An 86694-nucleotide genomic window follows, 5' to 3' on the forward strand; every position below is an offset into this window, starting at 1 on the left:
AGCTCAGCTTTTGCAACGTCCGCACCCACGATCAATCTACCTGCCTGCATTGCCATGGGCCGTACTCCACGTTAAGGTTTTTAGGCTTGAAGGGGTTTCACCAAGAGGCGCTGGCTTGCTTCTATCGTCGCTTGCAAACGATGCATTCTTTATCGGCGCTTTGGTGGAAGGGGTGGGGCGATGTCTCCCACGGTCTGTACTGCTGCGAACAGTCAGAATCGGGCATTTAGTCCCACCACCCCTTCAAGTCTAACCATACAAGCGGGTTTACCCGCGAACACGGGCGAAGCCCGTGCCATCCTCCGCGTTGCCTGCTTCGCGGGTAAACCCGCTCCCACAATAAATGTTGGTGAGTCCAACGGCAGCCATGGGTCGAAAGCGGCCACTCCTGCCAGCCGGATCGACTCAAAGCGCTGCTACGCGCAGGGCTAATCACCGCCGTTCCGTGTACCCCAACAAACTACTCAACCCGGGCGCCTAGGGCGACTGGGGCCTGGATAATCCGCTCTAACCAACTCCACTCCATATATCGATCACCACGCCCCCTCAGATGGGTGTAACGCCGCAGCGAGTTCCAGTCACGATGACCGGAAACACTCGACACCCTCGGGATATCCCAATCCATTTCGAACAACCGGCTCACACCTTCATGGCGCAGATCGTGAAAATGCAGGTCCTCCACGCCAACCATCTTGCACGCTCTGGACCAGGCCGTGCCGATTGAGTCGGTGTTGTAAGGGAAGATCTCAGCGCACTGACGCGGCATGCTTTGCACAATCGCCCACGCCTCATCCGGCAGATGGCACCACACATCGTTACCGATCTTCTGTCCGGGGTTCTTCATGTCCCGCACTTTCACCGCCTGGCGGTGCTCATCCAGATCCTCCCACATGATGCGAGCGATCTCGTCCATACGGCGCGTGGAAAAGATGGCAAACGCAACCACCTTCGGCATGTGAATGACTGTCGGACGCCGTGCAAGCATCTCGAAGAAATGCTCAAGCACCTTGTCGAGTTCTTCAAGCGTTGGCCGGCGATCCCGCTCCCGGCTCTTCATGTTGTAGCCGAGGCGTTTCAGGACAAGGCGTGCGTCGGGCATAGCTTGGGGGTTGATCTCGTACTCCCACGCCGCTCTGGCAAGCGACAACACTGAACCCAGGTGAGCCAGATCATTGCCGGCTGTCTGCGGTTTGATGCCACCGCCTGCGGGGCTCATACGCCATAGGGCATAGTCCACCAGCACCTGCTGGCTGATGTCGGAGTCGACCATCTCACCCAGGTAGCTGTTCTTGATGGCGTTTAAAGTGCGTCGCTTGGTCTCGCCCAGAGGCCGAGCTTTCTCTGCCTCTACAAGGTAACGGTCGATCATCTGTTTGACCGTGTGCCCTACCCGGTTGGCGCGTTCGATAGCACCAGGCTCAGACAACTCAGTTTCCCGTCGCTTCGCCCAGGCCACTGCAGCCTGTTTGCGGGCGAACGTTTGGCTCTCTTGGTAGACTGTCACCTTGTCGCGATTAATGCGGATCTGGACGAGGTAGCTAGTGCTGCCATCGGCCTTTTTACGCGTTCTGATCGTTGCCATCTGAGATTGGTACACGTCGTCTGTCGATTGGTACATTGTACCAAGCGCTTGGTAAAAACGCCCCAAAACCCCGAAAATTGGTACAAAACACGTTGAACGAAATGACCGCAAAATCAGGCTACAACCCAGAAAATACGCGCCCTGAGCCGTCACGCCGCTTCAGCGTTGCACCCATGATGGACTGGACAGACCGCCACTGCCGCTTCTTCCTGCGCCTGCTCTCCACGCACACCCTGCTCTACACCGAAATGGTCACCACCGGCGCCCTACTCCACAACGACGCCCACCGTTTCCTGCGCCACGACGTGTCCGAGCATCCGCTGGCCCTGCAACTGGGCGGCAGCGTGCCGGCCGACCTGGCGGCCTGCGCGCGCCTGGCCGAGGAGGCGGGCTACGACGAGGTGAACCTTAACGTCGGCTGCCCGAGCGACCGGGTGCAGAACAACATGATCGGTGCGTGCCTGATGGCCCACCCGGCGTTGGTGGCTGATTGCGTCAAGGCAATGCGCGATGCGGTGTCGACGCCGGTGACGGTGAAGCACCGTATCGGCATCAATGGCCGTGACAGCTATGCCGAGCTGTGCGATTTCGTCGGCCAGGTGCGTGAGGCTGGGTGCCGGAGTTTTACCGTGCATGCGCGGATTGCGATTCTTGAAGGGCTGTCGCCCAAGGAGAACCGTGAGGTGCCACCTTTGCGCTACGACGTGGCGGCGCAGCTGAAAGCGGACTTCCCGGACCTTGAGATCGTGCTTAACGGCGGGATCAAGACGCTGGCGGAATGCCAGGCGCACCTTGAAACGTTCGATGGGGTGATGCTCGGGCGTGAGGCGTATCACAACCCTTACCTGCTGGCCGAGGTGGACCAGCAGTTGTTTGGCAGCGAGGCGCCGGTGGTCAGCCGCAGTGAGGCGCTGGCGTTGTTGCGGCCTTATATCGTGGCGCACATCGAAAGCGGTGGGGCCATGCATCACGTCACCCGGCATATTCTGGGGCTGGCCCAGGGCTTCAAGGGGGCGCGGCGATACCGGCAGCTGTTGTCGGCGGATATTCACAAGGCGCCAGAGCCGTTGGTGGTGTTTGATCAGGCAGCGGAGTTGATGCAGGGTCATTGATGAATGAACCAGGGATGGATTGGCAATGAAGAAAAGGCGCACGCGTTCGCAGGGCAGCTTGGGCGTGGCAGTGGCGATCTTTGCCCCGGTGGGCATCATTCTGGCGGTCGCCTCGCAATACCCGACGATGATCGAGCGCAGGGTTGAGGCGAGAAAGGCGCAGGCGCGTGCGGCACAGCCGGCGCCTCGCCCTGCGGGGACCACGCTGGAAATCATCATGCCCGACGGCAAACGGCTCCAGGAAGGGCAATCGGGCACGTTGGGCGAAGCCCTGAAAAGCAGGTAGTCGGCACCCTTGGGAACCTCGGGGCTGTGGGTGAATCGAATCATCACCTTGCGTAGAACTTCAGGGGCTTGCCTGCCGTTTTGGGCTGAGACCTTGGGGCTGTTGCGCAACCCCATTCGCGACGCAACGCCGCGCCCACACGCGGTTTGCCCGAGCGGCTTCGACGGGCCTTGAGCGGCCGCCGGGGCTCGGGTAATGTCGAGTCATTGCACAGGACAGAGCACGCCCATGACCTCCAAGCTGGAACAACTCAAGCAGTTCACCACCGTGGTCGCCGACACCGGGGACCTGGACGCCATCACCCGCCTGAAACCGGTCGATGCCACCACCAACCCGTCGCTGCTGCTCAAAGCCGCCGCCATCCCCGGCTATGCCGACCTGCTCAAGCAGGTAAAAGGTGATGCCAAGGGCGATGTGGACCTGGCCTGCGACAAGTTCGCGGTCGCGGTCGGTTCTGGGATCCTCAAAGTCATCCCTGGCCGTATCTCCACCGAAGTGGATGCGCGCTTGTCGTTCGATGAGCCGGCCCTGCTGGCCAAGGCCCGCCAGTTGATCGCGCTGTACGACGCCGCCGGGGTCAGTAAAGACCGCGTGCTGATCAAGCTGGCCTCGACCTGGGAAGGCATCCGCGCCGCCGAGAAGCTGGAGAAGGAAGGCATCCAGACCAACCTGACCCTGCTGTTCTCCTTCGCCCAGGCCCAAGCCTGCGCCGATGCCGGGGTGTTTCTGATCTCGCCGTTCGTGGGCCGTATCTACGACTGGTACAAGAAGAGCACCGGCAAGGAATACGTCGGCGCCGAGGACCCGGGTGTGCAGTCGGTCACGCGCATCTACGACTACTACAAGACCAATGGCTACGACACCGTGGTCATGGGTGCCAGCTTCCGCAACATCGGCCAAATCGAGCAACTGGCGGGCTGCGACCGCCTGACCATCAGCCCCGAACTGCTGCAGCAGTTGAGCGATGACCAGGGCGACCTGCCGCGCGTGCTCAAGCCGGGCAACACGGGCGAGGCCAAGCAGGTATTGAGCGAGAGCCAGTTCCGCTGGGCGATGAACGAAGATGCCATGGGCACCGAGAAGCTGGCCGAGGGTATTCGCCAGTTCGCGCGGGATCAGGAGAAGCTGGAGAAGTTGATGGCTGAAAAGGCCTGATACATTTTGGGTTTGCCTGACGGGCGGGAAATGTTCAGCATTTTCCGCCCGTTTTTGGTTTGGCGCTAAGCTGCGCCAGGCTTCCGAGGTATTTTGAATTCGATGGCCTATTCGCGGGCAAGCCCGCTCCCACCGGTACCGTGCTGCGTGAATGGGCTGTCTAGCCACCAGAGCTGTTGATGACCTCTTCCCTACCCCTTGTTCTCGCCGGCCCGGTACTGCGCCGCCTGGAGCCACAGCGCCTGGCCATTTGGCTGGTCGCAACGCAACCCTTGCAACCTGAATTTGCCCTTGATGGCGTAGAGCACTCGGCCAAGGTCACTTGCCAGGTGATCCCGATAGGCCAGCACGCGTTCATTCATTTGCTGGATATCCACGTTGCCCAGCCGCTCCCCTGCAACCAGACGCTGGGCTACGACCTGCGCATCAATGGCCAGGGCATCGCAGACTGGGCACCCCACATGCTCTACCCCGGCGAAACGCGCCCACACTTCGTGTTGCGTGATCGCCTGGACCATTTGCTGCACGGTTCTTGCCGCAAGCCGCACCACCCCGCCGCCGACGGCCTGCTCTGCGCCGACCGTTTGCTGCAACAGTGCCAACACCCCGAACAACGCCCCGCGGTGCTGCTGATGACCGGCGACCAGGTGTATGCCGATGATGTCGCCGGGCCCATGCTGCGCGCGATCCACGTGCTGATCGAACGCCTGGGGCTGTTCGACGAACAGCTGGACGGTGCAGTCGTCGCCGACAGCGCGGCGCTCTATCGCCACCCGGCCAGTTACTATCACCGCGCCGACCTGCTGCCCGCGCAGGAACGTAACGACAGCCTGCGCGAGCGCTTTTTCGGGGGTAAACGCAAGCCGATCTTCTCGTCCAGCAACGCCGACAACCACTTGGTAACCTTCGCCGAGGTCATGGCCATGTACCTGCTGGTGTGGTCACCCGAACCCTGGCGGCTGGTCAACCTGGACATGCCCGCAGGGCTCACCGATGAACGCCAGGCGCGTTATCGGCAGGAGGTGCCACTGATCGAGGCCTTCGCCGACAACCTCGGCCAGGTGGCGCGGGTGATGGCACACCTGCCGTGCCTGATGATCTTCGACGACCACGACATCACCGACGACTGGAACCTCTCGGCGCAGTGGGAAGAAACCGCCTATGGCCACCCGTTCTCGCGGCGGATCATCGGCAATGCGCTGCTGGGCTACCTGCTGTGCCAGGCCTGGGGCAACGACCCGGATGGCTGCGGGCCGCTGGTCGAACGCTGCCAGGCGCTGACCGGTGCGCCACTGGCCAGCCAGGCACAGGATGAACTGATCGGCGAGCTGTTGCGCTTCCAAGGCTGGCAGTTCAGCCTGCCCAGCAACCCACCCTTGCTGGTACTCGACACCCGCACCCGGCGTTGGCGCAGCGAAACCAGCCTGGCCAAGCCTTCGGGCCTGCTCGACTGGGAGGCGCTGAGCGAGCTGCAGCAGGCGCTGCTCGATCATCCTTCAGCGATTATCGTGTCGCCGGCACCGATCTTCGGGGTAAAGCTGATAGAAACCGTGCAAAAGGTATTCAGCTGGATGGGCTACCCGTTGCTGGTGGATGCCGAGAACTGGATGGCCCACCGGGGCGCGGCACAGGTGATTCTGAATATCTTCCGCCACTCGCGCACGCCCGGGCATTACGTGGTGCTCTCAGGGGATGTGCACTATTCGTTCGTCTATGAAGTGCTGATTCGACACCGCCAACGCAGCCCGCACTTGTGGCAGATCACCAGCAGCGGGATCAAGAACGAATTCCCCAGGCGTTTGCTGGATGTGCTCGACCGGCTTAACCGCTGGCTGTATTCACCGCGCTCGCCGCTGAACTGGTTTACCAAGCGGCGGGAGATGGAAGTGGTGCCGCGTACGCCCAGCGGTAGCAAGGCGGGTGAGCGGTTGTGGAATGGTGCGGGGTTGGGGCAGGTGTTTTTTGATGAGCAGGGGCGGCCGGCACGGGTGTTTCAGTTGGATGCCGGTGGGCGGGATGTGACGGAGTTTGTTGGGCCGGAATGAATGAAGGTTGCCTGTGCCGGCCTCTTCGCGGGTAAACCCGCTCCCACAGGGTTACCGAAGTTCCTGATGCAACGCTAACCCTGTGGGAGCGGGTTTACCCGCGAAGAGGCCGGTACAGGTTTAAAGCGTACTCAAGACCGCTCCAGCGCATTCACCAGGTCATGAAACGCTTCGCGGTTGGAGTCATTGAGCCCCATGAGGATCTTGTGGGCCTCCAGCACCTTGGAGCGCACCACTTCTTCGTTCTGGTCCTGCGACGGCAAGTCGGTCAGGCACTCTGGGCACGGTATTGGGCGATCGACGATGTTGAACACCTGATCGAAGCCCATGGACTGCAACAACCGGGAAATGTCCGGGTTGGTGGTGACCACCGTCGGCAGCAGCCCCACTTTCTGGCGCGACAGGATCGACAACTTGGCCAGCAGGCCCAAGGTGGTGCTGTCGATGCTCTCGGTTTCAGTCAAATCGATGACGATGGCCGAGAAGTTCAGCGCGGTGAAAATCTTCTCGATCGTCGCATCCAGCGCCGAACACAGGGTCAGGCGCACTTCACCGACGAACTTCAGTACAAAGGTACCGCTTTGCTCGGCGAACTGAATTCTACCGGTACTCATTGAAGGTTCCTGCTCAACACCAATAGGGCGATATCATCCGGCATCTCCCCAAGCGTAGCCAATCCAAATCGTTGCCGCAGCCCATCCAGGCTGCCACCCGCTGCCTTGACGATTTCTGGCAAGGCGGCTTCTTTATCTTTGAGCGTGTCACCTGGCAAAAGGTCCAGAATGCCATCGGACATCAAGCTGAGGCTGAACACTGGCGGCAGCTCCACCACCAGGTCCTGGTAACTGGCCTCGTCGAACAACCCCACCGGCAGGCCGCGGCCTTCCAGGTAGCGGGTATTGCCCGGGGTGTACAGCACCGGCAGCGGCAGGTGGCCGCCCACGGCATAGGTCAACAGCCCGGTGTCTTCATCGATCACGCCGCCCACCATGGTCACATGCTTGCCCAACTTGCAGTTGATCAGCCCGCGGTTGATGTGGCTGAGCACTTGCGAGGGCTTGAACTCACGCATCTTGCTCCCGCGCTTGAATTCGAACAACAGGCGCGTGGTCATGAACTTCAGCAACACCGTGACGAACGCCGACGAGGCGCCGTGCCCGGAGACATCGGCGAGGTAGAAGGCAATGCGCCGATCATCCACGCGGAAGTAGTCGGCAAAATCACCCGACAGGTACAGCGACGGGATGATCTGGTGCTCGAAGGCAAACTCGCCGGCCACCCAGGGGCTTTCCGGGAGCATGTTCATCTGCACCTGCCGGCCGGCGGTCTGGTCTTCCTGCAACAGGTGCAGGCTGGCCTCCAGCTCGCGGTTGGCGGCTTCGAGCTTGTCGCGGTAGCGCTGGTTTTCCAGCACCAGTCGCGAACGGTCAAGGGCTCGGCGCACCGAGTGCTCGAGCACGGCAAGGTCTTCCAGCGGCTTGATCAGGTAGTCGGCGGCGCCCAGGCGCAAGGCCTCGACCGCATCGCTCATCACGCCGGCACCCGACACCACGATCACCGGCAGCTGCGGCGCGCGCTCGCTGATCTGGCGGATCAGTTCGAGCCCGCCCATCTGCGGCATGCGCAGATCGCAGATCACAAGGTCGGGCTGGTGTTCTTCGAAGACCTGAAGCCCCTGCTGGCCATTACCGGCCTGGAGGACGCTGAAACCACTGTCTTCAAGATAGGCGGCGAGGCTCGCACGGACCACGTCGTCGTCATCGATGATCAGCAGCGTTGCACTGGTTTTCTGCATGTGGGCGAACGGCGCCGATTTAGGTTGGTGCAGCGGTGTCGGCAAGGCTGACGGCCAGCTACGGGAATACTCTGTGGTAACACTCTACTTGAGTTGTAGGACAAGAAGACCCGCCCGGCAACTGTCAGAGGTACCCTGTAAGGCGCAGACGGTACTCCCATCCGCCAGGCGTTTCAAGCGTGCAAGGGTCGACCTCGCTGCTCTTTACAGGGCAAATCACCGAGAGTTATAAGAAAGCCGACCCGCGCAACCTAAAGGGAAGGATGCAGCATGCCCCAGACACCCTCTAACCACAGCGAAAAACGCGATTTCATCCGCATGCGCATCGACACCGACATCAGCCTGTTGCACCAAGGCCAGGTGATTGCAGCGGTGTGCCTGGACCTGTCCAGCGGGGGCATGCAAGTGCAGGCGCCGCAGCGTTTTCAGGTAGGGGATACGCTTGAGGTGAGGATCGATTCCGATCACAAGGCGCTGAAAGGCCTGCATGCCAGCACCGAGGTGGTGTGGATCGCCGACCAGCCCGACGGGCAGCAGAAAATCGGCCTGCGCATCCTGGCGATGCACTGACGCTGGGGCTGCTTGGCAGCCCCGTGGCTTAAATCAGAAACAATCAGAAATCATCTTCGACTTCGCCGTCCTTTACCTTGAACTCGCGGTTCTGCAGGTAGGCGTTGCGAATGAAGATGTACTTGTCACCCTGCATCAGCTTCTCAGCCGACAACAAGCTGGCACGGGTATCGACGACGTCAACCGCGAGGCTCGTGTTACGCGTCGGTACGTGGTTGATGTAGCGGTAGGGCTCGGTGTAGCTATCCGGGTACTTGGCCAGGCCGTCACGCACGGTGCTTGGGCCCAGCAACGGGATAACCACGTAAGGGCCGCTGCCCACGCCCCAGTAACCCAAGGTCTGGCCGAAATCTTCGTCGTTGCGCTGCAGGCCCATCTTGGTGCCGACGTCGAAGAAGCCACCAAGCCCGAAGGTGGTGTTGACGATCAGCCGCGCCGTGTCCACGCCCGCCGCATGCGGCTTGAGCTGCAGAATATTGTTGGCCAGGTTGGTGACATCGCCCAGGTTGCGGAAGATGTTATGGATGCCATCTTCGAGGAACTGCGGCGTCACTGCCTGGTAGCCCTTGGCCAATGGCTTGAGGGCATAGGTGTCGACCGTATCGTTGAACCTGAAGATCGGGCGGTTGACCGCCTCCCAAGGGTCTTCCTCGGTGGCCGCTTGGGTGGCCGCCACGGGCGCCAGCAACAAGCTGGCGCAGACACAGGCCTGGGTGACTCGTTCGATCACACCGGCACCGATCCTACGCATAGATGTCTCTCCATCGAATTTCTTGGCCGCAGCCGCACCGGGCGTGCTGCTGATAAGGCGCAAGTATAAGGGCTTGCGGGCTGATCACCAGCATTACACATTTTTGCTCAAGATTTTGTGAACGTATGTTGCCTCGTCATCGGCTGGTAACAATAGCGGCCTAGCCTGCGGACTATTTCAGGGAAGTTGCCATGCACGATGCGTCCACCTTCACTGCTGTGCTGTTTGGCCTGCGTGGCTGCCTGGTCCAGGGTGCGAACGGCAACCCCCTGCCCGCGCCCGGCGCCCTGGCAACGCTCACCAGCCTGCGCCAGCGCCAGGTGCCCTGCATCTGGCTGGACGACCTGACTGCCACACAAGGCAAACGCCTGGCCAACGTGCTGCCCGACTGGCTGCCGGGGCACGCGGTCAATGGCGTGCGCTGGCCCGCGCCAAACGCCTGTTGGCAGGCGCTGATGGCCCTGGACAGCGCGCGCCTGGATGGCTGCGTACTGGTCAGCGGTGACCCTGCGCTGCTGCAATCGGGCCTGAACGCCGGCTTGTGGACCGTGGGCCTGGCGGCCTGCAGCCCGCACTGCGACCTCAGCTCCCGGCATTGGCAAGCCATGAGCCAACAGGAACAAGACCTGGCCCGTGGCAAGGCCACCCTCGCGCTGTTCAGCCTTGGCGTGCACTCGGTGATCGATCACCTCGAGGCCCTGGACACCTGCCTGCAGGACATCGCCCAGCGTCGGCGCAAAGGCGAAAAACCCTGATACAGCACCTTTGACGCGGATCATGCAAAGCGGCTGCGAGTGGATTACATTGAAAGCAGGCCAGAACCTTTGCCGCTTCGCTGAGGTCCATGGCTTGCCAAGCCATTGATGGAGAAAAGCCAATGCCTGCCCGCGAATTGCAAGAGCGACTGAACAGCTTGCGCGAGCAACTGGACCGTAACGTGCCGCTTTCGGAAGAGGAGCTGGCTGAAATGCACGAAGAAGCGCGCCAGATCGAAGCGCAACTGAAGCTTGAGGAAGCCACGCCTGACAACAACCTGGTGGACGGGGTCCATCTGGCGATCGATCGTTTTGAGCTCGACCACCCAGATTTAGCCGCTACCCTGCGCAATATTTTCAACTCATTGCACAGCATGGGTATCTGAATAGCTGGGGGCGCTTCGCACCCCTTTCGCGACACAAGGCCGCTCCTACAGGATCGCGCTATCCCTGTAGGAGCGGCCTTGTGTCGCGAAAGGGGTGCGAAGCGCCCCCAACGGCGGTGATGCTACTGCCGAACCAACCGCCCATTCACCGGACTGATCGCCCCCATGCTGCGGTACGGGTTGATATCCAGCCCACCCCGGCGCACATACCGTGCATACACCGTCAAATGCTCCGGTTGCAGCAGGTTCTTCAAGTCCAGGTAAATCCGCTCCACGCACTGCTCATGGAAGTCGGCATGCTGCCGGAAGCTGATCAGGTAAGTCAGCAGGCTGGCAGGGTCCAGCGCCCTGCCCTTGTACTCGACCACCACGCTGCCCCAATCCGGCTGGCCGGTGACGGGGCAGTTGGACTTGAGCAAATGGCTGTGCAGGGTCTCTTCAACCACACGCTGCGCATCGCAACGCAGCAACTCCGGCTGCGGCTGCTCATAGTTGCTGATGGCCACATCCAACGCGTCGATGCACTGCCCCGGCAATGCCACAACGCCCTGAGCCTCCACCTCGGCCAACGTGCGAACCTTGACGCCGACCGGCTTGCCAGCCGCCGCAGACAAGTCCTTCTCCAGGCAGGCCTGCAGCTCGCCAATCGAGGCAAAAACCGTTTGGTTCAGCGAGTTCAGGTACAACTTGAACGACTTGGACTCGATGATATTCGGCGAGTCTGCAGGAATGGCGAATTCGCCGATCGCCACCACCGGCTTGCCCGACGGCAGCAGCCACGACAGCTCGAAGCAGTTCCAATAATCCACGCCCCGCCACGGCAGGGTCTGGGCAGTAACGCCCAACTCGGCCCACTTGGCGGTACGCGGGATCGGGAACAGCAGCTCAGGGGAGTAGGTAGCGATGTATTCGCTGGACTTGCCCAGCGGGGAGTGTTCGGCGGCGGGATGCATGGAAACTGACCTGAAGGTTCGAAATGCCCCTAGTCTACCGTTTTTGCGCCCCGCCTTGGGCCTGATGTCACTCGATGGTCAATGGCCCGACCATCCCCGCCTGGTAATGCCCAGGTACGTTGCAGGCAAACTCGATGGGTGCCGACTTGCGGAACGTCCAAGTCAGTTCGGCACGCTGGCCAGGCGGTACCAGCACGGTGTTGCCCCCGCCGTGGCCGTGGCCTTCGCCGTGGTTCATCTGGCCGTGGTCCATGCCTTCATGGTTCATGCCTGCGGTGAACAGCTTGCCTTGCATCGCAATCATTTCTTTCTGGTGCTCGGCATGCATGGCCTTGTCGCCCAGGTTGAATTCGTGGGGCAGCTTGCCCTCATTGATCAGCACGAAGCGCACTGTCTCGCCCGCCTTGACCTCCAGGCTTTTCGGTTCGAAGGCAATGTCCTTGAGCACCACCTCGACCGTACGGGTGGCCTTGCCAGCCGGGGCAGGCTCGCCAAAGGCGAAACTGTCGGCACTGCCCGCAAACGTGGGCAGGCTTGCCATGGCAAGGGCGGCGGCGATGAACAGGCGTTTCATGATGACTCCAAAATACACAACGTGATGAGAGCACCTTAATCAGGCGGGGCTGGCGGCTACCTGACGGGAAGATTACAACTTTGTCAGTTTGGGCGAGCGCCGACATCGTCACGTATCATTTCCGGTAACCGCCGCGCCCCCTCCAGAACTGTGGACACTGCATGAAACTGTTGATCGTTGAAGACCAGGCCCGCACCGGCCAGTACCTGAGCCAGGGCCTGAGCGAGGCGGGCTTCGCCACCGAACTGGCAGCCGATGGCGAAACAGGCCAACACCTGGCACTGACCGGCGACCATGACTTGCTGATCCTCGACGTGATGCTGCCAGGCCGCAACGGCTGGCAGATTTTGCACGCAGTGCGCCAGGCCGGCCTGGACACCCCCGTGCTGTTCCTGACCGCCCGCGATGCGGTAGAAGACCGTGTGCACGGCCTGGAGCTGGGCGCCGACGATTACCTGGTCAAGCCGTTTGCCTTTTCCGAACTGCTGGCCCGTGTACGCAGCCTGCTGCGCCGTGGCGCCAGCCCGAGCCAGGACACCACCTTGAGCCTGGCCGACCTGCGCCTGGACCTGATCCGCCGCCGCGCCGAGCGCGCCGGCCAGCGCATCGACCTGACCGCCAAAGAGTTCGCCCTGCTCGAATTACTGCTGCGGCGCCAGGGCGAGGTACTGCCCAAATCGCTGATTGCCTCGCAGGTCTGGGACATGAATTTCGACAGTGACACCAACGTCATCGAAGTGGCCATCCGCCGCCTGCGCCTGAAAATCGACGACCCACACGCCAGCAAGCTGATCCACACCGTGCGGGGCATGGGCTATGTGCTGGAGGAGCGTCAGGATTGATGCGCCGACTTTCCCTCGGCAGCCGCCTGGCGCTGCTGTTCGCGGCCTGCACCGCTGCCGTTTCGCTGGGGGCTGGCGTGCTGTTCAGCCGTGCCAGCGAGCAGCACTTCATCGAACTCGACCAACAGTTGCTGGAATCTCGCCTGTCGCTGTTTCGCACGCAGCTGGCCGGCGTCGTCGGGCCCGCCGAACTGGGCGCCCGCCTCCCCGCCCTGCGCGATGAGCTCAGCCACCAGGCCGACTTGGCCCTGCGCATCAGCGGCCATGACGGTACGCCGTGGTTCGACAGCCGCACGCAATTGCCCGACACCACGCCGCCCTCTGGGCTTGCCACTCTGCACACCGACGGCGCCGACTACCGCAGCCTGGCCATGCCCCTGAACCCGGCCGACCCGCAGTCTGCGCAGCTGACCCTGTACCTCGACATCACCCACCATCAGCACTTCCTGCAGGGCATGCAGCGCCTGATCTGGCTAACGGTCGGCCTCTCGGCCCTGGCCACCGCCCTGCTCGGTGCCTGGGCCGTACGCCGGGGGCTGAGGCCGCTGCGACAGATGGGCCAGGTTGCGGCCAGCGTGTCGGCCCGCTCGCTGACCACCCGGCTGCCAGTGGCGCAGATGCCGGAAGAGCTGGCCGAACTGGCCACCACCGTGAACGCCATGCTGCAGCGCCTGGACGATGCCTTCCAGCGCCTGTCGGCATTCTCGGCCGACATCGCCCACGAACTGCGCACACCACTGTCCAACCTGCTGACCCACACCCAGGTCACCCTCACCCGCCCGCGCAGCCTTGAGGAATACCGCGAGGCCTTGCATGGCAACCTGGAGGAGCTGCAGTGGATGGCGCAGATGATCAACGACATGCTGTACCTGGCCAAGGCCGACCATGGCCTGCTGGTGCCTGGCCAAGCCACGCTGGCACTGCATGAAGATGTCGATGCATTGCTGGAATACTACGCGCCGCTGGCCGAGGACCGCGACGTGACGCTGCTGCGCGAAGGCCAGCTGCTGTTGCAGGGCGACCGCCCCATGCTGCGCCGCGCATTGTCGAACCTGCTCGACAATGCCTTGCGCTTCACCCCACCCGGTGGGCAGGTACGCGTGACGCTGGAGCCTGGGTTACGGGTTTGCGTGGCCAATACCGGGGCGGCAATCGCACCGGCTGCATTGCCCCGCTTGTTTGACCGGTTCTACCGGGTGGACCCGGCGCGGCGCGAAGGCAGCACGGAGCACGCCGGGTTAGGGCTGGCGATCACCCGGTCGATCGTGCAGGCACATGGTGGGCGTATTCGGGCAGAGTGCGAGGGTGGCTGGACGCGGTTTGTGATCGAGTTACCTGGCAATCAATAGAACCGCAGCTCCTGCATCGGCGTGTAGGAGCAGCCTTGTGCTGCGAAGAGGCCGGTGCAGGCAAAGCAGATTGCTGCAGCCTGCACCGGCCTCTTCGCAGCACAAGGCTGCTCCTACACTGAACGCGGATCAGCGCTTCAAACCGCCAGGCCAATCGCCGGCTGCACCTGCGATGCCCGATACGCCGGGTAAATGGTCGCCAAGAAGCTCATCACCAACCCCGCCGCACAGATGATCACCACATCGCCCCACTGCAGTTCCGACGGCAGGCTGCTGATGAAGTACACGTCCGAGGTGAAGATATGCTGGCCGCTGACCCGCTCCAGCCAGCCAACGATCTGGCTGACATTGAACGCGGCAATCACCCCCAGCACACCGCCGATCAAGGTCCCGACAATACCGATCAAGCTGCCCTGGACCATGAACGTACCCATGATCTGCGCAGGCGTGGCACCCAGGGTGCGCAGGATGGCGATATCCGGCCCTTTGTCGTTCACCACCATCACCAGCGTGGCAATGATGTTGAACGCCGCCACTGCGATGATCATCATCAGCAGCAGGCCGATCATGGTCTTTTCCATCTTCATGGCGCTGAACAGGCTGCCCTGGGTGTGCGACCAGTCATCGGCACGGTAGGCATCGCCCAGGCCGGCCGCGATGGCCTTGGACACCTGCGGCGCCGCATACAGGTCATGCAGCTTGAGCCGCACGCCTTGTACCTGGCCCGGCGCCCAACGCTGCATTTCGCCCGCATCGGCGACGTGAATGTACGCCTGGGAGCCATCCAGCTCTGCACCGACTTTGAAGATACCGACCACGGTCAGGCGCTGCATGCGCGGGGTGATGCCACCCGGCGCCTTGCTGATTTCCGGCACGATCAGGGTCAGCTTGTCGCCCGTGTTCAAACGAAAACGCCGCGCGCTCAGTTCACCGAGCACCACGCCAAACTCACCTGGCTTAAGGTCCTGCAGGCGGCCCTGGACAATATGCTGGCCGACAATGGAAACCTTGCCTTCCTCTGCCGGGTCGATGCCGCTGACCTGGATCGGCTGCATCGCGCCCTTGTAAGAGAGCATGCCTTCCATTTCGGTGATTGGCGCCGCGGCCATCACCGCCGGGTCCTTCAGCGCGGCATCGGCGACGGTGCGCCAGTCATCCAGCGGCTGCACACCAAGGATGCTGGCATGGGGCACCAGGCCGAGGATGCGCGAGCTCATCTCGCGCTGGAAGCCGTTCATTACCGACAGCACCACGATCATCGCCAGCACGCCCAGCGACAGGCCGATCATCGAGGTCATCGAGATGAACGAGATGAAATGGTTGCGGCGCTTGGCACGGGTGTAGCGAGCACCAATGAACAAGGGCAAGGGTCTGAACATGTAAAACACCCAATGAAAGAGTTGCGGGGCGGCTCAGGCCACCCCGTGCAAGCGGCTCAGATCGCCACCAGGTGACCGTCGTCGAGTTTCAACACACGGTCCATCTGGCGCGCCAGGTTGAGGTCGTGGGTCACCACCAGGAACGCGGTACGCGAAGCGCTAGACAGCTCCTGCATCAGTTCCTGAATACCCTGGGCGGTATGGTGGTCGAGGTTGCCGGTCGGCTCGTCGAGCATCACCAGGCCCGGGCGGTTGACCAGGGCGCGGGCGATCGCCACACGCTGGCGCTCACCGCCGGACAACTCAGCAGGCTTGTGGTGCAGGCGGTGGCCAAGGCCGACGCGCTTGAGCAGGGCCTCGGCGCGCTCACGCGCCTCGGGGATGGCGGTGCGGCCGATCAACAGCGGCATGCACACGTTCTCCATGGCGGTGAACTCGGGCAGCAGGTGGTGAAACTGGTAAACGAAGCCCAGTGCCCGGTTGCGCAACAGGCCACGCGCGCGCTCACCCAGGGCCGACAGCTCCTCGCCCGCCAGCCAGACACTGCCCTGGGTAGGCGTGTCGAGGCCACCAAGCAAGTTGAGCAAGGTGCTCTTGCCAGAGCCCGAGCTGCCGACGATGGCCACGCGTTCACCCGGGTGCAGCTCCAGCTGCAAGCCAGACAGCACCTGCACCGACTCCGGGCCCTCGTCGTAGGACTTGCCCAGGTTGCGGCAACTCAGAACGGCTTTATCACTCATGCGCGACTCACTCATAACGTAGCGCCTCTGCAGGCTGGGTGCGGGCCGCACGCCAGGCCGGGTACAGGGTGGCGAAGAAACTCAGGACCAGTGCCGCGGCACAGACCATGTACACGTCATTGGCCATGATCTGCGACGGCAGGTAATCAATGAAATACACGTCGGCGTTGAGGAACTTGTGCCCGATCAGCTTCTCAATGCCGGCAATCGCCGCACTCACGTTGAGCGCGGCAAGAATGCCGACCCCGGCGCCGATCAAGGTACCGATCACCCCGATCACCGTACCCTGCACCATGAAGATGGCCATGATCTGCCCAGGCGTGGCGCCGAGGGTGCGCAGGATCGCGATGTCGCCGCGCTTGTCATTGACCACCATCACCAGGGTGGAAATGATGTTGAACGCCGCCACCGCCACGATCAGCAGCAACAGCAGGCCGATCATGGCCTTTTCCATGCGGATCGCCTGGTAAAGGTTGCCATGGGTGCGGGTCCAGTCACGGCTGTAGAACTCCTGCTCGCCCAGCTGTTGGGCGATAGACCAGGCCACGCGCGGCGCCTGGAACAGGTCGTCGAACTTCAGCCGCAGGCCTTGCACCTGGTTCGGTTTCCAGCGGTGCAGGCGGGACAGGTCGCTGATGTTGGTCAGGCCCAGGTAACCGTCGATTTCGCCGGCGCCCACGTGGAAGGTACCGACCACGGTAAAGCGCTTCATGCGCGGGAACATGCCGGCCGGGGTCACGCTGACCTCGGGGGCGACGAAGGTCAGCTTGTCGCCGATGGCCACACCCAGCTTGGCGGCGGCCTTGTCGCCGATCATGATGCCCCACTCGCCCGGTGCCAACTGGTCGAGACGGCCTTGCTGGACGAAGTTGTCGATGATCGACACCTCGCGCTCGCGGGCCGGGTCGATGCCATTGAGCAGCACCTTCTGCACCTTGCCTTCATGGGTCAGCAGGCCCTGCATCTGGGTGAAGGGCGCTACCGCCACCACCTGCGGATTCTGCTTTACTTGTTGGGCAAGCGCAGGCCAGTCGTCAAGCGGCTGGCCGCTCTCGAGCGTGGCATGGGGAATCATGCCGAGCACGCGGGTACGCATCTCGTGGTCGAAACCGTTCATGACCGAGAGCACCACGATCATGACCACCACGCCCAGGGCGAGGCCGATCATCGAGGTCAGGGAAATGAACGAGACGAAGTGATTGCGACGTTTGGCACGGGTATAACGCGTGCCGATGAATGCGAAAAGAGGTCTGAACATGTCGGGGCTTGTTCGGATGAAAGGGAACGTCCTTGTGGCGGGGCGCTTACGGCGGCTTTACACTCGGACCACCGCCGCTACCATGGGTTCGCCATGACGACATTAGACGAAGAAGATCGCCGCGAATACTACCGCATCGCAGATCGGATCGCACTTCAAATCAACCCCTTGAGCGCGGCTGAAGCCCTTGACCCAGAAGTGTTGCAGGATGATTCGCCGCTGTTCAACCTGCTCAGCGAGCTGCACCTGTCCGACTTCGAAGCCCAGCACCTGCTGCGCCAGCTGAGTGACAAGGACCGCACCCTGGCGGCGTTTTTGCGCGCGCAAAGCAAACGCCTCGACCTGCTCAGCGCCGTGGTCGCGCAAACCCTCATCGGTGAGGTCGGCCAGCCGCAGGCAGTGGTCATCTCCGAAGGCGGCATCGAGTTCACCCAGGCCCAGGCCATCGCCCCCGACACCCGCGTGAAGGTGAAGATGGTGCTGATGCCCCGCGCCCACGGCCTGCTGCTGCGCGGCAAGGTTACCCACTGCGACCCACGCCCAGGCGGCGGCTTTGAGGTCGGCACCGAATTCATCGACATGACCGACGCCCAGCGCCAACTGCTGGCCCGATACATCCTGCAGCGCCAGCAACAACAACGGCGCCAGCAGTTGGAGCAGAATGACCCTGCCTCCTGAGCCTCTTCCCCTTGAATTGAAGGAACGAACGTGACCCTGATCTACGGCCATCGCGGCGCCAAGGGCGAAGCGCCCGAGAATACCCTGAACAGCTTCCGCCAGTGCCTGTCCCACGGCGTCAATCGCTGTGAACTGGACCTGCACCTGTCGGCCGACAACGAACTGATGGTGATCCACGACTCGACGCTCAAGCGCACCACCGGCCGACGCGGCAAGGTGGTCGAGCACCCGGCAGCCGACCTGGTCACCTACGACGCACGCAAAGGCGGCCCGGGCCATGTGCAGCCCTGCCCTATCCCGAAACTGGAAGAACTCTTCGAAAAATGCGCCTTCGAGCATTGGCAACTGGAGGTCAAGAGTGCCTCGCGCACCCGCGCCGCCACCACGGTGCTGGCCATTCGTGAACTGGCCCAGCAGTACGGCCTGCTGGACAAGGTCACCATCACCTCGAGCTCACGCGACGTGCTGGGCGCCGCACAAGAGCTGGTACCCGACGTGTCTCGCGGGTTGGTGGCCGAATACGCCTGGCTCGACCCACTGAAGGTCGCGCAAAACTACGGCTGCGAGTTGCTGGCTTTGAACTGGACACTGTGCACCCCAGAGCGCCTGCTCAAAGCCCAGGGCCAGGGGTTGCATGTGTCGGTGTGGACAGTCAACGAACCGGCACTGATGCGCCGGCTCGCTGATTTTGGCGTGGACAGCCTGATTACAGACTTTCCCGGTTTGGCCAAGACCACCCTCGGGTAGGGCTGAAATCGGTATCCCCGACCGGCTCAGGCCACCGGTCGGAGCCGCTTAAAAAAGCCGGTTCAGGCCGTCGTAGGCAGCTACCCGATAGGCTTCGGCCATGGTCGGGTAGTTGAACGTGGTGTTGACGAAGTACTTCAGGTTATTCAGCTCGCCCGGCTGGTTCATGATCGCCTGGCCGATGTGGACGATTTCCGAAGCCTGGTAGCCGAAGCAATGCACGCCGAGGATTTCCAGGGTTTCGCGGTGGAACAGGATTTTCAGCATGCCCTGTGGCTCGCCGGCGATCTGCGCGCGGGCCATGCCCTTGAAGAAGGCCTTGCCCACTTCGTACGGCACTTTGGCCTGGGTCAGTTCCTGCTCGTTCTTGCCGATCGAGCTGATCTCCGGAATGGTGTAGATACCGGTCGGCACGTCATTGACGAAGCGCCAGCTGCCATTGTCGACGATGCTGCCCGCTGCCGAACGGCCCTGGTCATGGGCGGCACTGGCCAGGCTCGGCCAACCGATCACATCACCGGCACCGTAGATGTTCGACACGGTGGTGCGGTAGGCCTCGTCGACCTCGATCTGGCCGCGGCTGTTGACCTTGATGCCGATGTTTTCCAGGCCCAGTTTGTCGGTGTTGCCGGTACGGCCGTTACACCACAGCAAGGCGTCGGCCTTGATCTTCTTGCCCGACTTCAGGTGCAAAATCACACCGTTGTCCAAGCCTTCGACCCGGTCGTACTCCTCGTTGTGGCGCACGGTGATGTTGTTGTTGCTGAAGTGGTAGCTCAGCGCCTGGGAAATTTCCGAATCCAGGAAGCTCAGCAACTGGCCACGGTTATCGACCAGCTCGACCAGCACACCCAGGCCGCTGAAGATCGAGGCGTATTCGCAACCGATCACGCCGGCGCCGTAAACGATCAGCTTGCGCGGAGTGTGGCTGAGGCTGAGGATGGTGTCGCTGTCATAGACGCGCGGGTGGTGGAAGTCGATGTCGGCCGGGCGATACGGGCGCGAGCCGGTGGCGATGATGATCTGCTTGGCGTTGAGCTTTTCGACCACACCGTTGGGGCAGACCACTTCGATGGTCTGCTCGTCGGCGAAGCTGCCGGTGCCGAAGAACAGGTCGACACGGTTGCGAGCGTAGTAGCCGGTGCGCGAAGCGACCTGCTTGGCAATGACCTTTTCGGCGCTCTTGAGCACGTCCGGGAAGGAGAACCAGCGCGGCTCGCCGATGGCGCGGAACATCGGGTTGGTGTTGAACTGCATGATCTGCCGCACCGAGTGACGCAGTGCCTTGGACGGGATGGTGCCCAAGTGGGTGCAGTTGCCGCCGACCTGGCGACGGCTGTCGACCATCGCCACCTTGCGCCCTGCTTTGGCGGCGTTCATTGCCGCGCCTTCTCCGGCCGGGCCGGAACCCAGCACCACTACGTCGTAGTTGTAGACAGCCATGCGTACTCCTTCAGAACTGGCCCGCGAGTCACGGTGGCTCGCGGGGCGCGATCATGTCGCCGGGGCGCCATGAGAAAATTCGGTTGCAGTCTAATCAAGCGTGAACGCCGCGCACATTAACCCTTGGTCGCGTCGTAGGCCAATTTTGCCTGCACTACATGTGGTTCACCGATTCCCTGGCGATCATCCATCCTTGCGCTTTCACTCGCCTTTCATTGCCCGCGAAAACGCTGGGGTCGCTCGGGAGACGAAGCCACCCTCGGCCCGAGTCACCAGTACGGCGGCAAGGTTATGGCTGACGGCGAAATCCCAGCCGCGCTCGGGGCCGAGAATCAGCAGCAGGGTCGAGAACCCGTCAGCCTTCAGCGCCGAGGCGTCGAGCACAGTGGCCGCAGCCAGGTCGTGCGCGACCGGGCGCCCGAGACGGGCATCGAAGGTGTGCGAATAGCGCCGGCCATTCTGCTCGAAATAGTGGCGATAGTCACCCGAGGTCGATACCGAAAGGCCATCCACCGGGATGACTTGGCGGGCGATCTGGCGGTCTTCACGGGGCAGCTCGAGGGCGATGCGCCACGGGCTGCCGTCGGGTTTGCGGCCAACCGCCTTGAGCTCGCCGGTGGCTTCGGCGATGAAACTGCTGATGCCCATGGCCTGCAGGCGCTGGGCGATCAGGTCGACGGCGTGGCCGGCGGCGATGCTGTTGAAATCCAGTTCCACCGGGGCATCCTTGCACAATGCCTGGCCTTCGATGCGCAGGTGCTGGTAGCCCACGCGCAGGCGGGCCTGGGCCAGGGCTCGCGGGTCGGGCACCTGCTCGTGACGGGCCTGGGGGCCGAAGCCCCAGAGGTCGAGCAGCGGCTCGACAGTGAGGTCGAAGGCGCCGGCACTTTGCGCCGCCAACTGCTGGCCGAAGCGGACCAGGTCGAGCATGTCTGATGGCAAAGCAAGGCATTGATTGGCCGGCAGCTGGTTGAACTGGCTGACAGTGGAATCGCTACGGTAGGTGGAATAGTGCTGGTCGATGCCCTGGAGGATGGCTTCGACTTCAGCCTGCACCTGGGCTGGGGCCGGGCCACCGGGGGCGCGGACGTACTGGATGCTGTAGCTGCTGCCCATGGTCGGGCCGCCCAGGCGCTCAAGGGTCGGGCCCTGGTTGCAGGCGGTGAGGAGCATCAGGATGAACAGGAGGGCTGCGCGCAAATTCGGACTCTCGGTCGCCGACACTGGCCTCTTCGCGGGTAAACCCGCCCCCACAAGGTATTGCACCGCCCTCAAGAACGCGGACGAACCTGTGGGAGCGGGTTTACCCGCGAAGAGGCCAGTAGAGACAACATAAATGCTAGGCAAAAAAAACGGGAACCCGAAGGTTCCCGTTTTTTCATTGCCTTACAAGCGAATCAGCGTGGAAACGCTGGCGGGTTCACACCGGCCATGTCTTCCATCACACGAACTACCTGGCAGCTGTAACCGAATTCGTTGTCGTACCAAACGTACAGCACAACGCGGTTGTCGTTGGCGATGGTCGCCTCTGCGTCAACCACACCGGCGTGGCGCGAGCCGACGAAGTCGGTCGAAACCACTTCCTGCGAGCTGACGAAGTCGATCTGCTTGTGCAGCTCCGAGTGCATGGCCGTCTGGCGCAGGTACTCGTTGATCTCTTCGCGGGTGGTGGGCTTTTCCAGGTTCAGGTTCAGGATAGCCATCGAGACGTTCGGCGTCGGTACGCGAATCGCGTTGCCGGTCAGCTTGCCCTTCAGCACGGGCAGTGCCTTGGCGGCTGCAGTGGCGGCACCGGTCTCGGTGATAACCATGTTCAGCGGCGCGGCACGGCCACGGCGGCTGCCCTTGTGGAAGTTGTCGATCAGGTTCTGGTCGTTGGTGAACGAGTGAACGGTTTCGACGTGGCCGTTGACGATGCCGTACTTGTCGTTGACAGCCTTCAGCACCGGCACGATGGCGTTGGTGGTGCAGGAAGCGGCCGAGATGATCTTGTCATCGGCGGTGATGTCACCGTGGTTGATGCCGTGCACGATGTTCTTCAGCGCGCCCTTGCCAGGTGCGGTGAGGATCACGCGGGCAGCGCCCGGGCAGGCCAGGTGCTGACCCAGGCCGTCGGCATCACGCCATACACCGGTGTTGTCGACGATCAGCGCGTTGTCGATGCCGTACTGGGTGTAGTCGACTTCGCTCGGGTTCTTGGCGTAGATAACCTGGATCAGGTTGCCGTTGGCGGTGATGGTGTTGTTGGCTTCGTCGATGGTGATGGTGCCATCGAACGGGCCGTGCACCGAGTCACGGCGCAGCAGGCTGGCACGCTTGACCAGGTCGTTCTCGGCGCCTTTGCGCACGACGATGGCACGCAGGCGCAGGCCGTCGCCACCACCGGTCTTCTCAATCAGGATGCGCGCCAGCAGGCGGCCGATGCGGCCGAAACCGTACAGGACGACGTCGGTGCCTTTACGGGCCGAAGCGTTCTGTTGGCCAACTACGTCAGCCAGCTCTTCACGCACGAACTGCTCGGCGCTGCGGCCGTTGCCTTCCTGCTTGAACTTGTTGGCCAGCTTGCCCAGGTCAACCGAAGCGGCGCCCAGTTTCAGCTCGCTCATGGCCTTGAGCAGAGGGAACGTCTCGTGGACAGACAGTTCGGTCTCGTCGGTCTGACGATGACGCGCAAAGCGGTGGGCTTTGAGGATCGAGATAACCGAACGGTTGATCAGGCTGCGGCCATAAATCGAGCTCACCACGTTGTTGTTGCGGTAGAGCTGACCGATAAGCGGGATCATCGCTTCAGCCAATGCTTCACGATCAATCCACTCACCAAGACACTGGTCGGGCTTCTGAGTCACGGGAACCTTCCACATGTAGGGACAGAAAAAAGGGGCTACATTATGACGCCCCAACGCGGAACGGGCAATGAGCGCCTGTCGCGGCAGCCAGAGCCAGTGTTCATGGCCTTTGGAGCCTGACAGCAGGCACCAGCACCGGTACAATCGGTGTCTTTGCCGCAACGCTTGGAGTGCAATCTCCCGTGTCAGTTCTGCGCCTACCGCAACTGTCGGCCACGGCCGGCAAACAAACCTGGGGCAACCTGCCCGGTGCCGCCCTCAGTCTTGCCATTGCCGAAGCCGCCAGCAGCGCTGGCCGCTTTACCCTGCTGCTGACCGCCGACAGCCAGGCCGCCGACCGTCTGGAACAGGAGCTGCGCTTCTTTGCCCCAGACCTGCCGGTGCTGCCCTTCCCCGACTGGGAAACCCTGCCCTACGACCTGTTCTCGCCGCACCAGGACATCATCTCCCAGCGCATTGCCAGCCTGTACCGGCTGCCGGAGCTGAGCCACGGCATACTCGTCGTGCCGATCACCACCGCCCTGCACCGCCTGGCGCCGACCCGCTTCCTGCTGGGCAGCAGCCTGGTGCTGGACATCGGCCAGACCATCGACGTCGAGCAAATGCGCACGCGCCTTGAAGCCAGCGGCTACCGCTGCGTCGACACCGTTTATGAACATGGCGAATTCGCCGTGCGCGGCGCGCTGATCGACCTGTACCCCATGGGCAGCAAGCTGCCCTACCGCATCGACCTGTTCGATGACGAAATCGAGACGCTGCGCACCTTCGACCCCGAGACCCAGCGCTCGATCGACAAGGTCGACTCGGTGCGCCTGCTGCCGGCGCGCGAATTTCCGATGCAAAAAGAGGAAGTGACCCGCTTCAAGGCGCGCTTCCGCGAACGCTTTGACGTCGACTTCCGCCGCAGCGCGATCTTCCAGGACCTGGCCAGCGGCATCATTCCCGCCGGCATCGAGTACTACCTGCCGCTGTTCTTCGAAGACACCTCGACGCTGTTCGACTACCTGCCCAGCGACACCCAGGTGTTTTCCCTGCCGGGCGTCGAGCAGGCCGCCGAGCACTTCTGGAACGACGTACGCGGGCGCTACGAAGACCGCCGTGGCGACCTGAGCCGCCCGCTGCTGCCGCCTGCCGAGTTGTTCCTGCCGGTGGAAGACTGTTTCGCCCGGCTCAAGCAATGGCCGCGGGTGGTCGTCAGCGCCGAAGACGTCGAGGCTGGCGCCGGCCGTGAACGCTTCCCAGCACGCCCCCTGCCCGAACTTGCCATTGAGGCCAAGGCCAACCAGCCACTGGCGGCGCTGTCCAGCTTCCTTGACCAGTTCCCTGGCCGCGTACTGTTTACCGCCGAGTCTGCGGGCCGTCGCGAAGTGCTGCTGGAACTGCTCGAACGCCTGAAACTGCGCCCGCACACCGTCGAAGGCTGGGCCGACTTCATCACCGGCTCCGAGCGGCTGGCGATCACCATTGCCCCGCTTGACGAAGGCCTGGTGCTGGACGACCCGGCCCTGGCCCTGATCGCCGAGAGCCCGCTGTTCGGCCAGCGCGTGATGCAGCGCCGACGGCGCGACAAGCGCGGCGAGACCGCCAACGATGCGGTGATCAAGAACCTCACCGAACTGCGCGAAGGCGCACCGGTGGTGCACATCGACCATGGCGTGGGCCGCTACCTGGGCCTGGCTACCCTGGAAATCGACGGTCAGGCCGCCGAGTTCCTCACCCTGGAATACGCCGAGGGCGCCAAGCTGTACGTGCCGGTGGCCAACCTGCACCTGATCGCCCGCTACACCGGCAGCGATGACGCCCTGGCGCCGCTGCACCGGCTCGGCTCCGAGGCCTGGCAGAAGGCCAAGCGCAAGGCCGCCGAGCAGGTGCGTGATGTCGCCGCTGAGCTGCTCGACATCTATGCCCGCCGCGCCGCGCGCAAGGGCTACGCCTTTGCCGACCCCGCTGCCGACTACGCCACCTTCAGTGCCGGGTTCCCCTTCGAAGAAACCCCCGACCAGCAGAACGCCATCGAAGCCGTACGCGCCGACATGCTCGCGGCCAAGCCGATGGACCGCCTGGTGTGCGGCGACGTGGGCTTCGGCAAGACCGAAGTGGCCATGCGCGCGGCCTTCATCGCCGTGCACAGCGGCCGCCAGGTGGCGGTGCTGGTGCCCACTACCCTGCTGGCCCAACAGCACTACAACAGCTTCCGCGACCGCTTCGCCGACTGGCCGGTAACCGTCGAAGTGATGAGCCGTTTCAAATCGGCCAAGGAAGTCGCCAGCGCGGCGGCGGACCTGGCCGAGGGCAAGATCGACATCCTCATCGGCACCCACAAGCTGCTGCAGGACGATGTGCGCTTCAAGGACCTGGGCCTGGTAGTGATCGACGAAGAGCACCGCTTTGGCGTACGCCAGAAGGAACAGCTCAAAGCCCTGCGCAGCGAGGTGGACATTCTCACCCTGACCGCCACGCCGATTCCGCGCACCCTGAACATGGCCGTGGCCGGCATGCGCGACCTGTCGATCATCGCCACACCGCCCGCCCGACGCCTGTCGGTGCGCACGTTCGTCATGGAACACAACAACAGCACGGTCAAAGAAGCCCTGCTGCGTGAACTGCTGCGCGGCGGCCAGGTGTACTACCTGCACAACGACGTGAAAACCATCGAGAAGTGCGCTGCAGACCTTGCCGAACTGGTCCCGGAAGCGCGTATCGGCATCGGCCACGGCCAGATGCGCGAGCGCGAGCTGGAACAGGTGATGAGCGACTTCTACCACAAGCGCTTCAATGTGCTGATCGCCTCGACCATCATCGAGACCGGCATCGACGTGCCAAGCGCCAACACCATTGTCATCGAGCGCGCCGACAAGTTCGGCCTGGCCCAGTTGCACCAGTTGCGTGGCCGGGTCGGCCGCAGCCACCACCAGGCCTACGCCTACCTGCTGACGCCAGCGCGTCAAAAGGTCAGCAGCGACGCCGAGAAGCGCCTGGAAGCCATCGCCAACACCCAGGACTTGGGGGCAGGCTTTGTACTGGCCACCAACGACCTGGAAATCCGCGGCGCTGGCGAACTGCTGGGTGAAGGCCAAAGCGGGCAGATCCAGGCGGTCGGTTTCACCCTCTACATGGAAATGCTCGAACGGGCGGTCAAGGCCATCCGCAAGGGTGCCCAGCCAAACCTCGAACAGCCACTGGGTGGCGGCCCGGAGATCAACCTGCGCCTGCCGGCCCTGATCCCCGAGGGCTACCTGCCCGATGTGCATGCACGCCTGATCCTCTACAAGCGCATCGCCTCGGCCGCCGACGAAGAAGGCCTCAAGGACTTGCAAGTCGAGATGATCGACCGCTTCGGCCTGCTGCCGGAGCCAACCAAAAACTTGATGCGCCTGACCTCGCTCAAGCTGCAGGCGGAAAAGCTCGGCATCAAGAAAGTCGATGCTGGCCCCAACGGCGGCAAGCTTGAGTTCGAGGCCGAGACACCGGTCGACCCGCTGACCCTGATCAAGCTGATCCAGGGCCAGCCCAAACGCTACAAGTTCGAAGGCGCCACCCATTTCCGCTTCCTGGTACCGATGGAACGCCCCGACGAACGTTTCAACACCCTTGAGGCGCTGTTCGAGCGCCTGACCCCACAGTCTGCCTAAGGAAGATCCATGCGTGCCATCCGTTGCCTGACCCTGCTGCTGGCGCTGTTCGCGCCAGCCGCCTTCGCCGAAGGCCTGTATCAGGTAGAAATGATCCTGGTGCGGCAAAACAGCGTCCCCGCCTTCACCAGCCCGTTCGCCCCCGAAGACTGGAGCGCCGGTGCGCCGCGCCTGGACAAGGCCGCCGAACGCCCACTGGGGCTGGACGATGAAACCACCCGCCTGCAAGCCACCGCCGACTACACCGTGCTGATGCACAAGGCCTGGCAGCAGCAGGTCGGCAGCGAACCCAGCCGCATCGCCCTGGGTGAAGGCGAAGAGCAGTTCGGCCACTTCCCCATCGAAGGCAACCTGAGCATCGCCGAAGGCCGCTTCATCGCGGTGGAGGCCAACTTCTGGGTCAACCAGCTCGACGGCAACGGCAGCGTGCTGCGCAGCGAGCAATTCAAGCAAAGCAACAGCAACGTCAAGGGTGGCCAATTGACCTTCCTTGATGGCGGGCATCTCGCGGTGCTGCTGAAGATCACGCCACCGGGTACACCGAAGATGCCGGTGATGGACCCGGAGTTGATGGAGCAGTGATGTGAGCGAGACCGATGCGCAGTTCTTTATCCGGGGGCTTGACACCTGGAGGTTCGCGTTTGACCGCACTACGCTGCAACGCGGCTTCGACTATGCAGAGGAAGGCAGGAGCGAAATCGTATCCATCCTGGACCTGACCATCCGCGCGCAGTGCGCAGGCTCTGGCGGCCGCGCCTACTACCAGCGCATCACGCTGGACATGACCGAGGACGGCCTTGAATGCGAGGGCACTTGCTCGTGCCCGGTCGGTGACAATTGCAAACACTGCGCAGCGGCGCTCTATCTGCTTGAACGTGGCCCGGACTGGGTCGAAGGCACACCTGACGAACCCCTTGCCGTTACGCCCGCAGCGCAGCAGTCCCTTGAATTGCCCCCCGAACTCGCACATTGGGTCGAGGCCCTGGAAGTACCGGCAGCCCTTGCCACAGAACCCGCCAAGCGCAAAGGCCCTGCACTCTACTATGTGGTGAGCAACAACCATGGCCAGTGCATGCTCAGCGTGTTCAAAGGTACCCGGCAGCCCGATGACAGCTTGAAGCTGGGCCGGCCCAGTTCGATGCCCGAGCTCATCTACTACACACCCAAGTACGTGACCGATGAAGACTTGCGTGCGCTGCGGCTGATCGATGCCCTCAGCAAGGATTACAGCCTGCCCGTCGCACGCCTGGAAGGCAAAAAGGGCGCCGAACTCTACGAGTATGCCCTCGCCACCGGCCGCTTACTGTATGGCCAACAGCAGAAACCCCTGGCCCAAGGCCCCGACCTGCACGCCGAATTTCGTTGGGTTCGGCTGGACAACGGCAGCTACCGCGGCGCCTGGCACCATGCTGAAAATACCCACATGCTGGCACTGCCGGTCGACCCACTGTATTACGTCGACCCACAAGGCGGACAGACCGGCAAGCTGCTGCATGACCTTGACCCGTTCATTGCCAGCCAACTGGCCAGCGCCCCGACGGTTCCCGAGCACCTGATCATCCCCCTGAGCCATCGCTTGAACGCATTGAACCGCCAGGTTCCGACCCCCACCAAGGTCCGCAGCGAGCAGATCGACACGATCGAGCCTCGCCCTCACCTGACCCTGGGCAGCCTCGAGTACAGCGCCTACATGCCCAAGACCGGCCGCATGCAGCGCCAGATGCAGCACCGCGCCGCGCTGTCGTTCGACTACGACGGCCTGCGCGCCAGCGGCAACGACGACAAGCCGTTGACCCGCCTGGTAGATGCCACCAGCCAGCGCATTCGCCGCCAGCCCAAGGCCGAACAGGCGCTGCGCAAGACGCTACGCGACCTCGGCTTCAAGGCCGCCACCCGGCAGAGCAAGGCCCTGCCCGACAGTGCGGGCGAGATGCACCAACTGCCTGATGACGAGGCCTGGCTGCACTTCGCCCGCAACGGCTTGGCACAACTGCGTGAAGCCGGCTGGGTGATCGACATCCACCGCGACTTTTCCTTCAACCTGCACGAGGTGGACGACTGGTACGCCAGCATCGACGAGGCCCCCGGGCATGAATGGTTCGACCTGGAACTGGGCATCGTGGTCGATGGCCAGCGCCACAGCCTGCTGCCGATCGTGCTGCAGTTGCTGCGCAGCAACCCGGAACTGCTGCGCGCCAGCGAACTGGCCCGGCGCAGTGACGACGAACACTTGCTGATCGACCTTAACCGCGGCCGCCTCGACAGCCCCGCGCTGCGCGTCGCCCTGCCCTACGGCCGGATCAAGGCGGTGATGGGCACCCTTGGCGAGCTCTACCTGCATGAAGACGCCGCCGGCCCTTCACTGCGCCTGGACCGGGCCGATGCCGCGCGCTTGAACGAGCTCGATCACCTGCCGCTGCACTGGGAAGGCGGCGCGCACGTGCGCGACCTGGGCAAGCGCCTGCGTGACGCACGCGACCTGCAGGTCGAACCGCCCGCACAACTGAACGCGGCCCTGCGCCCTTATCAGCAACAAGGCCTGAACTGGTTACAAGCCCTGCGCGAAATGGGCACGGGCGGGATCCTCGGCGACGACATGGGCCTGGGCAAGACCCTGCAAACCCTGGCTCACCTGTTGCTGGAGAAACAGTCCGGCCGCCTGACCACTCCCGCCCTGGCGGTGATGCCGACCAGCCTGATACCCAACTGGCTCGACGAGGCCAAACGCTTTGCCCCCGACCTGCGCGTGGTGGCACTGCAGGGCCCAGGGCGCAGCAAGCATTTCGCCACGCTGCACGACTACGACCTGGTGCTCACCACCTATGCCCTCGTGCCCCGCGACCTCGAACACTTGCGTACGCAGCACTGGCACGTGCTGGTGCTAGACGAGGCGCAGAACATCAAAAGCAGCACCAGCAAAGCCGCCCTCGCCGTCTGCGAGTTGCAGGCCGAGCAGCGCCTGTGCCTGACCGGTACGCCGATGGAAAACAACCTCGGCGAGCTGTGGTCGATCTTCCACTTCCTGATGCCGGGCTGGCTGGGCGACCTCAAGCGCTTCAACCAGGATTACCGCACCCCGATCGAACGCCGCGGCGACGCCGAACGCATGGCCCACCTGGTCAGCCGCATCCGCCCGTTCCTGCTGCGCCGCACCAAGGAACAGGTGGCCACCGAACTGCCCGCCAAGACCGAGATGGTGCACTGGGTCGAGCTCAGCGATGCCCAGCGTGATACCTACGAGGCCGTGCGGGTGGCGATGGACAAGAAAGTCCGCGACGAAATCGCCCGCAACGGCGCCTCGCGCAGCCAGATTGTCATCCTTGATGCCCTGCTCAAGTTACGCCAGGTGTGCTGCGACCTGCGCCTGGTGAAGGGCGTCGAGACCAAGGGCAACCAGGCCGATAAAGGCAAGCTCGGCGCCCTGCTGGAGATGCTCGAAGAGCTGCTCAGTGAAGGCCGGCGGGTACTGCTGTTCTCCCAGTTCACCTCGATGCTGGCATTGATCGAGCAAGAACTGCAAAAGCGCAAGGTGCGTTACAGCCTGCTGACCGGCGACACCCGCGACCGCCGCACGCCGGTGCAAGCATTCCAGCAGGGTGACAGCGAGGTGTTCCTGATCAGCCTCAAGGCGGGTGGCACCGGGTTGAACCTGACGGCTGCGGACACGGTGATCCACTTTGACCCCTGGTGGAACCCGGCCAGCGAAAACCAGGCCACCGACCGCGCCTACCGCATCGGCCAGGACAAACCGGTGTTCGTGTTCAAGCTGATTACCCGCGGCACGGTGGAAGAGAAGATTCAGCTGTTGCAGCAAGAGAAGGCGGCCCTGGCGGCAAGCCTGCTCGATGGCGGGCAGGTCGGGCAGTGGCGGCTGGGGGATGATGAGATCGAGGCGCTGTTTGCCCCCTTGCCCGGGAAGCGCGGCCGTTAAGCGCTTGTGAGCAATCTCTGTAGGAGCAGCCTTGCGCTGCGAAGAGGCCAGTGACAACACCCTTGATCTTCGCTGTTGTCACCGCCGCCTTCGCAGCACAAGGCTGCTCCTACCGGGAAGTGGGTAAATCCGGCCTACCGTCGAATACAGCCGGATCAGTCAATCGACCAGCTGCGCCTCTTTCAACGCCCCCAACGCCTCCAGCCAACGCGGCTGCTGGCGATAATCGGTGCGCGCAAAGCCCTGCCCCTGCATCCGTGCAATGCGCGGCGAAGGCTTGACCTTCAGCCGCTGCGCCGCACTCAATGCCAGCTCTGCCGCCGCCCGGTCGTTGCACACCAGGCCCATGTCGCAGCCAGCACTCAACGCTGCTTCGATGCGGTTGGCCGCATCCCCGACCACGTGCGCACCGGCCATGGACAGGTCGTCACTGAAAATCACCCCGTCAAAGCCCAGCTCACCGCGCAGGATGTCTTGCAGCCAACGCCGCGAGAAGCCGGCCGGCTGGTTATCGACCTGCGGGTAGATCACGTGGGCCGGCATCACCGCTGCCAGCTGGCCGCTGAGCCGGGTGAACGGCACCAGGTCCGCCTGGCGCAACTGTTCAAGGCTGCGCTCGTCCGTGGGGATGGCCACGTGCGAGTCGGCCTCGGCCCAGCCGTGCCCCGGGAAGTGCTTGCCGCAGGCCGCCATGCCCGCAGCGTTCATGCCACGAATGAAAGCCGCCGCCAGCTGCGTGGCGCGCTGTGGGTCACCCTCGAAGGCGCGGCTGCCGACCACCGCACTGCGCTGGTGGTCCAGGTCGAGCACCGGGGCGAAGCTCAGGTCCAGGCCTACCGCCAGCACCTCGGTGGCCATCAACCATCCGCACTGCTCCGCCAGGTAATCGGCGTTGTCGTTGTCGGCCAATGCACGCATGGCCGGCAGGCGCACGAAGCCTTGGCGCAGCCGCTGCACACGCCCGCCCTCTTGGTCGACGGCCAGGATCAAGTCCGGGCGAATCGCGCGAATGGACGCGCACAGTTCGCGCACCTGGCGCGGGCTGTCGATATTGCGGGCAAAGATGATCAGGCCGGCCACTTCAGGTTGGCGCAGCAGGTGACGGTCTTCGGCGGTCAGCCATTTACCGGCGATGTCCACCATCAAGGAGCCTTGCAGGCTGACGGTCATGGGAAATCCTTCATTGAAGACTTAAAGAAGCCCACTGGGGGCAAGCCGCCTCTTCGATGCGCACCCGGCAATGGGCCGGCACGCGGTCGAACAGGCCAAGCAAATCGGTGTTGTGCAGGCGTATGCAGCCATGGGACAGCGGCACGCCCAAAGGTTCGGTCTCAGGTGTGCCATGCAAGTAGATATAGCGGCGGAACGTGTCGACGGCGCCGAGGCGGTTGACGCCCGGCTCGCAGCCGCTGAGCCAGAGGATACGGGTGAGGACCCAGTCCCGCCCGGGAAACCGCGCCTGCAGCTCAGGCGACCAGACCTCACCGGTCCAGCGCCGGCTACGCAACACCGCGTTCAGCGGCAGGCCCGCGCCAATTTTCGCCCGTACCTGATGCAGGCCACGCGGCGTGCAGCCCGATCCATTGCGCTCGCCGGCGCCGTTACGCGCCGTGGACACCGCCAGGCGCAGGCACAAGCGGCCCTGGGCGAACCCATAGAGGCATTGGTCGGCAAGGGAGATGTGCAATAGATCGAGATCGGGCATGGGCGCTAGCTTAGCCGAAGCGCCCTGCCCCGCCCAGCCTTCAGGCCTTGGCGGTGGCTGTGCTGCTGGTCTTGCTGCGCGGGCGCAGTTGCGCGGCTGCCATGGCTTCGTCGGTGACCCCGCTATCAGCGCGCATCCCTGCTGCCAGGAACGGCACCATCAGGCGCATGACCTGCTCAATTGAGGTATTGATGCCAAAATCGGTTTCGGCGATGGCGCGCAACGCCTTGATGCCGGACATGCTGAACGCTGCAGCGCCGAGCATGAAGTGCACGCGCCAGAACAGCTCCAGCGGCGGAACCCGTGGCGCGGCTTCGTTGACCAGCAGCATGTAGCGGCGGAACACCTTGCCGTACATGTCTTCCAGGTAACGCCGCAGGTGCCCCTGGCTCTGGCTGAAAGCCAGCCCCAGCAGGCGCATGAAGATAGACAGGTCATTGTTGCTGCGCGGCTGCACGGCCAGGGCCTGCTCGACGAGCATTTCGAGCAGCTCTTCGAGGCTGGGCTTTTGCTCCGGGCGCGCCTGGCGACGCTCGAGTTCACGTTCGAGGCTGGCACAGAAAGGGCCGAGGAAACGCGAGAAGACCGCCTGGATAAGGGCCTTTTTGGAACCGAAGTGGTAGTTGACCGCCGCCAGGTTCACCCCGGCCTTGCTGGTGATCAACCGCAACGAGGTTTCAGCGAAGCCTCTTTCCGCGAACAGCTGCTCGGCAGCATCGAGAATGCGTTCAACGGTTTCCGATTGGGCCATGATTATTCCGCCAGACAAACAGGTGTTTGAAACATACGTTTCAGGCCTTCGTCTGTCAAGGCTCGGTGACTGGGCGGTCGCCATTTAAAAACGCCAATGACCGCGCTGCAAGCGCCATTCTCGCTGTTTCTTCGTACAGGGTGCTTGCAGCTCATCCAGTACTGTATATAATCCCAGTCACTGTATAAAAAGACAGAGCGCTCACCATGTTGAAACTGACGCCACGCCAAGCTGAAATTCTCGCGTTCATCAAACGTTGCCTTGAAGACAACGGCTTTCCACCGACACGCGCTGAAATCGCTCAGGAGCTGGGCTTCAAATCGCCCAACGCCGCCGAAGAGCACCTGAAGGCCCTTGCTCGCAAAGGCGCAATCGAGATGACCCCCGGCGCATCCCGCGGCATCCGTATCCCCGGGTTCGAGGCCAAGGCCGACGAAAGCGGCCTGCCGATCATCGGCCGGGTAGCAGCGGGCGCACCGATCCTCGCTGAGCAGCACATCGAGCAATCCTGCAACATCAACCCTGCCTTCTTCCACCCTCGCGCCGACTATCTGCTCCGCGTGCACGGCATGAGCATGAAGGATGTCGGCATCTTCGACGGTGACCTGCTGGCAGTGCACACCTGCCGCGAGGCCCGCAATGGCCAGATCGTCGTCGCCCGCATCGGTGACGAAGTGACCGTCAAGCGCTTCAAGCGCGAAGGCACCAAGGTCTGGCTGGTTGCCGAAAACCCCGAATTCGCCCCCATCGAAGTCGACCTGAAAGAACAGGAGCTGGTGATCGAGGGCTTGAGCGTCGGCGTCATACGCCGCTGATCCAGGAGGCGCCATGCAGCAGTTCATTCACGCACCCGAGCAAGCCCAGTTGCCATTGTTCGAAGCATTCCTTGCCCAGCCCATTCTGCCGGGCCTGAAGGCCAGCGAGCAGACGCGCAAGAGCAGCCACCCCGAGCTGTTCAGCGAGCTGTCACTGCGCGGCGCTGCCGAGCATTGCCAGAGCCTGTTGGCCCCGGTCCTGCGCGAACTGAGCGAAGAGGAAGACGCCCGCTGGCTGACCCTGATCGCCCCACCCTCGAGCCTGACCCAGGCCTGGTTGCGCGATGCTGGCCTCAACCGCGAACGCATCCTGCTGCTGCACCCTCGTGGCAATCAGAGCCCGCTGCAACTGACCTGCGAAGCGTTGCGCCTTGGCCGCAGCCACACCGTGGTCAGCTGGCTTGGCAGCGTCAATGCCAGTGCACGTCAACTGCTGCTGCGCTCAGCCAGCACCGGTAACGCACAAAGCCTGAACATCCGCCTCGGCTGATGTTCAGGCTTTGCCTGTTACTTCAAAAGCACTGATACCAAGCAACGCGATCAATGCAGAACGCGAGGACCTTCGTCGCGTTCGAGCTCGCCATCCATCAGGCGACCGGCCATCTGCACGCCAACACTGAGCATGGCCTTGGCCACTTCTACATGCTGACCCTGCAGGAACGCCTTGGCGTCTTCCGAGAAATCCAGGGTTACCAGAGAGCCCTCATCCTCCGCACGACGCAGTTCGATCCGGCCATCAGGCAACTCGACAATTTCCAGAAAAGACGTAGACATAAAAGGCTGTTCTCCACGAAAGGCCAACATTGTATCAGCCGCAGCGGCTATCAGCACTCACTCAACGCGTCACGGAAACGTCTCACCAAGCTTTTAAGATTGCTGCGCCAGCTTTCCAGCTCTTCACGCGACAGCGCAGGCTGCTCGGGCTCATCGAGATTGACGGCCTGAATCAGCGGCTGGGTGACATCGGTTTTAGGCGTTTTTTTCGCGACCGGTGGTCGGAACAAATCGGCATAAGCACTCAGCATTTGCGCCAGCCAGGTTTCGCGCTGACGGGCCAATTCCAGCAGCTCGGCCACCTCGGGGATAGCGATGCCATTTAGCGCATCGCCTTCAAGCAGTTGCTCGACACTCGACGCCGTTGGCAGGCGGTAGTAGCCACCAATTTCATGGCACAGGCCCAGAAGCGCGCCGTACAAGTGGAACAGCGCCGATTCGCGTTCGGCCTGGACCAGGCCCTGAGCGTTCATGGCTTGGCCCTGTTCGGCTTTGGCCATGGACTCGAGCGCGAGGCCGGCGAAGAACAGTTTCTGGTTGGTGCGGGTGTAGAGTTCCTGGGCCATCTCGAGTGACCTCCCTAAAGGCTGGTAAGCGATTAGGATCAGTTTCAGGGATGGCCTGGCCGGCCGCAAGCTGAATGTCGCATAAACAACTGGGGCCGCTTTGCGCCCCATCGCCGGCAAGCCGGCTCCTACAGGGAAAGCGCCACCGTTGAAATGGCACTGTACCTGTGGGAGCCGGCTTGCCGGCGATGGGCCGCAAAGCGGCCCCCGTTCAACGCCAATCAGCGCTTGTCTTCAACCTTCCACGCATTGCCGTCGTAGAACGCCTTCCACCCCGTCGGCTTGCCATCGACCTCGGACTGCACGTACTGCTCCTTGGTCTTGCGGCTGTAGCGAATCACCGCTGGGCGGCCTTCCGGGTCCTTCTGCGGGGCATCGCAGAGGAAGTGGTACTTCGGATCGATCTCATGCTTGTGCGGGACGATCTCCAGCACCAGCGGCGCACGCGTCTCGCGGTTTTTCGGGAACTGGCTGGCCGCCAGGAACAACCCCGAAGCACCGTCGCGCAACACATAGGTGTCATCGACCTTCTCGCACTTCAGCTCTGGCATTTCCACCTTGTCCATCTTCGGTGGCGCCGCCTCACCGCTTTTGAGCAGCTTGCGGGTGTTCTTGCACGCAGGGTTGGTGCAACCGAAGAACTTGCCGAAACGGCCAGTCTTGAGTTGCATCTCGCTGCCACACTTGTCGCACTCCAGGCTCGGCCCTTCGTAGCCCTTGATGCGGTAGCTGCCCTCTTCGATCTCGTAGCCCGCACAATCCGGGTTGTTACCACAGATGTGCAGCTTGTGCTTCTCGTCCAGCAGGTAGGCGTCCATCGCCGTGGCGCAGATCGGGCAACGGTGCTTGCCCAACAGCACGCGGGATTCCGATTCACCCTCGTCATCCGCGGCAATCTCGTCACCTGGCACCAGGTTGACGGTTGCCTTGCAACGTTCCTTGGGCGGCAGGCTGTAGCCCGAGCAACCGAGGAACACGCCGGTGGAGGCGGTACGAATCATCATCGGGCGGCCACATTCCTTGCACGGAATGTTGGTCATGGTCGGCTGGTTGGCACGCATGCCGTTTTCGGCCGACTCGGCCGTCTGCAGCTTTTTGCTGAAGTCGCCGTAGAACTCGTCGAGCACGTTCTTCCAGTCACGCTCGCCCTGGGCCACGTCGTCGAGGTTCTCTTCCATGCCGGCGGTGAAGCCGTAGTCCATCAGGTTGGAGAAGCTCTCGGACAGGCGCTCGGTGACGATGTCGCCCATCTTCTCGGAATAGAAGCGGCGGTTGTGCAACGTCACATAGCCACGGTCCTGGATGGTCGAGATAATCGCCGCGTAGGTCGACGGGCGACCAATGCCGCGCTTTTCCATTTCCTTGACCAGGCTGGCTTCAGTGAAGCGCGCTGGCGGTTTGGTGAAGTGCTGGCTCGGGTCGATCTGGATCAGCTTGAGCGCTTCACCTTGGACCATTTCCGGCAGCACATCGTCTTCGCCAGGCTTGCTCTGTTGCGGCAGCACACGGGTGTAACCGTCGAACTTGAGGATACGGCCCTTGGCACGCAGCTCGAAGTCGCCAGCCGCCACCGTGACGCTGGTGGACAGGTACTGCGCCGGCGGCATCTGGCAGGCGAGGAACTGGCGCCAGATCAGCTCGTACAGGCGCTCTGCGTCGCGCTCCATGCCGCTGAGCTTGGTCGGATGGGTGTTGACGTCAGAAGGACGAATCGCTTCGTGCGCCTCCTGGGCGCCTTCCTTGCTGCCATACACCAGCGGGTTTTCCGGCAGGTACTGCTTGCCGAACTCGCGCTCGATGTAGCTGCGCGCCATGTCCAGGGCATCGGCCGACAGGTTGGTGGAGTCGGTACGCATGTAGGTGATGTAACCCGCTTCGTACAGACGCTGGGCCATCATCATGGTTTTCTTCACGCCAAAGCCCAGGCGGTTGCTCGCGGCCTGCTGCAAGGTGGACGTGATGAACGGCGCCGAAGGCTTGCTGCTGGTCGGGCGGTCTTCACGCTTGACCACGCTGTAGCTGGAAGCCTTGAGCTTCTCCAGCGCTGCCATGGCCTGTGCTTCGTTGAGTGGCTTGAAGGCCTCGCCTTTCTCGCGCGCCACTTCGAAACGCACCTTGGCGTTCTTGGCGGTGCCCAGGTCGGCGTGGATCTCCCAGTACTCTTCGGGGATGAAGGCACGGATCTCGCGCTCGCGCTCGACCACCAGCTTCACCGCAACCGACTGTACACGGCCTGCAGACAGGCCACGGGCGATCTTGGCCCACAGCAGTGGCGAAACCATGTAGCCCACCACGCGATCGAGGAAGCGCCGCGCCTGCTGGGCGTTGACGCGGTCGATGTCCAGCTCGCCCGGTTGCGAGAAGGCCTCTTGAATGGCCTTCTTGGTAATTTCGTTGAACACCACGCGCTTGTAGCGGGTGTCGTCACCACCGATGGCTTCGCGCAGGTGCCATGCAATGGCCTCCCCTTCGCGGTCCAAGTCGGTTGCGAGGTAGATGGTGTCAGCATCCTTGGCCAGGCGGCGCAGCTCTTCGATCACCTTTTCCTTGCCAGGCAGGATCTCGTACTTGGCCTTCCAGCCGTGGTCGGGGTCGACACCCATGCGTGCCACCAGCTGGCGGCGTGCCTTTTCTTTCGGCGAAAGGGCCGGCGCCTCACCCGCAGCCTTACCACGCTTGGCGGCCGGCTCTTTGCTAGCGCTGGCCGAACCGCTGGTGGGGAGGTCTCGGATATGGCCGATACTCGACTTCACCACGTACTGGTTGCCCAGGTACTTGTTGATGGTCTTGGCCTTGGCCGGGGATTCCACAATGACCAGCGATTTGCCCATGGATCGGAGTATTCCTGAATCTGAAGATGAAAAACGCGTCAGGTGCCAGACGCGGCACCGCTATATATAGTGGCAAAACAGTGAGGTCAAGCGCGGTCGATCACTCGTGCGACTTGGCCAGCAGCCCAGGCAACCCTTCTTCGGCCTTGACCAAAGCAAAGCGTGGCACCTGCTCGCCGTCAACCTCGACGGACTCCTGGAACATCGAAAGAGGCCGTACCCAGAACCCGTATTCACCATACAGGCATTGGTAGAAGACCATCCACTCTTCAGTTTCGGAGTGCTGCGCAACACTGAAGACACGGTACTCAGGCCCCTTGTAGTGCCGGTATACGCCTGGCTGTATCTGCATGTCGCTCACCCTTTTTAATAAAACCTGTAAAAAACAAAACCGGGGCACAAGGCCCCGGCTGCTGTCCCGCGACGCGATCAGACGCGTTCGAAGACAGTGGTGATGCCCTGGCCGAGGCCGACGCACATGGTCGCCACCCCCAGAGTACCGCCATTCTGCTTCATGACGTTGAGCAGGGTGCCGGAAATACGTGCACCCGAGCAACCGAACGGGTGGCCCAAAGCAATGGCGCCGCCGTGCAGGTTAACCTTCTCATCCATCTTGTCGAGCACTTTCAAGTCTTTCAACACAGGCAAGGCTTGTGCGGCGAAGGCTTCGTTGAGCTCGATGAAGTCGATATCGGCCATGCTCAGGCCGGCACGCTTGAGGGCTTTCTGGGTCGATGGCACCGGGCCGTAGCCCATGATTGCCGGGTCGACACCGGCCACGGCCATGGCGCGAATCACCGCCAATGGCTGGATGCCCAAGTCCATGGCGCGCTGGCCAGACATGACGATCATGCACGAAGCACCGTCGGTGATCTGTGACGAAGTACCCGCGGTGACGGTGCCACCTTTCGGGTTGAACGCAGGCTTCAGCGAGGCCAGCCCTTCGAGGGTGGTTTCCGGGCGAATGGTCTCGTCAAAATCGAAGACCTTCAGGAAGCCATTCTCGTCATAGCCCTGCATCGGGATGATCTCGTCCTTGAACTTGCCTTCGACCGTCGCCTTGTGTGCGAGCTGGTGCGAACGCAGGCCGAACAGATCCTGCTGTTCACGGCTGATACCGTGCATTTTGCCGAGCATCTCTGCAGTCAGGCCCATCATCCCGGAAGCCTTGGCAGCATGCAAGGACAGGTGCGGGTTAGGGTCGACGCCATGCATCATGCTGACGTGGCCCATGTGCTCGACGCCGCCAACCACGAATACATCGCCGTTGCCGGTCATGATCGCCTGGGCGGCGGTGTGCAGCGCACTCATCGACGAGCCGCACAGGCGGCTGACGGTCTGCGCCGCCGAGGTGTGCGGGATCGGCGTCATTAGCGACGCCATGCGGGCAATGTTCCAGCCCTGCTCGAGGGTCTGGTTGACGCAGCCCCAGATCACGTCCTCGACTTCTTTGGGGTCGACCTTGCCGTTGCGTTCCAGCAGTTTGGTGATCAGGTGCGCAGACATGTCTTCGGCGCGGGTGTTGCGGTGCATGCCACCCTTGGAGCGGCCCATTGGCGTGCGACCGAAGTCGACAATCACCACGTCTCTTGGATTCAGGCTCATATCAAATCTCTCGCTCTACGCTCAGTTGAAGAAGCGCTGGCCATTTTTGGCCATTTCGCGCAGCTTCGCGGTCGGGTGGTACAGCGGCCCCAGGTCAGCGTACTGATCGGCCAGGGCGACGAATTCGGCGACACCGATCGCGTCGATGTAGCGCAATGCACCGCCACGGAAGGGAGGGAAACCAATGCCGTAGACCAGGCCCATGTCGGCTTCGGCGGCAGTTTCGACGATGCCGTCTTCCAGGCAGCGCACGGTCTCCAGGCACAGCGGGACCATCATCCAGTTGATGATGTCTTCGTCAGTGACTTCACGCTGCTCGAACACGATCGGCTTGAGCACGTCGAGCACGGCGGCGTCGAACACCTTCTTCGGCTTGCCACGCTTGTCGGTCTCGTAGGCGTAGAAGCCCTTGCCGTTCTTCTGGCCCAGGCGGTTGGCCTCGTACAGGGCATCTACCGCCGAGCGGCGCTCGTCCTTCATGCGGTCCGGGAAGCCTTCGGCCATCACGTCGCGGCCATGGTGGCCGGTGTCGATGCCGACCACGTCCATCAGGTAGGCAGGGCCCATGGGCCAGCCGAACTTCTCCATGACCTTGTCGATGCGCACGAAGTCGACGCCAGCGCTGACCAGCTTGGCGAAACCGCCGAAGTACGGGAACAGCACGCGGTTGACCAGGAAGCCCGGGCAGTCGTTGACCACGATTGGGTTCTTACCCATTTTCTTGGCATACGCCACGGTGGTGGCGACCGCCACTTCACTGGACTTCTCGCCGCGAATGACTTCGACCAGCGGCATCATGTGCACCGGGTTGAAGAAGTGCATGCCGACGAAGTTTTCTGGGCGCTTGAGCGCTTTGGCCAGCAGGTTGATGGAGATGGTCGAGGTGTTGGAGGCGAGGATGGCATCCTCTTTCACCTGGCCTTCGACTTCTGCCAACACGGCTTGCTTGACCTTCGGGTTCTCGACCACGGCCTCGACGACGATGTCGACGTGGGCGAAGTCGCCGTAGGACAGGGTCGGGCGGATGGCGTTGAGCGCTTCAGCCATCTTGGCGGGGGTCAGGCGGCCTTTTTCAACGCGATTGCCCAGCAGCTTGGAGGCTTCATTAAGGCCCAGCTGAATGGCGTCTTCGCGGATGTCCTTCATCAGGATCGGCGTGCCCTTGACCGCCGACTGGTAGGCGATGCCGCCACCCATGATGCCAGCGCCGAGCACGGCAGCCTGCTTCACGTCACGGGCGATCTCGTCATGGGCCTTGGCCTTGCGCTTGAGCTCCTGATCGTTCAGGAACAGGCCGATCAGGCTATGGGCAACCGACGTCTTGGCCAGCTTGGCAAAGCCTGCGGCTTCGATTTCCAGGGCCTTGTCACGGCCGAAGTTGGCGGCCTTCTGAATGGTCTTGATGGCTTCGACCGGCGCTGGGTAGTTCGGCCCAGCCTGGCCTGCGACAAAGCCTTTGGCCGTCTCGAACGCCATCATCTGCTCGATGGCATTGAGCTTGAGCTTTTCCAGTTTCGGCTGGCGCTTGGCCTTGTAGTCCAGCTCGCCGCTGATGGCGCGCTTGATCAGGTCCAGGGCACCGGCTTGCAGCAGCTCAGGGGCGACCACGGCGTCGACGGCACCGACCTTGAGGGCGTCTTCGGCACGGTTTTCCTTGCCGGCGGCAATCCACTCGACCGCGTTGTCCGAACCGATCAGTCGCGGCAGGCGCACGGTACCGCCGAAGCCTGGGTAGATGCCCAGTTTGACTTCAGGCAGGCCAATCTTGGCAGTGCTGGCCATGACCCGGTAATCGGCCGCCAGGCACATTTCCAGGCCACCGCCCAGGGCGATGCCATTGATGGCGGCAACGGTTGGCACTTCGAGGTCTTCGAAGGCATTGAAGATGCGGTTGGCTTCCAGGCTGCCAGCTACCAGCTCGGCCTCGGGCAGCTTGAAGTTGTCGACGAACTCGGTGATGTCGGCGCCGACGATGAACACGTCCTTGCTGCTGCTGACGATTACGCCCTTGACCGAAGCGTCGGCCTTGATGGCATCGACCGCTTCGCGAAGCTCGTTCAGGGTCAGGCGATTGAATTTGTTGACGGACTCACCCTTGAGATCGAACTTGAGTTCGACGATGCCACTTTCAAGAGCCTTAACCGTGATGGCTTTACCTTCGTAAATCATCAACTGATCTCCACGATATGGAAGCTAACTGTACACGCCGGTCGCTGCTGCATCAGGCAGGCCATGCCGCCCTGCCCCAGGCACACCCGTCAGCGCGCTAGTCGGGACTATGAACGAGCCGTGTGACATACAAACGCTCAATTCATACGCCCGTTTGATTTGGGTGTGCACACATTCTCCGAAAAGATCAGCGTTGTCAAATGCTCACGCACTGAGTGAAAACGCGACTTTCCGGTCATTTTGTAGGGTCTGGGTACAAAGCATGACGTCAGTGATCGCTGCACATTCATGTCAGCAATTGACCATGGGAAAACAGGCCCGTGCCTGCCAGGGGAAGATTTTTTTCAGCAGATCGCTGGCAGCCGACTACACTGCCAATGGCTTCAAGCATTCCCGGCCTGCCTGGCCTTTTCTGCGCAGCAGAACGCAAAGCGGCGACTTGGCACCCCACCCCTTCAGGGGCTCTGCCAAGCCGCCGCTTTGTCGTTTAACGCGCTTTTTAATTGGCGAGGGGTCAGGCGAGGGTTTCGAGGACGTGCGCAATATCCTGCAATACAGATTTATCGCCCCGCTCGGTCCAGTACAAAGCGATCATGCGGGGGTCGGCCTCAACCTTGTAGACACTGGCCGGCAAGCGCGCAAAGGCCTCGGCAAGCTGCGGATCCTCACACGGCTCGCGCCATTGGTTCCACCACACGCCTGGCGTGACCTGCCAGTAGCAGAAGCTGTCCTCGCGCCCCTTGCGCCGCCCACGGTGGTACTGCGGGCAGGGGCTTGGCGGCTCCTTTTCCAGCCAATGTGGCCATTGCTGAGGCGCCAGCTGCATGGCCAGGCCCATGCGACGCGCTTCCAGGCGCAGGTTCATCTGCTCGCCCTGCTTACGCGACGTGCGCAACCAGGAAAGCGGGCTGAGAATCAGCGCAAGGATTGACACCACCAGCAATACCGTCATATCAGTAGACCCCATAAAGCGTTGCAAATGAGCTGGTTAGCCATTTTTCACGGAAGACCCGCCCGAAAGCGACCATACTTCTTCTATCGCGATTGTCAGGAGTACCGCTCATGCAATACGAACATTTGTTGGTCGCCGTCGACCTGACCGAAGAATGCGACCCGGTGATCAAGCGCGCTATGAAGCTCGCGGAACCCTCAGGCGCCAAGGTATCCCTGGTACACATCGTCGAACCCATGGCCATGGCATTTGGCGGCGACGTGCCCATGGACCTGTCGCAGCTGCAACAGCAGCAGTTCGACCAGGCCAAGGAGCGCATGGAGCGCTTGTACAACAAATACCCGGGTATCAACCGCGGCGATTCCCACCTGACCTACGGCCAGCCACGCCAGGAAATCCACCAACTGGCCAAGGACCAGAAGTGCGACTTGATCGTGGTCGGCAGCCATGGCCGACATGGCCTGGCTTTGCTGCTGGGCTCCACTGCCAACGACGTGCTGCATGGCGCGCCATGTGACGTGCTGGCGGTGCGGCTACAGAAGAAGGAATGATTTGACCTGTACCGGCCTCTTCGCGGGGCAAGCCCGCTCCCACAGGTACGCCACAAGCCTTGAGACATGTGGCGATCCTGTGGGAGCGGGCTTGCCCCGCGAAGGGGCCGGCTCAGGTTAACCGCTGATCAGCCTTCCAGCTCAGCCCAGCGCTCTACCAGCACATCCAGCTCGCCTTGCAGCTTCTCGATCTGCGCCAGCACCGCCGAAGTCTCGGCGATTGGCCGCTGATAGAAGCCCGCCGCATTCACTTCTTCCTGCGCCTCAGCCATGCGCTGTTCGATCGCATCGATCTGCCCAGGCAACATCTCCAGCTCACGCTGCAGTTTGTAGCTGAGTTTCTTCTTCGAGGCGTCGGCCACGGCTGCCGCTGGCGCCGGTGCGGCTTGCACGTCCTGCTTCTCCACTACCGCGCTGTTGAGCTCGGACTTGCCGCCCTTGCTTTCGGTCACGCCCAGCAGCTTGGGCGAGCCGCCCTGACGGATCCAGTCCTCATAGCCACCGACATACTCGCGCACCTTGCCCTCGCCTTCGAACACCAGGGTGCTGGTGACGACGTTGTCGAGGAAGGCCCGGTCGTGGCTGACCATCAGCACGGTGCCCTTGTAGTTGGACAGCACCTCTTCGAGCAGCTCGAGGGTTTCCACATCGAGGTCGTTGGTCGGTTCGTCGAGCACCAGCAGGTTGGCCGGCTTGCTGAACAGCTTGGCCAACAGCAGGCGCGCACGCTCGCCACCCGACAGCGCCTTGACCGGCGTACGGGCACGCTGGGGGCTGAACAGGAAGTCGCCCAGGTAGCTGAGCACGTGGCGGTTCTGGCCATCGATCTCGATGAAATCGCGGCCTTCGGCCAGGTTGTCGATCACGGTCTTTTCCAGATCGAGCTGATGGCGCATCTGGTCGAAGTAGGCCACTTCCAGCTTGGTGCCACGCTCGACCTTGCCCGAGATAGGCTCCAGGTCACCGAGCATCATCTTGAGCAAGGTGGTCTTGCCGGTACCGTTGGCACCCAGCAGGCCGATACGGTCCTGACGCTGCAGGACCATGGAGAAGTCCTTGACCAGCATTGGGCCGTCGGCATGGGCGAAGCTGATATTTTCCAGCACCATGACCTGCTTGCCGGACTTGTCCGCCGCCTCGATCTGGATGTTCGCCTTGCCCTGACGCTCACGGCGCTCGCCGCGCTCGACGCGCAAGGCCTTGAGGGCACGTACGCGCCCTTCGTTACGGGTACGCCGGGCCTTGATGCCCTGGCGGATCCACACTTCTTCCTGGGCCAGGCGCTTGTCGAACAGCGCGTTGGCGGTTTCCTCGGCGGCCAGCGCCGCTTCTTTGTGCACCAGGAAGCTGGCGTAATCACCGTTCCAGTCGATCAGCCCGCCGCGGTCCAGTTCGAGGATGCGAGTGGCCAGGTTCTGCAGGAAGGACCGGTCGTGGGTAATGAACAGTACCGCGCCATTGAACCCGCGCAGCGCCTCTTCAAGCCAGGCGATCGCACCGATGTCCAGGTGGTTGGTCGGCTCGTCGAGCAGCAGCAGGTCAGGCTCCGACACCAGCGCCTGGGCCAACAGCACGCGGCGGCGCCAGCCACCGGACAGCTCGGCCAAGGTCTTGTCGGCAGGCAGTTGCAGACGGCTCAGGGTGCTTTCGACCACCTGCTGCAGGCGCCAGCCGTCACGGGCTTCGAGCTCGTGCTGAACGTGCATGAGTTTTTCCAGGTCTTCGTCGCCCTGGATGTTCTGGCTCAGGTGATGGAACTCGGCCAGCAACGCGCCAACGCCATCGAGGCCCTCGGCCACCACATCGAACACGCTGCGCTCGTCGGCCAGCGGCAATTCCTGCGGCAGCTCGCCGATCTTCAGGCCCGGAGCGCGCCAGATCTCGCCGTCGTCGCCCTTCTGCTCGCCTTTGACCAGGCGCAGCATGCTCGACTTGCCGGTGCCGTTGCGGCCGATGATGCACACCCGCTCGCCACGAGCGATCTGCCAGGACACTTTGTCCAGCAGCGGCATGGCGCCGAATGCGAGGGACACATCGCTGAATTTGAGCAGGGTCATGTTGGTCTCCATAAATCGGGCGCGCATTCTACCTGACTTGGGCCCCCACGGCATTAAGTTGACCACCCGGTGAGGGCTTTACGACATCTGGTCGAACATAATGTCTTGATACAAGCGCTGTGCTTTCATCTGCCGCCGGCAAACGGCTAAGCTAAGGCATAGCTTCCAACAGTGCTGGCTTCGCCGTCACTTCCCCATGGTTCAACTGCCCGGACGTATCATGCGCAGCCGCCTGTTACAGATTGCATCCTGCTTGCTGCTTACCGCCGCCACCGCCAGCGCGGCGCAGGCCCTCGACCTCACTCAACAGCGCCAGTACTACGACGAGGCCAAGCGCGCCCTGGCCAAGGGCGACAAAGGCCCGTACCTGCGCTATGCCCAGCAATTGCGTGATTACCCGCTGACGCCCTACCTGACCTACGACGAGCTGACCGCACGCCTGAAGAGCGCCAGCAACGAAGAAATCGAAGGGTTCCTGGCCAAACACGGCGACCTGCCCCAGGCCAACTGGATGAAACTGCGCTGGTTGCGCTGGCTGGCCGAGCGCGGCGAATGGAACACCTTCGTCAAGTACTACGACCCCAAGCTCAATTTCACCGAACTGGACTGCCTCAACGGCCAGTACCAGCTCAGCCACGGCCTGCGCGCCGAAGGCTATGCCACGGCCGATAAACTGTGGAATGTCGGCAAGTCGCAACCGGCGGCCTGTGACACGCTGTTCGGCATGTGGGCCGCCGAGGGCCAGTTGACCGAGGCCAAGCGCTGGAACCGCACCAAGCTGGCGGCCCAGGCGCGCAACTACGGCCTGGCCAACAACCTGGTCAAAACCCTGACCACCCTCGGCCCGCAAGGGCGCCTGCTGATCGATGTGGCACAGAAGCCCGAGCTGCTCAACCAGCCGTCGCGCTTCACCCCGGTCAACGAGGCCATGTCTGACGTGGTCAGCCTCGGCTTGCGCCGACTGGCCCGGCAGGACCCGGAGCGGGCCATGGCCCTGCTCGACGACTATGCCCAGCGCATGCACTTCTCCCGCGACGAGAAGGTGGCAATCGCCCGCGAGATCGGCCTGACCCTGGCGCGCCGCTACGACCCACGCGCGCTCGACCTGATGACCCGCTACGACCCCGAGCTGCGCGACAACACCGTCAGCGAATGGCGCCTGCGCCTGTTGCTGCGTCTGGGCCGCTGGGAAGATGCCTACGAGCTGACCAAGCGCCTGCCCCAGGACCTGGCCAGCAGCAACCGCTGGAAGTACTGGCAGGCACGCAGCCTCGAACTGGCCCAACCGAACAACCCGCAGATTCCACTGCTGTACAAGACCGTGGCGCGCGAGCGTGACTTCTATGGTTTCCTCGCTGCCGACCGTGCACAAACCCCCTACCAGCTGAACAACAAGCCCCTGGTGCTGAGCCAGCAGTTGGTCACTAAGGTGCGCAATACCCCGGGCATTCAGCGCGCACTGGAATTCCATGCCCGCGGGCAGATCGTCGAAGGGCGCCGCGAGTGGTACCACGTCAGCCGCCACTTCACCCGTGACGAGATGGTCGCCCAGGCACGCCTGGCCTATGAACTGCGCTGGTACTTCCCGGCCATTCGGACCATCAGCCAGGCCCAGTACTGGGATGACCTGGACATCCGCTTCCCGATGGCCCACCGCGACACCCTGGTGCGCGAGGCCAAGGTCCGCGGCCTGCATTCAAGCTGGGTGTTCGCCATTACCCGTCAGGAAAGTGCCTTCATGGAAGATGCGCGCTCCAGCGTGGGTGCCAGCGGCTTGATGCAGCTGATGCCGGCCACCGCCAAGGAAACCGCGCGCAAGTTCAGCATCCCGCTGGCCTCGCCGGCGCAGGTGTTCAACCCTGACAAGAACATTCAGCTGGGGGCCGCGTACCTGAGCCAGGTGCACAGCCAATTCAATGGCAACCGGGTACTCGCTTCGGCGGCCTATAACGCCGGCCCCGGGCGGGTACGCCAGTGGCTCAAGGGCGCTAAACACCTGAGCTTCGATGTGTGGGTGGAGTCGATCCCGTTCGACGAGACGCGCCAGTACGTCCAGAACGTGCTGTCGTATTCGGTGATCTACGGGCAGAAGCTCAACTCGCCGCAGCCGCTGGTGGATTGGCACGAGCGCTACTTCGACGATATGTAAGCTACCCCTTGCAGGAGCAGCCTTGCGCTGCGAAGAGGCCGGTAAAAACACCCTGGATCTTCGGTGTTGTTACCGGCCTCTTCGCAGCGCAAGGCTGCTCCTACAGGACTTCGACCTTCATCCCCACTTCCAGCACGCCACTGCCATCCGCCGCCAGGTTCTGCCCGAACAACACATCCCCTTCTCTCTCGCGGAACGTTTTGAGCGTGGTCATGGGCTCGCGGTCCGGGCTGCGTTCGCCGGTCCGTGGATCGATGGTGGTGAGAATGCACCGCACGCTGGGCTTGAGCACGCGAAACTCGAGGGTGCCGATACGAACCCGCTTCCAGCCGTCCTCGGCGAACGGTTCTGCGCCTTGCACCACCAGGTTGGGCCTGAACCGTAGCATCTCCATGGGCCGGCCAACGCGCCGACTGAGCTCGTCCAACGACCCCTGGCCGATCAACAGCAGCGGAAAACCATCCGGAAACGCCGCACGGTCACTGTTCAAGCCATAACCATTGGGCAGGTAACGCGCCCGTTGCTCCGGGCAATACACCAGCCGCACGTCCTTGCCCAGCAACGCCGACAGCCAGTGCGCCGCCGCCTCGCCAGCATCGGGCACCCGCAGGGTGTCGCGCCAGATAGTCACGCCCCGCAAGTCATCGTCGGTAAGCGGTACAGGCACCCGCAATGGCACCTGCCCTGGGGCCTCCAGCAGCAACTGCCCAGCATCGTCATCGCTCGCCCTGAGCTGGCCGAGCTGTGGCCAGGCACGCTGGGTGAGGAAGCGGCCATTTTCCGCCTCCACCACCATCCAGCGACGGTCACCCAACAACCCCAACTGGCCGACCGGCGAAGCCTGCAGGCTTTGCGCCTGCCCCGACTTCACCGGGTATCGATACAACTCACTCAGAAACATCCCTGCCGCCTCGCGTCATTCGAAACGCCAAGCTTATACCCGGCAGGGCCAGGGATCACGCAGTAGCCGTATCCAGCAGCAGGCGCTGCTTGACCACCTCGACCAGGCGATCCGGCTGGAACTTGGACAAGAAGTTATCGCAGCCCACCTTCTTGACCATGGATTCGTTGAAACTGCCCGACAACGAGGTGTGCAGCACCACGTAGAGCTGACGCAAGCGGGCATCGCTGCGGATCTCGGTGGTCAACCGGTAACCGTCCATCTCCGGCATTTCGGCGTCGGTGAACACCATCAGCAGCTTCTCGCACACATTCTCACCGGCGTCAGCCCAGCTTTTGAGCAGGCGCAGCGCCTTCAAGCCATCACTGGCCACGTGCAGCTTCATGCCCAGTTGCGACAGGGTGTCACGCAGCTGTGCCAAGGCAACGCTGGAGTCGTCCACCAGTAATACTTCACGGCCTCTGGCGCGGGCCAGCACGGGGTCGGCAAGCCGTTCGCCGGAGACCTTGGCGTTGTACGGGACGATTTCTGCCAGGACCTTCTCCACATCAATCACTTCGACCAGTTTCTCGTCGACCTTGGTGATGGCGGTCAGGTAGTGCTGTCGCCCGGCACTGGTCGGCGGCGGCATGATCGCTTCCCAGTTCATGTTGACGATGCGGTCAACGCCCCCCACCAGGAAGGCCTGCACCGAGCGGTTGTATTCCGTGACGATGATAGTGCTGTCCGGCCCGGGTTGCAGGGGCCGCATGCCGATCGCCTGGGACAGGTCGATCACCGGCAGGGTCTGCCCACGCAGGTTGACCACGCCGCAGACAAAGGCATGGCGCTGCGGCATCAGGGTCAGCTTGGGCAGTTGGAGCACTTCCTGCACCTTGAACACGTTGATCGCGAAGAGCTGCCGACCTGCCAGGCGGAACATCAGAATTTCCAGGCGGTTCTCGCCCACCAATTGCGTGCGTTGGTCTACTGTGTCGAGAATGCCGGCCATTGGAAACCCCCAGGCTTGAGTCGAAAAAGTGTATTCATCCACCCTGTATCGGCGGGTTCACGCGCACCTTGACCCTTGCGGGAAAATGCCGAGAAGGTAATTGATATCACTTTACCATCATGCTTTACTGCGGCCACATCGAGGCAGGCCAGTGCCCGTTAGCACCTTGTTGCACCCTGGCCTCCCATCAGGGAAACCCTTAGATGCAATCGGGTGCAACCTGATGTTCGCGATATCCATTAGCCATTAATGTGACGCCATTCTCATTGCATGAATGGAGTCAGGCTTTTGTTCGCTATCGTATCGCCGTGCCCGCCCCTTGCCCGCGCCCAACGCGCCCGAGCGTCCTGATGGACAGTGCCTTATCGTTTGAAGGTGCGTTGCAAGACTTTCTGCTGGATGCGCAAGTCTTGCTGAGCCAGTCCCAGGAATGCCTGCAGCACCTGGAACTGATCGACAACGACGCAGACGCCTGCGGTTGCCTGAACACCGCCCTCGACACCCTCGCGAGGCGCGCCACCCGGCTGGACCTGCTCGAAGTTGCCCACTACGCCACCGTTCTGCAGCAATTGCTCGCACCGGCCTGCCAGCAGCAGCGCCTGCAACGTGAAGCCCTGCCCGCAACCGACGCTTGCCTGACCCTGCTGGCCTGGCAACTCGAGCTGATCGACCCGCGCACCGGGCAGCTGAACCTGGATACCGGCGAACAAATCACATTGCTCAATGAACTGGCCAGCGTGCTCGATCAACCATTACCGCAAGCCTGTGCCGCCTGCGATGAGCGCGGCAGCCACTGCACTCACCCGCATACAGCCACAACAGCCGCCCAAGGCACGCACCCCCGCGTTTCACAATAACTAACAAAAGAGCAACTAAGGGCGTTGTTGGCCAAACTTGGAAGTTTCGCCAACTGTCGCCAGGACTGCGCGCGTGATTATTGCCCTAGTTACACTCGGCATGATTGACAGACGAATAGTGGCTGGCACTTTGCTACTGACTCGAGTCGGACGAACGTGCCGAAACAGCCCGTAAACATGAGGTTTCAAAGCATTGCCCAACAGCGACCAACGCCGTGTGAAGTGTTACCATGCTCGCCAGCGACCGCCTTCAGCCGGCATCAAGGCTGATTGAGGACGTGCCCCGCAAAACATATAAAGTACTGCGCCAAAGCCTCTGCTAAGACTTGTGCAAGGCCTCCATCAGCAATACTTCAGTGGCTTTTCTATCTATGCTCCCACGCTTGAAGACTCTTCTGCGCTGCTGCTCCCGCACTGCCCTGCTGCGCTGGATGACGATCGTGCTGTGCGTGGCCTCCATGGTCGCCAACCTGCTGCTGTACATGGCCGGCCAAGCGATACCGGCCAGCCTGTTGATGCTGCAGGTCGCGGCGATGCTTGGCGTTGGCCTGCACGTGGGCCTGGGGGCCGGGTCGATCCGCCTGCACCCGGCAGAACTGGCCAAGCGCATGCTGATGGTGCAGGAAAGCGAGCGCCAGCACCTGGGCCGCGAACTGCATGACGACATCGGGCAACTGCTCACCGCAGCCAAGCTTCAGTTGCAATGGCTGCAACGGCGTATGCCCGATGAGTTGCACAGCCACTGCGACACCCTGCGCACCACGCTCGACAACGCGCTGAGCAACGTGCGCGATGTCTGTGCCCTGCTCAACCCTCGGCAACTGGCCAGCCTGGGCCTTGAGGCCAGCCTGCGTGCGCACCTGCTGCGCACGCTGGAAAAAACCGATGTGCACTGGAGCCTGGTCTGCAATCAACGCCTGGGCGGCATTGACGAAGCCGTCGCCATGGCGGTGTTTCGCATCACCCAGGAAGCCGTGACCAACATGCTGCGCCATGCCCAGGCGCGCAATCTGTCGATCCGCCTGCAACGCAGCCCCGCAGGGCTTGCCTTGATCATTCAGGACGATGGCCGCGGCTTTGTCCCCGCCAGGCACCCGGCCGAAGCAGGGCAACGCGGTTTGGCCGGCATGCAGGAACGGGTGACGGCCTTACAGGGGCGTCTCGACATCACCAGCCAGCTTGGCGTGGGCACGCAGATCGAAGCGCTGTTCCCGTGGCCGCCACGCACCCAGGAACGCGCCAGGAGCTTTACCGCCCATGACCTGTAGACTGCTGTTGGTGGACGACCACTCGCTGATCCGCGCCGGGGTCCGCGCACTGGTCTCCGACATCCCGGGCTACTGCGTGGCCGGTGAAGCCGATGACGGCAACCTGCTGCTTGAGCACGTGCGCAACCTGGCACCCGATATCGTCCTGCTGGACATTTCCATGCGCTCGACCAGCGGCCTCGATGCCCTGACGCAACTGCGCGCCAGCGGCAGCACCTGCAAGGTGCTGATCCTGTCGATGCACACCGACCCGGACCTGATCATGCGGGCCCTGGAAAGCGGCGCCCATGGCTACCTGCTCAAAGACACCAGCGCGACCGAGCTGGAGCAGGCCCTGTGTGCCCTGCGCAACGGCGAGCGCTACCTCAGCCCGGCGATCGCCCACACCGTCATCAACCAGGCGCTGCTGCATACCCAGCACCGCAAGCAACCGAACCGCGACCGCCACAACCTGACCGCACGCCAACTGGAAATCCTGCGCCTGATCGTGCGCGGCAAATCCACCCGGGAGATCGCCAGTGGCTTGGGGCTCTCGATCAAAACCGTGGAAACCCACCGTTCGCAAATCATGAAACGCCTGCAGATTCACGATGTGGCGGGCCTGGTGCTGTACGCGGTGCGCGAAAAAATCATCAGCCTGGACGACTGAGCAACGGCGAGTCGACCGGCAAGTGCACCTGCAACGCGGCGGGCTTTGCCTCGAAGCGCAGGCTGTCGACCTGCAGCGGCTCACCGTCGAGGTTGATGTCCAGCCCCTGCGAACTCTTGATCTCAACCCAGGGCAGCCTGGCCCGGACAAACAACCCATCCCCGGCCAGCAGGTCGCGCAACGCCCCCACCACTTCCTGCGGCGCTGGCAGTATGGCGACATCCAGCAGGCCATCGTCTGCCAGCGCCTCCGGGCACAGTGCCTGCCCACCGCCGGCCTGCCGGCCATTGCCAATGCCCAGCGCCAGCAGATCACCCTGCCAATGGAAGTCGGGGCCCTGTAGTTCCACTGAGGCCGCCTGCAACTCGCTGAAGCGCGACAGCCCCGTGAACAGGTAGGCCGCAGCCCCCAGGACCTTTTTCAGGTCCTCCGAGGTGTTGGCCGTAACCTGGCTGCCGAAGCCGCCGGTGGCCATGTTGAGGAACAGGTGATCACCGACCTGGCCCAAGTCGATAGGCCGCGCCGGAGTATTCAGCAGTGCCAGTGCGGCGTCCGGCTCCAGCGGCACGCCCGCAGCCTTGGCGAAATCATTGGCGGTGCCCAAGGGCAACAGCGCCAGGCTGGCCTGGGACGCTGCCAAGCCCATGGCTTCAGCGACATCGCGCAACGTGCCATCACCGCCGCCCGCGACAATATGGGTGTAGCCAGCGGCCAGCGCCTCGCCCACCAGGCGCTGAGCGTCCCCGGCTTCCCAGGTGACCCGCACATCCAGAACCCAGCCGCTCTCGCGCATCGCCAGCACGGCACTGCGCAGCGCTTCGTTCATCGCCTGCTTGCCGTGCAGGATCAACATTGCCTTGCGCCCTTGCATCGCGCTTCTCCATGAAAAAATAGCTAACCCAGATCTCGACCACCGGCACACACCGATCGTTGCATGCCCAGCACAATAACACTGGATTTCACCCATTTTTTACACGCCCGCGAATGCACGGCTATGCTCAGGAAAGCCACCTTTGACAAGTATTTGACCCAGGTGAATAAATTTACCAAAGAGTCAAACTATTGACTTTTTATCACCTGATGTCTGCTCCACCGACAGCCATGGACGCGCCCCGGCAGCAGTGATCGGCTGACTGCCGACGGGCGCGTCTTTTTATCCGCGATCTGTTACGAGGGTTCCGGGTCATGCGCATTCTCTGGACACTGCCCTACTTACCCTGGCCGACCACCAGCGGCGGCAAGACTCGGCAATATCACCTGCTGCGCGAACTCGCCCAGCGTGGGCACCGGATCACCCTGTTGGTGCAGTCCAAGATCCCCCTGAACGATGCGGCCCGTGAAGCCCTTGAACCCTGGGTCGAGCGCCTGATCGTGTTGCCCAGGCGCGCCCTGCACAGCCCACTCAACCTGCTGGCGTCACCGATCATCGACTATCCCATGCGGGCGATCATCAATGGTTTGGCGCCCTGCCTGAGGCACCGCTTCGAGCAACTGCTGGACGAACCCTGGGACGTCATCCAGATCGAGCACAGCTACAGTTTCCAGCCGTTCGAAAAAGCCCTGCAGGCGCGCGGGCTGCCCTTCATGCTCAGCGAGCACACCCTGGAATCGGTGATGGGCGGCGCCTGCCATGACCGCCTGCCGCTGTGGCTGCGCCCGCTCAATGCATTCGACCGCTGGCGCTATCGGCGCTGGGAGCAGCGGGTGCTGCGCCAACCCAGCGAAGTGGTGGCGGTCAGCAGCCACGACGCCGAACTGATCGCCCAGATCAGTGGGCGCCCGGTAAATGTGGTGGTCAGTGGCGTGGACTGCGATTTCTACCAGCACGTGCAACCGGCGTTGCACAGCCAGCGCCTGCTGTTTGTCGGCAACTTCGAATATGGCTCGAACCTTGAGGCCATCGAATGGGCGCTGGAAGAGATCATGCCGCAGGTGTGGATGAGTAACCCGGCCGTGCGCCTGGCCATAGCCGGCCACGCCCTGCCGGCCAGCTGGAAGCTGCATTGGAACGACCCACGCATCGAGTGGGTCGGCTACCGCCCCGACCTGCGCGAGCTGCAACGTCGTTCGGCACTGTTCTTCGCCCCGCTGCTGTACGGCGGAGGGTCCAAGGTGAAGCTGCTCGAAGCGATGGCTGCGGGGCTGCCGGTCATCACCACCAGCAAGGGGGTATCAGGGCTGGCCGTGAACAACGGCGAACACTACCTGGGCAGTGACGATGGCGACCAACTGGCCCTGCTGATCACCCAACTGCTCAACCAGCCTTGGCGCATGGCCCAATTGAGCGAAGCCGGCCGGCAATTCGCCCGCCAGCGTCACGATTGGAGCATCGCCGCCCAGCAATTGGAAAACGTGCACATGCGCCTCAACCAGGTGCAGCCCGCCAGCGCAACGCCACTGGCGGGCGGCTGGCTTGGGCGCTCAACCAAGTAGCTCGCTGAAAGGGATGAACGGCACACTGTCGCCCTGCTTCGGCGTACTGCCTTCACGCACCTCGACCAAGCCCTCGGCCCAGGCCGCGCTGCGCAGCACGCCAGAGCTCTGGTTTTTGTAGATACGCACCTGGCCCTGCTCGATGCGTGCGCGCAGGTACTCGCGGCGCGTACCTGGCTTGGGCCAGTCGAAGCCCGCTGGCATGTCGAAGCGCAGCGGCGTGACATCAGCCACGCCCTGACGGCGCAACAGATACGGCCGGGTCAGCAACCCGAACGTGACCAGCGTGGACGCCGGGTTGCCCGGCAAACCAATCACCGGGACGCCACGAAAGTGCCCGAAGGTCAGCGGCTTGCCCGGTTTGATCGCCAGCTTCCACAAGGCCAACTCGCCGGCCTCGCGCAGGGCGGCACCCAGGTAATCAGCCTCGCCCACGGAAACGCCACCGGTAGACAAAATCAAGTCGACATCGCCCAATGCCGCCAGGCATTCACGGGTGCGCGCCAGGTCATCGGGCAAAATCCCCGCATCCCGCACCTCACAACCCAAGCGTTGCAGCCAGCTGACCAGCAAGCGGCGGTTGCTGTTGTAGATTTGCCCTGGCCCCAGGGGCAGGCCAGGCTCGATCAGCTCGTCACCGGTCGACAGCACCGCCACGCGCACTTTACGCACCACATCCAGACGGGCCTGGCCAAGGGTCGCGGCCAAGCCCAGCTCGATCGGGCCCAAGCGTGTGCCGGCGCTCATCACCTGCTCACCCTGGCGTGTTTCCTGGCCTTGCGGGCGAATGTTCTGGTCGACCTTCAGCGGTTCGAGGAAGCGCACTCGGCCGTCGTCAGCCACTTCGGCGTTTTCCTGCATTTCGACGCAGTCAGCGCCAGCCGGCACCGGCGCGCCGGTGAAGATGCGGGCACAGGTACCCGGCTGCAGCGGCTGCGGCGCATGGCCGGCGAAGATGCGCTGGCTGACCGGCAAGGGCTCACCCTGCCAATCCGCCAGGCGCAGGGCATAGCCGTCCATGGCGCTGTTCGGCCAGGGCGGCAGGTCGAGCGAGGCCACCAGGTCCCGCGCCAGCACGCGCCCCTCGGCGTCGGCCAGCGACACATTTTCGGTTTCCTGGATGGGTGCGGCTTCTGCCAAGGCCAGCAGCCGCGCCAGTGCATCTTCCACCGGCATCAGGGGCCGGGCTTGGACAGACTCAACCACGGCTTTCACAGGCCGCTGCCTGCTTCAGGTGGGGCACGAAATTGCACGGGCGATGGCGGGCATCGAGCTGCTCGGCCAGGATGCCGTCCCAACCGGTGCGTACCGCATTGGTCGAGCCCGGTAAGCAGCACACCAGCGTGCCATTGGCCAGGCCAGCGAGGGCCCGCGATTGCACGGTGGAGGTGCCGATGTCGGCCACGGAAATCTGCCGGAACAGTTCACCGAAACCATCCACCTGTTTGTCCAGCAGGCAAGCCACGGCCTCCGGGGTGCTGTCGCGGCCGGTGAACCCAGTACCGCCGGTGATCAATACCACCTGCACTGCGTCATCGGCGATCCAGGTCGCGACCTGGGCGCGGATCTTGTACAGGTCGTCCTTGAGCAATACCCGCGATGCCAACTGGTGGCCGGCCGCAGTCAGGCGATCGACGAACAGCTGACCGGAGGTGTCATTGTCGAAGGTGCGCGTGTCGCTGACCGTCAACACGGCGATGTTCAGGGGCACGAAGGGGGTATCTGCCTTGGCTTTCATGGGGGTCCGTCACAAGAAGATGGGATGGCGCATTTATAACACAGCACCCCCCGATACAACCTCGTGCCCCTGTGGCTTGCCCTTGGTCAATACCCTGGCTTTACCGCTATGCTGCACTGGAAAGGAACTTGCGTGGACGCCCTGCGTCTTAAAGTCATCTAGCACTGTCGCACTGGAGAAACACGATGATTCAACGGACCCTTCCCGCCTTCCTGCTTGCCTTGGGCCTGGGCGCCCTCGCCGGCTGCGCATCGCCGACCGTCATTACCCTGAATGATGGCCGCGAGATCCAGGCAGTGGACACCCCGTCCTTTGACGAGGACTCTGGTTTCTACGAATTCGAGCAACTCGACGGCAAGCGTACGCGCCTGAACAAAGACCAGATTCGTACCGTCAAAGAGCTGTGATTCAGCCGCCCTTTTTGGCAAACGCCCTTTTAACAACAAGGGCTTGCGTGCGAAAAAGGGATGCAGTAGGATTTCGTTCATCGGAGTGTAGCGCAGCCAGGTAGCGCGTCTCGTTCGGGACGAGAAGGCCGCAGGTTCGAATCCTGTCTCTCCGACCAAATCCTATTCAAAAAGCCCGCCTTGCGCGGGCTTTTTGTTGTGCGCGAAAAAATCCCCCTGACCTGTAGGAGCAGCCTTGCGCTGCGAAGAGGCCGGCGCAGGCCTACCCATCAGTGGTGCCTGTACCGGCCTCTTCGCAGCACAAGGCTGCTCCTACAGTCAGTGACGCAACTTATTGCTCGGCTCAGCTTTTGCCCATAGCTGGGCACTATCTGCTTCAGCTTGGCCTGCCATTAGTTGTGCGTAAGAAATACCGCTGACCTGCAAAATACCGCCGACCTGTAGGAGCAGCCTTGTGCTGCGAAGAGGCCGGCGCAGGCCTACCCATCAGTGGGTGCCTGTACCGGCCTCTTCGCAGCACAAGGCTGCTCCTACAGTCAGTGAAGCAACGCTACTTATTGCTCGGCTTGTACCGGCACATACAGCAGTTGCAGGCGCTCGCTGCTCCACGCCCGGGTCTGGTTGGTCAGCGCCAGGTCGTTGTTCAGCTTTTGCCCATAGCTGGGCACGATCTGCTTCAGCTTGGCCTGCCATTCAGGGGTTTTGAGGCGGTCCTTGAAGGTCTTCTCCAGCACGGTCAGCATGATTGGCGCGGCGGTCGAGGCACCCGGGGAAGCTCCCAGCAGTGCAGCAATGCTGCCATCCTGGGCGGCGACCACTTCAGTACCGAACTGCAACACGCCACCGAGCACGGGGTCCTTCTTGATCACCTGCACGCGTTGACCGGCCTGCAGCAGCTTCCAGTCTGCGTTCTTGGCGTTGGGGAAGTACTCGCGTAACGCATTCATGCGGTCATCGAAGCTGAGCATCAACTGCCCCATCAGGTAGGTGCTCAGGTCGATGTTGTCGATGCCGGCGTTCACCATGGGCAGCACGTTGTGGCTGTTCAGCGAGGCGAACATGTCCAGCAACGAGCCCTGCTTGAGGTACTTGGTGGAGAAGGTCGCGAACGGCCCGAACAGCAACACTTGCTTGCCGTCGATCATCCGGGTGTCCAGGTGCGGGACCGACATCGGCGGTGCGCCGACCGAGGCTTTGCCATACAGCTTGGCCTGATGGCGTGCAACCACGTCCGGGTTATCCGTCATGAGGAATTGGCCGCCCACTGGGAAGCCGGCATAGCCTTCGGCCTCGGGGATGCCCGATTTTTGCAGCAGCTTGAGCGCGCCACCCCCGGCACCGATGAAGACGAACCGGGCGTTGACTGCCACTTCGTGACCGCCCTTGGCCAGGTCGGCCACCACCACACGCCAGGTGCCATCGTCGTTGCGCACGATGTCACGCACTTCGTGGCTGAGGTTCAGGGTGACGTTGGGGTTGCGGGTCATCGACGCGAACAGTTGACGGGTGATCTCGCCGAAATTCACGTCGGTGCCGATCGCCATGCGCGTGGCGGCGACTTTCTGCGCAGGGTCGCGGCCTTCCATCACCAGCGGTGCCCAGTGGCGGATCTGCTCGTGGTCCTCGCTGATTTCCATGCCACGGAACAGCGAGCTGTGCTGCAGGGCATCGACGCGTTTGTGGAGGAAGGCAATGTTGTCGTCACCCCAGACGAAGCTCATGTGCGGCACGTTGTTGATGAACGACTTCGGGTTGCTCAGCACGCCTTGCTCGACCTGGTAGGCCCAGAACTGCTTGGACACCTCGAACTGCTCGTTGACCCCCACGGCCTTGCTGATGTCGATGCTGCCATCCTTGCCGACACTGGTGTAGTTCAGCTCGCAAAACGCGGAGTGGCCGGTGCCGGCGTTGTTCCAGGCGTTGGAGCTTTCTTCGGCGACCTGGTCCAGGCGCTCGTAGACGTCGACCTTCCAGTTCGGCTCAAGCTCCGTGAGGTAAGTGCCCAGGCTTGCACTCATGATGCCGCCGCCAATCAGCAGAACGTCGACGGTCTTTTCCGGCTCCGCGGGTTTGGAGCAGCCGATGACGCTCAGGCAAAGGAGCGTCAGCAGTATTTTTTTCATTAGCTCAATCCAATTGATGTGAAGGATTGGCAGTCGTTGCCCCCGGCATGCACGCCCGGATGTTGTTGTGTTTTAGCTGGGTGTTTCGCGGGATCGGGGCACGATCGCCTCGGGCCGTGGCCCGGGCGCGCTTAAGCAGGGAATGTGCCAACCTGTCTTAGACCAATGGCTAAGGGGTGAGGCAGCGGGTCGCATGGCGACAATCCGCCACACTTACGCCAGGTTCGCTACGTTGATGGCGGATTTCCCCGGGGCCGCTGCGCGCGCCATCGCCGGCAAGCCGGCTCCCACACCGGCACTGGATTGCTTGAGACTTGCGCCATCCCTGTGGGAGCCGGCTTGCCGGCGATGGGGCGCGCAGCGGCCCTGAACAGCAGGTCAGGCCGTCAGCCGCGACGTCACTTCGCCCAACTGCCCCGACAACCCATGCAAACGCTGCCCAGCCTGTTCGGTCTGCTGCACCGCTTCCTGGTTGGTGGTGGCGATGCGGGTGATCTCGATCAGGTTGCGCGAAATATCCTCGGCCACACTGGTCTGCTGCTCCGCCGCCGTGGCGATCTGCCGGTTCATGTCGCGGATGGCCTCCACCGCCAAGGTGATGCGCTGCAACATCTGCCCGGCCTGCTGGACCTGCTCGGCCCCCTCTTCGCTGCGCTGCTGGCCACTTTCGATGGCTTTGACCGCCTCCACCGCACCCGACTGCACCGCCTCGATGATCTGGTTGATCTCGGCAATCGACGCGGCCGTGCGCTGGGCCAAACTGCGCACCTCGTCCGCCACCACCGCAAAGCCTCGTCCGGCCTCGCCCGCGCGGGCTGCTTCGATGGCGGCATTGAGCGCCAGCAGGTTGGTCTGCTCGGCAATACCACGGATCACTTCGAGCACCTTGCCGATCCGCGTACTGTCATGTTCCAGGTCGCGAATCACCGCCGCCGTGCCGGCGATTTCGCGGTTGACCACGCCAATGATGTCGATGGTCTGCTGCATCACCTGCTCACCAGCCTGTGCACTGTGGTCGGCATCATCGGCAGCGCGGGCGGCGTCGACGGCGTGGCGGGCCACTTCCTGGGCAGTGGCGGACATCTCATGCATGGCCGTCGCCACTTGGTCGGTGCGCTGGAACTGGTCATGCGTGCCGCGCGCCATGTCGGCGGCGATGCTGCGCAACTGGCCACTGGCGCCTTCCAGCTCTTGGGCGTTGTCCTGCAGCCGGCCGACGGTCTCGGCCAAAAAGTCACGCAGGGTATTGGCCGCCCGTGCCAAACGCCCCAGCTCATCCTCGCGGCGGCTGTCGACGCGGGCGCCGAAGCGGCCCTGGCTCAGTTGCGCGACATAGTCGATCAACTGGCGGATCGGTTCGATCAGGCTGCGGTTGATCAGCCACAGGCTGAGCAGGCCAACCAGCACCGCCGACGCCAGCATCACCAGCAGGCCCAGCCACACGGTGCGCTCAGCGCTGGCATTGATGGCCGCAGCCCGTTCACGGGCATCGCCGCGCAGTTGTTCGACCAGTTCGCTCATCTGTTCGCTGGCGGCACGGTCCACGCCCTTGACCGCCAGGTCGCCTGCTACCGGGTCGCCCCCTGCAGCGATAAACGCATTGCGGCCCTGCGCATAAGCCTGGCCCAACTGCCGATGGCTATCTCGCAGCTGCTGCAAGGGGGCCTTGAGCCTAGTGTCACTGCTGTCGATCAATTGCCCCAGCAACTGCTGAACCTGCTGCTCGCGCGCCTGAAACTGCTGCCAGTACTTGTCCAGCTCGGCGGGCTGGCGACCGCGCAACAGCACGTTCTTCCATTCCTGCACCTGGACCTTGAACTGCAGGTTGGCTTCATCGATCAATTGCGAAGCGCGCAGCGGGCCATCGACCAACTCGGCATAGCCACGCACGCTGGAAGACAAAAACTGGAAACACACCAGGGCGATCAGCAGCATGGCCGCCAAGCTGCCGCCAAGCAGGGAGAGAATTTGCACTCTGAGGGATTTACGCAACATCGCGGATCTCAAGACCAGTAGGAAAGGAACAGCGCACACCGGCAGCGCTGGGAAAGACACTCCATGTCCTCGTAGGCTGGCGCGCAAAAAAAAGGCTGCCATCGTTCGATAGCAGCCAGCTTGAGCACTTGCGCAACAGTTGAGGCTAATAGTGTCAGGCAATTCCTACAGAAATGTTACATAACCAAGACAGGCTAGCCTGTGGTGAACTGCAGCGAGGCCAGCCGGGCATACAGCGGGCTTTCTTCGATCAGTTGGCGATGTGTGCCCACTGCAACCACACGCCCCTTGTCGATCACCGCGATGCGATCAGCGTGCTGCACCGTGGCCAGACGGTGGGCGATCACCAGCGTCGTGCGACCGGCCATGAGGCTGGGCAGGGCTTGCTGGATCAGGTGTTCGCTTTGCGCGTCGAGGGCGCTGGTGGCCTCGTCCAGCAACAGGATCGGCGCATCTACCAGCAACGCACGGGCAATTGCCAAGCGCTGCCGCTGCCCGCCAGAAAGGCCAATGCCGCCCTCCCCCAGTTGCGTCTGGTAGCCCTGCGGCAACTGCTGGATAAACCCGTCGGCATGCGCACCACGGGCCGCTGCTTCGACTTCCGCCAGCGTTGCTTCTGGCCGGCCATAGCGAATGTTGGCCTCTACCGTGCCACGAAACAACGAAGGGTTCTGCGCCACCAAGGCGAACTGCCGGCGCAGCTCGGCGGGGTCGAGTTCGGTAATTGCCTGCCCGTCGAGCAGGATGCGCCCCTGCTGAGGGTCGTAAAACCGCAGCAGCAGGTCGAACAAGGTGGATTTGCCAGCGCCCGAAGGCCCGACCAGCGCCACGGTCTGCCCCGGCTCGATTGTCAGGCTCAGGCCGTCGATGGCAGCCACTGTGGGCCGTGACGGGTAGGCAAAGTGCACCTGCTGTAACTCGATATGCCCCGTCACACGGCCGTGCGGCAGCGAGGCCGCTGCGTGGGGCGGCAGAATCGCACTGCGCGCCGCCAACAGCTCGGCAATGCGCTCGGCCGCACCTGCGGCACGCTGCAGCTCGCCAATCACCTCGCTGAGGGTGCCGAAGGCGCTGCCGACGATCAGGCTATAAAACACGAAGGCGGCCAGTTCGCCTGCCGAAATACGCCCGGCGATCACGTCCATGCCGCCCACCCAGAGCATGACGCCCACAGCGCCCAGTACCAGCACGATGACCAGGGTGATCAGCCAGGCGCGCTGGGCAATACGCTGCCTGGCCACGTTGAAGGCCGCCTCGACAGTGCCCGCGAACAGCTCGCGATCGAGCGGTTGGTGGTTGTAGGCCTGGACGGTCTTGATCTGCCCAAGGGTCTCGGCCACGTAGCTGCCGACATCTGCCACGCGATCCTGGCTCTGCCGCGACAGGCTGCGCACACGACGGCCAAACAACAGGATCGGTGCTAGCACCAGTGGCAAGGCCACGACCACGATGCTGGTCAGCTTGGGGTTGGTGATAAACAGCAGCACCACGCCCCCGATCACCATCAAGGCATTACGCAGGAACATCGACAGCGAAGAGCCGATCACCGACTGCAACAGCGTGGTGTCGGCCGTCAGCCGCGACTGGATCTCGGAGCTGCGGTTGTCCTCGAAAAAGCCTGGGTGCAGGCCGACCAGATGATCGAACACCGCGCGGCGAATATCAGCCACACAGCGCTCGCCTATCCATGAGACCAGGTAGAAGCGGCTGAACGTCCCTACCGCCAGTGCCAGCACCAGCAGCAGGAACAGGCCTATGGTCTGGTTGAGCTGGTGCGCGGAACGGGTCATGAAACCCTGGTCCACCAGCAGGCGAATGCCCTGCCCCATCGACAGCGTGATAGCAGCGGTGACCACCAAGGCCAGCAACGCCAGCAGCATCTGCCGGCGGTACGGGCGAACGAACTGCCAACTCAGGCGCAAAGCGCGACGTTGACCTGCAGAAACGGATTCGGGCATGGCGGCAACCAAAACGGCGAGGATGCAGCAGACTACCACTCATCGGCACGCGAGGAGCGACCGAGGGTGGCTATAGCTTTTCGATCTAAACAGCCTCTGGAGCTTTAGCGCCGTTTCTGTTGGACTGTTTCTGCCATGACGCCCAAGGGCTGTCACTGGCCAGTCATCGCACAGGGTTACCCTGAGTTTCAACCTGATGAGGAGACCGATATGAGCTTGCAGCATGGCAGCGACACCGCAAAACCGCAGAACACCCCGCAACCTCAGGCGTGCGGTTCGATCATCGACGCCCAGGGGCGCGAGGTTCCGATCACCGAGCAGATGATCCAGAAAGCCTGCGAGAAGCTGGAACAAAGCCGGGTCGGAAAAGCCCAGAAGGGCTGATCGGCGAATTCATTACAACCCGGCGCGTGCGCCGGGTTTTTATTGCCCGTCACTCAGACCAACACCCCACCCAACGCACTGACCAACTGCGCCAGTTGCGGCGACTCGCCACGAATCCGCACCGCCAGCCCTTCGACCTCACGCCGCGGCGGATACTGCTTGCGCAACTGATCGAAGGCCGCGCGCTGCTCGGCTGGGTCGTCGCTCAAGCTGCGGCGGAAGTCCGCGTCGTCACGGCGCGGGTCGTACACGGCGCGGCACAGGGTGGCCAAGGCCCAGGCCGGGTCGGTACTGGCATCGAGCTCGATCTGCGCCAGCGGCGGCTTGGGCAGCAGGTCGGCCAGGTTCACGCGCTCAGCTTGGCCGAGAAAACGGCACAGCGCCTGATAGATCTGCGCCGTGCCACGCTGCCGGCCATCAAGGCTGTAGCCGGCGATGTGCGGCGACGCCAGCGTGCACAGGTCGGCCAGTTGCAGGTCGACCTGCGGTTCGCCTTCCCACACATCGAGCACGGCGTGCACGTCTTCACGGTCCAGCAGCAGCTCACGCAAGGCCGCGTTGTCCACCACCGGGCCACGGCTGGCGTTGATCAGCCACGCACCGGGGCGCAGCTGCGCCAGTTGCGCCTGGCCCAGCAGGTGCCAGGTAGGGTGCTCGCCGCCGCGCTGCAAGGGGGTGTGCAGGCTGATGACATCGCACTGTTCCAGCACCGTCTCGAGGCTGACGTAATCGCCCCCTTCGGCGGCCTGACGCAGCGGGTCACACACCAGCACCTTCCAGCCCAGGCCATGCAGTACACGCACCAGGCGGCCACCGACCTCCCCTGCGCCCACCACGCCATACGTGCGCGCGGGCAGCACCACACCGTCCAGCTCGGCCAGGGTCAGCAGGCTGCCCAGCACGTAGTCCACCACACCGCGGGCATTGCAGCCCGGCGCGCTGCTCCAGTGGATGCCCGCCTCGGCAAAGTAGTCCAGGTCGAGGTGGTCGGTGCCGATGGTGCAAGTGCCGACAAAACGCACCCGGCTGCCTTCGAGCAGTTGGCGGTCGACCTTGGTCACCGAACGCACCAGCAGTACGTCGGCGTCCTTGACGCTGGCGGCATCGAGGCTTCTGCCCGGATAGCGGCGGATCTCGCCGAAACCTTCAAAGAAGGCATCGAGCAGCGGAATGTTCTCGTCGGCAACTATCAGCATGGCGCTCTCCTGTCAGGGGAACGCAGTGTAGGCGCTACGCGCGGCGTGTTCCAGAGCGGGTCAGTCGGCTTTCTTGCGGATCCAGTACAGGAAGGTGCCCGCGTCCTCTTGCTGCTGCAGCAGCTCGTGGCCGAGGAAGTTGCAGAACTTGGGGATATCGCGGCGGGTCGACGGGTCGGTGGCGATGACCTTGAGCAGGCCACCAGCAGCCAGGTCCCGGACGTGCTGGTGCAGCATCATCACAGGCTCCGGGCAGTTCAGGCCGGTGGCATCGAGGACGGCGTCGGGGGTGAAGTCAGTCATGGGTGGCTCCAAAAATGATCGTCATTGTCGCGCATCGTGCGGCGCGGACCAAGGGCCACGCGCCGCCCCTGCACTCAACGCGGCTTCAGGTCCAGCCTGCGCAGGTGGCAGGTCACTTCCTCACGGTCGTGATACAGCTGCTTGCAGGCGATCGAAACCCGGATCTTGCGCGCCTTGAACGTGGCTTCCATGCGGTCGAGCAGGCGCCGCACTTCGGCGTAACGCTGCTTCATCGGCAGTTTGAGGTTGACCACCGCCTCGCGGCACAGGCCTTCCCCCAGCCAGGTCTCGATCAGCGAAGTGGTCCGCGCCGGCTTCTCGACGATGTCGCAAACCATCCAGTCCACTGGCTGCTTCGGCTGCCAGGTAAACCCATCTGCCATCAGGTGCTGGACCAGCCCAGTGTCCATCAGGCTTTCGGCCATCGGGCCGTTGTCGATAGCCGTGACCAGCATGCCGCGGCGCACCAGCTGGTAGGTCCAGCCACCCGGCGAGGCACCCAGGTCGACACCGGTCATGTCGTCGCCCAGGCGCTGCTCCCACTGCTCGCGGGGGATGAACTGGTGCCAGGCCTCTTCCAGCTTGAGGGTCGAACGGCTGGGCGCCTCCCGGGGAAACTTCAGGCGCGGGATGCCCATCGGCCAGAGGGCGCTGTTGTTGCCTGCGGCCAGGCCAACAAATACACGCCGGCCGGTGATGAAGCTCAGCAACAGCCGCGGGCGGCTGGCGTCATCGACCAGGCGGCCGGCCTTTTCCAGTGCCTTGCGCAGGGGCACTTCGAACTTGCGGCAGAACGTCGACAGTTCCTTGCCGTCGTTGCTGTCGAGCACTTCCAGCCACAGGCTGCCGAAGACAGGCAAGTCGGTCAGGTGCTCCAGCAACACGCTGATGCGGTCGCTCTCTGGCAACTCGACATAACCGCCGCGAGCCCACTGACGCGGGAAAATCAGCTCAGCGAAGCGCAGTTCCCCCATTAGTCGCTCGGCGCCGTTGGCCTCGGTGCAGACAAACTCGGCGCTGGCGCTCTGCGGTTTGCCTTTGGCATAGCCGGCAACCCCCAGGCGGGCAGCGTGTTCGCTGATTTCGGCGCAGACCTCACCCTCGAAACCGGGCCGGCAATGCATGAACAGGGTACTCATCTCTCACTCCACTACGGCGGGCGCGCAACAGGCGCCGGCAGGGCGGCGATAATAAAGGAAGTTCGGAACCTGCGACACGTCCCGCCGGTCCAGAAAAGGGTCAGCCAAGCCAAACCGGTCTAACCTGACCATTCAGCCAGGTCCGTACCGTGCGGATCGAAACAGAGCGGTGACACCGGCAAACACCCGATTTGCCGGGCACCGGCGCAGAAGGAGTTGGCAATGCCCTCGCTCGATAGCCTGAACACGCTCAAAACCCTCAAGGTCGATGACCTTACGTATCACTATTACAGCCTTACCGAGGCCGCCCGCCAGCTGGGCGACCTGCAACGCCTGCCCATGTCGCTGAAAGTGTTGCTGGAAAACCTGCTGCGCTGGGAGGACGGCAAGACCGTCACCGGCGACGACCTGCGCGCCATCGCCCAATGGCTGGAAGCGCGCCGCTCCGACCGGGAAATCCAGTACCGACCGGCCAGGGTGCTGATGCAGGACTTCACCGGCGTGCCCGCCGTGGTCGACCTGGCCGCCATGCGTGCGGCCATGGCCAAGGCCGGTGGCGACCCGCAGCGGATCAACCCGCTGTCGCCGGTCGACCTGGTAATCGACCACTCGGTGATGGTCGACCGCTACGCCACCCCCGAGGCCTTTACCCAGAACGTCGACATCGAGATGCAGCGCAATGGCGAACGCTACGCCTTTTTGCGCTGGGGCCAGAACGCCTTCGACAACTTCCGCGTCGTGCCGCCGGGCACCGGCATCTGCCACCAGGTCAACCTGGAATACCTGGGCCGCACCGTCTGGACCCGCGACGAAGACGGCCGCACCTACGCCTTCCCAGACACCCTGGTCGGCACCGATTCGCACACCACCATGATCAACGGCCTGGGCGTGCTGGGCTGGGGTGTTGGCGGCATCGAGGCCGAGGCGGCCATGCTCGGCCAGCCGGTGTCGATGCTGATCCCGGAAGTGATCGGCTTCAAACTCACCGGCAAGCTGCGTGAAGGCATCACCGCCACCGACCTGGTACTGACCGTGACACAAATGCTGCGCAAGAAGGGCGTGGTGGGCAAGTTCGTCGAATTCTACGGCGACGGCCTGGCCGACCTGCCCCTGGCAGACCGCGCCACCATCGCCAACATGGCCCCCGAGTATGGTGCCACCTGCGGCTTCTTCCCGGTCGACGAGGTGACCCTCGACTACCTGCGGCTTTCTGGCCGCCCGAAGGCAACGGTGCAACTGGTCGAGCAGTACTGCAAAGCACAAGGCCTGTGGCGCCTGCCAGGCCAGGAACCGCTGTTCAGCGACACGCTCGCGCTGGACATGGACGAGGTCGAGGCCAGCCTGGCCGGGCCCAAGCGCCCTCAGGACCGCGTCGCCCTGGGCCAGGTCAGCCAAGCGTTCAACCACTTCATCGAACTGCAGCCCAAGCCGCTGGCCAAGGAAGTCGGCCGCCTGGAAAGTGAAGGCGGCGGCGGTGTGGCGGTGGGCAACGCCGACCAGGCGGGCGAAATCGACTACAGCCACGCAGGCCAGACCCACACCCTGCGTGATGGCGCGGTGGTGATCGCCGCAATCACCTCGTGCACCAACACCTCCAACCCGAGCGTGATGATGGCCGCCGGGCTGGTGGCGAAAAAGGCCCTGGAAAAAGGCCTGCAGCGCAAACCTTGGGTCAAGAGCTCGCTGGCCCCTGGCTCCAAGGTGGTCACCGACTACTTCGAGGCAGCCGGGCTGACGCCGTACCTGAATGAGCTGGGCTTTGACCTGGTGGGCTATGGCTGCACCACTTGCATCGGCAACTCCGGCCCACTGGATGAGGCGATCGAGAAAGCCATCGGCAGCGCCGACCTGACCGTGGCCTCGGTGCTTTCGGGTAACCGTAACTTCGAGGGCCGCGTGCACCCGCTGGTCAAGACCAACTGGTTGGCGTCGCCGCCGCTGGTGGTGGCCTATGCCCTGGCCGGCAGCGTGCGCGTTGACCTTACCCGCGATTCACTGGGTACCGGCAAGGACGGCAAGCCGGTGTACCTGCGCGATATCTGGCCCAGCCAGCAGGAAATCGCCGCCGCCGTGGCCCAGGTCGACACCGCGATGTTCCACAAGGAGTACGCCGAAGTCTTCAAGGGCGATGCAAAATGGCAGGCCATCGAGGTGCCGCAAGCGGCCACCTACGTCTGGCAGGACGCGTCTACCTACATCCAGCACCCCCCGTTCTTCGACGGCATCGGCGGGCCGCCGCCAGCGATCAAGGACATCCAAGGGGCACGCATCCTGGCCCTGCTGGGCGACTCGGTCACCACCGACCACATCTCCCCGGCCGGCAACATCAAGGCCGACAGCCCTGCCGGGCGCTACCTGCGCGACAAGGGTGTGGAACCGCGGGACTTCAACTCCTACGGTTCACGGCGGGGCAACCATGAGGTGATGATGCGCGGTACGTTCGCCAACATTCGTATCCGCAACGAGATGCTCGCGGGCGAGGAAGGCGGCAACACCTTGTACGTGCCCACGGGTGAAAAACTGTCGATCTACGATGCCGCCATGCGCTATCAGGCAGAAGGCACGCCGCTGGTGGTGATCGCCGGCCAGGAATACGGCACCGGCTCCAGCCGCGACTGGGCCGCCAAAGGGACCAACCTGCTGGGGGTCAAAGCAGTGCTGGCGGAAAGCTTCGAGCGTATCCACCGTTCAAACCTGGTGGGCATGGGCGTGCTGCCGTTGCAGTTCAACGCCGGGCACGATCGTAAGCAACTGGCGTTGACCGGAAAAGAGAAGATCGATGTGCTGGGCCTGAACGACGCGCACATTCGGCCGGGCATGAGCCTGAAACTGCGCATCACTCGTGAGGACGGGCAACAGGAGCAGATCGACGTGCTGTGCCGGATCGATACCTTGAATGAGGTCGAGTACTTCAAGGCCGGGGGGATCTTGCATTACGTGTTACGTCAGCTGATTGCTGGAGGGTAGGTTTAGCCGTGGTTTAGCGGCGCTCTTGAGATCCAGCGCCGCCTGCGCGGCGATTCGCAGCACAAGGCTGCTCCTACATTTTTTTGGGCCAATTTTTCCTGAAGCGGTCGCGCGCCGGCACAGGCGTAACTGGCCCGGAATACCTGTAGGAGCAGCCTTGTGCTGCGAAGCGCCGCGCAGGCGGCGCTCGATCTCATACACGCCAACGCCCTAGAGGCGCCCCCCTCCTCCCTTCACGCATGCTGGCTCTTTGCCGCCCACTAAGTCATCATCCGACCCGCCCGTCATAAATTAGCAATAATGCCGCTATCTTCATCGAAATCAGCCGCTCCCTAGCTCAAACCAGAAGATGGCTCATTGCCACAAATCAAGCACATTAAATATCCATTCAATAAAACCAGTGGCTTGCCGATACCTCACCAAAGCCTTGCGGATTCTTGCGGATTACCGACCCATGCGTAACAACCAGCCGATTACCCAGAGAGAACGGACTTTCCCTGCCCAGCAGCGGTTGATCTCCACCACCAACGCCAAGGGCGTGATCAGCTACTGCAATGACGCGTTCATCGACATCAGTGGCTTTACCCGCGAGGAGCTGACCGGCGCGCCGCACAACCTGGTGCGTCACCCTGACGTGCCGGCCGCGGTGTTTGCCCACATGTGGCAGACCCTCAAGCAAGGCCAGCCGTGGATGGGCATCGTCAAGAACCGCTGCAAGAACGGTGACCACTACTGGGTCAACGCTTATGTCACGCCGGTTTTCGACAACAACCAGGTGGTCGGTTTCGAGTCGGTGCGGGTCAAGCCCACCGCCGAACAAATCCGCCGTGCCGAAGCGCTCTACCAGCGCCTCAACCAGGGCAAGTCGGCGGTGCCACGTCGCGATCAGTGGCTGCCGATTCTGCAGGACTGGCTGCCGTTCATCCTGGTCAGCCAGGTGGGCTTCCTGATCGGCAACTGGCTGGGCCACTCCTGGGGCTTCGGCCTGGCTGCCGCCCTGTCGGTACCACTCGGCCTGCTCGGGCTGACCTGGCAACAGCGTGGCCTCAAGCGCCTGCTACGGCTGGCCGAGCAAACCACCTCCGACCCGCTGATCGCGCAGATGTACACCGACAGCCGTGGGGTTCAGGCCCGCCTGGAAATGGCCATGCTCAGCCAGGATGCACGCATGAAGACCTGCCTGACGCGGCTGCAGGACAGTGCCGAACACCTCAGCGAACAGGCACGGCAATCCGACGCCCTGGCCCACCAGAGCTCCTCCGGGCTGGAGCGCCAACGCGTGGAAACCGAACAAGTGGCAGCCGCCGTCAACCAAATGGCCGCCACCACCCAGGAAGTGGCCAACCACGTACAGCGCACCGCCGACGCCACCCAGGAAGCCAATCGCCTGACCAGCCAGGGCCGGCAGATTGCCGGTGAAACCCGCGAGGCCATCGAGCGTTTGTCGGCCGCCGTGGGTGAAACTGGCCAGACGGTGACGCAATTGGCCAAGGACAGTGACGAAATCGGCGGTGTGGTCGATGTGATCAAAGGCATCGCCGACCAGACCAACTTGCTGGCACTGAACGCTGCCATCGAAGCGGCCCGCGCCGGTGAGATGGGCCGTGGCTTTGCCGTCGTGGCCGATGAAGTACGCCAGTTGGCCCAGCGCACCGCCGAGTCCACCGGGCAGATCCACAACCTGATCGCCAAGCTGCAGCAGACCGCCAGCAACGCGGTGCTGACCATGGAAACCGGCCATCGTCAGGCGCAGGAAGGGGTCGACCGGGTGATGCAGGCCGATGAGGCTTTGGTCGGAATCAGCGAAGCGGTGGCCAACATCACCGACATGGCGACCCAGATTGCGGCCGCTACCGAAGAGCAGACCGCTGTGGCCGACGAGATCAGCCGCAACATCAGCACCATCGCCACACTGGCCGACCAGACCGCCGAACAGGCCCAACATTCGGCACAGCTCAGCGAAGAGCTGACCAGCACGGCGGGGAGCCAGTACTCGCTGGTGGAGCGCTTCAACCGCTGAGACGCTGCGCTTTTGTAGGAGCAGCCTTGTGCTGCGAAGAGGCCGGGGTGGGCTGCAGATATCTGCTTTGCTTGCACCGGCCCTTTCGCAGCGCAAGGCTGCTCCTACAGAGACCGCGGATGGCAGACGGGTGCGCTACCCGTCTGTACGCTTCAACCCTGAGACGCGGGGCTTTTGTAGGAGCAGCCTTGTGCTGCGAAGAGGCCGGTGTGGGCTGGGGCGTTACCAGTCCAGGCGCAACCGGGTCTCGAAGTAGCGCTCTTCCCCCGTCAACGGGTCATCAAAACGCAAGCTCTGCGCCAACAACTTCAACGGCTTTTGGTAATCGTCTTCGACCTGGAGCAGTTCAGGGTAGAACGGGTCGTTGCAGATCGCCGCTCCCAACGCCGCCATGTGCACACGCAACTGATGGGTCTTGCCGGTCACAGGCGACAAACCGTAACGCCACAAATTGCCCTGCGTTTCCAGCACCTGGGCAAAGGTTTCGCTGTTGTCCGCGCCCTCGACCTCATGCATGCGAAAAAACGGCTCGCCATGCACCAGACGGCTTTTATGCACCAACGGGAACTCATGCTGCGGCATGGCAGCGGCGATGGCCTGGTAGCGCTTGTCGATTCGTCGCTCGGGGAACAAGCGCTGATACGCACTGCGGGTCTGCGGGTTGGCAGAGAACAGGACCAGCCCTGCGGTATGCCGGTCGATGCGGTGCAATGGCACCAGATGCGGATTGTCCAGGCGCCGGATCAGCCGGCGCAACAGGGTCTGCTCGACATATTCACCGGTGGGTGTAACCGGCAGAAAATGCGGTTTATCGGCGACCACCAAGTGCTCATCCACGTGCAGAACGGCCTCCTGCACAGGGATAGGCCGCTCGTTCGGCACCTCGCGAAAATAATGCAAGCGCATGCCACGTCGGTAAGCCAGTTCGGCAGGGATGGCCTGCCCCTGGGCATCCAGCACCCGGCCTCGGGCAAAGCGGTCAAGCCACTGCGCGCGATCAATGGCCTTGAAATGGTCACACAGGCAATCGAGCACCGTCGCCCAGTTGCCGGGTGGCAGGCACACCGTGCTGGCTTGCTGGCGGGCGGGGTCGAAAGGCGGGGTCATGGCAGTGCTCGAAAGGTACAAGGCCGCGCATTATCCCCCAAGCCCGCCACCTCAACCAGCCTGATCCCGCGCCTCGCTGCGCTCCTTCAACCAACGCAGTACCTGCACCGCCTCCCAGCGGCCGGGGTCATACAAGGCATACAACAACCCCTGATAACCCACCACATCCAGCCCACGGTGGTAGCCGGCACGCTGGAACAAGGCCTCGATTTCGGCAAAACAGGTGTTGAAGTGGACCTTGCCGAACGGTGTACGGTCATCGGTCACCAGGCCCTCGAGGCGCAGTTCCAGAACGGCGTCGCACACCCGCTCTACAGGCATGCGGTTGACGCTGTACTTGAGTTGCTCGACGTTGAGCATGGCTTTACCTCGGATACTGTATTTATATACAGCATACGGTCTTGCCCTCGCCGTCGTCAATTCGCCCTCGGCTCATTGCAGCCCCTGCAGGTACCCCGTGACCACCGGTGCGCCGAACAGCGCGCGTATTCTTTCAAGTGCGCCACACAGCACCTGCAAAAATTGGCCAGAGCCTCGGGCTCACGGCGCGAGAAACGTCACCACTTGTTCGGCATCGAACGGCCAGTGCAGCTCAGCGCCGGTGTCACACCGCCGCAGCACGGGAATGATCAGGCCGTAGCGCTCGAACATGGCCTCGTTATCGGCAATGTCGACCAGTTCCACCAACAGGCCATAATCGACGAAAGGCATCAGCACGGCCTCGGCCACTTCGCACAGGTGGCAGCCGAGGGTACCGAACAGTTGGCATTCAGGCAGCATGGGGCGGGTCTCGGTTTGGCTTTGGAAAAGCCTATTCTAGGTCCGTACCGCCCTGCGCGCACCTGACCTCGCTCAATCCTGACTGGTTGCACCGATGCGGTGCAGCGACAGGTCCGCGCCCTGGAACTCCTGCTCGTGGCTCAAGCGCAAGCCGTGCACTGCGCGGATTGCACCGTAGATGGTAAAGCCCCCCAGCAATGCCACCACTACCCCCATCAAGCTGCCCAGCAACTGGCTGACCAGGCTGACGCCACCCATGCCGCCCAGCGCCGCCTGGCCGAACACGCCGCAGGCAATGCCACCCCACACGCCACACAGGCCGTGCAACGGCCACACACCCAGCACGTCGTCGATTTTCCAGCGGTTCTGTGCCGCGGTAAAACTCCAGACGAACAGCACCCCGGCCACCAGGCCGGTGGCCAGCGCGCCAATCGGGTGCATCAGGTCGGAGCCAGCACAAATCGCCACCAGCCCAGCCAGCGGCCCGTTATGCAAGAACCCTGGGTCGTTACGCCCGGCCAGCAGCGCCGCCAAGGTGCCCCCGACCATGGCCAGTAACGAGTTGATCGCCACCAGGCCGCTGACCCCCTGTAAGGTCTGGGCGCTCATGACATTGAAGCCGAACCAGCCAATGATCAGGATCCACGACCCCAGCGCCAGGAACGGAATGCTCGACGGTGCGAAGGCCACCAGGCGCCCATCGCGGTACCGCCCGCGCCGGGCGCCCAGTAGCACGACGGCGGCCAGTGCCAGCCAGCCGCCCATGGCATGCACCACGACGGAACCGGCAAAGTCATGGAACGGCGCGCCAAAGCGTGCTTGCAGCCAAGCCTGCACGCCCAGGTTGCCGTTCCACACCACGCCTTCGAAGAACGGGTAGACAAACGCCACGATCAACGCCGTGGCACACAGCTGCGGGACAAAACGCGCCCGCTCGGCAATCCCTCCAGAGATGATCGCCGGGATGGCCGCCGCGAACGTCAACAGAAAGAAGCATTTGACCAGCGCATAGCCATGGTCGGCTGCCAGTGCCGTCGCCGACTGGAAGAAGTTCACGCCATAGGCGATCCAGTAGCCGATGAAGAAGTACACCAGCGCCGAGATGGCAAAGTCGCTGAGAATCTTCGACAACGCATTGACCTGGTTCTTGTGCCGCACGGTGCCCACTTCGAGAAAAGCGAAGCCAGCATGCATGGCCAGCACCAGAATGGCGCCCATGAGGATGAACAGGGTATTCGAACCGTGGACCAGAGAGTCCATCGCGCTGTGCATGTGTTCCATGAAATAGGCAGACCTGCTGAAAAGGCACCAGGACAGTTCAAGAACCTGCATCCCTGCACCGAATCGGTGCCAGCCCCCTGCCCTATCGGATGACATGGGCGAGGCCTGCGTGGTTTTTTCTTGGGTTTGTCGTGGATTGGGTTAAGGTTTAACGGTACACGTCACGCACGGTGCCCTGAATCGGCGCAATGCCCGCCAGTGGCGCCCCGCAACGTGGCAAAGACTTAGCAAAGCCCATACCAGCACAGGCACTTGAACCTTCCGCGCGTGCTATCACTCGAACTACCATCACACATCGACAGGGAGAGACCCCATGGCCAGCAAATCGGCAAAGACTGCGCAAGAGATATTGATGGCTGACTTCCAGGCCCTGGTCCGCGATACCGAGAAGCTGCTTGCCGACACGGCGAACCTCGCCGGCGACCAAGCGGATGAATTGCGCGAGCAGATCCACGACCGCCTGACCCAGGCCCGCGAAACCCTGCAATTGACCCAGGAATCGGTGCGCGACCGTGGCCAGGCGGCCCTCGGCAGCGCCGAGCAGTACGTACAGGAGAACCCCTGGCAGGCCATCGGTATTGCCGCAGGCGTCGGTCTGTTGATCGGCCTGCTGGCCAGGCGCTGAGAGGTCACCCATGGAGAATGACGCCATCGGCACCAGCGCTTCCGGCAAGCGCCTGGGCGCGGCCATGCTCGGGCTGCTGCACAGCCACATCGAACTGTTCGGGATCGAGCTGCAGGAACAGAAAGGCCGCACCTTGAGCTTGTTGCTGTTCGCAGGCTTGGCACTGGTGTTCGCCCTGCTCTTGCTGACAGCACTGTCAGGGTTGCTGTTGGTGCTGCTGTGGGACAGTTATCGCCTGGCGGGCATCATCGGCCTGTGCGTGTTCTATGGATTAGCCGCGCTGTACTGCGGGTTGCGTTTGAAAGCGGCAGTGTTCGACGAGTCATCGCCTTTCGGCGCGACCCTCGAAGAACTCGCCAAGGACCGGGAGCGCCTGTTGCCATGAGCCTGCCTGAACTCCCCAACACCCGTAACCCACGCGAACTGCGCAAAGCGCTGCTGCGCCTGCGCATGGAGATGCACCGCCAGGAAATCCGCCACGAGTCGGGGCAGCTGCTCGAACCCCTGCAGCGCATACGCGGCATGGGCAGTTCGCTGCACGGGGGGCTTGGCATCAAGCACGCCCCGCTGTGGGGCATTGGCGCCGTGGTCGCCTTGGGCTTTTTGACCGGCAAGGGCGTACGCAGCGGCAACCTCACCCGGCTGGTACGCCTAAGCAGCAGCTTGCTGCCGCTGATCCGCCTGTACCTGCAAAATGGCCGGCGACCCTGACATTTAGCCCCCAACACGCCCCGTGTAGGAGCAGCCTTGTGCTGCGAAGAGGCCGGTGCAGGCAAAGCAGATACCTGCAGCCCACACCGGCCTCTTCGCAGCACAAGGCTGCCCCTACAAAAAACCGCGTCAACCTTCAGCTTGCATGGTGCCTCTCGACCCAGGAAGCTATGCCCATCGACCGACAGGAGATCGAGCCTTGGACTGGCATACCCTGCTGACCCGCGAACGCCTGGGCAAAGCCCTGTACAGCCCCGAAGAACTCGGGCGCAGCCCCTTCCACAAGGACCACGACCGGATCATCTTCTCCGGCGCCTTCCGCCGTCTGGGGCGCAAGACCCAGGTACACCCCGTCTCCAGCAACGACCATATTCACACGCGCCTGACTCATTCACTGGAAGTCAGCTGCGTCGGCCGCTCGCTCGGCATGCGGGTGGGCGAAACCTTGCGTGACAGCCTGCCGGACTGGTGCGAGCCCAGTGACCTGGGGATGATCGTGCAATCGGCCTGCCTGGCCCACGACATTGGCAACCCACCGTTCGGCCATTCCGGCGAAGACGCCATCCGCCACTGGTTCCAGCAGGCAGCAGGGCGTGGCTGGTTGGACGACATGAGCGACGACGAGCGTGCCGATTTCCTCAACTTCGAAGGCAACGCCCAAGGCTTTCGTGTCCTCACCCAACTGGAGTATCACCAGTTCGACGGCGGCACCCGGCTGACCTACGCCACCCTCGGTACTTACTTGAAGTACCCCTGGAGCGCCCGTCATGCCGATGCCCTGGGCTACAAGAAACACAAGTTCGGCAGCTACCAGAGCGAACTGTGGCTATAGAAAACAGCCAAAAATGACATTTTTTGAAAATCAACAGCCAAAAAGTTATAAGTGAAACTATTTCGGCATAACAATGCAGCTTGATAATCAAAAAAAGAATAAGGAGGGTTTTGCTGAGCTTGAGCATACCACCATTGGCGAGAGCCAATCCACCTAAATTCGCTCCCCGCCCATACCGCTAAACTGTCGAGCCAAGTGCATGGCGTAGTTATCGGTCATACCACTAACGTAGTCCAGCACCTGCATAATTGCCGAGTAATCTCTCGAAACATTTCCACAAGAGTTTATAGCATTCAAGTCAAGCCCTAACAAATCAACCACACGCTTGGTCTTTGAGTCAGCTACTCCGCCGTTCTTAGCAAAACTTAAAGCTGCCGAACAACTAACTTGCAACAACGTTGAAATAGTGCTGTATGCCCCAATTTCTAGCTCTACCTTACGAGGATGCTGGAAAATTTCCTCTCGGGCAAGAACCTTGGCCGCACTTACGCAATCACGTACATTGTTACTGCACAGGTCAAATATACCAAGAGCGTTCCCGGCCATAATCTGATCATAATTACCCATAAATGCAGCCACTCCGGCATCTACAAAGGCCGAGATTACCTTACCGCGAGCCATCGACAACCTACGTCCAACTTTCATTCCCTGCGTTTCTTTGGCCAACTGATCCCGTTGCTGCTCATCAAGAACAAGGCACAAAATATCAAAAACCTTGTCCCATTCGAGAATACCCATCTCCACACCATCCTCCAAATCAAGAATGGCGTAGCAAAAATCATCTGAAACTTCCATCAGGTTAGCTAGCGGATGCCGGCAACGCCAGCCATCACCAAGCTTTAATAACCCCGTTGCGTCCGCCACCTCATCGAAAAAACCAAGCTCCGAGCAGTAAATACCGTATTTATTCTTAATAGGCCGCAACTGATTGACTGCATCACCTGCCATCCACGGATACTTTATAAAAGCCCCCAATGATGCATAAGTTAGACGCATACCCCCATCATACGGATGATACTCTGAGGTTGTTAACACTCGGAAACCTTGGGCGTTCCCTTCAAATCTACGGAAGTCAGTAGCTTCATTGAAAGGCAAGTGCTCAATCATCTTCGCACCTGCATCATTAGTGAACCAATGACGTATGGCCTCTTCACCAGTGTGTCCGAATGGTGGGTTGCCAATATCGTGAGCGAGACATGCAGTCTGTACGATGTCGCCAATGTCCGAAGCTGAATAGTAATCAGAAATTAGCCTTTCCTTCAAAAGCTCCTGTCCAACTCGGACTCCGAGTGTCCTACCTACACAAGCCACCTCCAAACTATGGGTCAGGCGATTATGCACATGGTCATTGGTCGCCAGAGGATGTACCTGAGTCTTTCTTGCAAGGCGTCTGAACGCACCTGAGAAAATGACTTTATCGTGGTCCGAATGGAAGGGGGAACGACCAAGCTCCGACTTCGGTGGCCGCCCGCCTAAGCGAGTGGTGTTCAGTAGCATTTCCCAACTCATATTCGCCATGTTCACTCCCCCAATTTCCTCTGAACTTAATGAAGAATAGAAACTATTCAAATGCCAAAATGACCAGTAAAGCTACGATAGGATTTCTTCAGTTCATCCATATCGGTAGGCGTTGGCGAGAAAATCGCAAAAAGTGACGAATAAATTTTCTTATCCCGCCTTAAATCACCGGTCCAGATCCCTTTTGGTATCGATCGAGTAATTATGCAATCAAAGATTTGATCATTAAATTCCAAAACTAGATTCTGGCAAATATTGAAAACATTATTCACTGAATCTAACGTTGGTGAAATTGGCTTCTCTAAGTAAATAGAAAATTTATCAAGCCCAAGCTCAATCGCATTTTTTGAACCCAAAAGTCCTGATCGGTGAGCTATGCAGTGCCTCAAGTGACAGACTTTTTCAAACTCATCAAGAGCTGAATCTAAAGCAGGAATCTGTTGAGGATTGATCGACAAGCCAAGAAAGTTTTTAATATTTTTCAAAATCGTTTCTTTACTTACAAAAGTACTGTCTTCAAGCAATGCCTCTGGCAACAAATGGGAAAGATGAAATAGAACAGCCCCATAGGAAACTTTGTTTCTATAGCTGTGTGCTCTTGAATCTTCATCCGTTATGAGAACGCGTCTGATAATGGAGCGGAAATAGGATTCAACACCTGACACTATCCCAATAATTGCGAGACTTGCTTTGGTTCTCCACTCTTCAGAATCGTCCTCTCTACCAAGAATCCTCGTTAAAATCTCACGTTGACTGATAAAGCGAGAAATAGGTGATGAATCCACCAACTCAACATCTTTGAAGTAAATTGTCGAGTCAAATTTAGATGATGTCCTAGGGCCTGAGACGAGACTCTTGTAAGGTGCCTGCTTCGCTTTCATACTAAGAACTCATTAACCCACTGATTGATTCTTCTATAAATATCTTCTGCCCTAGCGGCCTTAACCCTATGTGCCTTCTGAAGCTCGTTGGCAGGATCCTGACTCCGAATAACATCCTCTACAGTTTTGAAACTTGTAAATGTATCAATCGCTTTAATTTGAAACTTAGTCAAGGGCAGCTCAGAAAGAGGTTTTGCCATACATTCTTTGAATGTTGAATGATCAACTAAAGGCTTACCACACTCATGACAGAACTTTTGCTTTTCAGTCATGCGTTCAGCTTGACAATTATTACAAGGCGGCAGATTAAGATTTAGCTTAAATAGTTTTTCTTTTGCAATTATTGACTCAAAAGACGGTCTTGACGGATGTTTGGCCGACTTCTTCTTTAATATTTCAAGCAACTCCGCAGGCTTAAAACCTCTACTTTTTGTCAAAACTCTGCTTTCGAACAATAAGACCACATGCGGGATAAATCGCCTCAACTTACGCCCCGGCCCATGCGAAACATCATCTGCCTCGTAGAGCAATCCAGCCTCTATCAAGAATCTAATCATCCTCTCAGCTTTGACCGGGATACCAGTAACTCCAACTGAGATAACTTTCTCAAAAGTATCCTCATCCCTCTCGATTCGTTCGTGATTGAACCTCTTGAGGTTTGCGACCACATTAATTAAAAAATCCTCTCCTAGCTCAATAACCCCTTGATACTGTTTAAGCTTATCACCTATAGACAAGTATTCAGCCAGCATATACTTTTTTCTGTCAGCGATAACCTTATTAAATCTCGACTGAGTGCTCGTTGTTTGCAACTGCTGATACTCCCTCACCATCATAATGTAGGCTCTGGGAATACCAAATGCCGCATACTTAAAAAGAGTAAGCACCTCTTGCGGAATAGATACATCTGATTCGAATCTATTCTCAGTTAATGAACTCATGAAATCTATATACTTAGGATTTTCTACATTGAGCCATACGTGAATAGGTTCTGCATCATGCCCTAAATGGAAACGCGGACCATACTGGGTCGTCCCCGGATAAACAGACGCTTTTGGAGAAATATGAGCCGTTTTCAAACTTCTGAAAATCTCAAAGAATTCAACCATGTATTCCGGCGTGAGCGTTAGTGCGGCATCATCCAACAGTAACACCGCACGTTTTCTACCCGTCTTTTGAATTGCGTCTTCCAAATACCCTTGGGTCTTTTCCACAGAGATCGTCTGCACAATAGCATCATGAATAGAGCTATATTGCTGCTTCTCTACTGCCTCAATAAAATCTTGGAGAGTTTGTGGCTCCAACTCACTTTGCTCAGGAGTAATATCATAGGTTTTCAGACAATCCAGTAATATTTTGCTGAGCACCCATGCGTGAAAAACACCTATTGCGTTAGATGTTTCATTTAGGTACGTTTCCAAGCGAAGGTAGTGATTGAAGGACACATAGATGGGCAAAGGCTTAGCTTTATCTTCTTTACAGGTGATATATGCAAGCCTCATGTGATGAGTCTTGCCGGTCCCCCTTGGCCCTATGAGTAGTTTTGCACCTACTTGAAATAACTTTTTCTGTATCTCATCAAAATACTGTCCCTTTGCAGTCCTATCTTTAATATAACTGTCGGGCAGGTAATCTGCTCTCTCCTCAAACTCATGAGACTCTAGCTCCTTGAAGTCCATCTCTTCTTGCGTGTTTTTCATAATCTGTTTCCTTTACAGAGCCTCTGATTTTTGGTATTTTGCAGTATAAATTTCTGAGGTTTTTTTGGTGTCATTGGAGCAATATTACACTGAAGAGGGGATTGGGGAAAGACTGGCCTCAATGTTGCCCGTTATGAATCCGCATGAATGTGTCGAGCTAAGTGCGGGCGAAGGTGCTCTTTTGCTCCCAATAATACGCAAGTGGCCAAATATAAAGATTACCACATGCGAGCTTGACCCTCTTAATGTATCAAAATTAAAATCGAGCTTTAAAGGAAAGCACCATAACATTGACGTCCTCTCAGACTCTTTTGAAAAGGCATTCAAAGGGAAACTTGCGAGTTTCGACTTTGCTGTAAGTAATCCTCCTTTCTCATGGAGGGACACCTCAGAGTACGACATTGCCATTCTGGAAACTTTTGGGTTACGCGACCTATTCCCCGGCTCACGCATTCGTAGTGAAGTACTATTCATTTTACAATATCTGCGATTACTTGCGGAGCTTGCATGCGTGGCCTTTATTCTTCCAGAATTTATAGTTTGCTCCGCTGCATTTTCAAAATTTCGCTATCGCCTGCTAGCTTTTTGCAACGTTGTGTCTATCGCTGAAATAAATAGCGGTGCATTCAAAGGAACCGAAGCTAAGACGTACATTCTGATTTTAAAAAAGGGATGGAGCAGTGAGAGCTTTATTTACACCGACACCTCAGGATCTTCGGTGAAAAAGCAGCAAAAAGATTTTTGTGTAGGGCTCAAACAATTGCACTTAGACTCCCTGCCTTATTCTGATGCCGATGAGTTCTCTATAAAAAGAGGAACACTTTCAGGAAAAGAATGCAAATCGCTAGGCTTACCGTTCTTCCATACAAGCGGGTTCCATGAAAGTGCAACAGATGTGGTTTCCTTACAGCTGAGATCAGGGGTTATCACAGGAAAAAAAGTTCTCACCACTACAAAAGGTGACATACTAATCAATCGCGTAGGTAGCAGAGTAGTTGGGCGTGCTGTCATTGTTGAGGACGGTCAATACTTAGTTTCGGATTGTGTATTTAGGGTACGTCTTCCGTCATCCGTCTGCTCCAAAACTTTCTTAACCTTCTGGATGAAGGAGGTTTTCCCTAATATCACCCTAACAGCCAGAGGAACTTGTGCGAAATACATTACTATCAATGACGTAGCTGCATTCTTAAGAGAATTCTTAAAAACTATAACACCTAGCCACACAGCATCAACCCGCTGACTATAAAATTTTAACAACGCGAACTTCTTAAGATACTCGTGGCCGCCGAGCATTCCCGCACATTCAATACATTCGATTCATTATAGCCTCTCAAGCGAAGTATGTGAAAAGACCTCATCATGATGTAAATATTGTTGGCCATGGGATTGTTAGCCACTCCACACATAATGACGAGGCCGCCCCTTATTGAGCAATACTTTCTAGTGACAAAGCTGGCTTCAACTCCTCAAACTTTTTAGCCGCATCTTGCAACATCAATTTACGACCAGCATTTTCTTTTGAGTTGTGAATCAGACAGGAAATCATTATAGGAATTGATGCCGCAGCGGTCCCACCTATATAACCAAGCCACCCCTTTGTTATGTAGGTCGCCAAGCCTACTCCCGCCAAGCACACTGCTGAAACAATCTTGGTAGCACTAAAAACTTTCATACTCCCATCTTCGTAGTAGCTTTGATCCATAAAGATCATAGCACCAGCTAAAAACGTTCCAGAACCGAAGCAAGCAAGATAACCGAAGTCTTTAAATGTGTATTCACTTACTTCTGCAGCATATCCTAACGGATATACCTTACCCATTGGAGTGACTTGATAGGCAATGGGCTCACCGCTTTTGAATGCCATGAGAATTTTTTGGCCTACTGGTGCGTGCAGGCTTTCATTGACGAGTTTGATCGGCAAAAGATCCCATCAGGAAACTCAAGCACTACATCCAAAACCACGTCGGTGCTGACGGTATTGCTAACAGATACATTTCTGCCTTGTCCGCTAGCGGTTACCGAGCCGGATGTATGAGAACTCACAACCTTGTCTCTTACAATAACGGGAAGACACTTAAAAACGGGGGAATCACTCATGACCATTCCTTAGTAGATCAATCCACTTTCTTCAGCACTTTCCAGACGCTTGCCTTGCGTCTTAGGACCTTCAGGGAACTCTTCCACTCTTTTTAAGATCAACTGGTCTTGAGTTGTAGCGGTATTATCATATGCCACCCACTCCAGAGTGTTACTATCGACCAATCTGAATTGTAAATTTTGGTCACCCGTATCCGTAAACTCGATGAACCCTACCCGAGCACTCTGCCTTGCAAACAAGCCATTATCATATTCTTTAATTTTTGTTCGATACATGTACTTATCGACCTTAAAGAAATAGGCATCCTTAATCCACCTTTCAGCATAGGGATCTTTCCGCTTCAGATTTTCTTTTTCATAGAAGACGAAGCCGACACCTTTATCGGACACCCATTTATGCCCTAAGACCTTCTCAGAGAAGGCAGAAATTTGCGTTCCGTACTCCATGCTCGTGCGATCTGGTGGTAGCTCTTGCTGCTCAAATTTAAGCGGAGCGGCAATTGCACCGCTGACCCCTAGGCAGCAAACCAAGCCGAATGCAAGCTTCATCTTCATCCCTGTCTCCAAGCGTGACTCTCTTGCCCCACGAAATGGAGGCACGTCGCCAGTATCTCTAAGCTTCGTGTTCCGAGCAACCACTCTCAGTGCCGATGTCAAGTGAAAAACTCCAGCGAGTCTGCTTACGGCGGACATCGACGATTCAGGTCGTAGCCGAGATTTTTCCTCTTTAAAACAGTGACTTAGCAAACTTTACAAATGGTTGTTAAATTGTCCGCAGTGGGCTGCCACTGCTCGAACAGATCGCCCGCAAACTGGGCCTGCCACAATTGGAGGACCAGCGCTGGGCACGCCACCCTCTGGTCTACCTGATGGAGGCCGCAGATGACATCTGCTACGCGCTGATCGACCTGGAAGACGGCGTGGAAATGGAATTGCTGCAGTATGCGGAAGTCGAGGCGCTGCTGCTCGACCTGGTAGGTGACGACCTGCCGGAGACCTATCGCCAACTCGGCCCCCGCGATTCGCGCCGGCGCAAGCTGGCGATCTTGCGCGGCAAGGCCATCGAACACCTGACCAACGCCGCCGCCCGCGCCTTCGTCGAGCAGCAAACGGCGCTGCTTGGCGGGCACCTGAGCGGCGACCTGGTCGAGCATATGCACGGCCCGGCCAAGCACTGCGTACTGCAAGCCAAAGACATGGCGCGCAACAAGATCTTCCAGGATAAACGCAAGACCCTGCACGAGATCGGCGCCTACACCACGCTCGAGATCCTCCTCAACACCTTCTGCGGCGCGGCCCTCGAACAGCATGGCGGCCGCACACCATCGTTCAAGAGCCGCCGTGTACTCGACCTGATTGGCAACAATGCACCGGACCCGCACGCCTCACTGCACAGCGCGTTCCTGCGCATGATCGACTTCATCGCCGGGATGACCGACAGCTATGCCAGCGAAATGGCCCGCGAAATGACCGGGCGCTCCAGCCCGACCTGAGCCAGACAGGTGCAGCCCGTGCTAAGGCGCTCGCTGCACCTGTCTACCTAGGAAACTTCCTACCTATGCCCGTCACTGATAAACAACACGACTAACAATCAATGAAAAGTTACCAAACAAGGTTTGACATCGAGTTCCATACGCTCATTGCGTAGCCCAATTTGTTTTATCCTGTAAGCCATTTCCCATATAGAGCTAATAGCCCTTCCTCGCATGCCCGATGACTTCCAACTGGGATAAGGTGCCAGCCGTCACCCTCACTCGCCCGCAGGGAAGTTGAACATGCATTCCGTATTTATAGTCGACGACCATCCCGTTATCCGTCTGGCCGTCCGTATGTTGCTGGAGAATCAGAACTACAAGATCGTCGGCGAATCGGACAATGGCGTAGATGCCATGCAGATGATTCGAGAGACCACGCCCGACCTGGTCATCCTCGACATCAGCATCCCCAAGCTAGACGGGCTGGAGGTACTTTCCCGGTTCCAGGCCATGTCCCTGCCACTGAAGGTGCTGGTATTGACCGCCCAGTCCCCGGCGTTGTTCGCCGTGCGCTGCATGCACTCGGGCGCTGCAGGCTATGTGTGCAAACAAGAAGACCTGAGCGAACTGCTCAGTGCAATCAAAGCCGTGCTGGCCGGGTATAACTATTTCCCCAGCCAGGCCATCAAACACAATCAGACGGTCAATGCAGACCTGCAACTTTTCCGACAGGTCAATGACCGTGAATTGATGGTGTTGCAACTTTTCGCTCAAGGCCGAAGCAACAAGGAAATCGCCAAGGGCATGTTCCTTAGCAACAAGACGGTCAGCACCTACAAGAAGCGCCTGATGCACAAACTCCAGGTCGACACCTTGGTGGACCTGATCGAAATGGCCAAACGCAACGCGCTGGTCTGAGGGTTTCATGGCGCGCCTTCTCGCCCGGCTGTTACTCGCCCTGGCGCTGTTCAGCGCTGGGGCCCAGGCCCACCAACACAGCGCTTCTGCCTACGCACTGCTGGCACGTTCACCGGCAAAGCCAGCTCCGCTTTCGCTCACGCCCCAACAACACCAATGGCTCGAAAGCCGTCACGAACTGGTGCTGGGCACCTCAGCACCCGACTACCCGCCTTTCGACATCACCAGTGGCGGGCGTGACTATCAAGGCCTCACCGCCGAATATGCCAACCTGATCGGCCTCGCCTTGCAGTTGCCGGTACGGGTGCTGCGCTTTTCAAACCGTCAGGCTGCCGTCGATGCACTGAAACGCGGCGACATCGACCTGCTCGGCAGCGCCAATGGCTATGAGGCAACCACGGACGGCCTGGCACTTTCGCACCCTTACGCGGTTGACCAACCGGTGCTGGTCACCCGTGAAAACGAAGGCCGCGCACTGGACATGGGCCTGGAAGACATGCGCTTGGGCATGCTCTACCACTACCTGCCAAGGCAGGAGGTTGGCAGCGCCTACCCGAAAGCCCATCTGCTGGCGTTCGGCTCGTCTTCCCAAGCCTTGAATGCCGTGGCATTCGGCCAAGCCGACGTGTTCATCGGCGACACCATCTCCACCCACTATCAACTCAACCGCGGCCACCTGCCTGGCCTGCGCATTGCCAATTTCAGCAAGCACGAAGCCATCGGCTTCAGTTTTGCAGTGCGCCAGCAGGACACGCTGCTGATGGAGCTGGTGAACGCCACGCTCGACAGCCAGTCCGCCACCTTGCGCACCAGCATCTTCAAGCGCTGGAGTGCAGGCAGCGACCTGCTGTTGACCGACCGCAAGCTGCAACTGACGAAAACTGAGGAATTCTGGCTGCAACGCCACCCCGTCATGCGCGTGGCGATCGACGACACGGCAGCCCCGGTGTCCTTCTTCGACAGTTCGGGCTATTTCAGGGGCATCACTGCCGACCTGCTGGAGCTCATCCGCCTGCGCACCGGCCTGCGCTTCGAGGTGCAGCGTGCCAGCGGTATCGCCGACATGATCGCCCGGCTCAAGGACGGCCGGGCGGATGTAATTGCGGCGCTCACCACCGATGGCGTGGCCAAGCAGACCCTGCAAATCAGCCGACCCTACCTGGACAGCGTCTATGTGCTGGTCAGCCTCGCTGACAAGGGGCAATTCGCCTCCCTGGAACAGCTGAAGGACCGACGGGTCGCGATTACCCGATACAGCGCGATGGACGTCATGCTCTCCACGCGCTATCCGCGCATTGGCCGGATCGAAACCGAGAGCACCTTCTATTCCATGGCCTTGCTCAAAAGCGGCGCTGTCGATGCCGTGATCACCACCTTGATCGATGCCAACCATGCTGTGGCCGCCAACCCCGACCTAGTGTGGTGTTTCAGAAGTACCGCTGAAAATCTGAGCTAGGCTCTGTAGAAGCTCACTATCCAAGGGCATCGACATGGGTCGACCAGCAACCGTCATTATCCTTTCCGAAACTGAAAAGTCAGAGCTGCTACGCCGCATCAAGCTCCGTAAAGGCGCTCAGGACGCTCGATTGCGCGCGGAGATAATCCTCGCCTGTGCCGCAGGCGAGTCAGGAAATGACATCGCTCAGCGCTTGGGTACCAGTAAGGATGTGGTGTCACGATGGCGACAGCGTTTCTCTAAGTTGGGG

Annotated in this window: 75 protein-coding genes, 1 tRNA gene and 4 pseudogenes; 36 read left to right on the forward strand and 44 right to left on the reverse strand. The window is 61.1% G+C overall.

Annotated elements, in window-relative coordinates; genetic code table 11:
- Positions 1-460: 460 nt before the first annotated feature.
- Positions 461-1582, reverse strand: a complete 1122-nt coding sequence (locus QOS90_RS24535) for a site-specific integrase (RefSeq protein ID WP_056806870.1) — start codon at positions 1580-1582, stop codon at positions 461-463.
- Positions 1583-1683: 101 nt separating this feature from the next.
- On the opposite strand from QOS90_RS24535, the gene dusA reads away from it, so the two are divergent.
- The 4 genes from dusA (at position 1684) to QOS90_RS24555 (ending at position 6180) form a co-directional block, all read left to right on the forward strand.
- Complete coding sequence (gene dusA, locus QOS90_RS24540) at positions 1684-2694, forward strand: tRNA dihydrouridine(20/20a) synthase DusA (RefSeq protein ID WP_085274225.1); 1011 nt, start codon at positions 1684-1686, stop codon at positions 2692-2694.
- Positions 2695-2719: 25 nt separating this feature from the next.
- The gene (locus tag QOS90_RS24545; RefSeq protein ID WP_085274224.1) at positions 2720-2980 is read left to right on the forward strand and encodes a hypothetical protein; all 261 of its coding nucleotides are present in this window, start codon (positions 2720-2722) and stop codon (positions 2978-2980) included.
- A gap of 228 nt (positions 2981-3208) precedes the next feature.
- Positions 3209-4135 (forward strand): transaldolase, encoded by a 927-nt coding sequence (gene tal / locus QOS90_RS24550; protein WP_085274223.1) that lies wholly within the window; start codon positions 3209-3211, stop codon positions 4133-4135.
- 179 nt (positions 4136-4314) lie between these two features.
- Positions 4315-6180: an alkaline phosphatase D family protein gene (locus tag QOS90_RS24555; protein ID WP_085274222.1), complete on the forward strand. Its 1866-nt coding sequence runs from the start codon at positions 4315-4317 to the stop codon at positions 6178-6180.
- Positions 6181-6311: 131 nt separating this feature from the next.
- On the opposite strand, the gene rssC is transcribed toward QOS90_RS24555, so the two are convergent.
- Both rssC and rssB read right to left on the reverse strand, forming a co-directional pair.
- Entirely contained in the window at positions 6312-6794 is a 483-nt protein-coding gene (gene rssC / locus QOS90_RS24560; RefSeq protein ID WP_027596601.1) for an anti-sigma factor antagonist RssC, read from the reverse strand.
- Positions 6791-7975, reverse strand: coding sequence for a two-component system response regulator RssB (rssB, locus tag QOS90_RS24565; protein ID WP_027596602.1), 1185 nt, complete (start codon positions 7973-7975; stop codon positions 6791-6793). Before rssB ends, rssC begins: the two co-directional genes overlap by 4 nt.
- 270 nt (positions 7976-8245) lie before the next feature.
- Here rssB and QOS90_RS24570 point away from each other — a divergent pair, with 270 nt between their 5' ends.
- Positions 8246-8545 carry a PilZ domain-containing protein gene (locus QOS90_RS24570; RefSeq protein WP_085274221.1) on the forward strand — a complete coding sequence of 100 codons (300 nt, stop codon included), beginning with the start codon at positions 8246-8248 and terminating at the stop codon, positions 8543-8545.
- Positions 8546-8588: 43 nt separating this feature from the next.
- Here QOS90_RS24570 and QOS90_RS24575 read toward each other — a convergent pair whose 3' ends face one another.
- Positions 8589-9296: an MlaA family lipoprotein gene (locus QOS90_RS24575; protein WP_085274220.1), complete on the reverse strand. Its 708-nt coding sequence runs from the start codon at positions 9294-9296 to the stop codon at positions 8589-8591.
- A gap of 191 nt (positions 9297-9487) precedes the next feature.
- Between QOS90_RS24575 and pcrP the strand changes: the two genes are divergently transcribed.
- Both pcrP and QOS90_RS24585 read left to right on the forward strand, forming a co-directional pair.
- The gene (pcrP, locus tag QOS90_RS24580; RefSeq protein ID WP_085274219.1) at positions 9488-10051 is read left to right on the forward strand and encodes an HAD superfamily inactivated hydrolase PcrP; all 564 of its coding nucleotides are present in this window, start codon (positions 9488-9490) and stop codon (positions 10049-10051) included.
- A 122-nt stretch (positions 10052-10173) separates the two neighbouring features.
- Entirely contained in the window at positions 10174-10437 is a 264-nt protein-coding gene (locus tag QOS90_RS24585; RefSeq protein WP_085274218.1) for a DUF4404 family protein, read from the forward strand.
- Between the two features lie 122 nt (positions 10438-10559).
- On the opposite strand, the gene queF is transcribed toward QOS90_RS24585, so the two are convergent.
- A complete protein-coding gene (gene queF / locus QOS90_RS24590; RefSeq protein WP_085274217.1) occupies positions 10560-11390 on the reverse strand; it encodes an NADPH-dependent 7-cyano-7-deazaguanine reductase QueF in 831 nt (276 codons plus the stop codon).
- A gap of 67 nt (positions 11391-11457) precedes the next feature.
- Entirely contained in the window at positions 11458-11964 is a 507-nt protein-coding gene (locus tag QOS90_RS24595; RefSeq protein ID WP_085274216.1) for a cupredoxin domain-containing protein, read from the reverse strand.
- A 161-nt stretch (positions 11965-12125) separates the two neighbouring features.
- Here QOS90_RS24595 and cinR point away from each other — a divergent pair, with 161 nt between their 5' ends.
- Positions 12126-12806, forward strand: coding sequence for a two-component system response regulator CinR (cinR, locus tag QOS90_RS24600; protein ID WP_085274215.1), 681 nt, complete (start codon positions 12126-12128; stop codon positions 12804-12806).
- A complete protein-coding gene (locus tag QOS90_RS24605; protein ID WP_085274214.1) occupies positions 12803-14155 on the forward strand; it encodes a heavy metal sensor histidine kinase in 1353 nt (450 codons plus the stop codon). Before cinR ends, QOS90_RS24605 begins: the two co-directional genes overlap by 4 nt.
- A gap of 137 nt (positions 14156-14292) precedes the next feature.
- Here QOS90_RS24605 and QOS90_RS24610 read toward each other — a convergent pair whose 3' ends face one another.
- The 3 genes from QOS90_RS24610 to QOS90_RS24620 are packed head-to-tail and all read right to left on the reverse strand — an operon-like array spanning position 14293 to position 17532.
- Positions 14293-15534 carry a lipoprotein-releasing ABC transporter permease subunit gene (locus tag QOS90_RS24610; protein ID WP_027596610.1) on the reverse strand — a complete coding sequence of 414 codons (1242 nt, stop codon included), beginning with the start codon at positions 15532-15534 and terminating at the stop codon, positions 14293-14295.
- Positions 15535-15590: 56 nt separating this feature from the next.
- Positions 15591-16274, reverse strand: a complete 684-nt coding sequence (gene lolD, locus QOS90_RS24615; RefSeq protein ID WP_172960376.1) for a lipoprotein-releasing ABC transporter ATP-binding protein LolD — start codon at positions 16272-16274, stop codon at positions 15591-15593.
- Between the two features lie 7 nt (positions 16275-16281).
- On the reverse strand, positions 16282-17532 hold the full coding sequence (locus QOS90_RS24620; RefSeq protein WP_027596612.1) for a lipoprotein-releasing ABC transporter permease subunit: 1251 nt from the start codon (positions 17530-17532) through the stop codon (positions 16282-16284).
- Between the two features lie 93 nt (positions 17533-17625).
- Here QOS90_RS24620 and QOS90_RS24625 point away from each other — a divergent pair, with 93 nt between their 5' ends.
- Positions 17626-18210, forward strand: coding sequence for a PilZ domain-containing protein (locus tag QOS90_RS24625; protein WP_027596613.1), 585 nt, complete (start codon positions 17626-17628; stop codon positions 18208-18210).
- A 30-nt stretch (positions 18211-18240) separates the two neighbouring features.
- The gene (locus tag QOS90_RS24630; protein ID WP_027596614.1) at positions 18241-18957 is read left to right on the forward strand and encodes a glycerophosphodiester phosphodiesterase; all 717 of its coding nucleotides are present in this window, start codon (positions 18241-18243) and stop codon (positions 18955-18957) included.
- Positions 18958-19005: 48 nt separating this feature from the next.
- Here QOS90_RS24630 and sthA read toward each other — a convergent pair whose 3' ends face one another.
- The 3 genes from sthA to QOS90_RS24645 form a co-directional block, all read right to left on the reverse strand.
- On the reverse strand, positions 19006-20400 hold the full coding sequence (gene sthA / locus QOS90_RS24635; RefSeq protein WP_027596615.1) for a Si-specific NAD(P)(+) transhydrogenase: 1395 nt from the start codon (positions 20398-20400) through the stop codon (positions 19006-19008).
- 201 nt (positions 20401-20601) lie between these two features.
- On the reverse strand, positions 20602-21600 hold the full coding sequence (locus QOS90_RS24640) for an FAD:protein FMN transferase (protein ID WP_027596616.1): 999 nt from the start codon (positions 21598-21600) through the stop codon (positions 20602-20604).
- A 197-nt stretch (positions 21601-21797) separates the two neighbouring features.
- The gene (locus tag QOS90_RS24645) at positions 21798-23261 is read right to left on the reverse strand and encodes a glyceraldehyde-3-phosphate dehydrogenase (RefSeq protein WP_027596617.1); all 1464 of its coding nucleotides are present in this window, start codon (positions 23259-23261) and stop codon (positions 21798-21800) included.
- A gap of 167 nt (positions 23262-23428) precedes the next feature.
- Here QOS90_RS24645 and mfd point away from each other — a divergent pair, with 167 nt between their 5' ends.
- From mfd to QOS90_RS24660, 3 genes are read left to right on the forward strand one after another with little or no spacing between them, the layout of a single operon-like run.
- Positions 23429-26878: a transcription-repair coupling factor gene (mfd, locus tag QOS90_RS24650; protein ID WP_085274213.1), complete on the forward strand. Its 3450-nt coding sequence runs from the start codon at positions 23429-23431 to the stop codon at positions 26876-26878.
- A gap of 9 nt (positions 26879-26887) precedes the next feature.
- Positions 26888-27460 (forward strand): CsiV family protein, encoded by a 573-nt coding sequence (locus QOS90_RS24655; RefSeq protein ID WP_027596619.1) that lies wholly within the window; start codon positions 26888-26890, stop codon positions 27458-27460.
- A 1-nt stretch (position 27461) separates the two neighbouring features.
- Positions 27462-30809, forward strand: a complete 3348-nt coding sequence (locus QOS90_RS24660) for a DEAD/DEAH box helicase (RefSeq protein WP_085274212.1) — start codon at positions 27462-27464, stop codon at positions 30807-30809.
- Between the two features lie 159 nt (positions 30810-30968).
- Here the strand turns inward: QOS90_RS24660 and nagZ are convergent, their stop codons facing one another.
- From nagZ to QOS90_RS24675, 3 genes are read right to left on the reverse strand one after another with little or no spacing between them, the layout of a single operon-like run.
- Positions 30969-31967, reverse strand: a complete 999-nt coding sequence (gene nagZ, locus QOS90_RS24665) for a beta-N-acetylhexosaminidase (RefSeq protein ID WP_177323913.1) — start codon at positions 31965-31967, stop codon at positions 30969-30971.
- 22 nt (positions 31968-31989) lie between these two features.
- Positions 31990-32514 carry a L,D-transpeptidase gene (locus QOS90_RS24670; protein ID WP_027596621.1) on the reverse strand — a complete coding sequence of 175 codons (525 nt, stop codon included), beginning with the start codon at positions 32512-32514 and terminating at the stop codon, positions 31990-31992.
- 40 nt (positions 32515-32554) lie between these two features.
- Positions 32555-33265, reverse strand: coding sequence for a TetR/AcrR family transcriptional regulator (locus QOS90_RS24675; protein ID WP_027596622.1), 711 nt, complete (start codon positions 33263-33265; stop codon positions 32555-32557).
- A gap of 206 nt (positions 33266-33471) precedes the next feature.
- Here QOS90_RS24675 and lexA point away from each other — a divergent pair, with 206 nt between their 5' ends.
- Both lexA and sulA read left to right on the forward strand, forming a co-directional pair.
- The gene (gene lexA / locus QOS90_RS24680; protein WP_027596623.1) at positions 33472-34080 is read left to right on the forward strand and encodes a transcriptional repressor LexA; all 609 of its coding nucleotides are present in this window, start codon (positions 33472-33474) and stop codon (positions 34078-34080) included.
- Positions 34081-34093: 13 nt separating this feature from the next.
- Positions 34094-34570, forward strand: coding sequence for an SOS-induced cell division inhibitor SulA (gene sulA, locus QOS90_RS24685; RefSeq protein ID WP_027596624.1), 477 nt, complete (start codon positions 34094-34096; stop codon positions 34568-34570).
- 50 nt (positions 34571-34620) lie between these two features.
- Here sulA and QOS90_RS24690 read toward each other — a convergent pair whose 3' ends face one another.
- The 7 genes from QOS90_RS24690 to QOS90_RS24720 form a co-directional block, all read right to left on the reverse strand.
- Positions 34621-34854 (reverse strand): hypothetical protein, encoded by a 234-nt coding sequence (locus QOS90_RS24690; RefSeq protein ID WP_004376430.1) that lies wholly within the window; start codon positions 34852-34854, stop codon positions 34621-34623.
- 50 nt (positions 34855-34904) lie between these two features.
- Positions 34905-35420 (reverse strand): DUF6586 family protein, encoded by a 516-nt coding sequence (locus QOS90_RS24695; protein WP_027596625.1) that lies wholly within the window; start codon positions 35418-35420, stop codon positions 34905-34907.
- Between the two features lie 221 nt (positions 35421-35641).
- Complete coding sequence (topA, locus tag QOS90_RS24700) at positions 35642-38251, reverse strand: type I DNA topoisomerase (RefSeq protein ID WP_027596626.1); 2610 nt, start codon at positions 38249-38251, stop codon at positions 35642-35644.
- Positions 38252-38351: 100 nt separating this feature from the next.
- Positions 38352-38603 carry a DUF1653 domain-containing protein gene (locus QOS90_RS24705; RefSeq protein WP_027596627.1) on the reverse strand — a complete coding sequence of 84 codons (252 nt, stop codon included), beginning with the start codon at positions 38601-38603 and terminating at the stop codon, positions 38352-38354.
- 77 nt (positions 38604-38680) lie between these two features.
- Positions 38681-39856 (reverse strand): acetyl-CoA C-acyltransferase FadA, encoded by a 1176-nt coding sequence (gene fadA, locus QOS90_RS24710; protein ID WP_027596628.1) that lies wholly within the window; start codon positions 39854-39856, stop codon positions 38681-38683.
- A 21-nt stretch (positions 39857-39877) separates the two neighbouring features.
- Entirely contained in the window at positions 39878-42025 is a 2148-nt protein-coding gene (gene fadB, locus QOS90_RS24715) for a fatty acid oxidation complex subunit alpha FadB (RefSeq protein ID WP_085274211.1), read from the reverse strand.
- Positions 42026-42539: 514 nt separating this feature from the next.
- Positions 42540-42977 (reverse strand): hypothetical protein, encoded by a 438-nt coding sequence (locus tag QOS90_RS24720; RefSeq protein WP_085274210.1) that lies wholly within the window; start codon positions 42975-42977, stop codon positions 42540-42542.
- 110 nt (positions 42978-43087) lie between these two features.
- On the opposite strand from QOS90_RS24720, the gene QOS90_RS24725 reads away from it, so the two are divergent.
- Complete coding sequence (locus QOS90_RS24725) at positions 43088-43528, forward strand: universal stress protein (RefSeq protein ID WP_085274209.1); 441 nt, start codon at positions 43088-43090, stop codon at positions 43526-43528.
- A 128-nt stretch (positions 43529-43656) separates the two neighbouring features.
- Here the strand turns inward: QOS90_RS24725 and QOS90_RS24730 are convergent, their stop codons facing one another.
- Positions 43657-45585 (reverse strand): ATP-binding cassette domain-containing protein, encoded by a 1929-nt coding sequence (locus tag QOS90_RS24730; protein ID WP_027596632.1) that lies wholly within the window; start codon positions 45583-45585, stop codon positions 43657-43659.
- Between the two features lie 220 nt (positions 45586-45805).
- On the opposite strand from QOS90_RS24730, the gene QOS90_RS24735 reads away from it, so the two are divergent.
- Positions 45806-47734: a transglycosylase SLT domain-containing protein gene (locus tag QOS90_RS24735; RefSeq protein ID WP_027596633.1), complete on the forward strand. Its 1929-nt coding sequence runs from the start codon at positions 45806-45808 to the stop codon at positions 47732-47734.
- 100 nt (positions 47735-47834) lie between these two features.
- Here QOS90_RS24735 and QOS90_RS24740 read toward each other — a convergent pair whose 3' ends face one another.
- Positions 47835-48635 carry an MOSC domain-containing protein gene (locus QOS90_RS24740; protein WP_085274208.1) on the reverse strand — a complete coding sequence of 267 codons (801 nt, stop codon included), beginning with the start codon at positions 48633-48635 and terminating at the stop codon, positions 47835-47837.
- 55 nt (positions 48636-48690) lie between these two features.
- Positions 48691-49626: a chemotaxis protein CheV gene (locus QOS90_RS24745; RefSeq protein ID WP_027596634.1), complete on the reverse strand. Its 936-nt coding sequence runs from the start codon at positions 49624-49626 to the stop codon at positions 48691-48693.
- 350 nt (positions 49627-49976) lie between these two features.
- Here QOS90_RS24745 and QOS90_RS24750 point away from each other — a divergent pair, with 350 nt between their 5' ends.
- From QOS90_RS24750 to QOS90_RS24760, 3 genes are all read left to right on the forward strand, one after another.
- Positions 49977-50483 carry a histidine kinase gene (locus tag QOS90_RS24750; protein WP_085274207.1) on the forward strand — a complete coding sequence of 169 codons (507 nt, stop codon included), beginning with the start codon at positions 49977-49979 and terminating at the stop codon, positions 50481-50483.
- A gap of 371 nt (positions 50484-50854) precedes the next feature.
- Positions 50855-51751, forward strand: coding sequence for a sensor histidine kinase (locus tag QOS90_RS24755; protein ID WP_085274206.1), 897 nt, complete (start codon positions 50855-50857; stop codon positions 51749-51751).
- Complete coding sequence (locus tag QOS90_RS24760; protein ID WP_085274205.1) at positions 51741-52400, forward strand: response regulator; 660 nt, start codon at positions 51741-51743, stop codon at positions 52398-52400. The genes QOS90_RS24755 and QOS90_RS24760 overlap by 11 nt, the downstream gene beginning before the upstream one ends.
- On the opposite strand, the gene yegS is transcribed toward QOS90_RS24760, so the two are convergent.
- A complete protein-coding gene (gene yegS / locus QOS90_RS24765) occupies positions 52384-53271 on the reverse strand; it encodes a lipid kinase YegS (RefSeq protein ID WP_085274204.1) in 888 nt (295 codons plus the stop codon). The genes QOS90_RS24760 and yegS overlap by 17 nt on opposite strands.
- Before the next feature lie 314 nt (positions 53272-53585).
- Between yegS and QOS90_RS24770 the strand changes: the two genes are divergently transcribed.
- The gene (locus tag QOS90_RS24770; RefSeq protein WP_085274203.1) at positions 53586-54833 is read left to right on the forward strand and encodes a glycosyltransferase family 4 protein; all 1248 of its coding nucleotides are present in this window, start codon (positions 53586-53588) and stop codon (positions 54831-54833) included.
- Here QOS90_RS24770 and QOS90_RS24775 read toward each other — a convergent pair.
- Positions 54822-56009, reverse strand: a complete 1188-nt coding sequence (locus QOS90_RS24775; RefSeq protein WP_172960421.1) for a molybdopterin molybdotransferase MoeA — start codon at positions 56007-56009, stop codon at positions 54822-54824. The genes QOS90_RS24770 and QOS90_RS24775 overlap by 12 nt on opposite strands.
- Positions 56010-56031: 22 nt before the next feature.
- Positions 56032-56571, reverse strand: coding sequence for a molybdenum cofactor biosynthesis protein B (gene moaB, locus QOS90_RS24780; protein WP_027596641.1), 540 nt, complete (start codon positions 56569-56571; stop codon positions 56032-56034).
- 185 nt (positions 56572-56756) lie between these two features.
- Between moaB and QOS90_RS24785 the strand changes: the two genes are divergently transcribed.
- Both QOS90_RS24785 and QOS90_RS24790 read left to right on the forward strand, forming a co-directional pair.
- The gene (locus QOS90_RS24785; RefSeq protein WP_027596642.1) at positions 56757-56978 is read left to right on the forward strand and encodes a YgdI/YgdR family lipoprotein; all 222 of its coding nucleotides are present in this window, start codon (positions 56757-56759) and stop codon (positions 56976-56978) included.
- 81 nt (positions 56979-57059) lie between these two features.
- A tRNA-Pro gene (locus QOS90_RS24790) sits at positions 57060-57136 on the forward strand.
- A gap of 396 nt (positions 57137-57532) precedes the next feature.
- On the opposite strand, the gene mqo is transcribed toward QOS90_RS24790, so the two are convergent.
- The 4 genes and pseudogenes from mqo to QOS90_RS24805 all read right to left on the reverse strand — a co-directional run bounded on the left by mqo (position 57533) and on the right by QOS90_RS24805 (position 63054).
- Positions 57533-59101 carry a malate dehydrogenase (quinone) gene (mqo, locus tag QOS90_RS24795; RefSeq protein ID WP_027596643.1) on the reverse strand — a complete coding sequence of 523 codons (1569 nt, stop codon included), beginning with the start codon at positions 59099-59101 and terminating at the stop codon, positions 57533-57535.
- A 378-nt stretch (positions 59102-59479) separates the two neighbouring features.
- Positions 59480-60247, reverse strand: a complete 768-nt coding sequence (locus QOS90_RS27750; RefSeq protein ID WP_371098766.1) for a methyl-accepting chemotaxis protein — start codon at positions 60245-60247, stop codon at positions 59480-59482.
- 165 nt (positions 60248-60412) lie between these two features.
- A pseudogene (locus QOS90_RS27755) lies at positions 60413-61198 on the reverse strand (methyl-accepting chemotaxis protein); the annotation flags it as partial.
- A 92-nt stretch (positions 61199-61290) separates the two neighbouring features.
- Entirely contained in the window at positions 61291-63054 is a 1764-nt protein-coding gene (locus QOS90_RS24805) for an ABC transporter transmembrane domain-containing protein (RefSeq protein ID WP_085274201.1), read from the reverse strand.
- A 210-nt stretch (positions 63055-63264) separates the two neighbouring features.
- Between QOS90_RS24805 and QOS90_RS24810 the strand changes: the two genes are divergently transcribed.
- Positions 63265-63438 carry a PA1571 family protein gene (locus QOS90_RS24810; protein WP_172960377.1) on the forward strand — a complete coding sequence of 58 codons (174 nt, stop codon included), beginning with the start codon at positions 63265-63267 and terminating at the stop codon, positions 63436-63438.
- A gap of 53 nt (positions 63439-63491) precedes the next feature.
- Here QOS90_RS24810 and pdxB read toward each other — a convergent pair whose 3' ends face one another.
- The 3 genes from pdxB to rlmM all read right to left on the reverse strand — a co-directional run bounded on the left by pdxB (position 63492) and on the right by rlmM (position 66076).
- Complete coding sequence (gene pdxB / locus QOS90_RS24815; RefSeq protein ID WP_085274200.1) at positions 63492-64634, reverse strand: 4-phosphoerythronate dehydrogenase PdxB; 1143 nt, start codon at positions 64632-64634, stop codon at positions 63492-63494.
- A gap of 60 nt (positions 64635-64694) precedes the next feature.
- The gene (tusA, locus tag QOS90_RS24820; protein ID WP_027596647.1) at positions 64695-64937 is read right to left on the reverse strand and encodes a sulfurtransferase TusA; all 243 of its coding nucleotides are present in this window, start codon (positions 64935-64937) and stop codon (positions 64695-64697) included.
- Positions 64938-65011: 74 nt separating this feature from the next.
- Positions 65012-66076, reverse strand: a complete 1065-nt coding sequence (rlmM, locus tag QOS90_RS24825) for a 23S rRNA (cytidine(2498)-2'-O)-methyltransferase RlmM (RefSeq protein ID WP_085274199.1) — start codon at positions 66074-66076, stop codon at positions 65012-65014.
- Positions 66077-66298: 222 nt separating this feature from the next.
- On the opposite strand from rlmM, the gene acnA reads away from it, so the two are divergent.
- Together acnA and QOS90_RS24835 are read left to right on the forward strand one after the other, a co-directional pair.
- Positions 66299-69043, forward strand: coding sequence for an aconitate hydratase AcnA (gene acnA / locus QOS90_RS24830; protein WP_027596649.1), 2745 nt, complete (start codon positions 66299-66301; stop codon positions 69041-69043).
- A gap of 454 nt (positions 69044-69497) precedes the next feature.
- Positions 69498-71063 (forward strand): methyl-accepting chemotaxis protein, encoded by a 1566-nt coding sequence (locus QOS90_RS24835; RefSeq protein WP_027596650.1) that lies wholly within the window; start codon positions 69498-69500, stop codon positions 71061-71063.
- Positions 71064-71285: 222 nt separating this feature from the next.
- Here the strand turns inward: QOS90_RS24835 and QOS90_RS24840 are convergent, their stop codons facing one another.
- The 4 genes from QOS90_RS24840 to QOS90_RS24855 all read right to left on the reverse strand — a co-directional run bounded on the left by QOS90_RS24840 (position 71286) and on the right by QOS90_RS24855 (position 74231).
- Entirely contained in the window at positions 71286-72170 is an 885-nt protein-coding gene (locus QOS90_RS24840; RefSeq protein WP_027596651.1) for a pseudouridine synthase, read from the reverse strand.
- 51 nt (positions 72171-72221) lie between these two features.
- On the reverse strand, positions 72222-72530 hold the full coding sequence (locus QOS90_RS24845) for a hypothetical protein (RefSeq protein WP_027596652.1): 309 nt from the start codon (positions 72528-72530) through the stop codon (positions 72222-72224).
- A gap of 180 nt (positions 72531-72710) precedes the next feature.
- Entirely contained in the window at positions 72711-72950 is a 240-nt protein-coding gene (locus tag QOS90_RS24850) for a glutaredoxin family protein (RefSeq protein ID WP_027596653.1), read from the reverse strand.
- 72 nt (positions 72951-73022) lie between these two features.
- Complete coding sequence (locus QOS90_RS24855) at positions 73023-74231, reverse strand: ammonium transporter (RefSeq protein WP_085274198.1); 1209 nt, start codon at positions 74229-74231, stop codon at positions 73023-73025.
- A 313-nt stretch (positions 74232-74544) separates the two neighbouring features.
- On the opposite strand from QOS90_RS24855, the gene QOS90_RS24860 reads away from it, so the two are divergent.
- The 4 genes and pseudogenes from QOS90_RS24860 to dgt form a co-directional block, all read left to right on the forward strand.
- Positions 74545-74856, forward strand: coding sequence for an ElaB/YgaM/YqjD family protein (locus QOS90_RS24860; RefSeq protein ID WP_027596655.1), 312 nt, complete (start codon positions 74545-74547; stop codon positions 74854-74856).
- Between the two features lie 10 nt (positions 74857-74866).
- Positions 74867-75241 (forward strand): phage holin family protein, encoded by a 375-nt coding sequence (locus tag QOS90_RS24865; protein ID WP_027596656.1) that lies wholly within the window; start codon positions 74867-74869, stop codon positions 75239-75241.
- Positions 75238-75567: a hypothetical protein gene (locus QOS90_RS24870; RefSeq protein ID WP_085274197.1), complete on the forward strand. Its 330-nt coding sequence runs from the start codon at positions 75238-75240 to the stop codon at positions 75565-75567. The genes QOS90_RS24865 and QOS90_RS24870 overlap by 4 nt, the downstream gene beginning before the upstream one ends.
- A gap of 199 nt (positions 75568-75766) precedes the next feature.
- Positions 75767-76390 (forward strand): annotated as a pseudogene (dgt, locus tag QOS90_RS24875) (dGTP triphosphohydrolase); the annotation flags it as partial.
- Positions 76391-76552: 162 nt separating this feature from the next.
- Here the strand turns inward: dgt and QOS90_RS24880 are convergent.
- The 3 genes from QOS90_RS24880 to QOS90_RS24890 are packed head-to-tail and all read right to left on the reverse strand — an operon-like array spanning position 76553 to position 80498.
- Positions 76553-77917, reverse strand: a complete 1365-nt coding sequence (locus tag QOS90_RS24880) for a deoxyguanosinetriphosphate triphosphohydrolase (protein ID WP_237144277.1) — start codon at positions 77915-77917, stop codon at positions 76553-76555.
- 47 nt (positions 77918-77964) lie between these two features.
- Positions 77965-78798, reverse strand: a complete 834-nt coding sequence (locus QOS90_RS24885; protein WP_143491110.1) for a hypothetical protein — start codon at positions 78796-78798, stop codon at positions 77965-77967.
- Positions 78795-80498 (reverse strand): zinc ribbon domain-containing protein, encoded by a 1704-nt coding sequence (locus QOS90_RS24890; protein ID WP_054890152.1) that lies wholly within the window; start codon positions 80496-80498, stop codon positions 78795-78797. The genes QOS90_RS24885 and QOS90_RS24890 overlap by 4 nt, the downstream gene beginning before the upstream one ends.
- 67 nt (positions 80499-80565) lie before the next feature.
- On the opposite strand from QOS90_RS24890, the gene QOS90_RS24895 reads away from it, so the two are divergent.
- Positions 80566-81738, forward strand: coding sequence for an N-6 DNA methylase (locus QOS90_RS24895; RefSeq protein ID WP_143491109.1), 1173 nt, complete (start codon positions 80566-80568; stop codon positions 81736-81738).
- 183 nt (positions 81739-81921) lie between these two features.
- On the opposite strand, the gene QOS90_RS24900 is transcribed toward QOS90_RS24895, so the two are convergent.
- Together QOS90_RS24900 and QOS90_RS24905 are read right to left on the reverse strand one after the other, a co-directional pair.
- Complete coding sequence (locus QOS90_RS24900; protein ID WP_143491108.1) at positions 81922-82362, reverse strand: hypothetical protein; 441 nt, start codon at positions 82360-82362, stop codon at positions 81922-81924.
- A gap of 242 nt (positions 82363-82604) precedes the next feature.
- Positions 82605-83150, reverse strand: a complete 546-nt coding sequence (locus QOS90_RS24905; RefSeq protein WP_054890155.1) for a hypothetical protein — start codon at positions 83148-83150, stop codon at positions 82605-82607.
- A gap of 218 nt (positions 83151-83368) precedes the next feature.
- Here QOS90_RS24905 and QOS90_RS24910 point away from each other — a divergent pair.
- From QOS90_RS24910 to QOS90_RS24925, 4 genes and pseudogenes are all read left to right on the forward strand, one after another.
- Positions 83369-84088, forward strand: a pseudogene (locus tag QOS90_RS24910) (deoxyguanosinetriphosphate triphosphohydrolase family protein); the annotation flags it as partial.
- 282 nt (positions 84089-84370) lie between these two features.
- Complete coding sequence (locus QOS90_RS24915; protein WP_027596659.1) at positions 84371-84988, forward strand: response regulator transcription factor; 618 nt, start codon at positions 84371-84373, stop codon at positions 84986-84988.
- A 7-nt stretch (positions 84989-84995) separates the two neighbouring features.
- Positions 84996-86408, forward strand: a pseudogene (locus QOS90_RS24920) (transporter substrate-binding domain-containing protein); the annotation flags it as partial.
- A gap of 70 nt (positions 86409-86478) precedes the next feature.
- A partial coding sequence (locus QOS90_RS24925; RefSeq protein ID WP_283600556.1) for a helix-turn-helix domain-containing protein occupies positions 86479-86694 on the forward strand: 216 nt, incomplete at its 3' end.

Origin of the sequence: Pseudomonas sp. LAIL14HWK12:I10 (assembly GCF_900184205.1) — a bacterium.
GTDB classification, from domain to species: Bacteria; Pseudomonadota; Gammaproteobacteria; order Pseudomonadales; family Pseudomonadaceae; genus Aquipseudomonas; species Aquipseudomonas kermanshahensis.

Coding starts and splice junctions, on each gene's coding strand:
- QOS90_RS24535 (WP_056806870.1), bottom strand. CDS start 1,582: ATGGCAACGATCAGAACGCGTAAAAAGGCCGATGGCAGCACTAGCTAC.
- dusA (WP_085274225.1), top strand. CDS start 1,684: ATGACCGCAAAATCAGGCTACAACCCAGAAAATACGCGCCCTGAGCCG.
- QOS90_RS24545 (WP_085274224.1), top strand. CDS start 2,720: ATGAAGAAAAGGCGCACGCGTTCGCAGGGCAGCTTGGGCGTGGCAGTG.
- tal (WP_085274223.1), top strand. CDS start 3,209: ATGACCTCCAAGCTGGAACAACTCAAGCAGTTCACCACCGTGGTCGCC.
- QOS90_RS24555 (WP_085274222.1), top strand. CDS start 4,315: ATGACCTCTTCCCTACCCCTTGTTCTCGCCGGCCCGGTACTGCGCCGC.
- rssC (WP_027596601.1), bottom strand. CDS start 6,794: ATGAGTACCGGTAGAATTCAGTTCGCCGAGCAAAGCGGTACCTTTGTA.
- rssB (WP_027596602.1), bottom strand. CDS start 7,975: ATGCAGAAAACCAGTGCAACGCTGCTGATCATCGATGACGACGACGTG.
- QOS90_RS24570 (WP_085274221.1), top strand. CDS start 8,246: ATGCCCCAGACACCCTCTAACCACAGCGAAAAACGCGATTTCATCCGC.
- QOS90_RS24575 (WP_085274220.1), bottom strand. CDS start 9,296: ATGCGTAGGATCGGTGCCGGTGTGATCGAACGAGTCACCCAGGCCTGT.
- pcrP (WP_085274219.1), top strand. CDS start 9,488: ATGCACGATGCGTCCACCTTCACTGCTGTGCTGTTTGGCCTGCGTGGC.
- QOS90_RS24585 (WP_085274218.1), top strand. CDS start 10,174: ATGCCTGCCCGCGAATTGCAAGAGCGACTGAACAGCTTGCGCGAGCAA.
- queF (WP_085274217.1), bottom strand. CDS start 11,390: ATGCATCCCGCCGCCGAACACTCCCCGCTGGGCAAGTCCAGCGAATAC.
- QOS90_RS24595 (WP_085274216.1), bottom strand. CDS start 11,964: ATGAAACGCCTGTTCATCGCCGCCGCCCTTGCCATGGCAAGCCTGCCC.
- cinR (WP_085274215.1), top strand. CDS start 12,126: ATGAAACTGTTGATCGTTGAAGACCAGGCCCGCACCGGCCAGTACCTG.
- QOS90_RS24610 (WP_027596610.1), bottom strand. CDS start 15,534: ATGTTCAGACCCTTGCCCTTGTTCATTGGTGCTCGCTACACCCGTGCC.
- lolD (WP_172960376.1), bottom strand. CDS start 16,274: ATGAGTGATAAAGCCGTTCTGAGTTGCCGCAACCTGGGCAAGTCCTAC.
- QOS90_RS24620 (WP_027596612.1), bottom strand. CDS start 17,532: ATGTTCAGACCTCTTTTCGCATTCATCGGCACGCGTTATACCCGTGCC.
- QOS90_RS24625 (WP_027596613.1), top strand. CDS start 17,626: ATGACGACATTAGACGAAGAAGATCGCCGCGAATACTACCGCATCGCA.
- sthA (WP_027596615.1), bottom strand. CDS start 20,400: ATGGCTGTCTACAACTACGACGTAGTGGTGCTGGGTTCCGGCCCGGCC.
- QOS90_RS24645 (WP_027596617.1), bottom strand. CDS start 23,261: ATGTGGAAGGTTCCCGTGACTCAGAAGCCCGACCAGTGTCTTGGTGAG.
- QOS90_RS24655 (WP_027596619.1), top strand. CDS start 26,888: ATGCGTGCCATCCGTTGCCTGACCCTGCTGCTGGCGCTGTTCGCGCCA.
- QOS90_RS24670 (WP_027596621.1), bottom strand. CDS start 32,514: ATGCCCGATCTCGATCTATTGCACATCTCCCTTGCCGACCAATGCCTC.
- QOS90_RS24675 (WP_027596622.1), bottom strand. CDS start 33,265: ATGGCCCAATCGGAAACCGTTGAACGCATTCTCGATGCTGCCGAGCAG.
- lexA (WP_027596623.1), top strand. CDS start 33,472: ATGTTGAAACTGACGCCACGCCAAGCTGAAATTCTCGCGTTCATCAAA.
- sulA (WP_027596624.1), top strand. CDS start 34,094: ATGCAGCAGTTCATTCACGCACCCGAGCAAGCCCAGTTGCCATTGTTC.
- QOS90_RS24690 (WP_004376430.1), bottom strand. CDS start 34,854: ATGTCTACGTCTTTTCTGGAAATTGTCGAGTTGCCTGATGGCCGGATC.
- QOS90_RS24695 (WP_027596625.1), bottom strand. CDS start 35,420: ATGGCCCAGGAACTCTACACCCGCACCAACCAGAAACTGTTCTTCGCC.
- topA (WP_027596626.1), bottom strand. CDS start 38,251: ATGGGCAAATCGCTGGTCATTGTGGAATCCCCGGCCAAGGCCAAGACC.
- QOS90_RS24705 (WP_027596627.1), bottom strand. CDS start 38,603: ATGCAGATACAGCCAGGCGTATACCGGCACTACAAGGGGCCTGAGTAC.
- fadA (WP_027596628.1), bottom strand. CDS start 39,856: ATGAGCCTGAATCCAAGAGACGTGGTGATTGTCGACTTCGGTCGCACG.
- fadB (WP_085274211.1), bottom strand. CDS start 42,025: ATGATTTACGAAGGTAAAGCCATCACGGTTAAGGCTCTTGAAAGTGGC.
- QOS90_RS24720 (WP_085274210.1), bottom strand. CDS start 42,977: ATGACGGTATTGCTGGTGGTGTCAATCCTTGCGCTGATTCTCAGCCCG.
- QOS90_RS24725 (WP_085274209.1), top strand. CDS start 43,088: ATGCAATACGAACATTTGTTGGTCGCCGTCGACCTGACCGAAGAATGC.
- QOS90_RS24730 (WP_027596632.1), bottom strand. CDS start 45,585: ATGACCCTGCTCAAATTCAGCGATGTGTCCCTCGCATTCGGCGCCATG.
- QOS90_RS24735 (WP_027596633.1), top strand. CDS start 45,806: ATGCGCAGCCGCCTGTTACAGATTGCATCCTGCTTGCTGCTTACCGCC.
- QOS90_RS24740 (WP_085274208.1), bottom strand. CDS start 48,635: ATGTTTCTGAGTGAGTTGTATCGATACCCGGTGAAGTCGGGGCAGGCG.
- QOS90_RS24745 (WP_027596634.1), bottom strand. CDS start 49,626: ATGGCCGGCATTCTCGACACAGTAGACCAACGCACGCAATTGGTGGGC.
- QOS90_RS24750 (WP_085274207.1), top strand. CDS start 49,977: ATGGACAGTGCCTTATCGTTTGAAGGTGCGTTGCAAGACTTTCTGCTG.
- QOS90_RS24755 (WP_085274206.1), top strand. CDS start 50,855: ATGCTCCCACGCTTGAAGACTCTTCTGCGCTGCTGCTCCCGCACTGCC.
- QOS90_RS24760 (WP_085274205.1), top strand. CDS start 51,741: ATGACCTGTAGACTGCTGTTGGTGGACGACCACTCGCTGATCCGCGCC.
- yegS (WP_085274204.1), bottom strand. CDS start 53,271: ATGCAAGGGCGCAAGGCAATGTTGATCCTGCACGGCAAGCAGGCGATG.
- QOS90_RS24770 (WP_085274203.1), top strand. CDS start 53,586: ATGCGCATTCTCTGGACACTGCCCTACTTACCCTGGCCGACCACCAGC.
- QOS90_RS24775 (WP_172960421.1), bottom strand. CDS start 56,009: ATGCCGGTGGAAGATGCACTGGCGCGGCTGCTGGCCTTGGCAGAAGCC.
- moaB (WP_027596641.1), bottom strand. CDS start 56,571: ATGAAAGCCAAGGCAGATACCCCCTTCGTGCCCCTGAACATCGCCGTG.
- QOS90_RS24785 (WP_027596642.1), top strand. CDS start 56,757: ATGATTCAACGGACCCTTCCCGCCTTCCTGCTTGCCTTGGGCCTGGGC.
- mqo (WP_027596643.1), bottom strand. CDS start 59,101: ATGAAAAAAATACTGCTGACGCTCCTTTGCCTGAGCGTCATCGGCTGC.
- QOS90_RS27750 (WP_371098766.1), bottom strand. CDS start 60,247: ATGGCGCGCGGCACGCATGACCAGTTCCAGCGCACCGACCAAGTGGCG.
- QOS90_RS24805 (WP_085274201.1), bottom strand. CDS start 63,054: ATGCCCGAATCCGTTTCTGCAGGTCAACGTCGCGCTTTGCGCCTGAGT.
- QOS90_RS24810 (WP_172960377.1), top strand. CDS start 63,265: ATGAGCTTGCAGCATGGCAGCGACACCGCAAAACCGCAGAACACCCCG.
- pdxB (WP_085274200.1), bottom strand. CDS start 64,634: ATGCTGATAGTTGCCGACGAGAACATTCCGCTGCTCGATGCCTTCTTT.
- tusA (WP_027596647.1), bottom strand. CDS start 64,937: ATGACTGACTTCACCCCCGACGCCGTCCTCGATGCCACCGGCCTGAAC.
- rlmM (WP_085274199.1), bottom strand. CDS start 66,076: ATGAGTACCCTGTTCATGCATTGCCGGCCCGGTTTCGAGGGTGAGGTC.
- acnA (WP_027596649.1), top strand. CDS start 66,299: ATGCCCTCGCTCGATAGCCTGAACACGCTCAAAACCCTCAAGGTCGAT.
- QOS90_RS24835 (WP_027596650.1), top strand. CDS start 69,498: ATGCGTAACAACCAGCCGATTACCCAGAGAGAACGGACTTTCCCTGCC.
- QOS90_RS24840 (WP_027596651.1), bottom strand. CDS start 72,170: ATGACCCCGCCTTTCGACCCCGCCCGCCAGCAAGCCAGCACGGTGTGC.
- QOS90_RS24845 (WP_027596652.1), bottom strand. CDS start 72,530: ATGCTCAACGTCGAGCAACTCAAGTACAGCGTCAACCGCATGCCTGTA.
- QOS90_RS24850 (WP_027596653.1), bottom strand. CDS start 72,950: ATGCTGCCTGAATGCCAACTGTTCGGTACCCTCGGCTGCCACCTGTGC.
- QOS90_RS24855 (WP_085274198.1), bottom strand. CDS start 74,231: ATGGAACACATGCACAGCGCGATGGACTCTCTGGTCCACGGTTCGAAT.
- QOS90_RS24860 (WP_027596655.1), top strand. CDS start 74,545: ATGGCCAGCAAATCGGCAAAGACTGCGCAAGAGATATTGATGGCTGAC.
- QOS90_RS24865 (WP_027596656.1), top strand. CDS start 74,867: ATGGAGAATGACGCCATCGGCACCAGCGCTTCCGGCAAGCGCCTGGGC.
- QOS90_RS24870 (WP_085274197.1), top strand. CDS start 75,238: ATGAGCCTGCCTGAACTCCCCAACACCCGTAACCCACGCGAACTGCGC.
- QOS90_RS24880 (WP_237144277.1), bottom strand. CDS start 77,917: ATGGCGAATATGAGTTGGGAAATGCTACTGAACACCACTCGCTTAGGC.
- QOS90_RS24885 (WP_143491110.1), bottom strand. CDS start 78,798: ATGAAAGCGAAGCAGGCACCTTACAAGAGTCTCGTCTCAGGCCCTAGG.
- QOS90_RS24890 (WP_054890152.1), bottom strand. CDS start 80,498: ATGAAAAACACGCAAGAAGAGATGGACTTCAAGGAGCTAGAGTCTCAT.
- QOS90_RS24900 (WP_143491108.1), bottom strand. CDS start 82,362: ATGGCATTCAAAAGCGGTGAGCCCATTGCCTATCAAGTCACTCCAATG.
- QOS90_RS24905 (WP_054890155.1), bottom strand. CDS start 83,150: ATGAAGATGAAGCTTGCATTCGGCTTGGTTTGCTGCCTAGGGGTCAGC.
- QOS90_RS24915 (WP_027596659.1), top strand. CDS start 84,371: ATGCATTCCGTATTTATAGTCGACGACCATCCCGTTATCCGTCTGGCC.